The organism is Streptomyces sp. NPDC001700, from assembly GCF_053596435.1.
On sequence record NZ_JBSFGE010000014.1, the window covers coordinates 57,672 to 167,503 of the forward strand.

Sequence of the window (109,832 nt, forward strand, 5' to 3'; positions counted from 1 at the left end):
CCCGATGCGCAGGCAGTTGCCGCCCGGGTCGGACATGAGGAACTGCCGTACGCCGTGTGAGGCGTCGCGCAGTGCCCCGATGCGCGGCAGGCCACGGGTCGGGACTCTTCCGTACGCCGCCTTGAGGCTGGTCCGGAAGGTCTCGTGCAGTCCGTTGACGTCGTCGGTGTAGATGTAGCACGTGCTGTAGGACTCGGCCGGTTCGTATCCCTTCATCCCGAAGAAGTGGAGCTGGATGCCGCCGCGCTCCACGACCGCGTACGGGTTGGGGCTCTTCTGCTGGAAGGTCGCTTCGAATCCGAGGACGGTGTAGAAGTCGAGGACCGGCTGGAGGGTCCGGCACGGCAGCATCGGAATGGTCTTCTCGCCCATGCGGGACAGTCTAGTCAAAGTTGACTAGAGGGGGGAGTGGGTTAGCCGATGTCGAGGACGGCCTTGCCGTGGAGGCGGCGTTCCAGGAGGGCGGCTACGGCCTCTTCGGCGCGGTCCCAGCCGCCGCGCCAGGCGATCTGCGGGTCCAGGGCGCCCGTGGTGAGGCGTTCGGCGAGCCAGGTCAGGTCCGGGGTGAGGTCCGGTCGTTCCAGCAGGTGGAAGGTGACGATCGAGCGCTCGTGGCGGCCCGCGTTGCCGTAGAGGGCGCCGAAGGGGAACGTCTCGGGCTGGCCCGTCACATGGCCGACCGAGACCAGGGTGCCGTGTGCGGCGAGCGTGTCGAAGGCCTGGACGAGCTGCGGGCCGCCGACGAGGTCCACCACGCCGTGCACGGGTTCGGTGATCTCGTCCGGGGTCGTGATCACCGCGTCCGCGCCCAGTGCGCGCAGGCCGTCGCCGTGGGCCGCCGGGTCGCCGGTGGTGGCGATGACGTACGCCCCGCCGAGGCGGGCGAGTTGGACGGCGTACCGGCCGACGCCGCCGGTGGCGCCGGTGACGAGGATGCGGCGGCCGAGGGTGTCGCCGACCCGGCGCAGGGCGCGCAGCGCGCTCGCCCCCGCGACCGGGAGGGTGCTGAGCGCGCCCGGGTCCGCCTCGGCGGGTGCGGTGCCGAGCATGCCGGTGTGTACGGCGCGCAGTTCGGCCCATCCGCCCGCCTCGCCGATGGTGACGACGGGCGTCCCGGTGGCGGGTCCGGAGCCGTCGGCGGCGGCGCGCTCGATCACCCCGGCGGCGTCCCAGCCGAGCACCGTGCCGTCGGGGGCCTCGTTGCGGTGGGCGGTCTCGCCGTAGTTGAGGGAGGTCGCGGTCACCCGGACGAGCGCCTCGTGCGGGGCGGGGGTGGGGTCTTCGGTCTCGCCGAGGCGGAGACCGGAGGGGGCGGAGCTGTCGACGATCAGGGCGCGCATGGGGCGTTGGCCTTTCGGGGGGCGGGGTGAGGACTCATTTATGCCACTGGGTGGCGTAAGCGCGCAAGTGGCATTCGCTTTCGCGTTACACTCGTCGTCGTGACTGCCGCCCCCACCCCGTCGCTGCGCGAACGCAAGAAGCGGCGCACCCGTCAGGCGCTGATCGACACCGCGCTGGAGCTGTTCACCGAGCGCGGCTTCGGCGGCGTGACGCTGGATGAGCTGTGCGAGGAGGTGGAGGTCTCCAAGCGCACCTTCTTCCGGAACTTCAGCAGCAAGGAAGACGTCGCGATGGCCCCCGAACAGGACCTCTGGCGGGCCTTCCTGGAGGAGCTGGAGAGCGCGGAACCGGGCGCACTGCCGCCGCTGGTGGTGGAGCTGGGGCGGGACGCGCTGCTGGCCGCGCTGGACCGGATCGCCGACGAGGGCTGGGCCCGCCGGGTCCTGCTCAGCCGCCGACTGGCCGAGCAGACGCCCTCGATGGCCGCGCACGGCCTGCAGTTCTGCGAGGCCACGACGCGGGAGGCGCTGGACGTCCTGCACCGCAGGTTCGGCCTCGGGGAACCGGGCGACCCACGGCCCCGGCTGGCCGTCGACATGCTGATCGCCGCGCACCGCTGCGCGATGGCGGCCTGGGTGGCCCGTGCGGACCCCCCGGCACCCCGAGCCCTGGCCGCCCGCCTCCACGAGGCGGTAGCGGCCCTCCCCGCCAGCCTGACGCTGAGGGCGGGCCGCCCGGCGGAGAACGGCTGACGCTGCGGCCCGATGCCCCAGGGTTGGCGGCGCCGCGTCCAGCGCCGAGGACGGCCGACGGCCGGGGCTCGCTCTGCTGCGCCTGCGCGGGTTGCGGATGATGCCCGCGCCGCGTGCGGACGGCACCGCCACCAGCCACGACCGGTTCCCGGCGGCGCCGATGGCTGGTCGCCCTGCGGAGGGGATTGGCGCCCGGACCCTGCGCCGCCGCCCACCGGGTTGGCGGCCGCGCGCCGTGCGCCGTGCGGCAACGACGGCCGATGGCCGTGGCGCGTTGGTCCCGGCTGGTCCAGCCCGCTGTGCCCCGCGTGGCACCCGGGGGCCGCTTGCCCGTTAGCGGCCGCGCGCCGACTGCGGCCGGTGGCCGTGGCTGCGTGCCGTTCAAGGCGCACCTGCTTGGCGGTGCATGTGCCGGTCGTCGCGCGCCGCTGCGGGTGGGCCGGGTGTCGCCGGGCGGCGAGCCGGGCACCGCGTCCCCGGCCGCCCGCCGTGGGGTGTTCATCGGCGGGGGCGCGCCGGGTGGGGCCGTAACGCCGTGCTGGGCGCGGGTGGCCGTCAGGCGAGGGCGGTCAGCAGGCCGAAGGCGAGGAAGGCCGTGGCGCACAGCGTCAGGCCTGCCATCGGGGCCATCATGTAGCGCCGCATGTGTACGCGGGCTTTCCGGGATGCGCCCGGGAGGTACACCACCCCCACCTGTTGCCCGGTTGCCAGCCGCAGGCCGACCGCGGACGCGGGGGAGAACTGCACGTCGTGGCCCCGGTTGTCGCGGAAGCGGATGGTCGGCGTCTGGGTCGGGTGCCGCTTCCCGCGCCGGTGGTCGGCGGCGTTGGCGATCACGACCCCCTCCGTACGCACGCCCTCGCGGCGCAGCCGGAGCACCACCCGGGCGTCGCGCAGAGCGAGTGCGTAGGCGGCCAGGCCGATCGCTATGCACAGCAGATCGGCTCCGGGCTTGCCGTGATCCATCGGTGGTTCACCTTTCGTCGTATGCCCTCCGCGGCGCTCTGTCGCGCGGCGGCAGGGTGCGGGATCCTGCCGTGCCATGAGAACACCCGTGAACCGCCGTGCGCGCGCCTGGGCCTGGCCCCTCGTCATCGGGTTGATCGCGACCCTCACCTGGAGTTCACCGGCCGGGGCGGATGCCTCGCGTAGCGGCGGGCTCGACACAGCGCTCGACAAAGTCCTCGACGATCCGCTGCTGCGGGGTGGGGCGGCCGGGGTGGTGGTGGCTGACGCCGACTCCGGCACCGCCTTGTACCGGCACCGGGCCGACGACCGGCTGATGCCCGCCTCCAACACCAAGCTGTTCACCTCGGCCGCCGCCATGGGGCTGCTGGGGCCCGACCACACCTTCCGGACCGATGTCCTGGGCGAGGGCACCCGCCATGGGCGCACCCTGCGCGGCGATCTGTTTCTGCGGGGGACCGGTGATCCGACCCTGCTCGCCTCGGACTTCGACCGGCTGGCGAAGGGCGTCGCCGACGCGGGGGTCCGGCGGGTCACCGGGCGGCTGATCGCCGACGACACCCGATTCGACGCGCAGCGCGCGGGCCGCTCCTGGGCGGCCGACGACGAGTCCTCGTACTACGCGGCGGGGATCTCCGCGCTCACCGTCGCCCCCGACACCGACTACGACGCGGGCAGCGTCATCGTCGAGGTCGCGCCGGGTGCGGCGACGGGGGAGCGGCCGAAGGTCACCGTCACGCCCGCGACCCGGTACGTACGGATCGACAACCGGGCGACCACCGGGAGCGGCGGCGGTCTCACCGTCGAGCGGCGGCACGGCACCAACACCATCACCGTCAGCGGCGCCATCGCGGCCGGGGCGCCGACCGCCAAGGAGTGGGTCAGCGTCTGGGAGCCCACCGGGTACGCCGCCGCCGTGTTCGCCGACGCGCTCAAGCGGCATGGGGTGCGGGTCGCGGGGGACACGAGGCTTGGGGAGGGGACGCCACAGGAGGCGCGGCCACTCGCCTCGCATCGGTCGATGCCGCTCAAGAAGCTGCTGGTTCCGTTCATGAAGCTCTCCAACAACATCCACGCCGAAGCCCTCACCAAGGCCATCGGCCACGAGACGGCCGGGCGCGGCACCTGGAGCGCGGGGCTGGCCGCCATCGCCGACTGGCTGAAGAAACAAGGAGTGGACACGGGGGCGGTGCGCCAGGTCGACGGGTCCGGGCTGTCCCGGATGGACAACATCGCGGCCGGGCAGCTCACCGAGCTGCTGCTGGCGGCCCGTCAGCAGCCCTGGTACGCGGACTGGTACGCCTCCCTGCCGGTGGCCTGCGCCCCGGACCGCCTCATCGGCGGCACGCTGCGCTCGCGCATGTGCGGTACCCCCGCCGCGGGCAACGCGCGCGGCAAGACCGGCTCCCTGACCGGCGCGTCCGGGCTCTCCGGGTACGTCACCGACCCGGACGGCCGGGAGCTGGTCTACAGCATCGTCCTCAACAACTACCTCGCCCCCTCCGTGAAGAGCCTGGAGGACGCGATCGTGGTGACACTGGCGAAGGGCAGCCCCCAGGGCGTACGGGGCGGCGCGAAGAGCGCACAAGCGGCGGACCTGGAGTGTTCCTGGCTCAAGCCCCGTCGCTGCTGAGCGGCAGGGCAAGGGCGGCCGTCCCCGCCTCCGCGTCGGCGGACGGCCCGCCCACCACCTCCACCCGCCACGCTCCCGGCGCCCGGTCGGCCTCGGCGTGCAGCGCGTCCCCGTCCCGTACGACGGTGAACGCGACGGCCGTCGAGCCGTCCGGGGCCGGGACGCGGACGGTGACCCCGGTGCCGGGCAGGGCGGAGGGTTCGTACACCCGCAGCGTGATGCCGTCCGCCCAGTCCGCGTCCGGCCGGTCGTACGCCGCGCCGAACGGGATCACCGCGCCCGGCCGGGCCAGCAGCGGCACGCTCAGGAAGCCGTGCCGCTCGCGCACCCAGCGCGGGCCGCGCACGGTCCGGCCGCTGAGTACGTGCGTCCACACCCCCTCCGGGACGTAGTACGCGACCTCGCCCTCGTCGTCGAAGACCGGCGCGACCAGCAGATCTCCACCGAGCATGTACTGCCGCTCAAGCCCCGCGCACCCGGGGTCGCCGGGGAATTCGAGGACCATCGCGCGCATCACCGGCAGGCCCTCGCCGTGCGCCTGCCGCGCCGCCTCGTACAGATACGGCATCAGCCGCAGCTTGAGCCGGGTGAAGAAGCGCAGCACCGCGACCGACTCCTCGTCGAAGTGCCACGGCACGCGGTAGGAGGACGAGCCGTGCAGCCTGCTGTGCGAGGACAGCAGCCCGAAGGCGACCCACCGCTTGAAGAGCGCGGGGTCGGGGGTGCCCTCGAAGCCGCCGATGTCATGGCTCCAGAAGCCGAAGCCGGACAGCCCGAGGGAGAGCCCGCCGCGCAGCGATTCGGCCATTGCCTCGTACGTGGACTCGCAGTCGCCGCCCCAGTGCACCGGGAACTGCTGGCCGCCCGCGGTCGCGGAGCGCGCGAAGACGACGGCCTCGCGCTCGCCCCGCCGCTCGCGCAGCGCCTCGAAGACGGTGCGGTTGTAGAGGTGGGTGTAGTAGTTGTGCATCCGCTCGGGGTCGGAGCCGTCCGCGTACACCACGTCCAGCGGCACCCGCTCGCCGAAGTCGGTCTTGAAGCAGTCCACGCCCATGTCGAGCAGCGCGGTCAGTTTCTCCGCGTACCAGGCCCGCGCGGCGGGGCTGGTGAAGTCGACCAGGGCCATGCCGGGCTGCCACAGGTCCCACTGCCATACGGAGCCGTCCGGCCGCTTCAGCAGATGCCCGGCCGCCTTGCCCTCGGCGAAGAGTGGGGAGCGCTGCGCGATGTACGGGTTGATCCAGACGCACACGCGTAAGTCCCGCTCGCGCAGCCGCCGCAGCATGCCCTCCGGGTCGGGGAAGACGCGCGGATCCCAGGTGAAGTCGCACCAGTGGTGCTCGCGCATCCAGAAGCAGTCGAAGTGGAAGACGGACAGCGGGAGTTCGCGCTCCGCCATGCCGTCCACGAAGCCGGTGACCGTCTCCTCGTCGTAGGAGGTGGTGAAGGACGTGGACAGCCACAGCCCGAAGGACCAGGCGGGCGGCAGCGCGGGGCGGCCGGTGAGCGCGGTGTAGGTGCGCAGGATGTCCTTCGGGGTGGGCCCGTGGATGACGTAGTACGTCAGCTCCTGGCACTCGGCGCTGAACTGGACGCGGGACACCGCCTCCGAGCCGACCTCGAAGGAGACCTCGCCGGGGTGGTCGACGAAGACGCCGTAGCCCGCGTCGGTGAGGTAGAAGGGGACGTTCTTGTAGGCCTGTTCGGTGGCGGTGCCGCCGTCCGCGTTCCAGATGTCGACGGTCTGGCCGTTCTTCACCAGCGGGCCGAAGCGCTCACCGAGGCCGTACGCGGAGGTGCCGACGCGTAAGAGCAGCCGCTCGCGCAGATAGTGGTGGCCGTCGGCGGTCTCCATGATGCCGGTGTCCTTGGGGCCGCTGCCGGTGAGCGGGCGCCCGTCGGCCTCGAAGGCGACGCGCCAGGGGCCGGTGCGGGCGATGCGTACGGTGAGCGCGCCGGAGGTGAGGCGGGCCTCGTCCTCGTCGCAGCTCACCTTCCCGTACGGCTCTTCGGAAGAGGCCAGCTCGAACGACGGGCCCCGGTCGGCCCCGCCCGCGAAGTGGGTGAGCCGGACCCCTATCACGCCCGGCAGCGGCGCGGTGCAGGTCAGGGTGAGGACCGGTCCCTTGAGGAGATCGCCTCGGCGCTGGACCGGATGGGTGGGGGCGTGCACGGTGAGGTGCCCGGGGCCGGTCTCCACGTCGAGGACCCCGGTGGGGTGGGCGGCGCGTACGCCCTCGCGCAGCAGCCAGTAGCCGTCGCTGAACTTCATGCGGGGCGCTCCTCGTCATATGAGTCATTTGACCGCGCCCGCGGCGATGCCCCGGGTCAGGGTCCGCTGGAAGATCAGGAAGAAGACGACCGCGGGGATCACGCCGAGCAGGGCGGCCGCGTTGGTCATGGTGGCGTCCATCAGCCGCTGGCCCTGGAGGACGCCGAGGGCGACGGACACCGTCTGGTTGTCGTTGGAGATCAGCATCACCAGCGGCAGCAGGAACTCGTTCCAGGTCCAGATGAAGAAGAACACCAGCAGCACCCCGATGGTCGGGCGGCTGACCGGCACCACCACCCGCCACAACACCTGCCACTTGTTCGCGCCGTCGATCCGCGCCGCCTCGATGATCTCCCGGGGGAAGGCGCCGAGGACGGAGGAGAGCAGATACGTGCCGAACGCGGCCTGGACGACGATGAAGACGAGGACCACGCTCAGCCGGGTGTCGTACAGCCCCGCCTCCTTCGACAGGTAGTAGACGGGGTAGACCAGCGCCTCCTGCGGCAGCATGTTCGCCAGTACGAAGAAGGCCAGCACCCAGGGGCGGCCCTTCACCCGGCCGATGCCGATCGCGTACGCGTTGAGGACGGACAGCACGGCGGCGCCGATCGCGACCGAGCCCGAGATCAGCACGGAGTTGATCAGCTTCTGCCCGAAGTCGACCCGTTCCCAGAAGTCCGTGATCCCGTCCAGATAGAGCCCCTTCGGCAGGCTCAGCGGGCCGTTCGCGGAGTACTCGGCGGGCGACTTGACCGCGTTGAGGGCGACCACCAGGAACGGCAGCACCATGAGGACGGCCGCCACGATCAGCGCGGCCAGCACCGGATATCGCTTGAGAGCCCTCATCGCTCCTGGTCCTCCGCCCTCGTCTGGAGGCGCAGGGCGACCAGGGCCAGCGCCAGGATGATCACGGTGAGCACGGTCGAGACCGCGGAGCCGTACCCGACCTGCGTCTTCTCGAAGAACGACTGGAACGAGAAGTACGAGGGGACATTGGTCGCCCCGCCCGGGCCGCCCTTGGTGAGCACGTACACCGCGCCGAACACCTTGAGCGCGGCGATCGTGCACCACAGCAGCACGACGGAGATCTCCGGGCGGATCTGCACCAGCGTCACATGCCAGAACCGCCGCCACCACGAGGCGCCGTCCAGCTCGGCCGCCTCGTACAGGGACGGGTCGACGCGCTGCAGCCCCGCCATGAACACCACCAGCGGAAAGCCCAGCTGGACCCAGACCATCACGCCCATCACGCTGTACAGCGCGAGGTCCGGATCGCCCAGCCAGTCGTGGCGCAGCGAGCCGAGGCCAACGGCCTTCAGCACATCGTTGAGGGCGCCGTCCTCGGGGGCCAGGATCCAGCTCCAGACGATGCCCGCCACGGCGATCGGCAGCACCTGCGGGAGGTAGAAGCACGCGCGCAGCACGCTCGCGGTGCGGGCCCCGAAGTGCTTGCCGACGAAGTCGAACAGCGCGGCCGCCAGCACCAGGCCGAGCGCGGTCGGGATGGCCGCCATCGCCACCACCATGGCGAGGCTGTGCCGGAAGGACTCCCAGAAGGCGTCGTCGTCCAGCAGGGCCCGGTAGTTGGCCAGCCCGGCCCACTCCGGGGTGCCGACGCCCTGCCAGTGGGTAAAGCTGATCCCGGTGTTCATCAGGAACGGCACGACGATGATGGCGAGGAAGGCCAGCGCACCGGGGATCAGGAAGAGCGTGTACGGATACTCGCGCCGCTGCCTGCTCATCCCTTCGGCGCGCCCGCCTCGTACGCCTTCGCCAGCGCGTCCAGATAGGCGTCGGGCCGCGCGTCGCCCGTCATCAGCTTCTGGGTCTCGGAGACGAGGGTGTCGTAGAAGCCGGGAACCGGCCAGTCCGGGTAGAAGGCGAGGCCGCCGCGGTCGGAGTAGGCGGTGAAGTCCTCGATCAGGCTCTTGGCCTTGGGGTCGGTGATCGCGGCCGGATCGGCGGCCACGGGCACGCCGCCCTTGTTGCCCAGGGTGTTCTGGATGCCCTTCTTCATCGTGATGTCGATGAAGTCGTACGCGAGCTGCTTGTTCTTCGCGCCCTTGGGGACGACCCACAGATTGCCGCCGGAGCCGAGGGTCAGCTTCGAGCCGGGGAAGGGGAACGTGCCCCACTCGTCCTTGATCTCCGACTTGAAGCGGCCGAACCACCAGCTGCCGGAGAAGAACATCGGGTACTTCCCCGCGATGAACGCCGCCCCCGCGTCCTCGGCCTTGGCGCCGCTCGAACTCTTCGCGATGTAGCCCTTCTTCACCCAGTCGGCGAAGGTGGTGGCGCCGTAGGTCCAGGCGGCGTCGTGGAAGTCCGGCTTGCCCTTGTACTGCTCGTACGCGTCCACCCAGGCGCGGTCCGCCTTGGACAGGGCCAGCTGGTAGACGTACTGCTGGGCGGGGTATTCGGCGCCCGCGCTGGCCAGCGGGGTGACGCCCTCGCCCTGGAACTCCTTCAGCGCGGCGGTGAACTCCGCGAAGGTGGTCGGGACCTCGACCTTGTGCTTCTCGAACAGGGTCTTGTTGTAGAAGACCATCGTGTACTCGGCGTAGTTCGGCACCCCGAACCACTTGCCGGAGCCCATCACGCCCTGCGCGTCGTACCGGCTGGTGGTGCGCACCCCGGCGCTCAGCGGCTTGTCCCAGCCGCGCTTGGTGACCTCCGGGGAGAGGTCGGTGAGCAGCCCCTGCTTGGAGAGCAGCCCGGTGGTGGCGTTGCCCTTGTTGTACTCCATGAGATCGGGCGCGCTGTCCGAGCCCAGCACCATCGAGGCGGTCTTCTGGATCTGTTCGAAGCCCTTCTCCTCGAACTTCACCGTCACGCCCGGATGGCTCTTCTTGAACTCCTCGATCGCCTGGCTCCAGGCCGCGCCCATGGCGCCGTTGGGCGCCTCGTAGTGCCACAGCGTGAGCGTCTTGCCGTCCCCGGCCTCATCCCCACCGCCCCCACACCCCGCCAGGACCAGGACCCCCGCGACCGCGCCCGCGATCCCGGCCACCGTCCGTCCCGTCCGTCGTCTCGTCCGTGTCCGTGCCGTCAACATCCACTGCCTCCGGGAGGGTTGGGAGGAATGTGCACGTGCAACGTTCGTCGAAGCGCTTCGATGGGCAGAGGTATAGGTGGGCGCGGAGAGGTATGTCAATGGCGTTGACAAAATGCTGGGAAAGCCCGTGGATCAGGCGCACGGGAGGAAGCCCACCTGCCGCCCCGGCCGGGCGGCAGGTCAGGCGGTGACGATCACCAGGCCGTGACCTGCAGGATGAAGACGCGCTCCAGCCGCGGGATCACCTGGCAGACGAACATGCCGCCGGGTACGAGGTGGTTCTCGCCGCGTGGCGATGAGCCCTGGTAGGCAGTGCCGTCCAGGTACAGGGCGGCGGCCGCTCGGACCAGCTCGTCCGCCTTCTTCTCCACTTCGGCGATCAGCGCGGGCGGGGCGCCGCCCGCGACGTGCTCTTCGCTGGGCTCGTACTCCCACGACCAGCTCACGCGGTCGCTTCCCGGGCTTCGTTCACGACGGCCAGGAGTTCCTTCATGGCGGAGCGCCACGCGGGGGCGTCCCTGTCCAGGGTGTGGACGGCGTGCTCGGCATTGCGACGTCGCGCGGCCAGGTCCGGGCGGCGCTCGATCTCGACCTCGCCTGCCCAGATGGTCAGCCACTGGTGGATCGGGCCCAGGTTGTTGTGCTCGGCCGCCAGCGCGAACGCCTCGTTCTTCTGTGTCTCCATCTCGCCGAGGCGGTGGGGCGCGACCCGTGCGAGGGCGAGGCGCAGCGATTCCGGGGACCGCTCCGGCCGGGGGATGGCGCTACCGAAAGGCGGTTCGACGGGATGTGCGCTCATGCGGTCCTCCGGGCAGGTCGGTGTACGGATGCACCGTTGGGGCTGCACCGGGGCACGGCTCCGCTCACGCCTGCCCCTCGCTTTACCCCGGCCTCGGCGAACGCGGCGTCCAGGATGCGGCCGATCTCCGCGATGGCCTCGCGTGCCTGGACGATGTCGTCCGTGTTCGCGGCCAGCGCTTCCAGCTCGCGAAGACGGGCGGCGCGCGCGGGATGACGCGCGATGGCCGCCATGACCGGGTCGTACGAGTGATCCGGCTGGGTGCTCATGCGATCCTCCGGCGGCGCGGGCGGGGCTTGCAGGGCTTACGGTACCGGGAACGTACGACACGGGGTGGGTGTCGGACCCCTCACCGCGCCCCGCTCCCCCGGGTGAGAGCAAGGTTTCGTGGCGGTCACCTCTTGCCACAGGGCGGTAATGCGGTGTCCTTAGGGTCGGCAGCGACATCGAGCACCGTGGAGGCGTGATGACTGCCCCGACCACCACCGCCGCCCGTAAGGGCGGCCGCTGGATCGAGGAGTGGGATCCGGAGGACGAGACGTTCTGGCGGGAGAAGGGGGAGCGGATCGCGACGCGGAACCTGGTCTTCTCCATCCTCTCCGAGCACATCGGCTTCTCCATCTGGAGCCTGTGGTCGGTGATGGTCCTGTTCATGGGGCCGGAGTACGGGGTCGACCCGGCCGGGAAGTTCTTCCTGGTCGCGATGCCCACCCTGGTCGGCGGGGTGCTGCGGGTGCCGTACACGTTCGCCGTGGCCCGCTTCGGCGGGCGCAACTGGACGATCATCAGCGCCGCGATGCTGCTGGTGCCCGCGACCGTGGCGGCCGTGGTGATGGAGCCCGGCACCTCGTACACGACGTTCATGGTGGTCGCGGCGCTCACCGGGGTCGGCGGCGGGAACTTCGCGTCGTCCATGACCAACATCAACTCGTTCTACCCGCTGCGCAAGAAGGGCTGGGCGCTCGGGCTCAACGCGGGCGGCGGCAACATCGGCGTGCCGGTCATCCAGCTGATCGGTCTGCTGGTCATCGGCGTGGCCGGGGCCTCCCACCCGCGGATCGTGCTGGCCGTCTACATCCCGCTGATCGTGGTCGCGGCGGTCCTCTCGGCGCTGTTCATGGACAACCTGGCGCCGGTGAAGAACGACGGCGGGGCGGCCCGGGAGGCGGCGCGGGACGCCCATACGTGGATCATGTCGCTGCTCTACGTCGGCACCTTCGGCTCGTTCATCGGCTACAGCTTCGCCTTCGGTCTGGTGCTGCAGAACCAGTTCGACCGCACCCCGCTGCAGGCCGCCTCGCTGACCTTCATCGGCCCGCTGCTCGGCTCCCTCATCCGCCCGGTCGGCGGGCGGCTGGCCGACACGTACGGCGGTGCCCGGATCACGCTGTGGAACTTCGCCGGGATGGCCGCCGCCACGCTCGTGGTCGTCTACGCCTCCGCGCAGCGGTCGCTGCCCGTCTTCCTCACCGGCTTCATCGTCCTCTTCGTCCTCAGCGGGCTCGGCAACGGCTCCACGTACAAGATGATCCCCGGCATATTCCAGGCCAAGGCGGTGGCCCAGGGGCTCACCGGCGAGGCGGCCGCAGCCTACGGGCGGCGGCTGTCCGGGGCGGCGATGGGGCTGATCGGGGCGGTCGGGGCGCTCGGCGGGATCGGCATCAACCTGGCCTTCCGGCAGTCCTTCGGCAGCGCCCATTCCGGCACCCCGGCGTTCGTCTCCTTCCTCGCCTTCTACGCCCTGTGCTCGGCCGTGACCTGGGCCGTATACCTCCGCCGCACCCCGGCGGCCGCCCGGCCCACGGGGGCGGGTGCGGGGGCGCCGGAGGCGCGGACGGCGCGGGAGCCCGCGTACGCGGATGTGTGACGGCGCGGGTGGCTGTCCGGGGGCGTACGGTCGTAAGACGTGCCCGTGACCGTACGCCCCGTTACACCCGGGAAACCTCCGCGAACCGCGTCCGTCACGGGACGGCGCCAGGATGACGACTCACCTCAAGGCGCGCATACGACACCGAACCGGGACGAGAGCCAGAGCCACATGGAGCGAGACCACAACCAGGCGCCGACCGTCGGACCCCTCGCGGGGTTCACCGTCGGCGTCACCGCCGCGCGCCGCGCCGATGAACTCGGCGCCCTGCTGCTGCGGCGCGGCGCGGCCGTCCTGCACGCGCCCGCGCTGCGGATCGTGCCGCTCTCCGACGACTCCGAACTGCTCACCGCGACCAAGCAGTTGATCGACCACGCCCCCGATGTGGTGGTCGCCACCACCGCCATCGGCTTCCGTGGCTGGGTCGAGGCCGCCGACGGCTGGGGGCTGGGTGACGCCCTGCTGGACCGGCTGCGCGACGTCGAACTGCTGGCGCGCGGGCCCAAGGTGAAGGGTGCCGTACGGGCCGCCGGGCTCACCGAGAAGTGGTCCCCGGCCTCCGAGTCGATGGCCGAGGTGCTCGACCGGCTGCTGGAGGAGGGCGTCGACGGGCGCCGCATCGCCGTCCAGCTGCACGGCGAGCCGCTGCCCGGCTTCGTCGAGTCGCTGCGGGCCGGGGGCGCGGAGGTGGTGGGCGTGCCGGTGTACCGGTGGATGCCGCCGGAGGACATCGCGCCCGTCGACCGGCTGCTGGACGCGACGGTCGCGCGTGCCGTGGACGCCGTGACGTTTACGAGCGCTCCGGCCGCCGTGAGCCTGCTGGAGCGGGCTGAGCGGCGCGGGCTGCGGGAGGAATTGCTCGACGCGCTGCGGCGGGATGTGCTGGCCGCGTGTGTCGGGCCGGTGACCGCGCAGCCGCTGGAGGCCCTGGACATCCCCACCCGCCAGCCCGAACGCTTCCGGCTGGGGCCCCTGGTGCAGCTGCTCACCGCCGAACTTCCCGCGCGGGCCCGGCCGTTGCCCGTCGCCGGGAAGCGCTTGGAGATCCGTGGCCACGCGGTGGTCGTGGACGGCGAGCTGCGGACCGTGCCGCCCGCCGGGATGGCCTTGTTGCGGGCCCTGGCCCGCCACCCGGGGTGGGTTGTCGGCCGCGCCGACCTGCTGCGGGCCCTGCCGGGCACGGGGAGCGACGAGCACGCCGTGGAGACGGCGATGGCTCGCCTGCGGACGGCTCTGGGCTCGCCCAAGCTGATCCAGACGGTGGTGAAGCGGGGCTATCGGCTGGCCCTGGACCCAGCGGCCGACGCCAAGTACGCGGACGCGTAGCGGTTCGCCGGGTGCGGGGTGGGGTGCTGCCCCTCGCGCTATCGTCGCCGGGTGCGGGCCGGTGGGTGGGTTGTGCCCACCCGTTCCGCCCCGCGGAACGATTGCCCACAACCACATCCCAGCCCCTCCGGCGTTTGAGGAGCGGGGTCCGGGGCGGAGCCCCGGTTTCGGGAAGGGGCGGGGTGGGGAATGAAGCGCGGGCACCGTGACGCGCTCTACCGGGGTGGGGCCCGGGCGGGCACTCTGGGTGGGTGTCCACCTGGAGGTGACAGGAACATGGCGGCGGACGCCTTCGACCTGCGGTTCGACTCCGGCCGCATCTGCCTGGACCTGGTGGCCACCGTCGACGGACGCCTCACCGAGACCCCCGTGGAACGCCTCGACGGCGTCGAACCCCTCAGGGCCTGGCTGCTCGGCACCGGCCTGATCCCCGGCGGCACCGCGCTCGACGCGGTCGACACCGCCTGGCTCACCCGCTTCCGCGCCGCCCGCGACCTCCTCCACCGCATCGTGCACACGGAGGTAGAAGGGCGGGCGGCGGGCCCGGACCTGGAGCGGGTGAACGCGCTCGCCGCCACCGCCCCGCCCGCCGTACGGGCCGTACGCGCCACCGACGGCACCCTCGTCGCCCGGCTCGCCGTCGCCCCCGACTGCGGGGCGCTGCTCGCCCAGATCGCCCGCGACGCCGTCGCACTGCTCACCGACCCCACCGCGCGCGGGCAGTTGCGGCGCTGCGAGGGGGAGAGCTGCTCGCTGCTGTACCTGGACACCTCGCGGGGCCGCCGACGCCGTTGGTGCTCCAGTGAGTTGTGCGGCAACCGGGAGCGCGTGGCGCGCCACAGACGCCGTTTAAACCCAAAGCACGAGCAAAACATGAACGAGTTTCAGACATGACGCAGGCCCCGGATGGGGGGACCGGGGCCTGCGGGGCGGTGTTTGGGGAGGGAGCCCTTTATGGTGGCCGACGCCCGCCCGGCGCCGGGTTCTCGGCCTCAAGTACGTGTCGGGTCTAGGGAAATGTTCAGTGCGGAAGTGGGAGGAATGTCACAGGGTTGTGAATGAACTGCGGATCATTCCAGCCCGTACGCCCCTCGACCCAGCGCCTTGCGTACGCAAAGATGCCCTCGTGACCGAGAGGACGACACCGGACGACGCGCTGATGCGCGCGCTCTATGCGGAGCATGCGGGCCCGCTTCTTGCCTTCGTCCTGCGCCTGGTCGCAGGCGACCGGCACCGCGCCGAGGACGTGGTCCAGGAGACGCTTTTAAGGGCTTGGCGCAACGCCGACCAGCTGCAGCGCAGCGGAAACTCCGTACGCCCGTGGCTGGTTACCGTGGCACGCCGCATCGTCATCGATGGCCACCGAAGCCGCCGGGCCCGCCCCCATGAGGTCGACGCGGCCCCCCTGCATGTCATGCCCGCAGCGGATGACATCGACCGGGCGCTCCGTCAGATGACTATTTCCGATGCCCTGAATGACCTATCCGATGCGCACAGAGAGGCCCTAGTCGAGACATACTTCAAGGGACGGACGGTGAGTGAGGCTGCGGGAGTGCTGCGCGTGCCGCCCGGGACCGTACGATCCCGGGTTTACTACGCGCTGCGTTCGCTCAAGCTCTCACTTGAGGAACGGGGGGTCTCGGCATGATGCCGACAGCGGACGACCAGCAGCACACCGCCGTCGGCGCCTACGCGCTCGGCGTCCTCGACGCGCCCGACGCGGCGCGTTTCGAGGAGCACCTGATCGGGTGCGAGCGGTGTGCGGCAGAGCTGGACGGGCTGATGGGCATCCCACCACTGCTGTCGGACTACGCGACCAACACGGACGGTACGGCCGTCCGCGACCCCGCCACCCTCACCGCCCGCCCCGGGCCCGAGCTGCTGGGGCGGCTGCTCGACGAGGTGACGGTCAGCCGCCGTACGAAGAACCGCAGGCGGCTCTTCCTCGTCGCCGCCGCGGGCCTCATGATCGTCGGCGGCCCGCTGGCGGGCGCGGCGGTCAATTCGGGCTCCGACGACGGCGGCGGCGCCAACCCCCCGGTCGCCGCGGCCAACCTGGCGCAGACGGCCTACGACCAGGGCAAGAAGTTCAGCTCGGTGGACCCCGAGACCAAGGTGGACGCCTCGGTCTCGCTCGCCCAGAAGGGCTGGGGCACCTCCATCGCGCTCAAGCTGGGCAACCTCAAGGGGCCCAAGAGCTGCGATCTGATCGCCATCGGCAAGGACGGCCACGAGGAGACCGTGACGACCTGGGCCGTGCCCAGCGCGGGCTACGGGATCAAGGACGGCGACGGCTCCCGCTGGAACAAGGAGCCGCTGTACGCGCAGGGCGGCGCGGCGATGAACGAGAGCGACATCGCCCGCTTCGAGGTCCGCACCCTCGACGGCCAGCGGCTCGCCGAAGTCAACATCTGAGTGGTCAGTATCTGAGTGGCGCGCACAGGTGGGTGTACGGTTGACGGCTGCCCTATGTACACAGAAGGGGGCTTGGGTGGCCGCGCATAACGCCACGCAGAACGCCACGCGGAACGTCACGCACGAAAGCCGGACGGCCCCGCCGCGTGACGGTGGGGACGGGGTCCGGGACCGCGAGATCCGGATCGAACAGACCCATCTGGACCGCGTGTACCGCCGTCTCGAGGAGAAGATCCACGAGGCGGAGTTCCTCATGAACGACGCCGCCCAGCGCGGCCAGGTCGGCACTCCGGGCGCCCTCGCCGAGCGCGACGCCCAGGTGTTCCGGGCCGGGGTCCACCTCAACCGCCTCAACAGCGAGTTCGAGGACTTCCTCTTCGGCCGCATCGATCTGCTCCTCGGCAAGGACGGCGAGCGCGGCCCGGACGGTGCGTACACCTCCGTGGAACCCGCCGACGACGCCATCCGGCCGGGCGACGGCGGTGAGAACGGTGCCGGGGACCGCGCGGAGATCGCGGAGACCCTGCACATCGGCCGCATCGGGGTGCTGGACGCCGACTACGCCCCGCTGGTGATCGACTGGCGGGCGCCCGCCGCCGCCCCCTTCTACCGCTCCACCCCGGTCGCCCCCGGCCGGGTCGTGCGCCGCCGCGTGATCCGCAGCAAGGGGCGCCGGGTGCTCGGCGTCGAGGACGACCTGATGCGCCCCGAGCTGACCGCGACCCTCGGCGGCGAGGTGCTGCCCGTGGTCGGCGACGGCGCGCTGATGGCCGCGCTCGGCCAGGCGCGCGGCCACACCATGCGCGACATCGTCGCCTCCATCCAGGCCGAACAGGACCTGGTGATCCGCGCCCCCGCCGCCTCCGTCACCGAGGTCGAGGGCGGCCCGGGCACCGGCAAGACCGCGGTCGCGCTGCACCGCGCGGCGTATCTGCTCTACCAGGACCGCAGGCGGTACGCGGGCGGCATCCTGGTCGTCAGCCCCACCCCGCTGCTCGTCGCGTACACCGAGGGCGTGCTGCCCTCGCTGGGCGAGGAGGGCCAGGTGGCGATCCGCGCGGTCGGCTCCCTGGTCGAGGGCGCCGAGGCCACCACGTACGACACCCCGGCCGTGGCCCGGATCAAGGGCTCCTCGCGCATGATGAGGGTCCTGCGCAAGGCCGCCCGCGGCGCCCTGGAGCTACCCCCTCCCGCCCCCGCCGCCGACGGCCAGCTGAGCCTGGACGACGTGGCCGAGGCGCCCGGCGGCCAGAGACCCGGCGGACCGCCCGAGCGGCTGCGGGTCGTCGCCTTCGGCGCCCGCGTCGAGCTGGACGCCGAGGAGCTGCGCGGCATCCGGCAGAGCGCGCTGGGCGGCACCGCCCCCGTCAACCTGCTGCGCCCGCGCGCCCGCCGACTGCTGCTGGACGCGCTGTGGTCCCGTACGGGAGGCCCCCGGCGCTATACGGACCCGGAACTGGCCGCCGAGGCGCGCGAGGGGTTCGACGAGGACATCGCGAGCGAGGACGCGTTCACCGACTTCCTGGACGCCTGGTGGCCCGAGCTGACCCCGCGCTCCGTGCTCGCCGCGATGGCCGACGAGAAGCGGCTCGGCCGCTGGTCACGGCGGGTGCTGAACCCGCGCGAGGCCCGTCAGGTGGCCCGCTCGCTGAACCGGCTGGGCCCGGACGGGAAGGGTCCGCTGTCGGTGCACGACGTGGCGCTGCTGGACGAGCTGCAGACCATCCTCGGCGCCCCGGCCCGCCCGGCCAGGCCCCGCGAGGTCGACCCGCTGGACCAGCTGACCGGGCTGGACGAGCTGACCACGTTCGCCGATCGCGGCGCGCCCCGCCGGGGCCGCGCGGACCGGGCCGAGCAGGAGCGCACGGACTACGCGCACATCATCGTCGACGAGGCCCAGGACCTGACGCCCATGCAGTGGCGGATGGTGGGGCGGCGCGGCCGCCACGCCACCTGGACGGTGGTGGGCGACCCGGCCCAGTCCTCCTGGTCCGACCCGGACGAGGCGGCCGCGTCCCGCGACGAGGCGCTGGGCACCCGTCCGCGCCGCCGCTTCACCCTGACCGTCAACTACCGCAACCCGGCGGAGATCGCCGACCTGGCCGCCAAGGTCCTGGCGCTCGCCATGCCCGGCACCCCCGCGCCCCGCGCGGTCCGCTCCACCGGCGCCGTACCGCGGTTCGCGCCGCTCCCGGAGCACTCGGACGGCGACCTGGGAAGCCACGTCCGCGACGAGGCGGCCCGGCTGCTGGACGAGGTGGACGGGACCGTCGGCGTCGTCGTCGCCATGAGCCGCCGCGAGCAGGCCCGCCGCTGGCTGGCCGGGCTCGGCGACCGGGTCGTGGCGCTGGGCAGCCTGGAGGCCAAGGGGCTGGAGTACGACGCGACGGTGGTGGTCTCGCCCGCCGAGATCGCCGACGAGTCACCGGCCGGGCTGCGGGTGCTGTACGTGGCGCTCACCCGGGCGACCCAGCGGCTGACGGTCGTCCCGGGCGAGCGCGACGACCCGGACCGCGACGGCGTCCCGGACCTGCTCAGGGCCGACTGACGGTCGTCCGACGGCCGACCGGGGGACGGCGCGAAATCGGGCCGTCCGGCGGGGAATCGCTTCCGGGCATGGTTTGTTAGCCTTGCTGTGGCACCGGCTCGATCCAAGCCCCCGGGCCCAACCATCGTCGCTACGAGCGACCACTTGCCGCGAGGCGAGCATGGCGGGTCGGTGCCACCTACAACGTCATAGCGAAGAGGTCCGCGTTCTCACCCGAGGACGCGGACCTCTTCGGCTTGCGGCCCCTTGCGGCCCTGCACGATCTGGAATTCGACCCGCTGATCGTCCGCAAGGCTGCGGTAGCCGTTGCCGTTGATCGAGCTGTAGTGGACGAAGACGTCCGGCCCGCCGCCCTCCTGGGCGATGAAGCCGTAGCCCTTCTCGGCGTTGAACCATTTGACGGTGCCCTGAGCCATGCCCGCTGCTCCTCGTGTTCCTCGACGCCGGTGGACGTCGTTCGGCGCTGTGCGCGCCAGAGCCTAGGGGCGTGGGCTGCGGGAACGGCCCGCCTCGCCCGGCGTTCCCGCGAAGGAGTGGGGCTTTCCACTCGGCTGACCCCACCCCCGGTATGTCAGAACAATATGTCCGAAAGTCGGGCCGGGTTACCTCGTACCAGAAGGTAGGTGCAACCATGCGAGGGCGTGGCCCGTTCGTTCGGGCCCGGAACACCTGGCACAAGGGAAAGCAGAGGAAGACGGTCATGGCAACGGCGCCCAGCGTCTCGTACTCGATGACGGTCCGGCTGGAGGTCCCCGCGAGCGGTACCGCGGTCAGCCAGCTGACCACGGCCGTGGAGTCCTCCGGTGGCTCCGTCACCGGCCTCGACGTGACCGCTTCCGGCCACGAGAAGCTCCGTATCGACGTCACCATCGCGGCCAGCTCCACCGCGCACGCCGACGAGATCGTCGAGAAGCTGCGCGGTATCGAGGGCATCTCGCTCGGCAAGGTGTCGGACCGTACGTTCCTGATGCACCTCGGCGGCAAGATCGAGATGTCGTCGAAGCACCCCATCCGCAACCGTGACGACCTCTCCATGGTCTACACGCCCGGCGTGGCGCGGGTCTGCCAGGCCATCGCGGACAACCCCGAGGACGCCCGCCGCCTGACCATCAAGCGCAACAGCGTCGCGGTCGTCACCGACGGCTCCGCGGTGCTGGGTCTCGGCAACATCGGCCCCAAGGCCGCGCTGCCGGTCATGGAGGGCAAGGCGGCCCTGTTCAAGCGCTTCGCCGGGATCGACGCGTGGCCGATCTGCCTGGACACCCAGGACAGCGACGCCATCGTGGAGATCGTCAAGGCCATCGCCCCCGGCTTCGCGGGCATCAACCTGGAGGACATCTCCGCCCCCCGCTGCTTCGAGATCGAGGCGCGGCTGCGCGAGGCCCTGGACATCCCGGTCTTCCACGACGACCAGCACGGCACGGCGATCGTCGTGCTCGCGGCGCTCACCAACGCGCTGCGGGTCGTCAACAAGAAGATCGGGGACGTCCGGGTGGTGATGTCCGGCGCGGGCGCGGCGGGCACCGCGATCCTCAAACTGCTGAACGCCGCGGGCGTCCAGCACGCGGTCGTCGCCGACATCCACGGCGTGGTGCACGCCGGCCGCGAGGACCTGGTCTCCGCCGACCCGGACTCCCCGCTGCGCTGGATCGCCGACAACACCAACCCGGACGGCGTCACGGGCACCCTGCGCGAGGCCGTGCGGGGCGCGGACGTCTTCATCGGCGTGTCGGCCCCGAACGTGCTCTCCGGCGAGGACGTGGCCGCCATGGCGGACGACGCGATCGTCTTCGCGCTGGCCAACCCGGACCCCGAGGTGGACCCGGCGATCGCCCGCCAGACCGCCGCCGTCGTCGCCACCGGCCGCTCCGACTTCCCGAACCAGATCAACAACGTGCTGGTCTTCCCGGGTGTCTTCCGTGGCCTCCTGGACGCCCAGTCCCGTACGGTGAACACCGACATGATGCTGGCCGCGGCCGGAGCGCTCGCGGATGTCGTCCACGACGACGAACTGAATGCCAACTACATCATTCCGAGCGTCTTCAACGACAAGGTCGCCGGGGCGGTCGCCGGAGCCGTGCGTGAAGCGGCGAAGCCTGTGACCGGGACCACCGCGGTCTGAGCCTGGCACGGCGCGTCGCGGCCCTTGGGCTACCTGGGGCCGCCATAGGGTGGCGGGCAGAAAAACGACCGCCACGGCGCTTTTCGTGTGACTCTCCGGGGTTCCGGATTGGCTTTCCCGCCACAGGTGGGGGCAGGATGCGTTCCGGGCGCGAGGGTCTGAAACAGCAGACCCGGGTCCGGGGACTGTCCGAGGGCCCTGGCAGCATCGGCTTCGATCTCACGCCTAATGGCAAGATGAACACGGGAGTACAACATGAACCGCAGTGAGCTGGTGGCCGCTCTGTCCGAGCGCGCCGAGGTGACCCGCAAGGACGCCGACGCCGTTCTGGCGGCCCTGGCCGAGGTGACCGGTGAGGTCGTCGCCAAGGGCGACGAGAAGGTCACCATCCCCGGCTTCCTGACCTTCGAGCGCACTCACCGTGCCGCTCGCACCGCGCGCAACCCGCAGACCGGTGAGCCGATCGAGATCCCGGCCGGCTACAGCGTGAAGGTCTCCGCGGGCTCCAAGCTGAAGGAAGCCGCCAAGGGCAAGTAAGACGCCTGGCGCCTCACGCCTGGCGACAAACAAAAGGGCGGCCACCCGGTGCGGGTGGCCGCCCTTCGCCGTCTCTCACGGCCTGTGGTGGCTGCTCACGGGCCTGTGGCGGCTTGTGGCGGCTGCTCAGAGGCCTGTGGCGGCCTGTGGCGGCCGCTCACGGGCTTGTGGCCCGGGCGGCGCGCCACACAGCGCGGGAGAGCCCGTCAGACGGCGTCGGCGCCGCCCGGCAGCTCCACCTTGGCGCCCAGCTCCACGAGCTTGTGCATGAAGTTCTCGTAGCCCCGGTTGATCAGGTCGATGCCGTGGACCCGGGAGGTGCCCTGCGCGGCGAGGGCCGCGATCAGGTACGAGAAGCCGCCGCGCAGGTCGGGGATGACCAGGTCGGAGCCCTGGAGCCGGGTGGGCCCTGAGACGACCGCCGAGTGGAGGAAGTTCCGCTGGCCGAAGCGGCACGCGGAGCCGCCCAGGCACTCGCGGTAGAGCTGGATGTGTGCGCCCATCTGGTTGAGCGCGGAGGTGAAGCCCAGCCGCGACTCGTACACCGTCTCGTGGACGATGGACAGCCCCGAGGCCTGGGTCAGCGCCACCACCAGCGGCTGCTGCCAGTCGGTCTGGAAGCCGGGGTGGACGTCCGTCTCCAGGGCGATCGCGTTGAGCTTGCCGCCCGGGTGCCAGAACCGTATGCCCTCGTCGCCGATGTCGAAGGCGCCACCGACCTTGCGGAAGGTGTTGAGGAAGGTCATCATCTCGCGCTGGCGGGCACCGCGTACGTAGACGCTTCCCTCGGTCGCCAGGGCGGCGCTCGCCCAGGAGGCGGCCTCCAGGCGGTCCGGGAGGGCGCGGTGGTTGTAGCCGTCGAGTTTGTCGACACCGGTGATCCGGATGGTCCGGTCGGTGTCCATGGAGATGATGGCGCCCATCTTCTGCAGCACGCAGATGAGGTCCTCGATCTCCGGTTCGACGGCCGCGTTGGAGAGTTCCGTCACACCCTCGGCGAGCACCGCCGTGAGCAGCACCTGCTCGGTGGAGCCCACCGACGGGTACGGCAGCCGGATCTTCGTACCCCGCAGCCGGTGCGGAGCCTCCAGGTACTGGCCGTCCGCGCGCTTCTCGATCGTCGCGCCGAACTGCCGCAGCACGTCGAAGTGGAAGTCGATCGGCCGGCCGCCGATGTCGCAGCCGCCCAGGCCCGGGATGAAGGCGTGGCCGATGCGGTGCAGCAGCGGACCGCAGAAGAGGATCGGGATGCGCGAGGAACCGGCGTGCGCGTCGATGTCGGCGACATTGGCGCTCTCCACATGCGTGGGGTCCATGACCAGTTCACCGGACTCGTCACCTGGTCGCACCGTGACGCCGTGCAGCTGCAGCAGTCCGCGCACCACCCGCACGTCGCGGATGTCGGGGACGTTGCGCAGCCGGCTCGGACCGCTGCCGAGCAGGGCGGCGACCATGGCCTTCGGCACGAGGTTCTTCGCGCCGCGGACATTGATCTCGCCCTCCAGCGGGGTGCCACCGTGGACGAGCAGGACATCGTTCGAGCGGGTCATCTGGTCTCGCGTTCCTGTGACGGGCAAGGGGGCAAAAGGCAAGACTAATGGCCCGTGAGGGCGCCTCCGTAAGGCTGTTGCACGCATGAATCCGATCGGATTGTGTCGTACCACACTCCGTTCCGGCCCAAGAACCGACCGTCACGTGCGCCGCTCCTGCTGTCGTACGCCCCGACCTGCTCTCATTCGGGTCTCGTCTTCCACTCCCCGTCCGGACCGGATATGCGGGATCATGTGGCCATGACCGAGGTGTCCTCCCTCACAGGACGGCTGCTTGTCGCGACACCGGCGCTTGCTGACCCGAACTTCGACCGCGCGGTGGTGCTGCTTCTCGACCACGACGAGGAGGGCTCCCTCGGCGTGGTCCTGAACCGTCCGACCCCGGTGGGCGTCGGGGACATCCTGGAGTCCTGGGCCGAGCTGGCCGGTGAGCCGGGGGTGGTCTTCCAGGGCGGACCGGTGTCGCTGGACTCGGCGCTGGGCGTGGCCGTGGTGCCGGGGGAGTCGGGCCGGACCCCGGCGCGCGGCGAGGACGCCGGGCCACTCGGCTGGCGCAGGGTGCACGGGGCGATCGGCCTGGTCGACCTGGAGGCGCCACCGGAGCTGCTGGCCGCCGCGGTGGGCTCGCTGCGGATCTTCGCGGGGTACGCGGGATGGGGCCCGGGGCAGCTGGAGGACGAGCTGTCGGACGGCGCGTGGTACGTGGTGGAGTCCGAGCCGGGGGACGTCTCGTCGCCCTCCCCGGAGCGGCTGTGGCGTGCGGTGCTGCGCCGCCAGCGCAGCGAGCTGGCGATGGTCGCGACGTACCCGGACGACCCCTCGCTCAACTAGGGCCCGGCGCTAGGCGGCCTCCGCCATCGCGAAGTAGCGCTCCGCCAGGGGGTGCGGGCTACGGGCCGGAATGGCCAGCCGCACGGTGACCGGCGGGGCGTTCCTCAGCCGCAGGAACCGGATGCCGGGGTGGCTGTGGCGCCGCGCCGCGGCCTCCGACACCACGCCGATGCCATGGCCCGCGGCGACCGCCTCCAGCCACTCGTCGAAGTTGTCCGCCGTGCACGCCAGTTGCGGCCGGTGGTCCTCGGGCCACAGCTCGGGCCGGGTGGTGCCGCTGACCGTGTTCACCACCAGCGGGAACCGCGCCAGTTCGGCCCAGTCCAGGACGCGCCTGCGCGCGACCGCGTCCAGCGCCGCGCCCGACGCCGTACGGGCCACCGCCGCCACCCGCGCCTCGCGCAGCAGCACCCGGGCGCGCACCTCGTCCCCGAGCGGCGCCTCGCCCCGTACGACCGCGACGTCGCACGCCCCGGCCGTGAGCCCCGCCAGCGGCGCGTCGCGGCGCACGAGCCGCACCCCGGCGCCGGTGGCGGCCTCGAACGCGCTGGTGAGCGCGGAGCAGCGGTCGGGCAGCAGCGAGGTGAAGCCGAGCCGCAGCGGGGCCCGGCCGCCCACCGTGCGCAGCGCGTCGTCCAGCCGGGCCAGCAGCGGGCCGAGGTCCGCCTGCAGCGCCCTGCCCTCCTCGGTGAGGGCGACGCGGCGGGTGGTGCGTTCCAGCAGCCGCGCGCCCACGGTCTCCTCCAGCGCCCGCACGGTACGGGTCAGCGCGGGCTGGCCGATGCCGAGCCGGTCGGCGGCGTGGGTGAAGTTGCGCTCCTCGGCGACCGCGAGGAAGGCGCGCAGCTGACGCAGGCGGAGGGCGTCGATGTCCCGTTCACTCATGTCCTCCGAGCATAGATCGGCCCCGGGCGGCATTTCCCCGGTGAACCGGAGAGTGCCTACGTTTCCGGCGTCACTGTGGTTGATCAGGGGAGTTGAGTCGTGCGTAAGGTCTGGCTGCTGGCCCTGGGGTCGTTCACCCTGGGCCTGGACGCATATGTGATGGCGGGGCTGCTGCCCGTCGTCGCGGACGACATCGGGACGACGGTGTCCCTGGCCGGGCAGATGGTCACCGTCTTCACCCTCGCCTACGCGATCGCCGCGCCCCTGGTCGCCGGGCTGCCGCACGGCGGGCGGCCGCGGCTGGTGCTGCTGGTGGCGCTCGCCGTCTTCACCGCGGGCAACGCGCTGACCGCCCTCGCGCCGTCGCTCGGCGCGCTGCTGGGCGCGCGGGTGATCGCGGGCGCCGGGGCCGGGGTGTACTCGGCGATGTCCACCGCCGCCGCCTCCGCGCTGGTCTCCGGTGAGCGGCGCGGCCGGGCGCTGGCCGTGGTGATGGGCGGGATGAGCTGCGGCACCGTGCTCGGGGTGCCACTCGGTGTCCTGCTGGCCGAGCACACCGGCTGGCGGGCCACGATGTGGCTGGTCACCGGGCTGGGCGCGGTGTCGCTGGCCGGGCTCGCGGCGCTGCTGCCGACCGTCCCGGCCGCGCCCGCGGTGTCCGTACGGGCGCGGCTGACGGCCATCACCGACCGGGCCGTGGCCCCGATCGTCCAGGTGTCGTTCCTCGCGGCGGTCGCGAGCCTGGGCCTCTACACCTACCTCGCCCCGGTGCTGGAGTCGGCGGGCGGCGCGCACGCGGTGGCGCCGTATCTGTGGGCCTGGGGCCTGGGCGGGGTCGCGGGCAGCCTCCTCATCGGGCGGTTCGTGGACGTGGCGGCCCGGGCGGTCGGTGCGGGCCGGGTGGCGGCGCTGGTCGGCGTGCTCATGGCCGTGATCACGGCCGCCGAGGCGGTGCTGCCCGTGCTCGCCCCCGTACCGCTGCTCGCCGGGGCGGCGCTGGTGATCTGGGGCGCCGCGGGCTGGGCGCTGCAGGTCCCGCAGCAGCACCGGCTGCTGGCGCTGAAGGAGGAGCGCGGCACCGTCGCCCTGGCCCTCAACAACTCGGCGCTCTACCTGGGCAGCGCGGTCGGCTCGGCGCTGGGCGGCGCCGCGCTCTCGGCGGGGCTGTCCGGGAGCGTGCTGCCCTGGGCGGCGGCCGGGGTCGCGGCCGTCGGTCTGGCCAGGCATCTGGCGGCGGTCCGGGGGCGGTCGGCCGCCGGGGAGCGCACCCGCTCCACGTCGCGGGCATGAGTACCCTAGGGCTGTATGAGCACTCTTGAGCCCGAGCGCGGGGCAGGCACGGGGACCCTCGTTGAGCCGACACCTCAGGTGTCGCACGGTGACGGCGACCACGAGCGCTATGCCCACTATGTACAGAAGGAAAAGATCATGGAGAGCGCGCTCTCCGGATCTCCTGTCGTCGCACTGTGCGGCAAGGTCTGGGTCCCGGGTCGTGACCCGAAGAAGTACCCGGTGTGCCCCATGTGCAAGGAGATCTTCGAGGGCATGGGCGCCGGCGGTGACAAGGACAAGGACGGCAAGGGCGGCGACGGCAAGAAGTAGCCTGCCCGTCCGGCCGCGCCGGAGCTTCGCGTAGACGGCACGTCCGACCCGTGGCCCGAGAGGGGGCCGCGGGTCGGACGTGCCGCGCTGTCCGGCTTCGTTCGGCCCCGTGTCGCGCGGCGGGTGATCCCAGTAGGGTCGGCCCCATGAGCGGGCGTACGGAGAACGGGGCACAGGGCGCGGCGGAGGACGACGGGGCGCCGCGGGCGGCGTACTTGGTCTTCGGCGCGCGCGAGGTCGACGAGCCGGACGGGGAAGGCGCCGGGCTCTACCGCCAGTTCGACAAGGACTGGGACGCCCAGCTGGAGCAGTGCGGGCGGCTGGCCGGGGAGCGCGGCTACCGGCCCGCGGGCAGCTGTGTGCTCTCCGCCGCGCAGCCGGGTCTGCCCCGGCTGCTGGAGTGGGCGGACGACCCCGGCTGCGAGATCGTCCTCGTGCCGAGCGCCCGCATCCTGGGGCATATCGAGAAGACCTGGCCGGACTGGGGCCAGGTGGCGGAGCGGCTGGCCGCGGCGGGCGCCCGGGTGGAGGCCGTGCCGTATCCCGAGCCCGCCTATCCGGGAGAGAAGCTGACGCACTCGTAACGAGGGCTTTCCCGGCGCGAAACTTCTGGCCAAGGCTTCACTTCTGGCCGGGGCTTCTGGGTCAAAGATTGGTCGAGACCTCTTGTCCGGGCCGCAAACGCACCCTAGCCTGCCGCATATTGTGCTGTGCGAAACACGCGTTGCATGATATGCAACGCCCTTGCCTAAGGGTGCGTTTCCATGAAGCTCTCCAGACCCCTCCCTCTCTCCCGTCGCCTCGCCGCCCCCACCGTGGCGCTCATCGTCGCCGGGCTCACCGCCACCGCCTGCGCGCCCTCCACCTCCGACAACAGCGCCAAGGAAGACGACAAGAGCGGCAATCTGCGCGTCTGGCTCTTCCAGGAGGTCGACAACAAGCCGAAGCAGCGGGTCGTCGACGGCGTCGTGTCCGCCTTCGAGAAGCAGCACGACGGGGTCAAGGTGAACGTCACCTACATTCCCATCGACACCCGGGCGCAGAAGATCAAGGCGGCCTTCAACGACCCGAAGAGCGCCCCCGACATCATCGAGTACGGGAACACCGACACGGCCGGGTACGTGAAGGACGGCGGACTCGCCGACATCAGCAAGGAGTTCGGCGCCTGGGACGAGGCGATGAACACCGACTCCACCGCCAAGAACTCGGTGACCGTGGGCGGCAAGGTGTACGGCGTGCCGCTGTTCGTCGGCGTACGGGCGCTGTACTACCGCACCGACGTCTTCAAGGACCTCGGCCTCAAGCCGCCCACCACCCAGAAGGAACTCATCGCGACCGCGAAGGAGATCCGCGAGCGGCGGCCCGATCTCTACGGCCTCTCGGTCGGCGGCGCCTACACCTACGGCGCGCTGCCCTTCATCTGGGCAGCCGGCGGCGAGCTGGCCACCGAGACGGGCGCGTTCGGCTCCAACGAGTACGAGTCGGCCATCGACGGCCCCGAGGCCAAGAAGGGCATCAAGGCCTACACCTCGCTCATCACCGACGACAACTGCCCGCCGGCCAAGTGCGCCCAGTGGGGCGGCAACGACAGCGTGGCCGCCTTCGCCGCGGGCAAGTCGGGCATGACGATCGGCGGCGACTTCAACCACCAGGCGATCGAGGCGGGGTCGGTCAAGGGCAAGTACGCGGTCGTGCCGCTGCCCGGCGTCAAGCCGAACAGCATCGCTCCGGCGTTCGCGGGCGGGAACAACCTGGGCGTGCTCAGGAGCAGCACCCACCGCTCGCTCTCCGTCGACCTGCTGGAGCGGCTGGCCGGGAAGAAGACCCAGGCCAAGCTCTACGACGCCATGGGCTTCCTGCCCACCTTCACCGATGTGCGCGGGGACATCGCGCGCAAGGACCCGTTCGTCAAGCCCTTCGTGAAGACGCTGGACACCAGCTCCACCTTCGTACCCGCCTCGCCCGGCTGGTCGGCCATCGACTCCCAGCTGGTGCTGCCGACCATGTTCCAGCAGATCATCAGCGGCCGTAAGAGCGTCGACGCCGCCGCCTCCGAGGCGGCGAAGAAGATGGACGAGGCATTCGGCAAGTGACCTCGGGGACCATCACCCAGCACGCCGGGCCGGAACCGGCCCGCAATCCTCCGCCCCGGCGGACCGCGCGCGCCGCCCGGCGGCGGGCCGGGCGGGGGAGCCGGACGCCCTGGCTCTACCTCGCCCCGGCCCTCGCCGTCCTCGGCGGGCTGCTGATCTATCCCATCTACCAGCTCGGGCTCATCTCGTTCCTGGAGTACACCCAGGCCCAGGTGAGCGGGGGTAAGCCGACCAGCTTCCAGGGCTTCGCCAACTACGCCGAGCTGTTCCGGGACAGCGAGTTCTGGAGCGTCACCCTCACCACCGTCGTCTTCGCCGCCGTGTGCGTCGTCTCCACCCTCGCGGTGGGCTGCGCGCTCGCGGTGCTGCTCACCCGGGTCCGGGCGATCCCCCGGCTGGCGCTGATGCTCGCCGCGCTCGGCGCCTGGGCCACCCCGGCGGTCACGGGCTCCACGGTCTGGCTGTTCCTGTTCGACCCCGACTACGGGCCCGTCGACCGGGTCCTGACCTGGGTCGGACTCTCCGGCTTCCATGACTACTCCTGGACGTACGAGCGCTACAGCGCCTTCGCCCTGGTGCTGTTCGAGATCGTGTGGTGTTCGTTCCCGTTCGTCATGGTCACCGTGTACGCGGGCATCAAGGCCATCCCGGCGGAGGTGCTGGAGGCCGCCGCCCTCGACGGCGCCTCCGCGTGGCGGATCTGGCGCGGGATCATGGCCCCGATGCTGCGGCCGATCCTCGTCGTGGTGACGATCCAGTCCATCATCTGGGACTTCAAGGTCTTCACCCAGATCTACGTCATGACCAACGGCGGCGGCACCGCGGGGCAGAACATGGTCCTCAACGTCTACGCCTACCAGGAGGCGTTCGCGTCCTCCGAGTACGGGCTGGGCTCGGCGATCGGCGTGGTGATGCTGCTGATCCTGCTCGCCGTCACCCTGGTCTATCTGCGGCTGCTGCGACGGCAGGGAGAAGAACTGTGAGCCTCTTCGGCACCGGGCCGCTCATCCGCCGCCCCTGGCGGCTGGCGGCCGAGGTCACCGCCCTGGCCGTGGCCGTCGTCGTCGCCTTCCCGCTCTACTGGATGGTGCTCTCGGCCTTCAAACCGGCCGGGGAGATCCAGTCCGCCCACCCCCGGCCGTGGACCTCCGCACCCTCGCTGGACTCCTTCCGGCGGGTCTTCGAACAGCACGACTTCGGCCGCTACTTCCTCAACAGCCTGCTCGTCGCCGGGGCGGTGGTGATCGCCTCCGGGATCATCGCCTTCCTCGCCGCGACCGCCGTCACCCGCTTCCGCTTCAAGTTCCGCACCACGCTGCTGGTGATGTTCCTGGTCGCGCAGATGGTGCCGATCGAGGCACTGACCATCCCCATGTTCTTCCTGATGCGGGATCTGGGCGACGCCGTGCCCGGGGTCGGGCTCAACACCCTGGGCTCGCTGATCCTTCCGCACATCGCCTTCTCGCTGCCGTTCGCCATCTGGATGCTGCGCGGCTTCGTCAAGGCCGTCCCCGAATCCCTGGAGGAGGCGGCCTATCTGGACGGCGCGAGCCGCGCCCGCTTCCTGTGGCAGATCCTGTTCCCGCTGGTGCTCCCCGGGCTCGTCGCCACCAGCGTCTTCTCCTTCATCTCCGCGTGGAACGACTTCCTGTTCGCCAAGTCGTTCATCATCAGCGCGACCGAGAACTCCACCCTGCCGATGGCGCTCCTCGTCTTCTTCAAGGACGAGGGCAACGACTGGGGAGGCATCATGGCGGCGTCCACCATCATGACCATCCCGGTGCTGATCTTCTTCGTACTCGTACAGCGCCGCCTGGTCTCCGGCCTCGGCGGAGCGGTAAAGGACTGACGCGATGCCACAGCAGCCCGTCACCGACCTCCTGCCCGCACCGCTGCGGGCCGCCCCCACGCCCGGCGGCGGCGAGGGCCACGTCCTCGACGAGGACACCCGGATCGACGCCCGGCCCGGCGCCGAGCGCGTGGCCCGCTGGCTGCGCGCCACCGTCGGGGCCGCCACCGGCCTGCCGCTGTCCCCGCACACCGGCGGCAGCAGCGGCGGCATCGTGCTCGGCCTCGACACCGGGCTCCGGGAGCGGCTGGGCCCCGAGGGGTACAGGATCGTGGTCGACGGCCACACGGTCGTCATCGAGGGCGGCGGCGAGCCGGGCCTGTTCTGGGGCGCCCAGACGCTGCGCCAGCTGCTCGGCGCGGACGCCTTCCGGCGCGCGCCCCTCGACCCCGACCGGCGCGAATGGGCCCTGCCCGCGCTCAGCGTCGAGGACGCGCCCCGCTTCGGCTGGCGCGGGCTGATGCTGGACGTGGCCCGGCACTTCCTGCCCAAGGACGGCGTGCTCGCCTATATCGACCTGCTCGCCGCCCACAAACTCAACGTGCTCCATCTCCATCTGACCGACGACCAGGGCTGGCGGCTGGAGATCCTCCGCTACTCGGAACTCACCGCGACCGGCGCCTGGCGGACCCGCACCAAGCTCGGCCACCGCGCCTCCCCGCTGTGGGACGAACGCCCCCACGGCGGCTACTACACCCAGGACGACATCCGCGAGATCGTCGCCTACGCCGCCGAACGGCACATCACCGTCGTCCCCGAGATCGACATCCCCGGGCACAGCCAGGCCGCCATCGCCGCCTACCCGGAGCTGGGCAATACGGACGTCATCGACACCGCCTCCCTCGGAGTCTGGACCACCTGGGGCATCAATCCGAACGTACTCTCCCCCACCGACACCACGCTCCGCTTCTTCGAGAACGTGCTCGAAGAAGTGCTGGACCTCTTCCCCGGCGCCTTCGTCCACCTCGGCGGCGACGAATGCCCCAAGGAGCAGTGGAAGGCCTCCCCGGCCGCCCAGGAGCGCATCCGGGAGCTGGGGTTGGCGGACGAGGACGAGCTGCAGAGCTGGTTCATCCGGCACTTCGGCCGCTGGCTCGCCGCGCGCGGCCGGCGGCTGATCGGCTGGGACGAGATCCTTGAGGGCGGCGCGCCGCACGCCCCGCTGCCCGACGGCGCCGCCGTCTCCTCATGGCGCGGCTACGCGGGCGGCATCACCGCGGCCCGGGCCGGTCACGACGTCGTCATGTGCCCCGAACAACAGGTCTACTTCGACCACCGGCAGGCCCCGGGCGAGGACGAGCCGGTCCCCATCGGCTACGTCCGCACCCTGGAGGACGTCTATCGCTTCGAGCCGGTTCCCCCACAGCTCACCGAAGACGAGGCGAGACGCGTCCTGGGTGCCCAGGCCAACGTCTGGACCGAGGTGATGGAGGACCGGCGACGGGTCGACTACCAGGCCTTCCCCCGTCTCGCCGCCTTCGCCGAGGCCGTATGGTCCGCCCTTCCGCCGCCGCCCGAGCGGGACTTCGCGGAATTCGAGGGGCGCATGGAAGCACACTACGCTCGTCTGGACGCGCTGGGCGTGAGCTATCGGCCGCCCTCCGGTCCGCGCCCCTGGCAGCGCCGCCCCGGCCTGCTCGGACGTCCGATCGAGGGAGCGCCCCCGATCGTGTGAGCGCGGCGCAAGGGGCTCGCACCCGCGCCCCGCCCCTGGGACGGTGGACGTCCGGCCGCTACGCAAGTTCGTACAAGGGTCCCTGAAACGTGGCAATCCACACCCGACGGAGACGTCACCAGAAACCCGTACCATCCCCCAGGTCAGGGACGGAACCGCGCTTCCTGGACCCTCGCGACGGCAGGCGTGCGAGATGTGCCAGAGTTGCCACGTCCGGGCTGTGAGCACGTACCGTACGGCGCAACAGCCGGGACACCGGGGAAGGGGCAGCTGGGTTGACCACGCACGCACCGCAGGCGGCGCACACGGTGACGTTGCCGGGCTCGCTCGATGAGGCCGTGGCGGCACTGGCCGCCATGCCCGCCGCCGTGCCCGTGGCCGGCGGTACCGATCTGATGGCCGCGGTCAACTCCGGCCTGCTGCGGCCCGCCGCCCTCGTCGGGCTCGGCCGGATCAGCGAAATCCGCGGCTGGCGCTACCTGGACGGACACGCCCTGCTCGGCGCCGGACTCACCCACGCCCGGATGGGCCGCCCCGACTTCGCGGCGCTCATCCCGGCCCTGGCCGCGGCCGCGCGCGCCGCGGGCCCCCCGCAGATCCGCAACGCCGGAACGCTCGGCGGCAACATCGTCAGCGCCGCCCCCACCGGCGACGCGCTGCCCGTGCTCGCCGCCCTGGAGGCCACCCTCGTCATCGCCGGGCCCGAGGGCGCGCGCCGCGAGATCCCGGTCAGTCATCTGCTCGCCGGAGTCGAGATGCTGAGCCCCGGTGAACTCGTCGGATTCGTCCGGGTTCCGCTGCTGCACGCCCCGCAGGCCTTCCTCAAGGCCACCGGGCGCACCGGCCCCGGCCGGGCCACCGCGTCCGTCGCCGTCGTCCTCGACCCGGCGCGCCGCGGCGTGCGCTGCGCGGTGGGGGCGGTCGCGCCGATGCCGCTGCGCCCGCTGGAGGCCGAGCGCTGGGTCGCCTCGCTCATCGACTGGGACGGCGAGCGCGGCCACCTCGATCCGCAGGTCACCACGGCCTTCGGTGAGTACGTGGCGGCCGCCTGCATCCCCGACCCGCCGCCGCCGGAGGACGGCTCCGAGCAGGTCACCCTGCCGCCCGCGGCGATCCATCTGAGGCGTACGGTGGCAGCCCTGGCCCGCCGAGCATTGGGGAGGGCACTCGCGTGAGTGACGAACAGCAGCCGCACCGGCCGGACCCGGGGAGCGGGTGGCAGCCGATGCCGCACGGCCCGGAGTACGACGCGGAGTCGACGGCTTTCGTCCAGCTTCCGCCCGACTTCCAGTTCCCGGAGCCGGGCGACCCGGCCAGTGGCTGGGACCCGCTCGCGGCACCCGGTACCGGCTACACCCCGCCGCCGATGCCCGGCGCGCCGTCCCAGGACGGCCAGTGGGGCGGCCCGTACGGCACGTCCGGACAGGACCACTCCGGTACCGGCCACTGGACCATGCCCCACGCGGACACCGGCGGTTACGCCTACGGCGGCCACCAGGAGCCGCACGGTACTCCGCAGTGGCCCGCGCCCGCCGAGGACCCGGCGGGGCACGGCGGACATGTGCCGCACACCGGTCACTGGCCGGTGCGCACCGAGGAGCCGGTCGACGACTGGCCGCTGCCCGAGGGGGCCACCCACGGCGAGGGCACCCCGGTGCAGGCCGGTCAGTGGACGATCCCGGTCGCGGGCGACGAGGGCGTGGACGAGACCGGTGAGTACCGGGTCGACGACCACCCCGGCCCGGCGGCCCCGCCGTACGGCGGCCCGATCGCGCCGGGCGACCCCGGCGACGTCGGCGATCCGCAGGAGACCGCCCAGCTGCGGCTGCCGTTCGGGCGGAACGCGCGGCAGCAGCAGACCGCCGCCGCGTACCAGCAGCCCCATGTCGATCAGCAGCAGGCGCGGCAGCCGCAGGCGCAGCAGCAGCACGCCGACCAGCAGCAGTCGCGGCAGCCCCATGCCGACCAGCCGGTTTCCGGCGACCAGGCGGGGCACAGCGGCCAGTGGTCGGTCCCGGCCGCCGACGAGGGCGTGGAGGACTCCGGGGAGTACGTGGTCGAGGGCCACCCCGGCCCGGCCGCCCGGCCGGGCGCTCCGGCGCGCCGCCCGCTGCGGATGCCCGACGACGACACGCCGCGCGAGCACTCCGCCCCGGCGACCCCGCCGCACGGCACTCCGCCGCAGGGCACGCCCGCGCACGGCACCCCACCCCAGGGCACCCCGGCCCACGGCACGCCCGCGCACGGCACGGACGGCCACGGCTGGCACGGTGCGGCCGCCGGGGACTCCCGCGCGTTCGTACGGGAGCGGGAGCCCGAAGAGGCGGCCTGGCAGCGGGAGTTCACCGACGGCACCGGGATTCACGGCCCCTCCGCAGGGGACTCGGGCGAGTTCGTGATGGACGCCGGGCACCCCGGCGCGCACACCCCGCCGCACGGCAGCCCCGCCCCCTCCGGCGGACCCGGCGGACCCGGCGGACCCGAGGCCGACGCCCCGGCCGAGGCCGAACAGCCCGCGCCCGACGAGGCGTTCACAGACGCCCCGGAGCAGCCCGAGGCCATCGAGGCCCCGGCGGACGCCCCCGAGGCGCCTGACGCCCCCGCCGAGCCCCTTGCCGCCCCCGCCGAGGACGAGGCGGCCCCGGAGGCCGCCGCCGACCCGGTCGACCCGGCCCACAGCGAGCACCCCCAGGCGTCGTACGTGCTGCACGTCAACGGCGCCGACCGGCCCGTCACCGACTCCTGGATCGGCGAGTCGCTGCTGTACGTGCTGCGCGAGCGGCTCGGCCTCGCCGGTGCCAAGGACGGCTGCTCGCAGGGCGAGTGCGGCGCCTGCTCGGTCCAGGTCGACGGGCGGCTCGTCGCCTCCTGCCTGGTGCCCGCCGCGACCGCCGCGGGCTCGGAGGTCCGTACGGTCGAGGGCCTGGGCCAGGACGGCCAGCCCTCCGACGTCCAGCGCGCGCTGGCCGAGTGCGGCGCCGTCCAGTGCGGCTTCTGCGTGCCCGGTCTCGCGATGACCGTGCACGACCTGCTGGAGGGCAACCACGCCCCCACCGACCAGCAGACCCGCCAGGCGATCTGCGGCAACCTGTGCCGCTGCTCCGGCTACCGCGGAGTCGTCGACGCCGTGCGCGAGGTCGTCGCGTCCCGTGAGGCGGCCGACGAGGCGGCGGACGCCGCGGACGCCGCAGAGGACGAGGCGGCGGCGCACGACCCGGCCCGCATCCCCCGGCAGGCGGGTCCGCCCGGCACCGGCAACCGGGGCGACGGCGGCAACGGCAGCGGTATGGGAAGGGCATCATGACCGGAATCGCGGACGGCGCGGGAGCCGTCACCGCAACCCCCTCCGCCGGAACGCCCGTCCCCCCGCCGCCCCACATGGGCCTCGGCGTGTCGCTGCAGCCCGCCGACGTGTCGGCCAAGGCGTCCGGCACCTTCCCGTACGCGGCCGACCTGTGGGCCGAGGGGCTGCTGTGGGCCGCCGTACTGCGCTCACCGCATCCGCACGCCCGCATCGTCTCCATCGACACCTCCCCGGCCGCCGGGATGCCCGGCGTGCACGCCGTGGTGACCCACGCCGACGTCCCCGGGGACGCCTCGCACGGGCGCCGGGTCGCCGACCGGCCGGTCTTCGCCAAGGACCTGGTGCGCCACCACGGGGAGCCCATCGCCGCGGTCGCCGCCGACCACCCCGACACGGCCCGGCTGGCCGCGGCCGCCATCGCCGTCGAGTACGAGGTGCTGGAGCCGGTCACCGACCCCGAGCAGGCCTTCTCCGCCGAACCGCTGCACCCCGACGGCAACCTGGTCCGCCACATCCCGCTGTCCTTCGGCGACCCGGAGGTCATCGGCGACGTCATCGTCGAGGGCCTGTACCGGATCGGCCGCCAGGACCCGGCGCCCATCGGCGCCGAGGCGGGCCTCGCCGTACCGCGCCCGGACGGCGGCGTGGAGATCTACACGGCCTCCACCGACCCGCACGCCGACCGCGATCTGGCCGCCGCCTGCTTCGGCCTGGAGCCGGAGCGCGTCAAGGTCGTCGTCACCGGCGTGCCCGGCGCGATGGGCGAGCGCGAGGACTCCGGGATGCAGCTGCCGCTCGGGCTGCTCGCGCTGCGCACCGGCCATCCGGTCAAGCTCGCCGCCACCCGCGAGGAGTCCTTCCTCGGCCACGCCCACCGCCACCCCACCCTGCTGCGCTACCGCCACCACGCGGACGGGCAGGGCAAGCTGGTGAAGGTCGAGGCGCAGATCCTGCTGGACGGGGGCGCCTACGCGGACTCCTCGGCCGACACCCTGGCCGCCGCCGTCTCGTTCGCCTGCGGCCCGTACGTCGTCCCGCACGCCTTCATCGAGGGCTGGGCGGTCCGCACCAACAACCCGCCCTCCGGCCATGTCCGCGGCGAGGGCGCCATGCAGGTGTGCGCCGCGTACGAGGGCCAGATGGACAAGCTCGCGGCCAAGCTCGGCATCGATCCGGCCGAGATCCGGATGCGCAACGCCCTGGCCACCGGCGATCTGCTGCCCACCGGACAGACCGTCACCTGCCCGGCGCCGGTCGCCGAGGTGCTGCAGGCCGTCCGGGACGCCCCGCTGCCCGACCTCCCCGCCGAGGACGCGGAGGAGGACTGGCTGCTGCCCGGCGGCCCCGAGGGCGCCGGGGACCCGGCCGCGGTGCGGCGCGGCGTCGGCTACGCGCTGGGCATGGTGCACATGCTGGGCGCCGAGGGCGCCGACGAGGTGTCCACCGCGACCGTCAAGGTCACCGGGCCGGTCGCCACCGTCATCTGCGCGGCCGTCGAGACCGGCCAGGGCTTCACCACGCTGGCCCGCCAGATCGTGCAGGACGTCCTCGGTATCGAGGAGGTCCACGTCGCCCCCGTCGACACCGACCAGCCCCCGGCCGGACCCGCCTCGCGCGGCCGCCACACCTGGGTCTCGGGCGGTGCGGTCGAGCGGGCCGCCAAGATGGTCCGCACCCAGCTGCTCCAGCCGCTGGCGCACAAGTTCGGCATGTCCACCGAGCTGCTGACCATCGCCGACGGCAAGATCACCTCGTACGACGGGGTCCTCAGCACCACCGTCGAGGAGGCCCTTGAGGGCAAGGAGCTGTGGGCCACCGCCCAGTGCCGCCCGCACCCCACCGAACCGCTGGACGACACCGGCCAGGGCGACGCCTTCGTGGGGCTCGCCTTCTGCGCCGTACGGGCCGTGGTGGACGTCGACGTCGAGATCGGCGCGGTCCGCGTCGTGGAGATGACGGTCGCCCAGGACGTCGGCCGGGTGCTCAACCCGCGCCAGCTGCGTACCCGCATCGAGTCCGGCATCGCCCAGGGCATCGGCGCCGCCCTCACCGAGAACCTGCGCACCTCGCGCGGCGTCATCCGCCACCCCGACCTCACCGGTTACGCCCTGCCGACCGCTGTGGACGTCCCCGACATCCGCATCGTCAAACTGGTCGAGGAGCGCGACGTGGTGGCCCCCTTCGGCGCGAAGGCGGCCAGCGCGGTCCCGGTCGTCACCTCCCCGGCGGCGGTCGCGGCAGCCGTCCGCGCGGCCACCGGCCGCCCGGTCAACCGCCTCCCGATCCGCCCCCAGGCGGCGGTGGTCAACCGCACGTAGCGGCACCTTCACGAGCAACTGATGCGCCAAGGGGGCGCGTCCTTCACGGTGATCCCCTTGGCCGCGGTTTCGGAAGGTGTCCGCTCGTGCCCCTCCTGCTCATGTCGATCAGTACGGTCCTCCTCCTGGCCACCGCGCTCTGGACCCCCGCCCGGGCGCACTGGCTGCGGCGGACCGGCCGGCAGGCGGAGGCCCGGGTGACCGGCCGCCGGGTGGTCGACCACGGCGAGGACCACCACACCGAGCTGACCCTGACCTTCACCGACCACGACGGCCTGGTGCGTGAGTTCGGGACCCGCCTGCTGACCACCCGGGCCGCCCCGGCCGTCGGCACCCGCGTCCCGGTCGGCTACCCCGCCGACCGTCCGGAGGAGGCCCGGATGCTGGCGTACACCTGGCGGGCGACCCGCTCGTACCTGGCCTTCCTGCTGCTGGGCGTGATGTGGATGACGGCGCTGGTGCCGCACCTCCAATAATCGCTTCCGCTCGGCCGCTCCCGTTTGCTACTCCTGTCGGCATGCCGGAGACACCGCGGACGGACCATGTCGCCATCGTGACCGGAGCGAACCACGGGATCGGGGCGGCGACCGCTCGGGCTTTGGGGGCCCGTGGCGTCGCGGTGCTCTGCGCCCACCTCGGGCCGGGCGGCGAGGCAGTGGCGGAGGAGATCCGCCGCGCGGGCGGACGGGCCGAGGCCTGCGAGGCGGATCTCCGCGACCCCGCCGCCCCCGGGGCGATCTTCGACCGCGCCGAGGAGCGCCTCGGCCCGGTCGACATCCTGATCAACAACGCCTCGGGGTGGGTGCAGGACACTTTCACCCCTGATCCGGCCGACCGCTTCGGGCGGCCGTTGCAGCCCGTCACCGCGGAGACGTGGTCGCGGCAGTTCGCGGTGGACGCGATGGCCCCGGCCCTGCTCATCGGCGAGCTGGCCCGGCGCCACCGGGCGCGGGGCGCGGCGTGGGGGCGGATCGTCGGGCTGACGTCGGGCGGCGACCTCGGCTTTCCCGGGGAGGTCTCGTACGGCGCCGCGAAGGCCGCCCAGGTCAACTACACCCTGTCCGCCGCCGTGGAGCTGGCCGGGCTCGGCATCACCGCGAATGTGGTGCATCCGCCGGTGACCGACACGGGGTGGGTGACGGACGAGGTACGGGAGTTCGTCGCGTCGAGCGGCACCCACTTCCATGTCGCCGAACCGGCCGAGGTCGCGGAGACCATCGTGTACCTCGCGTCCGAGGCGGCCGCGCTCATCACCGGCAATACGGTCACCCTCCGCTGAGTCACCGAAGTACCAGCTGCACGATGGCCGCCGTCCCCACCGTCACGATCAGGGCCCGCAGCGCGGCCGGGCTGAAGCGGCGGCCCACCGCGGCTCCGGTCATGCCGCCGAGGGCGGAGCCGACCGCGATGAGGACGACGGCCGTCCAGTTGAAGTCGGCGGCGAAGAGGAAGAACAGCGCGGCGACGGAGTTCACGACGGCGGCGAGCACGTTCTTGATGCCGTTGAGGCGCTGCATCGGCTCGTCGAGGAGCATGCCCATCAGGGACATGTAGATGATCCCCTGGGCGGCCGCGAAGTAGCCGCCGTAGACGCTGGCGAGCGTCAGCCCGACCAGCAGCCCCAGCCCCCCGTCCCGCTTGGCGCGCCCCTCCGATTTCTCCCGTCGGGCGCGCACCCTCTTAGAGATCACCGGCTGCAGCAGGACCAGCACCAGCGCCAGCCCCACCAGCGTCGGCACGATCCGCTCGAACGCCGTACTGGGCAGCGTCAGCAGCAGCGTGGCCCCCGCGAGCCCGCCGACCAGCGCCCCGGCGCTCAGCTTCAGCACCCGCCGCCCCTGCCCCGCCAGCTCCTTCCGATAGCCGATCGCCCCGCTGACCGAGCCGGGTATGAGCCCGAGCGCGTTGGACACCGTGGCGGTGACGGGCGGCAGCCCGGTGGCGAGGAGCACGGGGAACGTGATCAGCGTCCCGGACCCGACGACGGAGTTGATCCCGCCCGCCCCCACCCCCGCCACGAAGACGGCCACCATCTCCCACGGCGTCACGCGGTCGCCTCCGACATGTTCGTTATTCGCATGCGACGACGGTAAGCCAGGCGGGGCGCCCCTCGGTGGGGTGCCCCGTCCCTTGGTCAGCGGTGGGTGGCGTCCAGGGCCTGGGCCACCACCGGGCCGAGCTGGTTGAGGGCTTCCTCGCGCAGCAGGTGGTAGTGGTGGGCCGGGATGCCGTGGACCTTGAGTTCGCCGGAGACGTACGGCTGCCAGGACTCGGGGACGTGGAGCGCGTCGCGCTCGTAGCCCGGGATCTCCTCGTCGGCCGTGAACAGGAGCATGTCGCCCTCGAAGCGGTCGGGGGCGAACTTGCGCATCAGCTCCTGGTCGTTGAGGAAGATGTCGAGCAGCGGGAAGCTGTGCTCGCCCTCCAGGAGCCGCTGCGGCAGGCCGGTTTCGCTGCTGAGGTCGGCGATCAGCTGGTCGCCGTCGTCGAGGCCGTCGGGGTGGGCCTCCAGCCAGCCGGGGGCGAAGATGTCGCCGCCGCCGATGTTGTCCAGCAGGACGCCGAGCCACTGGCGCTTGCCCAGGTCCGGGAGGTCGGGGAGGGCCTGGTCGTTGTCCGGGTAGGCGTCGATGACGGTGAGGGTGGCGACCTCCTCGCCCTCGCTCTGCAGCCGGGTGGCCATGGCGTGGGCTATGAGCCCGCCGAAGGACCAGCCGAGCAGGTGGTACGGGCCGGTCGGCTGGACGGTGCGGATCTGGGCCAGGTAGTCGGCGGCCATCTCCTCGACGTTGGCGGGCAGCACGTCGGCCTCGGTCAGGCCGCGCGCCTGGAGGGCGTACACGGGCTGGTCCGGGGCGAGGTGGCGCATCAGGCCGGTGTACGACCAGCCGAGGCCGCCGCCGGGGTGGACGCAGAACAGCGGCGCGCGCTCGCCCTCGCCGCGCAGCGGCAGCAGGGTGTCGAGCGGGTGCAGCTGGGCCGCGTCCGCGGGCGTCGCCTCGTCGAGGCGGGCCACCAGGCGGGCGACGGTCGGGGCCTCGAACAGGTCACGCATCGACAGCTCGGTGTCCAGCGCGGTACGGGCCTGGCTGGCCAGCTTGGACGCGAGCAGGGAGTGCCCGCCGAGCAGGAAGAAGTCGTCGTCGATGGTGACGTCGGGGACGCCCAGCACCTCGCCGAACAGCGTGCACAGCGCCTCCTCGCGGGGCGTGCGCGGCGCGCGGCCGCCACGGGCGGCCTCGTGGGAGGGGACGGGCAGCGCGGCCCGGTCCAGCTTGCCGTTGGGGCTCAGCGGCAGCGTGCCGAGCACCATGAACGCGGTGGGCACCATGTGCTCGGGCAGATCGCGGTGCAGCATCTCGCGGGCGGTGGCGACGCACGGCGCGGTGTCGCCCTCGGCCGTCAGATAGGCCACCAGACGCTGGTCGCCGGGCTGGTCCTCGCGGACGATGGCCGCGGCCTCCGCGACGTCCGGCAGGGCGCGCAGGGCGGCCTCGACCTCGCCGGTCTCGATGCGGAAGCCGCGCAGCTTGACCTGGTCGTCGGAGCGGCCCAGGTAGGCGACGCCGCCGTCCGGCAGCCGCCGGGCCAGGTCGCCGGTGCGGTACATCCGGGCGCCGGGCGCGCCGAAGGCGTGGCCGTACGGGTCGGGCACGAAGCGCTCGGAGGTCAGCGACGGCCGGTCGTGGTAGCCGCGGGCCAGCTGCGGCCCGGCGAGGTAGACCTCGCCGACGGCCCCGGCGGGGGCGTGCCGCAGGGCGGAGTCGAGGACGTACAGGCGGCTGTTCCACACCGGGGCGCCGATCGGGACCGGGCCGGTCGCGCCGGGCTCGCAGGTGTGGGCGCTGATGTCGACGGTGGCCTCGGTGGGCCCGTACACGTTGTGCAGCGGTATGCCGGGCAGCAGGCGGTGGAGGCGGTCGGCCGTCTCGCGCGGCAGCGCCTCGCCGCCGCAGAACACCTGGCGCAGGCTGTCGGCGCAGCGCTCGGCGACATCCGGCTCGGCGAGGAACGCGCGGAGCATCGACGGCACGAACTGGAGCGTGGTGACGCGCTCTTCGCGGACGGTGCGCACCAGGTACGCGGGGTCCTTGTGGCCGCCGGGCTGAGCGAGCACCAGTGCGGCGCCGCTGACCAGCGGCCAGAAGAACTCCGCCACCGAGGCGTCGAATCCGGCCGGGGTCTTCTGGAGCAGCCGGTCCTCGGGGGTGAGGGGGTGGCTGCCCTGCATCCACTCCAGGCAGTTGACGATGGCGCGGTGGGGGACCAGGACGCCCTTGGGGCGGCCGGTGGAGCCGGAGGTGTAGATGACGTACGCGGGGTGCTCGGGGTCGAGCGTGACGCGCGGTGCGTCGTTGGCCTCTTCGTACGTGGCGTCGTCTTCGTACGTGGCGTCGTCCAGCAGCAGTCGATCCACGTCGTCCGCCGCCGGGAGCCGCTCGGCGTGCTCGGCGCGGGTGACGAGCAGCGCGGGCGCGGCGTCGTCGAGCATGAACGCCAGCCGGTCGGCCGGGTAGTCCAGCTCCAGCGGCAGATACGCGGCGCCCGACTTGAGTACCGCCAGCAGCGCGACGACCAGCTCGGGGGAGCGCGGCAGGGCGACGGCGACGGTGCGCTCGGGGCCCGCGCCGCGCGCGGTCAGACGGCGGGCCAGCCGGTCGGCGGCGCGGTCCAGCTCGGCGTAGCTCAGCCGGGTGTCACCGAAGACCACGGCCTCGGCGTCCGGCGTACGGGCGGCCTGCGCCGCGACCAGCGCGGGCAGGGTGGTGCCCGAGGTGGGGTGCGCCGTGTCGTTCCACTCCTCGGCCGCGCGGCGCCGCTCCTCGGCGGTCAGCAGCTCGATGGCGCCGACCGTGCGCTCCTTGTCCGAGGTGTCGGCGAGGGTGCGCAGCAGGTTCAGATACCGCTCGCGGTGGGCGGCCAGACCGTCGGCGGTGTAGAGGTTCGAGTTCGCGTTGAGGTCGATGCGGATACCGCTGCCGTCGGAGCGGTCGTATCCCATGATCGAGAGGTCTTCGACGGTTCCGTTGGACAGGTTGTGCCCGACGACGCGATGTCCGCCGAAGTCGAAGTCGTAGTCGTACGTCATGATGTTGACGTGCGGGCCGAGGAAGCCGTTTCCGCCGTCCGGGAGGTGGAGATCCCTGGCCAGGTCGATATGGCGGTAGCGCTGATGGCGCAGTGCCTGCCGGACTTCCCGCGAGACCTGCCGTACGAGATCGCGTATCCGCATATCCGAGCGCACCTGGATGCGCAGCGGCACCACATTGGCGAACATCCCGGGAATCCCGCGCAGGGTGGCATCCGTGCGGGCGGTGACCGGCAGCGTCAGAATGATGTCCGATTTACCGGTCAATCGATGCAGATAGGTGGCGGTCGCGGCGATAATCATCGCCGACCAGTGGGTCGCGTATTTACGCGCCGCGGCCCGCAGCTCGACCGCTTCCGCCTCGGTCAGGTACGCGGTCTCGCGCAGCACGCTGGAGAGGTCGTCGCCGGGGCGGCCGGAAAGCCGGGCCGGTTCCGGGGAATCCGCGAAGTGTTCCGTCCAGTACGCGCGGTCCTTGGCGAAATCCTCCGACGACCGGTATTCCGCGTCCCGGTCGAGCAGCGTCTTCAGGGACCCGAAGACGGTTTCCCCGGCGGCCGGGTCGCCGCCTTCGCTGAGCGCGTTGTAGATCTCGGCGGCGCGACGGCCCAGCAGGGCGGCGCTGCCCGCGTCCGAGACGATGTGGTGGCTGCCCTGGTACCAGTAGAAGCAGTCGTCGCTCAGCTTGAGCAGGGCGAACGAGAACAGCGGGTGGTCGTCCAACTCCAGCTTGCTGGACAGGTCGTGCTTCATCCAGCGGACGGCGGCGGTGTGCGGATCGCGCTCGCCGCTCAGGTCGAGGACCGGGAAGTCCCAGTCGGTCACCGGGTCGAGGACCTGCCAGGGCACTCCGTCGTCCTCGCCGACCCGGATGTTGTACGGCTCGGCTTCCGCGATCGTCTGACGCAGCGCCCTCTCGAATATCTCGGCGTCTATGGGGCCTTGAATCTCAAGGTACTCGCCGACCTTGAACGTCGTGCTCTCCGGCGGCTCCAGCTGCTGAATGAACCAGATCTCGCTCTGGCCGGTCGACAGTGGCAGACGGGTGGCCGGTACGGCGGGCTGCACATTTCCCCCAGACGGAACACAGGATCGCAGGTCGAAACAAAGGGTGCCTGTTCAGTCACGGCGGGTTCTCCGTCGGGGACTGCAGGCACCTCAAGGAGCCTATGCGCCGAAAACGCGCTCACTGCGGGGGGTCGGAGACCATTTAGTGGGGAGAATGTGAAAAAGGTCAGGTGACCAGTTGCGTGAACGCCGTTCGCGATTCTGAGCATGCGCCTCGTAAGGCCTATGTGTCCAGAGGGTGTCCGGTAGTTCACGAGGGGAGAGACCGGCCGGTCGGGAGACCGGGCAGTGGGAGAGCGGCCCGGGGAGTGCGGGAGCGCGGGGCGCTGTGGAGGCCGTGGCGGGATTCGAACCCACGTAACTCGCTTTGCAGGCGAGCCCCTGAACCACTCGGGCACACGGCCAATGTCGTGCTCGTTGCATACGACCTTAGGCAGGGGTTCCGGGGGCATCAACGGTTCGGCGGGCGCTGCCATACGACTGACATACGCCGTTCATAGTTGCTCCTGCGCGGCGGTTCTCAGGGGCGGCCCGGTGTGTGCGGGTGCTCCAGGAAATCCTCCACCACCGGACGGAACAGCTCCGGTTCGTCCACCCAGGGGTAGTGGCCCACGCCGTGCAGTGGCCGGGCGCGCCCGGCCGGGAACGACTCGGCGACCAGCTCCCCGGCCCGTACGCCGGTCACCGCGTCCAGGTCGCCGGTGATCACCAGCACCGGGCACGGCACCTCGCGCAGCCGCGCCAGCACCGCGCGGCGGCCCGCCTCGTCCACGCCCTGCCAGAAGCCCGCGCGCGGCACCGGGCCCAGCTGCTCGCCCTCGGCCGCCGCGTGCGCCCGCTGCGGCTCCTCCCAGCGGCCGTACGCCATCGGGGCGGCCTTCAGCAGCAGCTCCCGCACCTCGGCGAGGTCGGTGGTGTCGGGCAGCATCTGGATCGCCACGTACGCCTCCTGCCACCACGGCTCGTCGGCGCGCGACTCGAAGATCTCCCGGGCGTCCTCGGGCAGTTCGCCCTGCATCCGCGCGCCCGGGCAGACCAGGACGAGGTGGCTGAGGTGTTCCGGGTGGGCCGCCGCGTACGCCTGCGCCGTGGCCGCCGCCGCGTCGTGGGCGAGCAGCGCGAAGCGGGTGAGCCCGAGGTGGCGGCGGAGCGCCTCCAGGTCCTCGGCCAGGCCCGGGAACGCGTAGCCGCTCGGGTCGGCGGCGGGCGGCGAGTCCCCGGTGCCACGGCTGTCGGGGATGACCAGGGTGCGGTTCGCGTCGAGACCGCCGAGGTCGCCGAGGTACGCGGCGTTCCGCCCGGGCCCGCCCGCCAGGCAGATGAGCGGCGGCCGCGCGGACCCGTCGCGGGCCTCCAGGACGCGGTAGGCCAGCTCCGTTTGGTCGTACGACGTGTAGTGCGGCATAAGGCCAGCCTGCCTGATCAGCGGGGCATTGGCAGCGTGACGTGGGATATCGGGTGGGGCGGGTGGGGCGGGGTGACTCATATGGGGTGACTCAAAAGCGCCGCGAGGGGTGATGTTCCGTTCCCCCAAAACGCGCTTATGGTTTCCCTCTATGATGCTCGTGTGTTCGATTCACGGCACATAAGGACGTTCCACGAGGTGGTCCGCGCCGGTTCCTATTCGGCCGCCGCCCGGGTGCTCGGCTATACGCAGCCCGCCATAACGCAGCAGATGAAGGCGCTCGAACGCAGCGTGGGCAGCCCGCTGTTCATCCGCGTCGGCCGGGGTATGCGGCTCACCGAGGCGGGCGAGACGCTAGCCCGGCACGCCGACACCATCCTCTCCTCCATCTCCGCCGCCCAGGCCCAGATGAACGCCATCACCCGGCTGCGCGCCGGGCGGGTGCGGGTGTGCGCCTTCCCCAGCGCCAACGCCACCCTCATCCCCGAGGCCATGGCCCGGCTCGCCGCCGCCCACCCCGGGGTGCGGGTCGACCTGCTGGAGGGCGAGCCGCCGGACTCGCTCGACCGCGTCGTGCGCGGCGAATGCGACATCACCCTCGCCTTCACCTATCCCGGGCTGCGCGAGGAAACGCCTCCCGACCTGGTCGAGATCCCGCTGATGGAGGACCAGCTGACCGTCCTGCTGCCGACCGGGCATCCGCTGGCCCGGCGGCGCGCGGTCAAGCTCGCCGAGCTGAGCGGGGAGCGGTGGATCGCCGGATGCCTGCGCTGCCGCGCCAACTTCCTGCACGAATGCGCCGAGCAGGGCTTCGCGCCCGACATCGCCTTCACCACCGACGACAACCTGGTGGTGCAGAGCATGGTCGCGGCCGGGCTCGGCGTCGCGATGATGCCGGGTCTGGTGCTGTCCTTCCTGTGCCACCAGAAGGTCACCGGGCGCGCCCTCGATCCGGCGTCGCGGCGCCATGTCTCGGCGTATGTGCTGCGGGAGCACCTGGAGATCCCGGCGACGGCGCGGGTGCTGGAGGAGTTGAAGGCCGTGGCGGGGAACCGGGTCGGCTGCTGACGCCCCCTTCGTAGAACAGCCCATATATAAGCGGAGGTTGACCCCCGCCCAACAATCTGTCGTTGGACGTGATGGACGGTCCGTCCGCACGCTGCCGATATGACCACCGCGTATCCGTCCTCTCGTGTCACGGCCCCCCTCGGCGCCTTCGTCGACGGCGTCCGCGAGGCCGTCGGACGCGGCCTGCCGCCTGATGTGACCGCCTATCTGGTGGGCGAACGCCTCGCCCCCTACCTCGGCGTGCCCGATCTGCTCACCCCTGCCCAGCGCGAGGGCGACCCCGATGGCTACCGTCAGCACGTCCTGCACGCCGAGCCCGACGGCAGCTTCTCCGTCGTCGCCCTGGTGTGGCTGCCCGGCCAGCGCACCGGCGTGCACGACCATGTGTCCTGGTGCGTCACCGGTGTTCACGAGGGCGAGGAGCATGAACGCCGCTACCGCCTCGTCCCGGACGGCCCGGCCTCCCGGCTGGTCGCCGTGGAGGACGTGATCAACCCGCAGGGCGCGGTCTGCGGCTTCGCGCCGCCCGGAGATATCCACAGGGTGTGGAACGCCTGCGGCACCAAGGCGATCTCGATCCACGTCTACGGCGCGGACATCGTGCGGCTGGGCAGCAGCGTACGGCGGGTGTACGAGGCCCCCGCGGTGGACGACCTGTGACCGGGCCTGGCTGTTACGTCGGGCAGGTGACGGCATGGCGGTGACCGGGACGCCCGTCGGGACACCTGTCGGAACGCCCGCCGGGACGATCGCGGCCCCCCGGCAGCGGATACGGCAGCGGATACGGCAGCGGATACCGGCCACCGCGTACGGGCTCGGGCTGGCCGCCTGCGGGGTCGCGGCCGCGTGGCTGGTCCACCGGGCCGTGCCCGCCGTCCCCCTGCTCACCGCCGCCGTCGTGCTCGGCATCGGCGCGGCCCATCTGCCCGGCGCCCGGGGGCTCGTACGGGGCCGCTGCCGGGCCGGGCTCTCCCTCGCCGGGAAGCGGCTGATGCGGCTCGGCATCGTGCTGCTCGGCCTGAAGCTCAGCCTGAACGATGTCCTCGGCCTCGGCTGGGCCACCGTCGCGATGGTGTTCTGCGTGGTCGCCGCCACCTTCGGCGGCACCTGGTGGCTCGGGCGCCGGATGGGGCTGCCCGGCGACCAGCCGCTGCTGATCGCCACCGGCTATTCGATCTGCGGCGCGTCCGCGATCGGCGCGGTCAGCGAGGTGTCCGAGAGCGACGAGAGGGACGTGGCCACCTCGGTCGCGCTCGTGACGCTGTGCGGCACGCTCGCCATCGCCGTACTGCCCCTGCTCCAGCAGCCGCTGGGGCTGGGCGACGCGCAGTTCGGCCGCTGGGTGGGTGCGAGCGTGCACGACGTGGGCCAGGTCGTGGCGGCCGCGCAGACCGCCGGGCCCGCGGCGCTGAAGGACGCGGTGCTGGTGAAGCTGATGCGGGTGGCGCTGCTCGCCCCGCTCGTCGCCGCGCTGGCCGTGTCCGTACGTTCGCGGGCGCGGGCCCGTGCCCGTACGTCGGAGGCCCGGACGGCGACCAAGCGGCCTCCGCTGGTGCCGCTCTTCGTTGCCGGGTTCCTCGCCATGGTCGTGCTGCGCAGCACCGGCCTGCCGTCCGCCGCCGCGCTCGACGCCGCCGCCACCGGGCAGGAACTCCTGCTCGCCGCCGCCCTCTTCGGCCTCGGCAGCGCGGTCCACCTGCCCTCCCTCACCCGCACCGGCGGCCGGGTCGCGGCGCTGGGGCTGTGCGCGTGGGGAGTGATCGCGGGGGTCTCGTACGCGGGCGTCCTGCTCACCACGTAAACGCGGCCGGGGCCTCGCGGCGTACGCCTCATGGCCGAGGCGAATACCCGACCTCAGACAGGTGCCACCTGGCCCGACGGCTCTTACTCTGACCGCCATGACCGCTCTCGACCCCTCTGATGCCGTACGCGGCACTTCCTCCCGCGCAGCCGAGCCGGACACGGGCACGGAACCCGGGGACGACACCATCCTCGGCCGCCGCTACCGCGCGCTGACCCTCGGCATCATCGCCGTCGTCTCCCTCATCGCCTTCGAGGCGAGCGCGGTCAACACCGCCATGCCGGTCGCGGCCCGCGCGCTGGACGGCGTCGCCCTGTACGCGTACGCCTTCTCCGCCTACTTCACCGCGAGCCTCTTCGCGATGGCGCTGTCGGGGGAGTGGTGCGACCGCAAGGGGCCGCTGCCGCCGCTGTTCACCGGCATCGTGGCGTTCGGCGTGGGGCTGGTGGTGGCGGGGACGGCGCAGCGGATGTGGATGTTCGTGGGCGGGCGCGCCGTCCAGGGCATCGGCGGTGGCCTGGTGATCGTCGCCCTGTACGTCGTCGTCGGGCGGGCCTTTCCACGGCGGCTCCAGCCCGCCGTGCTGGCCTCCTTCTCCGCCGCGTGGGTGCTGCCCGTCATCGTCGGGCCGGTCGTCGCCGGGGCCATCACCGAACAGGCCGGGTGGCGCTGGGTGTTCCTGTCCATCCCGGCGCTGGTGCTGCTGCCGCTCACGGTGATGCTCCCGGCCCTGCGCACCCTGCCGCCCGGCGGCCGCTCCGCGGCCATGAACCGCCGCCGCATCCTGCTCGCGCTGGCCGTCGCGGCCGGAGCCGGGTTGCTCCAGTACGCGGCCCAGGACCTGGCCTGGCCCTCCCTCCTCCCGGCCGCCGCCGGGCTCGCGCTGCTCGTCCCGTGCGTGCTGCGGCTGCTCCCCCCTGGCACCTTCCGCGCCGCCCGGGGGCTGCCGTCGGTGGTGCTGCTGCGCGGGGTCGCGGCGGGGTCCTTCCTGGGCGCGGAGAGCTTCGTTCCGCTGATGCTGGTCACCCAGCGCGGCCTGTCCGCGACCGCCGCCGGGCTGGCCCTCACGGGCGGCGGGCTGACCTGGGCGCTCGGCTCGTACACCCAGAGCCGCCCCCGCCTGGAGCCGTACCGGGAACGGCTGATGGGGCTGGGCATGCTGCTGATCGCCGTGTCCATCGCCCTGGTTCCGCTGGCGCTCGCCGACGCCGTCCCGGTGTGGACCGTCGCCGTCGCGTGGGCGGTCGGCGGCTACGGGATGGGGATCACCATCTCCAGCGCGAGCGTCCTGATGCTGACGCTGTCCCGGCCCGAGGAGGCGGGCAGCAACTCCTCCTCCCTCCAGGCCTCCGACGCGCTCGGCAACATCACCCTGGTCGGGCTGAGCGGCGTCCTCTTCGTAGCCTTCGGCGGCGCCGCGACAGCCCCCACCCACGCCGCGCCAGCCCACGCCGCGACCACCTCCCACCCCACGGCTTTCGCCGCCGTCTACGCCGCGATGGCCACGGTGGCCCTGGCAGGCGCCTGGCTGACCACCCGCCTGCGGCCGCGCTCCGCAGAGCGGTGACGCCCCCGGTACCGGTGTGAGCCTGATCCCACCCGTGGGTGGGATCGGGGCGTACCCCCGAAGCGTGACGGGCGGCACCGGTAGGCTGACGCGGTTCCCCATCGACCCCGCCGAGTCAGCCCGCGACGGAGACCGTGAGTACTACTGCCGCCTCCACCAGCCATCACCTCTCGCCCGCCTTCCCCGGACGGGCGCCCTGGGGTACCGCGAGCAAGCTGCGCGCCTGGCAGCAGGGCGCGTTGGACAAGTACATCGAGGAGCAGCCACGGGACTTCCTCGCGGTCGCGACCCCCGGCGCCGGTAAGACGACGTTCGCGCTGACGCTCGCCTCCTGGCTGATGCACCACCACGTCATCCAGCAGATCACCGTCGTCGCGCCCACCGAGCACCTGAAGAAGCAGTGGGCGGAGGCCGCGGCCCGCATCGGGATCAAGCTGGACCCGGAGTACAGCGCGGGCCCGGTGGGCAAGGAGTACCACGGCGTCGCCGTGACCTACGCGGGCGTCGGCGTACGGCCCATGCTGCACCGCAACCGGAGCGAGCAGCGCAAGACGCTCGTCATCCTCGACGAGATCCACCACGCCGGTGACTCCCGCTCGTGGGGCGAGGCCTGCCTGGAGGCGTTCGAGCCCGCGACCCGGCGGCTCGCGCTCACCGGCACGCCGTTCCGGTCGGACACCAACCCCATCCCCTTCGTCACCTACGAAGAGGGCAACGACGGCATCCGCCGCTCCTCCGCCGACTACACGTACGGCTACGGCAACGCGCTGAACGACGGCGTCGTGCGGCCCGTCATCTTCCTCTCCTACAGCGGCAACATGCGCTGGCGCACCAAGGCGGGCGACGAGATCGAGGCGCGGCTCGGCGAGCCGATGACCAAGGACGCGGTCTCCCAGGCGTGGCGCACCGCGCTCGACCCGCGCGGCGACTGGATGCCCAACGTGCTGCGCGCCGCCGACAACCGGCTGTCCGAGGTCCGCAAGGCCATCCCGGACGCGGGCGCCCTCGTCATCGCCTCCGACCAGGACTCGGCGCGCGCGTACGCCAAGCTCATCCGCGAGATCACCGGCTCCAAGCCCACCCTGGTGCTGTCCGACGAGGACGCCGCCTCGCAGCGCATCGAGGACTTCACCCATTCCGACGACCGCTGGATGGTCGCGGTCCGCATGGTGTCGGAGGGCGTGGACGTGCCGCGCCTCGCGGTCGGGGTGTACGCGACGACGATCTCCACGCCGCTGTTCTTCGCCCAGGCCGTCGGCCGTTTCGTACGGTCGCGGCGGCGCGGCGAGACCGCGTCCGTCTTCCTGCCCACCATCCCGAACCTGCTCGGCTTCGCCAACGAGATGGAGGTCGAGCGCGACCACGTCCTCGACAAGCCGAAGAAGGACGGCGAGGAGGAGGACCCGTACGCGGAGGAGGACAAGCTCCTCGCGGAGGCGGAGAAGCAGCAGGACGAGGACACCGGCGACCAGGAGTCGCTGCCCTTCGAGGCGCTGGAGTCGGACGCGGTCTTCGACCGGGTGCTGTACGACGGCGCCGAGTTCGGCATGCAGGCGCACCCGGGCAGCGAGGAGGAGCAGGACTACCTCGGCATCCCCGGGCTCCTCGAACCCGACCAGGTGCAGATGCTGCTCCAGAAGCGGCAGGCCAAGCAGATCGCGCACAGCCGCAAGAAGCCCGACGCGGAAGCGGATCTGCTGGAGGTGCCCGCCGAGCGGCGTCCCGTGGTCACCCACAAGGAGCTGCTGGAGCTGCGGAAGCAGCTGAACACGCTGGTGGGGGCGTACGTCCACCAGAGCGGCAAACCGCACGGCGTGATCCACACCGAGCTGCGCCGGACCTGCGGCGGGCCGCCGAGCGCGGAAGCGACGGCGGGGCAGCTCCGCGAGCGGATCAAGAAGGTGCAGGAGTGGGCCACCCGGATGCGGTGACGCGGACGCGGTGACGCACGGGGGTGACGCGGCTGCGCACCTGCGGTGACGCGGTGAGCGAGGGATCTGCTCGGATTCTGGACAAAGTCTTCCGCTGAGCGGACCCGCTCGCTACCGTTCGTGCACGCACACGCCCCGTGGCAGCGTCGCCCCGGAGTGCAGCCGTTGCGTACCACCGCGACCGGCGGAGCACCCTCGCGGAGAGCCGCCACCCATCACCGAGGAGGGGGCGTCGTGACCGCGGAGACCTCCCAGACGCTGGACCGGGGACTGCGCGTCCTGAAGCTGCTCGCCGACACCGACCACGGGCTGACCGTGACCGAGCTGTCCACCAAGCTCGGCGTCAACCGCACCGTCGTCTACCGGCTGCTGGCCACCCTCGAACAGCACTCCCTGGTCCGCCGGGACATCGGCGGCCGGGCCCGGGTCGGGCTCGGGGTGCTGCAGCTCGGCCGCCAGGTGCATCCGCTGGTGCGGGAGGCGGCGCTGCCCGCGCTGCGGTCGCTCGCCGAGGACATCGGCGCCACCGCCCACCTCACCCTGGTCGACGGCACCGAGGCGCTGGCCGTCGCCGTCGTCGAGCCGACCTGGACCGACTATCACGTCGCCTACCGGCCCGGTTTCCGCCACCCGCTGGACCGGGGCGCCGCCGGGCGCGCGATCCTCGCCGCCCGCGCGGGCCGCCCCGACGACCCCGGGTACGCGCTCACCCACGGTGAGCTGGAGGCGGGCGCGAGCGGCGCGGCCGCCCCGCTGGTCGGGGTGACCGGGATCGAGGGCAGCGTGGGCGTGGTCATGCTGTGCGACGCGGTGCCGGAGCGGGTCGGCCCGCGGGTCGTGGACGCGGCCCGGGAGGTCGCGGACGCCCTGCGGTGACGGGGGCTGACGCCCTGCGGTGACGGGGGCTGACCAGGGCGGCGCGTGGGCCGTCCTGCCGGTCAACTAAATTCATTCCCATGCCTGCCGTCTCCCTCCGCGCCGCTTCCCCCCGCGCCCGGATCCTCGCCGTGTGCGCCGTGCTCGTCATCGCCCTGCTCGCGGTCGCCGCGCTCGCCCCCCTCCCGTTCACCGTGGCCCAGCCGGGCACCACCGTGAACGTCCTCGGGGCGGACGGCGGCAAGCAGGTGATCACCATCTCGGGGAGCGACACCCGTAAGACCAAGGGCCAGCTGCGGATGACGACGATCGCGGCGACCGGTCCGGAGGCCAAGGTCCGGCTGGGCGACGTGGTCAGCGGCTGGTTCCGCACCGACCGCGCGGTGCTGCCGCGCGAGGCGGTGTACGTGGGCGACACGACCAAGGACATCGAGAAGCACAACGCCGACGAGATGCGGAAGTCCCAGAACACGGCCACCAGCGCCGCCCTCGGCTACCTCAACAGGTCGCCGGGCGACGTCAAGGTGAAGCTGCGCCTCGCGGACGTGGGCGGCCCCAGCGCCGGGCTGCTGTTCTCGCTCGGCATCGTCGACAAGCTGGACGGTGACGGCCGCGGCGGCGACCTGACCGGCGGCCGCACGATCGCGGGCACCGGCACGATCGACGCCCGCGGCAAGGTCGGCCCGGTGGGCGGCGTCCCCCTCAAGACCCAGGCCGCCAAGCGGGACGGCGCGACGGTCTTCCTGGTCCCCAAGGACGAGTGCGAGGACGCCGAGACGGAGCAGCCGAAGGGCCTGCGGCTGATCCCGGTGACCACCCTGGACGGCGCAGTGAAGGCCCTGAACAACCTCCAGTCGGGCGGCGCGGTCCCGAGCTGCTAATCGAAGCGCGGTACGTGGGGTACGCGCGGCGTCGCGAGCCGCAGCCCGACCTCCACAAGCCGCCAGCCGAGCCGGGTCCGCAGCGGATGCGATCGCCGATGCCGGTGCGGGGCCTCGCGCCGCAGCTGCTCGGCGCGTAAGTGGTGCAGTACGTGGTGGACGTGGTCGCCGTACATCGCTCTCCCCCAGGGGTCGGGTCTCGGGTCAGTCCTCGTCGCGCGGGAAGCCGTGCAGATGGACCCGGAACCGGGCGGAGTGCTCGGTGTCCGGGCTGACCTCCTTCTCGCGGTAGCTCTCGATCACTTCGTGCACCTTGTCGAGCATTTCCCGGGCAAGCTCCGGCGTCAGGCGCAGCATGCAATCGCTGATGTCCGCGTTCGCGCGCCACTCCGCAGGCCATTCGTGCAGCGTGCCGAGCCAGGTGGACAGCGCCTGGCCGTGCACGGTGGCCACCTCGTGCAGCAGGGTGTTCATCGCGCCGCGCACGGACGGGTCGGGGTGGCGCAGCAGCTCGTCGGTGCCCAGCTTCGTCGTACGGTGCGCCGCCTTCCACCACCGCTCCCGCCCCTTGCCGCGCCCCGGGTCGTCCGCGACGAACCCATACGCGGCCAGCTGCCGCAGGTGGTAGCTGGTGGCGCCGCTGGACTCGCCGAGCCGGTCGGCCAGTTGGGAGGCGGTCGCGGGCCCGTACTCGCGCAGGGCGCCGAGCAGTCGCAGGCGCAGGGGGTGGGCGAGCCCGCGCAGGGAGCGCGGGTCGAGCACCCGTACATCGTCGCGCGCGTCGTCGTCGCTCTGGGCCATACGGAGCAGCGTAAGCGTGCAAAGACTCCTTTGCAACGGGTTCTTTGCACGCCTTCAGGTCAATCCTCCGCCGCCTGCTGCACCAGGGGGATGATCCGGAGCGGGACCGGGTTTTCCATGACGATCGCCGTCGACGCGCGCACGATGCCCTCGATGCCCACGACGCGGTCGATCACCCGCTGGAGGTCCGCGTTCGAGCGGGCGACCAGGCGGCAGAGCATGTCGCCCTCGCCCGTGGTGGTGTGCAGCTCCAGGACCTCGGGGACGCTCGCCAGGTGGGTGCGGACGTCCGGGCCCTGGCCCTGTTTGATCTCCAGGGTGGCGAAGGCCGTGACCGGGTAGCCCAGCGCCGCCGGGTCGACGTCCGGGCCGAAGCCGCGGATCACGCCCTGGGTGCGCAGCCGGTCCAGCCGTGCCTGGGCCGTGCCGCGGGCGACGCCGAGGCGGCGGGAGGCCTCCAGGACGCCGATGCGGGGCTCCCGGGCGAGCAGTTCGATCAGGCGGGCGTCGAGCGCGTCGATCCCCATGGAGCCTCCCTGTGATGGTGGTCACTCTGTGCAGAATGCTGCCCTGATTCGCAGCATGGCTATGCACTTTGCGCAGCGATTTCCGTAACTGTTGCGCACCCTGAGTCCCGGAGAGACGCTGCCCCCATGACTGAGATCCTGAACCCCACCCCGACCACCGCGCGGCAGGCAGACCCCTTCCCGGTGAAGGGCATGGATGCGGTCGTCTTCGCCGTCGGCAACGCCAAGCAGGCCGCCCACTTCTACGCCACCGCCTTCGGCATGAAGCTCGTCGCCTACTCCGGACCGGAGAACGGCAGCCGGGAGACCGCCAGTTACGTCCTCGTCTCGGGCAGCGCCCGCTTCGTGTTCACTTCCGTCATCAAGCCGTCCGGCCCCTGGGGCCACTTCCTCGCCGAGCACGTGGCCGAGCACGGCGATGGCGTGATCGACCTCGCCGTCGAGGTCCCGGACGCGCGGGCCGCGTACGCGTACGCGGTCGAGCACGGCGCCACCGGGATCGAGGAGCCGCACGACGTCAAGGACGAGCACGGAACGGTGGTGCTCGCGTCGATCCGTACGTACGGCGACACCCGCCACACCTTCGTGGAGCGCTCCGGCTACGACGGCCCGTACCTGCCGGGGTACGTCGCCGCCGCGCCGATCGTCGAGGCGCCGAAGAAGCGCCTCTTCCAGGCCATCGACCACTGCGTCGGCAATGTCGAACTGGGTCACATGGACGAGTGGGTGGCCTTCTACAACAAGGTCATGGGCTTCACCAACATGAAGGAGTTCGTCGGCGACGACATCGCCACCGAGTACTCCGCCCTGATGTCGAAGGTCGTCGCGGACGGCACCCGGAAGGTCAAGTTCCCCCTGAACGAGCCCGCGGTGGGGAAGAAGAAGTCGCAGATCGATGAGTATCTGGAGTTCTACGGCGGCCCGGGCGTCCAGCACATCGCCCTCGCCACGAACGACATCGTGGCGACGGTCCGCGCGATGCGCGCCGCGGGCGTCCAGTTCCTGGACACGCCCGACTCGTACTACGAGACCCTGGGGGAGTGGGTCGGGGACACCCGGGTGCCCATCGAGACCCTGCGCGAGCTGAAGATCCTGGCGGACCGGGACGAGGACGGGTACCTGCTGCAGATCTTCACCAAGCCGGTGCAGGACCGGCCGACGGTCTTCTTCGAGATGATCGAGCGGCACGGGTCCATGGGATTCGGCAAGGGGAACTTCAAGGCGCTGTTCGAGGCGATCGAGCGCGAGCAGGAAAAGCGCGGCAACCTCTGATCACCCGGCTGATCACCCTCTGATCACCCCGCCCACCGCCCCGACAGGAAGGTGAGGGTCAGGACGGTGCTCAAGGGCGCCACAAGGCAGAGGTAGACCGTCCTGACCTGCGGCCGACGCACGCTCCACCCCGCCAGCCCGATCCACAGCGGCCACCACAGCAGGGTGGAGCGGGGGACGGACATGAACCAGTACGAGGTGCCCAGCGCCCACAGCGTGAGGGCGATGTAGACGGCCTCGGCCCACCGCCGCCGCCACAGCAGCACGCCCAGCAGGACGAGCCCGAGGACCATGGCCACCAGCTCGGCCTGGAACATGGCGGCGAACCCGGTGGACTGGCCGCCGTCGAAGGCCGCGTCCCAGGTCTGGGACCAGCTCTTCCACGGGGTCTCGAACGTGCGTGACCAGCCGCGCTCCTGGGCGTGCTTCCAGGCCATCCAGTCGCCGGTGTGCGCGTGCAGATACCAGCCGTATAAGGCCGGGGGCAGCGCGGGCAGTGCCAGCCACGGCAGCGACCGCCAGTGCCCACGGGCGCGTACGGCGGTGAGGACGAAGTGGACGGCGATGGCGGCGGCCAGGAAGAGGCCGCTGATCCGCACGGTCGTGGCCAGCGCGGTCAGCAGCGCGGCGGCGGCCCACCGCTGCCGCTGGGCGGCGAGCCAGCCGGGCAGGGCGAACGCGAGGAAGAGCGCCTCGGTGTAGCCGACGGCCAGGAAGACCGCGCACGGGGAGAGCAGGAAGAACAGGACGGTGCGCCGGTCGCCGTCCGTGCCGGGCAGACGCAGCCGGGCGATCCGGGCGAGCGCCACGACCCCGACGGCCCCGCCGACGAAGGAGATCAGCAGCCCCGTCGCGCCCCAGCTCGGGACGACGGTGTGCAGGGCGCGCAGCAGCAGCGGGAAGCCGGGGAAGAACGCCTCCCGGCTGTCCCACTTCTTGTCCCAGGGGCCGCTCTCCCCGGGGAAGTAGCCGTCGCGCGCTATGTGGAGGTAGTGCCCCCAGTCCCACCGCTCGAAGGGTTCGAGGAGGCGGGAGGGCTCGTGCGCGCCGCCGTCGCCGGGGAACATCCAGCGGACGCAGTAGGCCGTGATCCATATGGATATCCGGGTCAGCAGATACAGCCACAGCACCTCGCGGTCGCCCGGCCCCAGCCAGGCGGGCAGCCGGTCGCGCAGCCTGGCGGACAGGCGCGGCGCGGGCCGCTCCCGCGCCGCGGCGGCCCACGCGGGGCGGCGGGGTGCGGGGTGGCGTGGCTCGGGAGGTGCGACTGACATACAGGGATCTTTCGCGTAGACGTGAGGCTGCCTCCTGGGGGAGACGTCGTCTCGGGTGGGTACGTCACGTCGTCGCTCCCATATTCACCTGCGGTACGACATTCGGGTTACCCAACCGGGAAGAATCGGAGTGATACAGCACACAATGCGCCGCTCATGCCAGAAAAATGGAACACCAGCTCGGTTGGAGAATCGCACCGTCTACACTCTCGGCATTTCCTGTTCACCCCAACACGGTGTGTTCTCTTGGGAGTTGTTGAGTTCGCATGCAGACGGACAAGTACCAGACGGGTCGGTTGACGAGGCGCAGGTTCGCCCTGGCCGGTGGCGCGGCCGCCGCGGGTGCGCTCGGGGCGTTCGCGGTACGGCCCACCGAAGCCGAGGCCGCGCAGGCTGCTCAGGCCGAAACAGGGGCCGCTGAAGCCGCCGGTGGCCGGTTCGACCTCTCGGTGCCCTCCACGCAGCTGATCCGCGAGAAGGCACCGCACAACAACACCGTGCTGCAGTCCTTCGCGTTCGACGACGCCAACGGCCACCTCTACACGATCCAGATGATGCAGGGCGGCCTCCGGCTCAGCGGCGAATCCGCCCCCGTCTCCGGCGCCGACCGGGCCAAGCGCGGCGACATGTGCGTCACGAAGCTGTCCCTCACCGGCACCAAGCTGGGCCACATGTACGTCAGAGGCTTCGGCCACGGCGTCTCCATCGGCTGTGAGCCGGTCGGCACCACCGCCTACCTGTGGGCCGAGTCGGACGCCAACCCCGACTCCGGCTACGGGCGCGCCATCAGCCGATTCGCCTTCAAGGACGGCGCCGTCCTCGACAGCGGCTCGTCCGGCCTGGCCACCCACCGCCCGGTGCCCGGCTCGACCAGCAACCAGCCCGCCGTCGACATGCTCAACAAGCGGCTGCTGCTGCGCTACCGCCAGGGCGACCAGGTCCACTACCGGCTGATGAGCCTCGCCGGGGTCACCGCGGGCGACTACACCCCGGTGTACGACGACATAGCCCAGGCCGGGATCGAGGAGGGCGAGGTCTTCCAGGGCTTCACGCTGCTCGGCGACTACGTGTACCAGCTCACCGGCACCAACTACACCGACGAGGACGGCTCTAACCCGCCCTCCGGGCACGGCAACGCCCACGTCTCGTGCGTCGATCTGCGCACCGGCCAGCTGGTCCAGCGCTCCCGCACCGAGGCCGGATACTCGCTCGGCTACCGCGAGCCCGAGGGCATGGCCGTCCAGCTCACGAGCCCCCGCAGGCTGTGCATGGGCTTCGCGTCCGGCGCGTCCGGCGCCCGCGAACTGAGCATCTACTACAAGCCGCAGTGACCGGAGCGCGATAACCCACTCGCCGCGCCGATCTTCCCTGGCGCCCCGCCGAGTGCGAGCCTGGACGTATGACCGACCTCATCGAGTCGCTGCGGGAGGGCCTCCCCGAGGAGGCGGTGCTGACCGACCCCGATGTCACGGCGGCGTACGCCAACGACATGGCGAGCTTCTGCGACGCGGGCGCGCCCGCCGTGGTCGTCCTCCCGCGCACTGTCGAGCAGGTGCAGCACGTGTGCCGTACGGCCACGGCGCTGCGTGTCCCCGTCGTCCCCCAGGGCGCGCGCACCGGCCTGTCGGGCGCGGCCAACGCGTCCGACGGCTGCGTCGTGCTGTCCCTGATCAAGATGGACCGCATCCTGGAGATCAACCCGGTCGACCGGATCGCGGTCGTCGAACCGGGCGTGGTCAACGCGACGCTGTCGCGCGCGGTGCTGGAGAAGGGGCTGTACTACCCCCCGGACCCCAGCAGCTGGGAGCAGTGCACCATCGGCGGCAACATCGGCACGGCCTCGGGCGGGCTGTGCTGCGTGAAGTACGGCGTGACCGCCGAGTACGTCCTCGGCCTGGACGTCGTCCTCGCCGACGGGCGGCTGCTGTCCACCGGCCGCCGCACCGCCAAGGGCGTCGCGGGCTACGACCTGACCCGCCTCTTCGTCGGCTCCGAGGGGAGCCTCGGCATCGTCGTACGGGCCGTCCTCGCGCTCAAGCCCGCCCCGCCCGAACAGCTCGTCCTGGCCGCCGAGTTCCCCTCCACCGCGGCCGCGTGCGACGCGATCTGCCGCATCATGGAGCGCGGCCATGTGCCGTCGCTGCTGGAGCTGATGGACCGTACGAGCGTGCGCGCGGTCAACGCCCTGGGCGGCATGGGCCTCCCCGAGTCCACCGAGGCCCTGCTGATGGCCGCCTTCGACACCCCGGACCCGGCGAGCGACCTGGCCGCCGTGGGCGCGCTGTGCACGGCCGCCGGGGCGACCGAGGTGGTCCCGGCGGAGGACGCGGCCGAGTCCGATCTGCTGCTCCAGGCCCGCCGCATGACCCTGACCGCGCTGGAGGCGGTCAAGGGCGTCACGATGATCGATGACGTGTGCGTACCGCGCTCCCGCCTCGCCGAGATGATCGACGGCACGGCCGCCATCGCCGAGAAGTACGCCCTCACGATCGGTGTCGTGGCCCACGCGGGCGACGGCAACACCCATCCGACGGTCTGCTTCGACCCCGCGGACGAGGACGAGTCGCGGCGGGCGCGCGAATCGTTCGACGAGATCATGGCGCTGGGGCTGGCGCTCGGCGGCACGATCACGGGGGAGCACGGGGTGGGCGTGCTGAAGCGGGAATGGCTCGCGCGCGAACTGGGACCGGTGGGGGTGGAGTTGCAGAAGGGCATCAAGCAGGTCTTCGACCCCTTGGGACTGCTCAATCCGGGAAAGCTCTTCTAGGGGGCAAGGTGCCCCCTAGCGCCCCGGGACGCCGGTTGTCCTGGCTTCCCCCATTGCCCGCCAAAACGGCACGGGGCGGTGCCACAGTAGGTACGGGCCGCGGGCCCGTCTGATAGACCTTGACATCGCGCTCCGGGTTGCACTGCGGCAGCGCAGGACAGCAGTACAGCAGCACGGCGAGCACAGATACGGGACATCGGAGATCATGAGCGCCCCTTCCTCAGGATCCGCTGACGGCAGCTCCATTCCTGGTTTTTATCCGGATCCGTCCATTCCCAACTACATCCGGTATTGGAACGGCGCCGCATGGGTGCCCGGGACGAGTCGGCCTGCCCCGGCCGAGGGCGAGGCCATGCCCGCCGCGCCGCCCGGAGTCACCCACACCCAGGTCACCGCGCCGGTGCCGGACGAGACCGGCCCGATGTTCCTGGACGAGGACCCACAGGCGCTGCCCGCGCCGGAGACCGGCGGGGCCCTGCCCGAGCTGCGGGCCCGTGCCGAGATGGACGTACGGGACTCCGCCGTCCACGACCCCGCCCCGGGCGGCGTCATGGGCACCGAGCCGGTGCCGCCCGGCGGCATGGCCGCCCCGGTGGACTGGGACGATCCGCAGCGGCTGCACGGCACCCGCCCCGGCGCCGGGGCCGCCTGGCAGGCCGACGCGTCCCACCAGGCCGGGTTCGGCGGTGAGCCGGACCGCCGGATCTCCTGGGGCTCCCCGGAGCCGGACGACCCACGGGCGGGGCTGCCCGACCCGCGCGGCGCGGCGGACGGCGAGACCGGTGGCGTCGGGAGTGGCCGTGGTGAAGGCGGTCGCGACCAGGGCACGCTGACCATGCGCGGCGACGGCATGGACGGCATGGGCGGTACGGGCACCACCGGAGCCACGGGCGACCGCAAGGATCGCGCCACCCACGCCCTCCCCGCCGTACCCAGCGCCCCGGAGCAGCCCGAGGGCACGATGGCGATGCGCGCGCTGCGGCCGACCGGCCGCGACGAGGGCACGATGACGTTCCGTGCGCTCGACCGCGACGCCCCGCAAGGCCCCCAGCAGCCGCCCCAGCCCCAGCAACACCAGCCTCAGCAACACCAGGCCCAGCAGCACCAGCCTCCGCAGCCGCCCCAGCAGCAGCAATCCCCGCCGCAGCAGCCCTACGGCGGCATCCCGGCCCAGCCGCTCCCCGGCGGCGCCCCCGGCGGCTGGCAGCAGCAGGTGCACCAGCTCGCCCAGCAGCCGCAACAGCCCCAGCAGCCACAACAGCCGCATCAGTCCCAGCAGGGCCCGCCCGAGAGCGTCATCCCCTGGAAGCCGCCGGTCGACAACCCGTTCCTCGCGGCCGCCCAGGCCGAGGGGCGGCCCGCCGGGCTCGGCCGCCGCTTCGCCGCCCGGCTGATCGACATGGTCGTGCTGCTCGCCATCACCGGGGCGGCCGGGTTCCCGCTGTGGGGGAAGGCCACCGACCACATCGACGAGAAGGTGGATGCGGCCAAGCAGTCCGGCGAGACCGTGACCGTCTATCTGCTCGACGGCACCACCAGCGGCTATCTCGCCATCGTGCTGGGCGTGCTGCTGCTCGGCGGGGTCCTCCTGGAGGCGCTGCCGACGTCCCTGTGGGGCCGTACGCTCGGCAAGAAGCTGTGCGGGGTGCGGGTCCTGGACATCGAGGAGCACGACACCCCGTCGTTCGGCTCCGCCCTGCGCCGCTGGCTGGTGTACGGGGTGCTGGGCGTGCTGGTGATCGGCGTGGTGAACGTGGTCTGGTGCCTGTTCGACCGCCCCTGGCGGCAGTGCTGGCACGACAAGGCCGCCCGCACCTTCGTCGCGACGGCTGACTGAGCCGCCCCCGGGGCGATCCGGACCCGAAGCGAGCCCCAAAGGGGGCATCCGGATCGCCCGAATGGGGCGCGCCGGATGCGGTCGTCCCCGATCGGCGGTCGACTCGGGGGATGAGCACCGACCAGCCGCCGCCATCCGGGGACGAGCCCCGCGACCGGGATCCGTTCGCCAAGCAGCAGCCGCCGCCCCGGGCGAACGGCTCCCCCTACGGCGACCACGACGGCGGCGACGACCCGCTCGCGGGCATGCCCCCGCTCGCCCACCTCGGCCGCCGCCTCGCCGCCCGGATCCTCGACGGGCTGATCATCGGCATCCCGATCGGCGTGATCATGGCGCTGATCCTGGGCACCTACTACCCGATGGGCGACGGCAGCGACGCCCGCTCGTCCGTGTTCACGCTCGTCTACGTCCTGGCGTACTTCGTCTACGAGGGGCTGATGCTGACCCGCTACGGTCAGACCCTCGGCAAGAAGGCCATGAAGATCCGGGTCGCCATCCTGGAGACCGGCGAGACCCCGGCGGGCGGGCCCGGCTGGGTGCGCGCCGCTGTATACGCGCTGCCCGAGATCGTGCCCTGCTGCGGCGCCGTCTTCTGGCTGGTCAACGTCTTGTGGTGCACCTGGGACCGGCCGTATAGGCAGTGTCTGCACGACAAGGCGGCCAAAACGGTCGTCGTCTCGGTCGAGCCGTGACGCCGCCGGACACCCCCTGAGCCCTCGGCCCGCCGCGAGCGGCGCGGAGGGCTGCTGATGTAATCGGGGGCATGAGCCCCGACCAGCTGTCGTCGCCCCCGTACCCCGACCTCGCGGGGATGCCCCCGCTGGCCACGCCCGGCCAGCGCTTCGTCGCCCGGCTGATCGACGGCCTCGTGCTCGGCGCCATCTGGACCGTGGCGCTCGGCATGACGGGTGCGCTCCAGTACGGCATGGAGCACCCGGGCGAGCAGGACCTGGGCAAGGTGATGGGCGGGCTGCTCATCACCATGACGGTCTATTTCGGCTACGAGGGCGCCATGCTGGCCCACAGCGGTCAGACCCTCGGCAAGAAGGCGATGCGCATCCGCGTGGCCATGCTCTCGGACGGGAACATTCCGGGCGGCCAGGGCTGGGTGCGCGCGGCGGTCTACTCCCTGCCGGGACTGCTGATCCCGGTGCTCATCGGCACCTTGTTCTGGGTGGTCAACGTCGTCTCACTGCTGTGGGACAAGCCGTTCCAGCGCTGCCTGCACGACAAGGCGGCGAAGACGGTCGTGGTCTCAGCCGTGCAGTGAGTGCTCCCGCGGCGGCTCGGCCACCGCGGACCCGGCCAGCGGGCGGTGACCGCGCACCGGGCGGCGGGAACGGGACGGACGGGACACCGGCACGGTGAGGGCTACCAGCAGCCCGAGCGCGAGACCGGCCACGGTCACCATGCCCACCCCGAGCCCCGAGCGGGTTTCGGAGAGCAGCAGCATGGCCAGTGTCGACAGGACGACGGTGGCCGAACCGTAGGCGAGCTGGGCAGAAGTCGGACGCGGCATGGCGGGATCCGTCCTCAGGGGGCATCGATATGCGGGGGTATGAGTCCGGCTGATGTGCGCCGTCAAAATGACTCTACGGTCCTGGATGCCCGATGGGGAGCGGGACTAAGCGTGACCTCACCCACGGGGGAGGAGCACGGGGGGCGCACGGAGTCATGTACTGACCCGTCACATGCAAAGTCAAGGACTGTCTTTTCTCCTGCCACTCCGGTCAAATGTGCGGCACCGGTGTGTGGAAGGGGAGGAACAAGTGAACAGCCAACGGAGGGCGGCCAGATCGGCCGCGGTCGCCACGGTGGTGGCCGCGCTCGGCGCGGCCGCGCTGTCAACGGGCGTCGCCCAGGCGGACGCACCATCTACGCGTGTCGAACGCCATGACCCGGCGCCCGCGAAGACGGACGTCGAGCACGATCTGCAGGGCCCGTTCAGCAAGCAGCGGGAGGCGCAGCGTCAGGACGCGCTGCGCCAGGTCATATCCGGGGACAAGGAGACCACCCGGCGCGGCGCGTCGGAGGTGGTGAAGCTCGGCAAGGGCAAGTACGTCGAGCTGGCCCGGGAGAAGACCGACAAGATCTTCACCGTGCTCGTGGAGTTCGGCGACAAGGTCGACGACACCACGATGTACGACCCGGACGGCGCCGACGGCCCCGAGCCGCCGGTGAAGAAGTACGGCGGCGCCCCGGGCCCGGCGCACAACACGATCGCCGAGCCGGACCGCGCCCAGGACAACAGCACCGCCTGGCAGAAGGACTACAACCGGAAGCACTTCCAGGACCTGTACTTCTCTAAGGCCAAGGGCAAGGAGTCCCTGAAGAAGTACTACGAGAAGCAGTCCTCGGGCCGCTACTCGGTAGACGGCGAGGTCTCCGACTGGGTCAAGGTCGACTGGAACGAGGCCCGTTACGGCTCCAACTACTGTGGCGACACCAACTGCGCCAACGCCTGGGACCTGATACGCGACGGCGTCAACCAGTGGGCGAAGGACCAGAAGGCGGCGGGCCGTACCGACGCGCAGATCAAGGCGGACCTGGCCCAGTACGACCAGTGGGACCGCTACGACTTCGACGGCGACGGCAACTTCAACGAGTCCGACGGCTACATCGACCACTTCCAGATCGTGCACGCCGGTGAGGACGAGTCCGCGGGCGGCGGCGCCGAGGGCGAGAACGCGATCTGGGCGCACCGCTGGTACGCGTACGGCAGCGACGCGGGCAGCACAGGGCCCGGCGCCAACAAGGCGGGCGGCACCCAGATCGGCGACACCGGCATCTGGGTCGGCGACTACACCATGCAGCCGGAGAACGGCGGCCTCGGCGTCTTCGCCCATGAGTACGGCCACGACCTCGGCCTGCCCGACGAGTACGACACCACGGGCAAGGGCGAATCGTCCGTCGGCTACTGGTCGTTGATGTCCGCGGGCTCCTGGCTGGGCACCGGAAAGGACGCCATCGGCGACCTCCCCGGCGACATGAACGCCTGGGACAAGCTGCAGCTCGGCTGGCTCAACTACGGCACCGCGAAGGCCGGTACGAAGTCCCGGCACACCCTCGGGGTCGCCGAGTACAACACCAAGAACAAGCAGGCGCTGGTCGTCAGCCTCCCCGACAAGGCCGTCACCACCGAGATCACCGCGCCCGCCGAGGGCGCCAAGCAGTGGTGGTCCGGGATGGGCGACGACCTGAAGAACACCCTCACCCGGTCCGTCGACCTCACGGGCGCGGCCAAGGCGAGCCTGGACCTCCAGGGCTGGTGGGACATCGAGGAGAACTTCGACTACCTCTACGCCGAGGTCTCCACGGACGGCGGCGCCAACTGGACGCCGGTCGACGGCACCGCGGACGGCAAGGCCATCCCGCGCGACGCGGGCGACAAGCCCGCGCTGACCGGCGTCTCCGGGGCGTACAAGAAGCTCTCCTTCCCGCTGGACGCCTACGCGGGCAAGAAGATCGACCTCCGCTTCCGCTACCAGACGGACAGCGGGGTCGCGCAGAAGGGCTTCACCGCCGACGCCATCTCCCTGACCGCGGACGGCAAGCCCGTCGTCACCGATGGCGCCGAGGGCGACGACAACGGCTGGACGGCGGACGGCTTCTCGCGCGTCGGCAAGTCCTTCACCAAGGACTACCCGCAGTACTACCTCGCCGAGAACCGCCAGTACGTCAGCTACGACAAGACCCTGAAGACCGGCCCGTACAACTTCGGCTGGGCCTCCACCCGGCCGTCCTGGGTCGAGCACTTCCCGTACCAGAACGGTCTGCTGATCTGGCAGTGGGACACCTCGCAGCCGGACAACAATGTCGGCGTCCACCCCGGCTCCGGTCTGATCCTCCCGGTCGACGCGCACGCCGCACCGGAGAAGTGGGCGGACGGCACGCTGATGCGCAACCGCGTCCAGGCGTACGACTCGACCTTCAGCTGGTACCGCGCCGACGGCTTCACGATCCACAAGGACGGGAAGGCCGCGAAGATCAAGGGCAAGCGGGGCGTCCCGGTCTTCGACGACCGCAAGGGTACGTACTGGGACAAGTCGAACCCCACCGGCGGGGTCCAGGTTGCTGACACCAACACCCGGATCTCGATCCTCCGGGAGCGCCCGGACGGCCAGACGATGACCGTCCAGGTGGGTCCCTCGTCATAACCGCAGGTCAAAGCCGTGACGGCCGTCACCCACTAGCGGGCGACGGCCGTTCACGTTTAGATGCACCTAGACCTTCTTATTGACACGACGTCTCACGGGGGACATGAACCGTATGGCTGATGGAGGATTCACGAAGCTGCCGGGCGGCAATGTGGTGGTGGCACTGACCCTGCCGCGCCCGCTGGGCGAGGGCGGCGTCCGCGTCCTGGTCCACGCCGTGAACCGGGCGCGCGCCCTGACCAGGCTGCGCAACCTGGGGCTTCGCGCCGTGTATCTGCGCGGCAACAGCGCGCCACCGACGCCCGACGAGGTGACGGCGGTGCTCCACCACCCCGACGGCCTCATCTGGCGCACGTCCCCCGACATCGGCGGCGAGCTGTGGCACCCCATCGCCGCCCTGCTGCGGCCCGCGGCGACCGCCTGACGGACGTACGAAGCGCTCCGGGGCCCGGTCACGACCGACCGGGCCCCGGAGCGCTTTTCAGCCGCTTCTCAGCCGCTTCTCGGCCGTTTCTCAGCCCACCGGCTGCCCGCTCAGCCGGACGCCCGCGTCCCGCAGCTCCTCCAGGGCCCGCTGGGTGGTGGCGGGGGCCACGCCCACGGTCAGCCCGAGCAGCACGTGCGTCACGAACCCCTCGCGCCGCGCGTCCAGCGCGGTGGCCCGTACGCAGTGGTCGGTGGCGATCCCGGCCACGTCCACCTCCGTCACGGCCCGCTCCCGCAGCCACGCCGCCAGCGTCGTCCCGTGCTCGTCGACGCCCTCGAAGCCGCTGTACGCCGCGGCGTACGCGCCCTTGTCGAAGACCGCGTCGATCGCGCCCGACGCCACCGCGGGCGCGAAATTCGGGTGGAAGCCGACCCCCTCCGTGCCCGCGACACAGTGCGGCGGCCAGGTGCGCTCGTAGTCCGGGTGGTCGGAGAAGTGATCGCCCGGGTCGATGTGGCGGTCGCGGCTGGCCACGATGTGGCGGTAACCGGGCGACGCCTCCCCGATGTAGTCGGTGATGGCGGCGGCGATGTCGGCGCCGCCCGTCACCGCGAGGCTTCCGCCCTCACAGAAGTCGTTCTGGATGTCGACGACGATCAGTGCCCGGTGCATCGCGCACGCCTTCCGGCTCGGCCCGTGGTGGTCACAGCAGTGGGAACAACGGCAGCGCGATCGGTGTGATCGCTATCAATGTCATGGCGGTCATGGTCGTCATGGACGTACCCCTCACGCCTGGGAGTACTCCGTCGGCAGCACCGGATCGCCCTGCGAGAGCTGCGTCGCCGACAGGGGCAGTCCCGCCCGCGCCGCCGCGTGGCGGTCGCGCGCCGCGTCCAGCGGCTCCCGGGCCACGATCTCGCCGCCGCGCACCAGCTCGATCTGCAGCGTGTGCTCGGCCAGCGCCTCCGGGACGGGGCCGCTGCCGATCACCTCGGCCTCGGCCACCCCGTCCGCGTCCGGGCGCCGGGCGGCCCACTTGCGGCCGCCGATCGAGGTCTTCGCGCCCATGGACTTCTTCGCCACCGGCACCAGCGGCGCGTCGGCCGCGTCGGACTGGGCGCGGGCGACCAGCTTGTAGACCATCGAGCAGGTCGGATGGCCGCTGCCGGTCACCAGCCGGGTGCCGACCCCGTACGCGTCCACCGGGGCCGCGGCGAGCGAGGCGATCGCGTACTCGTCCAGATCGCTGGTGACCACGATCTTCGTGCCCTTGGCGCCCAGGTCGTCCAGCTGCTGCCGCACCCGGTGGGCGAGCAGCAGCAGATCGCCGGAGTCGATCCGTACGGCGCCCAGCTCCGTCCCCGCGATCTCCACCGCGGTGCGCACCGCCTCGGCGACGTCGAAGGTGTCCACCAGCAGGGTGGTGTCGCTGCCGAGCGAGGCGACCTGGGCGGTGAAGGCGTCGCGCTCGTTGTCGTGCAGCAGGGTGAAGGCGTGGGCGCTGGTACCGACGGTGGGGATGTTGTAGCGGAATCCGGCCGCGAGGTCCGAGGTGGTGGCGAAGCCGCCGACGTACGCGGCCCGCGCGGCGGCCACGGCGGCCAGCTCATGGGTGCGGCGCGCGCCCATCTCGATCAGCGGACGGCCGCCCGCGGCGACGGACATCCGGGACGCGGCCGCGGCGACCGCCGAGTCGTGGTTGAGGATGGAGAGGATCACCGTCTCCAGCAGCACGGCCTCGGCGAACGTGCCCTCCACCCGCATGATCGGCGAGCCGGGGAAGTAGACCTCGCCCTCCGGGTAGCCCCAGATGTCGCCGCGGAACCGGAAGTCGGCGAGCCAGGCGAGCGTCGGCTCGTCCACGATCCGGTGCTGCGCGAGGAAGTCCAGGACGCCGCCGTCGAAGCGGAAGTTCTCGACGGCGTCGAGGACCCGCCCGGTGCCCGCGACGACGCCGTAGCGCCGCCCCTCGGGCAGGCGCCGGGTGAAGACCTCGAAGACCGAGCGGCGGTCGGCGGTGCCCGCCCGCAGCGCGGCCTGCAGCATGGTGAGTTCGTACCGGTCGGTGAACAGGGCAGTCGATGGCACGTCCACCGGCAGTCCCAAGTCCGCAGTGTCCATGTTGATGATGTTACCTCGCATACTCGTCAGAGTGACGAGATCTGGGTGCCGGTTTAGGCGACCGGCCCTACCGGGTGGCAGCATTGGGGGTGTGAGTGTCAGTCCGGTGGAGATCGAACGTCCAGAATCCAGCGAGGCGCCGATGGAGGTGCCTGAGCCGGACGTTCCCTGGGTGACGGTGGTCCACAATGACCCCGTCAATCTCATGAGCTATGTCACGTACGTGTTCCAGAGCTACTTCGGCTACTCCAAGGACAAGGCGCACAAGCTGATGCTCGACGTTCATCACAAGGGGCGCGCGATCGTCTCCAGTGGCAGCCGCGAGGAGATGGAGCGCGACGTGCAGGCGATGCACGGGTACGGGCTGTGGGCGACGCTCACGCAGGAGCGCTGATGTCGGGACGTTTCGAGCCGCTGCCGGGCGGCGGTGCCGCCGTCGCCCTGGACGAGGTGGAGATCTCCATCCTGCGCAGCCTGGCCGTGCAGCTCGCGGAGCTGATCGGTCCGGGCGACCAGCCCGCCGGGGCCGAGGACCCGCTGGACGCGCTGTTCGCCGAGGGGCCCACCAAGCCGCCGAGCGACCCGGCGCTGGCCCGGCTGTTCCCGGACGCCTACGGGGCGCCGGATCAGAAGCTGGAGGGGGACGCGGAGAAGGAGGCGCGGGCCGCCTCGGCCGAGTTCCGCCGGTACACCGAGAACGACCTGCGGGCCCGCAAGCGCGACGACGCCCTGGCGATGGTGCGCGACCTGGACTCGCTCTCTTCTGGTGCGGCTGCCAAGGAATCGGCGGTGCTGGAGCTGCCCCCGCAGAAGTCCCGGCAGTGGCTCGGCGCCCTCAACGACCTGCGGCTGGCGATCGGGACCCGTCTGGAGGTCACCGACGATGACGACGGCGGCGAGCTGCTCGGGCTCCCCGACTCCGATCCGCGCAAGCCGATGGTGATGGCGTACTTCTGGCTCGGCGGGCTGCAGGAGACGCTGATCGAGACTCTTCTCTGAGCACCCTTCTCTGATCACTGAGTGTTCGTTTAGAGACTGCTCAACTCCGGATAACGATCGCATCACCGCGATCACTCGCTTTGTTGTACGTGACAACGTTTGTCCAGTTCTCCCTGTGGCGTGCCTCACAGTCGGCTGACCCGATCAGTGTTGCTCTCGTGATAAATCTTCACGATCGCCAGCCGCACAGGGAGAAAGGCACATCACATGACCTCAGCGGCGCCTGAAGAAGGCTATGAGCGCGGCTTGGGCAGTCGCCAGGTACAGATGATCGCCATCGGCGGTGCCATCGGTGTCGGTCTGTTCATGGGAGCCGGGGCGAATATCGCCAAGGCCGGCCCCAGCATCATCCTGATGTACGCCCTCGCGGGCGTCGTCATCTTCTTCATCATGCGAGCGCTCGGAGAGCTGCTCCTGTACCGCCCTGTCTCGGGCTCCTTCGCGGAGTACGCCCGTGAGTTCCTGGGGCCGTTCTTCGGTTATGTGACCGGCTGGACCTACTGGCTCATGTGGGTCGTCACCGGCATGGCCGAGCTGACCGCCGCGGCCATCTACATCCACTTCTGGTTCCCGTCGATCCCGCAGTGGGTCAGCGCACTGGTCTTCCTGATCGTGCTCTTCGGCGTCAACCTGATCTCGGTGAAGATCTTCGGCGAGGTCGAGTTCTGGTTCTCGATGGTCAAGGTCACCGCGATCATCGGCATGATCGTCATCGGTCTCGGCGTGCTGACCCTCGGCTTCTCGGAGGCCGGAGACACCGCGGCCGCCTCCAACCTCTGGTCGCACGGCGGCTTCTTCCCGAACGGCATAGGCGACAGCCTGATGACGCTCCAGGGCGTCATGTTCGCCTACCTCGCCGTCGAGCTGGTCGGCGTCACCGCGGGCGAGTCCGAGGACCCCGAGAAGACCCTGCCCAAGGCGATCAACACCCTGCCGTTCCGCATCATCGTCTTCTACGTCGGCGCCCTGCTCGTCATCCTCTCCGTCGTGAAGTGGACCGAGTTCTCGGCGGGCGAGAGCCCCTTCGTGCACGCCTTCTCGGTGATCGGCATCCCCTTCGCGGCGGGCATCGTCAACTTCGTCGTCCTCACCGCGGCCCTGTCCTCCTGCAACTCCGGCATGTACTCCACCGGCCGCATGCTGCGCGACCTGGCCGCCAACAGCGAGGCGCCGGGCGTCTTCGGCAAGCTCAACGCCCGTAAGACCCCGTTCGTCGGTATCGCCCTCTCCGTCTTGCTCATGGGCATCGGCGTGGTGCTGAACTACGCCGTCCCGGACAAGGTCTTCCTCTACGTCACCTCGGTGGCCACCGCGGCGGGCATCTGGACCTGGGCGATGATCCTCGTCAGCCACATCCGCTACCGCCGCGCCGTCGTGGCCGGGCGGCTGCCCGCCTCGTCCTTCCCGGCGCCCGGCGGTTCGGCCTTCAGCTGGGTGGCGCTGATCTTCCTCATCGGCGTCACCGGTCTGATCGCGTACGACAAGGACGCCCGGATCTCGCTGTACGTCGGGGCGGTGTGGGCCGTGTTCCTGGTGATCGGCTGGTTCGTGCTCAAGAACCGCACGCCGCAGGTCGCCGTCAAGGAGCGCGAGGTCGAGTACGCCCGGGACTGACACCCGGGACTGACACCCGGGACTGACACCCGGGACTGACCCCTTCCGCCCCTTGGTCGCGTCGTCTCAGCAGGCGGGCTCCGGACCTCGGTCCGGAGCCCGCCTCCTATTGTGTGGTTCATGCTGACCATCACCCAGGTCCTCCACGACCAGATCGTCGCGCACGCCCGGGCCGACCACCCCGACGAGGCATGCGGCGTCATCGCGGGCCCGGCCGGAAGCGGCCGCCCCGAGCGGTTCATCCCGATGCTGAACGCGGCCCGTTCCCCCACGTTCTACGAGTTCGACTCGACCGATCTGCTCAAGCTCTACCGCGAGATGGACGACCGCGATGAAGAGCCGGTCGTGATCTATCACTCGCACACCGCCACCGAGGCGTACCCCTCGCGTACGGACATCACCTACGCCAATGAGCCCGGCGCCCACTACGTCCTCGTGTCCACCGCCGACTGCGGCAACGAAGAGGGGCCCTTCCAGTTCCGCTCGTACCGGATCATCGACGGTGAGGTCACCGAGGAAGAAGTCGAGATCATCCCGGGTTGACCCCTGATGTCGTCTCGCATCGTGGGTGTTACCTGTCCGTATCACGGGATGAACTTCCGGGGGGCGGATCGGGAATCGATACGATGAGTTCATGGTTTTCGATGACGTGAGCGAGAAGGCGCCGGGCATGCTGCTCGTGGCGCGGCTCCACGTCGACCTGTGCCGGCTCGCCAGCGCGATGTGTCCGCGCCGCGCCGAGGCCGTCTGAGCGCGCGTCTCCGGCGCCCGAAGCCCGCCCGCAAGCCCGCAAGCGAAGCCCGAAGCTCGAAGTCCTTCGACGACAGTCCTTCGACGACGCCCTCCCGGCCCGATCATGGTCCGGAAGTCCACCCCGCCCTCCCACAGGAGCTTAAGAATGGCCATCGAGGTCCGCATCCCGACCATCCTCCGCACCTACACCGACGGCCAGAAGGCGGTCGAGGGCAGCGGGACCACGCTCGCCGAGCTGTTCGCCGACCTGGAGTCCCGGCACACCGGCATCCAGGAGCGCCTGGTCGACGGGGGCGAGCTGCGCCGTTTCGTCAACGTCTACCTGAACGACGAGGACGTCCGCTTCCTCGACGGCATCACCACCCAGCTCTCGGACGGCGACAACGTGACGATCCTTCCGGCCGTCGCGGGCGGAATGTACTGATGCGCTACGACAGCCCCCTGGCAGCCGTCGGCAATACGCCGCTCGTCCGGCTGCCACGGCTCTCGCCCTCCCCGGAGGTCCGGGTCTGGGCGAAGCTGGAGGACCGTAACCCGACCGGCTCGATCAAGGACCGCCCCGCGCTCCATATGATCGAACAGGCCGAGAAGGACGGCCGGTTGACGCCCGGCTGCACCATCCTGGAGCCCACCTCCGGCAACACCGGCATCTCGCTCGCCATGGCGGCCAAGCTCAAGGGCTACCGCATCGTGTGCGTCATGCCGGAGAACACCAGCGAGGAGCGGCGCCAGCTGCTCGCCATGTGGGGCGCGGAGATCATCTCCTCGCCCGCCGCGGGCGGCTCCAACACCGCCGTCCGGGTGGCCAAGGAACTGAGCGCCGAGCACCCCGACTGGGTGATGCTCTACCAGTACGGGAACCCGGACAACGCGGGCGCCCACTACGCCACCACCGGCCCCGAGATCCTGGCCGACCTGCCCTCCGTCACCCACTTCGTGGCGGGGCTCGGCACCACCGGCACCCTGATGGGCGTCGGCCGCTTCCTGCGCGAGAACAAGCCCGGCGTACAGATCGTCGCCGCCGAGCCGCGCTACGACGACGTCGTATACGGGCTGCGCAACCTGGATGAGGGCTTCATCCCCGAGCTGTACGACGAGTCCGTCCTCACCACCCGCTTCTCCGTCGGCTCGGAGGACGCGGTGGCCCGTACCCGTGAACTCCTCGCCCAGGAGGGCATCTTCGCGGGTGTCTCCACCGGCGCCGCGCTGCACGCCGCCCTCGGCGTCGCCCGCAAGGCCGTCAAGGCCGGGGAGAGCGCTGACATCGTCTTTGTCGTCGCCGACGGTGGCTGGAAGTACCTGTCGACCGGCGTCTACACCGCGGCCACCACCGAGGAGGCGGTCGAGACGCTGCACGGCCAGCTCTGGGCGTAAGCCTTACGGCTCCCGTGGCGTGCGGGAGCGGGGAATACGGGGCTGCCCGGGGCTCCGTCCTGGTGATTCCGCCCACAACGCGGGCCCGTGGAGGAGCTACCAGGGCTTTAGCGCCTTACGCTCGTGGGCACCCCGTATGACCCCGCACCCGCCGCCTCGCCCATGGCCCTCGGCATGGGGGGACCCCTCAAGGAGGTTCCTGCTCCATGAAGCTCACCGTCGTCGGATGCTCGGGGTCGTTCCCGTCCGCGGAATCGGCCTGTTCGAGCTACCTCGTAGAGGCCGACGGCTTCCGGCTGCTCCTCGACATGGGCAATGGCGCCCTGGGCGAGCTGCAGCGCCACTGCGGTCTCTACGACCTCGACGCCGTGATCCTCTCTCACCTCCACCCCGACCACTGCATCGACATGTGCGCCTACTTCGTCGCCCGCTACTACCGGCATGACGGAGGCCGCGCCGAGGCGATCCCGGTCTACGGGCCCGAGGACACCGAACGCCGCCTGGTCCAGGCGTACGACGACGTGCCCGACGAGAAGTCGATGCAGGAGGTCTTCGACTTCCGCACGCTGACCCCGGGCACCTTCGAACTGGGCCCCTTCACGATCCGTACCGCCCGGGTCTGCCACCCCGTGGAGGCCTTCGGCTTCCGTATCGAACACGGCGGCCGCACCCTGGTCTACTCCGGTGACACCGGCCCCTGCGAGGCCCTGACCGACCTCGCCCGGGGCGCCGACCTCTTCCTCTGCGAGGCGGCCTTCACCCACGGCAAGGAAGACATCCCCGAGCTGCACCTCAACGGCCGCCAGGCCGGTGAGCACGCCCGGAGCGCGGGCGCCGCCGCGCTGGTCCTCACCCACATTCCGCCGTGGACCGACCCGCACCTCAACCAGCGCGACGCCGAGGCCGTCTTCGACGGCCCGGTGACCCTGGCGCGCGCGGGCGCGGTCTACGAGGTCTGAGCTTTCTTCTCAGGCGCTGATACGAGGACGGGCCGGATCTGCCCCCGCAGATCCGGCCCGTCCTCGTCGTATGCCCGTAGGCCTTACTTCTTGGCGGCGGCGCCCTTGGCCGTATCCACCGCGGCCGCGTCGTCGAGGGTGTCCTCGGGTTCTCGGCCCGGGGTCGGGATGTTGAACTTCGTGATCACGAAGCGGAACACCACGTAGTAGACGACGGCGAAGGCCAGTCCGATCGGGATGATCATCCAGGCCTGCTCGCTGTGCGACCACCCCAGCAGATAGTCGAAGAGCCCGCCCGAGAACGTGAAGCCGCTGCGTATGCCGAGCGCCCAGGTCAGCGCCATGGACACACCGGTCAGCACGGCGTGGATCCCGTACAGCACCGGCGCGATGAACATGAACGAGAACTCGATCGGCTCCGTCACCCCGGTCACGAAGGCGGTCAGCGAGACCGAGAGCATCATGCCCATCACGGCCTTGCGGCGCTCCGGGCGCGCGCAGTGCGCGATCGCGAGACCGGCCGCGGGGAGGGCGAACATCATGATCGGGAAGAAGCCGGTCATGAACATTCCGGCCGACGGGTCGTCGTGGAAGTAGCGCGCGATGTCGCCGTGCCAGGTCTGGCCGCCGGAGGAGAAGTCACCGAACTGGAACCAGGCGAACGAGTTCAGCAGCATGTGCATGCCGATGGGGATCAGCAGCCGGTTGACCAGGCCGAAGATCCCGGCGCCGATCGCGCCATTGGCCGACAGCCACTCGGAGAAGTTGTTCAGCCCGTCGCCGATCGGCCCCCACAGAAAGCCGAAGAGGACGCCGTACAGCACGCCTGCGAAGGACATCAGGATCGGGATGAAGCGGCGGCCGCTGAAGAAGCCCAGCCAGTCCGGCAGCCGGGTGCGGTGGTACTTCTCCCACAGCACGGCGGCGGTTATGCCGACCACGATGCCGCCGAGGACGCCCGGGTCCTGCGGCTTGCCGGTGACGTCGCTGACGAAGCCGGTCAGGACGTTCTTGTAGACGAGGAACCCGACCAGGGCCGCGAACGCCGTCGTGCCGTCCGACTTCTTCGCGAAGCCGATCGCGACGCCGAGGCAGAACAGCAGGGCCAGGTTGTCGAAGAGCGCGCCGCCCGCGTGGGCGAAGATCTCCGCGAGTTTGTTCCAGCCGAGCCCCGCCTTGCCGAACACGTCGTCCTGGCCCAGTCGGCTCAGGATGCCCGCGGCGGGCAGGGCGGCGACGGGCAGCTGGAGACTGCGTCCGATCTTCTGCATACCCTTGATCAGACCGGCGCCCCTCTTCTGGGCGGGCGCCGCCGAGGCGGTGGCCGTACTCATCGGATTCCTCCTGGTGAGGCGGGCGCTCGGGATACTGGGGACGGCCCGCGATATGGTCTACACCACATGTGGTGTAGACCTGTTGTAGCACGTGAGGATCGGATAAAGGAATCTCTCATTCCGATGTGGTCTGAACCACTGACGATCCTGCGCTGCCGGGCCCGCGTGGTTACCGTAGGGAAGGCGTTCACCCGGTATCCGGAAGGGCCGAGACAACAGGACAACACAGGACAGCTCAGGACAACAGGGAGTGGACATGGCCAGTAAGGCTGAGAAGATCGTCGCGGGGCTCGGCGGCATCGACAACATCGTCGAGGTCGAGGGCTGCATCACCCGTCTCCGCACCGAGGTCAAGGACCCCTCCCTGGTCGACGAGGCCGCCCTGAAGGCCACCGGCGCCCATGGCGTGGTGAAGATGGGCAGCGCGATCCAGGTCGTCATCGGCACCGACGCCGACCCCATCGCCGCCGAGATCGAAGACCTCATGTAAATACGCGTACGCGCGTACGCGTACGCGCGTACGCGTACGCGCGCAGGTCTATGGACACCCCTGGCCCCGCTCCTTCCCACCCGGAACGGGGCCTCCCGGGTTCCCGATAGGCTCATCCCATGTCTCGTATCGACGGCCGTACGCCCGACCAGCTCCGCCCCGTGACCATCGAACGCGGATGGAGCAAGCACGCCGAGGGCTCCGTCCTCGTCTCCTTCGGTGACACCCGCGTCCTGTGCACCGCGAGCGTCACCGAGGGTGTCCCGCGCTGGCGCAAGGGCAGCGGCGAGGGCTGGGTCACCGCCGAGTACGCGATGCTGCCGCGCGCCACCAACTCCCGCGGCGACCGCGAGTCCGTCCGCGGCAAGATCGGTGGCCGCACCCACGAGATCTCCCGCCTCATCGGCCGCTCGCTGCGCGCCGTCATCGACTACAAGGCCCTCGGCGAGAACACCGTGGTCCTCGACTGCGACGTCCTCCAGGCCGACGGCGGCACCCGCACCGCCGCCATCACCGGTGCCTACGTGGCCCTCGCCGACGCCATCACCTGGGCCCAGGGCAAGAAGCTGATCAAGGCCGGGCGCCAGCCGCTCACCGGCACCGTCTCGGCGGTCAGCGTCGGTATCGTCGGCGGCGTCCCGCTGCTCGACCTCTGCTACGAGGAAGACGTACGCGCCGAAACCGACATGAACGTCGTCTGCACCGGCGACGGCCGCTTCGTCGAGGTCCAGGGCACCGCGGAGGGCGAGCCCTTCGCCCGCGAGGAGCTGAACAGCCTGCTCGACCTCGCGGTCGGCGGCTGTGTCGACCTGGCGGGCAACCAGCGGGCGGCGCTTGGCGTTTAGTCAGATGACGGGCGCGCGCGATTCCCGCGCGCGCCCGCGTCTGATCCCGGGGAGGGACCGTCCATGACGCAGCACCAGACCCACCGCCGCCGTTTCACCGCCGTGGGTGCGCTAGCCGCAGCAGCCATCCTGATACCACTCACCACCGGCTGCGACGCCGTGGACAAGGCCCTCGACTGCGGTCGGCTCGCGGTCGAGATATCCAACGACGTGGACAACCTCCAGGACGCCGTCACCGGCGCCGGCGACAACCCCGCCGACGCCGACAAGATCCTCGACGCCCTCGGCAAGGACATCGACAAGGTCGGCGACCGCACCGACGACACGGACGTCGGCAAGGCCGTCGACCACCTCCAAAAGGCCCTGGACAACGTCCAGACCTCCGTCGACAACGGCAACCGCCCCGACCTGTCCCCGGTCAAGGACGCCACCGGCGAACTGACCAAGGTCTGCACCCCGTGATCTCTTCGCCCTGATCTAATCGAGAGCTATGCAGCAACAGCACTCCACAGCGGCGGACACCCCCCACCCCCGCCGCCTCATCCTGGCCACCCGCAACGCGTACAAGATCACCGAGCTGCGCTCGATCCTGGGCGACGCCGGGCTCGACGTCGAACTCGTCGGCGCCGACGCCTATCCGGAGGTCCCGGACGTCAAGGAGACCGGCGTCACCTTCGCCGAGAACGCCCTCCTCAAGGCCCACGCCCTGGCCCAGGCCACCGGCCACCCGGCCATCGCCGACGACTCGGGCCTGTGCGTCGACGTCCTGGGCGGCGCCCCCGGCATCTTCTCCGCCCGCTGGTCCGGCCGCCACGGCGACGACCGCGCCAACCTCGACCTGCTGCTCGGCCAGCTCCGCGACGTCCCCGACGAGCACCGCACGGCCCACTTCGAATGCGCCGCGGCCCTCGCCCTCCCCGACGGCACCGAACGCGTCGTCTCCGGCCGCCTCACCGGCACCCTCCGCCACGAACCCACGGGCGGCGGCGGCTTCGGCTACGACCCGATCCTCCAGCCCCACGGCGACACCCGCACCTGCGCCGAACTCACCCCCGACGAAAAAAACGCCATCAGCCACCGAGGCGAAGCCTTCCGCGCAATGGCCCCGGTCGTCCGCGAGCTGCTGGGCTGAACAATGCGAAGGCGCGGTCCGCTGATGTGCGGACCGCGCCTTCGAATCCAAGGTACGTGCGGTCGGTGGGACTCGAACCCACATGGGATTTCTCCCAAGGGCACCTAAAACCCTCGCTTATACCAATTCAGCAACGACCGCCAGGTGCTAGCTATCCTAGCGGGCCGATGGCTCCTGTGGCACGCGGGTCTGCGTCACGGACCGGCCTGATGCTTTCCCCGGGATCTGCCGCCCCGACACCAGGTTGCCGTGACGGCATGGCAGTTTGGGCAGAGGAGCCGTAGATTCTCGGGCCGGTCATCGCTCCAGTCGCCGTTGATGTGGTCGACTTCCAGTGTCATGGGTCTGCCGCCCCACGACGCTCCGGTCTCGCATTCGAAGCACCGTTCGGGTACGCCGATGTCGTGAAGCGCTCGACGTAAGACGGATGTTCGTGTGCGCCGTGCGCCGTCATGCTTGACCAGCACCTGCTCGGGTGGCTTGGCTTGCCGCCGCTTTCCTTGTTGATGCGCCTGTCCGAGAAAGTGCTCGGTGTCGAGGCCGTCCTCTGCCACCCACTGGTGGAACAGTGCCCGAGCCCTGGTGCTGTCAGGCTCGCCCAGCTGTCGCAATGCGCTGGCGATGGAAATGGAGTTGCCGACGGCTTCCCGAAGTCGGGCCTTGGAGGGCCGGGGTGCGGCCTCGCGGGTGCCGCGCCGTTCGAAGTGTGAGACGTCGATGCCGAAGTGGTCGAACCGCTTGAACAGGTGGCGACGGAGCTGGTGGTAGGGGCGAACGCCGCAGAAGGCGATGACCTCATCGATGTTCACGCAGGCCGCTGCCGCCCTCTCCAGGAGTTCCTGGGTGTACTGGACGCCGCCGTTCATTCCGCGGCCCCGGTCCTGGCTTCCTTCCGTTGACCGCCGGCGCGTCGGCCCTTGCCGCGTCCGCGATAGGTGTCCGTGGTCGAGTGGCAGTTGGGGCACAAGAGCCGCAGATTCTCGAGCCGGTTGTTCCGCCAGTCGCCGTCCATGTGATCGACCTCCAGCGGGAGGGGGCGTCCGCGCCAGAACGGCTCGATGCCGCATTGCGCGCAACGCTCGTCAACTCCGCGCTCCAGCATCGCGAGCTTGAGGCGCGCGCTGGGCGCGCGACGGGCGGTGAGCGGATCTGACTCCACGAGGATTTCCTCGGGCGGCCGACGACGCCCGATATTCTTCGTCCTTTTGCTGCGGGGTGCCCGTTCGAAATGTGAGGTGTCAATTCCGAAGGCGCGAATTCGGCGGCTGATGTGAGTGTGCTGGCCACCTACGACGTCGAGCCCTAGGTATCGCAGGACATCACACATGTTCGTTGACGCCGCCACCGCGGATTCGAGGATCTCTTGGGTCCAGCGATCCCCTTCGCGTCGAAAATGTGAGACGTCGACGCCCATCGTCTTCATACGCTCGTGTATGTAGCGCCGAGTCGGGGACTGTGGGTCCACCCCCAGCTTGATCAGGGCTTCCGACAGGGTCGTCGAAGACCCGGCGGCCTCGGCGAGCCGTGCTCGCGTATAAGGGCTAACTGGCACTGCTTCCCTCCCCTGCGACCACATGTCGCACCATCGCACTGAGTAACGAATCACTCGCTCAGTGGTTACGCACGGGACCTCGCAGCGGAGTTCGACCGCCCCGTCTGCACGCTGGAGGGGCGGTCCCCGTCCGCACTGGCGCGTGCCCGTGGGCCCTGACCGACCCCGGGCGGCTCCGCAAGGCTCTGGTGCGGGCGATCGCCGCTGAGCCCGCCGAGGACAACGTCCGGTGAGTGCTCACGACGGCCGCCGGTCGTGATCGAGCCCGGCGCGAACGCGGGCAACGGCACCGCCCCCGAGCCGAACGGTCTGAACTCGCCGCTTTATCGATTGTGAGTCGGAGGGCGACCGGAGATCCTGGGCTCATGAGACCTGTAATACGTCGCATGGCTGGCGTAGCAAGTGCGCTGGTCGGCACCACGGTTACGCTCTGGCTGGCCTTCGGCCCTCTCCAGGACTGGGAGGGCGGCATGCGGTGGCTCCACCATGGCCTGGCATGGGGTCCCTGGGCGTCATCGTCCTGGCCACCCACCTGATATTCCCCACCCCTCGGGAAGACAAGGCGGACATGGCGTCCGACTAGGCCGGTCGAACGACCACGTCCCCGTCGGTTCCGGCGAATCGGGCCTTCCGCGGAGCAGCCCGTGGAGCCAGTCACGCCTCCACCACCCGCACCGGTCCGACGTGTGCACGCACGTCGTGTGCAAGAGACCCCGCGGAAGCGGACGGCGAATGCCCTGGACCATGATCGGCCCGGCGCGTTTGGCTGGTGCCCTGGCAGGATCCGAACCTGCGACACCCGCTTTAGGAGTTCGATCCAAGCCCGCTCTAACTGCGCGCACAAGGAAGGCTGCGTAAGTCACGCACCGAATGGGCCGGCCAAATGGTCAAGGCGGAAGGTCGGCGTTGGCCCGGTGAGTGGCGGCCGACAGGCCAGTTTTCCCGGTATCCCTGCTTTGGCACGGCCTAGCGGGGCGCTGCCCTGGCACATGCCCCCTCCGCGCCGGTGCCTGACCACCGCTTCAGAGCGTGTCCTACGTGGTGAGGTGGACGAGTCGTCTGCAGCAGCACGGGGCTGCGCAAGCGGTCCATACGCCTCCGAGTAAGTGCGGGTCAGGCGCGCTGCCGTCCGCATCAAGGTTCGTGCCCAACGCGCCGACGCCGTCGCCAATCCCTCGCGCTCTAAGTGTCGTTGTCGGGAGCGATGCGTGAGACTGTCGATGTGTTGATCGGATACCTCGTCGTGGGTCTTGAGCTGGTGCTCATGGTCGCGATCGTTCTAATCCACATTCCTGGACCGGTTCAGCGCTGGTGCTCGGGGTCTTTGGACCGCTTCGAGCAACTGCGCATGGTCTCGGGGGTGCGCCGAGCTGCCCCGCTTCTGACACAGATACTGCTGCTGCCACCTCATATACAAGATCGGGTCGGCGGCCACGGATTGGCCCCTCAGTATGTTGTGCGGTGGTGGCGCGCCCGGCCCTTGGCCACGCCAATCAATACACTCCGCTTCGGCTTGCTGCTATTCGTCTTGGCGCAAGTCGACGACATGGCCGACTGGGAGCATCTGCGGTTCAGCGCGGATCCGGGACCGCAGCCCGGAGTGATGCAGGCACTGCTCAGCAGCATCGTGGCTGTGCCGATGTCGGTACGTCTTTGGGACCTTTCCGCGATCAGCAGCAGAGTGGCAGCACTTCTCTTCTGTGCTCTGATCTTGATCGCTGAAGTGCGGGTGATCAAACGGATGAACCTGACCAGCTCTGGCAACGGAACGACGCTCGCCGCCTATGACCTGGAGGCCCTTCCTGGGTACAAGGAGAGTGCGCCAATGGAGTACCGGCGCTGCTGGCCTGTCGTTGCACTGCTGACGGTCGCAGCCCAGTGCGCCACAGTTCTCCGGCGGTGGGAGGAAACCCAGCCGGACTGCCAGATTCCGCGAGTTTCCATGGAACCAGTTGAGCGCGCCATCTGGAGGGCCCATCGTACCCGCCGTGCCAGGGCCAGACGGCATAACGAACGGCAGTTCAAGGCACATGCCGCACTGGTGGTGGGCGCGCTGCGAAGGGCCGAAGCGCGGCAGGACTCCGAGCCGGGCCGTGCCCTTGAAGACCTCATCGTGATGCTGCTGACAATCGCCGAACGCTACGCCGAGGGCCGTATCGACGACCTTCTCGATGCAGATCAACTCGCCGGTGTGGCTCCGGCCGCGCCAAGGGAGCGATTGCGGGTGGTCGTAGTGGGGGTCGTGGTCGTGCTGGTCATGGCTGGTGCGGCCGTCCTCGGGTTGCCCGATGCTGCACTCGTCCCATTGCTACCGGTGGTGGTGCTGTTCGTTGCGGTCATCTTCAACCGCGGTCGCATACCAACTGCGGGGCAGCTCACCGATTTGATCATTCCTCGGTGAGGCGGGAGAGGCCATGTTGAAGCCCTACCTGGCTCAGCACATATGACACCGCTTGAGGCTGGGCAACAAGGTCGCTGACCTGAGGCATTGGTACCTGGTGGAGCGCCCGGTAACTCGGACACAGAGCACTCCCATTGACTGTGGCTGACCCCTGCACCTGGCACGGCTGTGGCACGAACCTCATTCGACGACAGCCAGCCACGACGGCGGGTGCGTCGAGCGACCAGGCGCGCGTACGCCTCACCGCACCCCTACCGGCCTTGTGTCGTCGACCAGAGCAAGCTGCGACGGCGGATCCGTGACGACAGTGCGCGAGCCCTGAGCTTGGGAAGCGACGGCGCTTGGGTGGCTGTTTGGCTTCTGCCCTGTGTGGGTGGACTGTGCTGGCGTCGTCGCCACGTGCTTGGGTGGACCGCTGTTGACCCTTGTGTTCGCTCACACGCGGCCCTGCCCGGACACGTACTTCCCGGACTCGTACGGCGGCCGACTCACCGCTCGGTGATGTGTAGGTCGTGCCCTGCCTGGTAGACGCGGGAGTTGTCGGTCGCGTGGGCTGACATGCGCACCGAGCCGATCGACGACTGCTGACTGAGAGGGAGGAGCTCGCGGGCCTCGCGCAGAGCCCGCTCCAGGTCCGGTGCCGCAGTGGGATCGGTCGCTAGGAGGAGCATCAGCCGCCCCTGCCACTGGCCGGTCAACCTGTCCTCCGCCTGGCCCTCACCCCGCTCACGCGCCAGGACGACCAGCTCCCGGGTCTCGCCGAGCGCGGCCTCGACGCCGTCGGCGTCGGCGGGCCGGAAACGACGCCACAGCGCGACGACCCGGTCACGCGTCGCGGCCCACGCATCTGTGGCCATCAGTGCGACCACGGTGGCGGCAGCGGTCTGCGCGTACTGCATCAGCTGTGGGTCCATTTGCTCCCCGGATCGCGACGGCCGCCCCTGCGGCAGGCACGGCTGAATGTCCGTGCACTCAAGGGGAAATCATATGCCTCCACCTTCATCTTCGCCGTCGCACCGGCAAGCAGATTTCATCACTCGGAGTGAGGCGGATGCGCCGTCTCCGCAGTTCGAGTGCCGAGCCATGCTCTCCCACTGCCGCCAGCGATTCCTCTAGCACTTCGAAAGCGACGAGGCATTCTCGCCGTAGGTGCTCCGGAAGTACGGCGGGGAGTCTCGCGTAGACCGCCAGTGCTTCTTCGATCTTGTCCGGGACTTCATCCTGACTTCTCTGTCCTTCGACGCGTATCAGGGCCGCTCCACAGAGAAAACGGACGAGCGCGGCCTCCAAGGCCACGACACCAAGTGTGGCCCGGGGACGGACCAGATCGGCTGCGAGGTCGGCCGTTGAACATGCCTCGTCCCATTGCTCCGCGCCGGCCCGTGCGACTGCAAGGTTGTACGTCGCCACCGCCAGAGCGGGCCGGAGTTCCTGACGGCCTCTGGCGACCTGGCGTTGATGCAGCGCGACCAGTTCCTCGGCGATGGGCACGAGCTTCTTCCGGAGTCTCAACTCCCGGTAGAGCGTGAAGAGGTGGTGGAGTTGGCCTTTCAGCATGGGTTCGAAGCGGTCGGGCACGATCTCGGCGAGTTGCCTATGGAGCGCGACGGATTCCTCCAAGGAAGCGAGCGCCTCGTCCGTCCGGCCCGTTCTCCACAGGGCCCTGCCGAAGGTGTCCAGGGCTCTGGACAGTAGTGGAGAGTGAACCGCTCGCTGGGCGTCGGCCAGGCGTCTGCGGAGGGTGAGGGACTCTTCTGCGGCTTTCAGCGCCACAGCGTCGTTGCCCCAAGCGGCGGCTGCTCGGCTGAGGGTTGCCAGTGCCGAGGCGAGAGCCCCTGTGTGCGCGTCCGGGTCGGTCTCGTCGAGGTCTCTCAGGATGCGGACGGCCTCGTCAGCGGGAGCCAGTGCTTCTGACGCCCTGCCCAGGTGAACGGCCAGACAGTTGCCTACGTTGCTGAGCGCGACTGCCAGCCGGAGTTCGAACTCCCCAGGGGCGTGGCGAGTGAGGATCCGATAATGAGTGGCTGCCTCCCGTACGGCATTTAGAGCAGCCTGGTTCGCCCGGGTCATGGAGAGGTATTCGGAGAGGTTGGTCAGAGCGCCTGCGAGATGGGCGCGGCAGCCGTCCACGCCGTCTGCCATCAGCCGCCGGAGAAGAGCGACGGCCGCTTCACCGTAAGCGACGGCTTCCGCATAGCGTCCGGCCTCACCGAGGACTGCGCACAACGCCGCGCCAATGACCGCCCGTTGGTCGTCCGGCAGAAGGTCCGCCATGTTCGACAGCCAGGTGAGGAGGGCGACATAACCGGCTATGAGATCGACGGGGCAGCTCTCCGCGAGAAGCTCGTAAATGTCGAGCACCAGTTTGCTGTCGAGGTCATGCAGTTCGGTGAGGGCGACAAGCAAGGCGCTTCCCGCTTCCAGACAGAGTTCGGGGCGTTCGCGTAACAGGGGTATGAGGTGTTCGCGTGCGACATGGGGCCATCGCTTTGCGGTCTCGGCCAGTGTGGTGAGCGCGGTACGTGTCCAGGCAGCACCGTCTGGCTTCAGGAGGAGGCCGAGTGCCTGGGTGGCCCATGGGTCCGCCGGATATACGCAGTCGTGTCCCGGCGTCATCAGCGCCAGGAAATCTTCGTTGAGTCGGTCCGGGTAGAGCGGCTCAAGCACGGTGTCCGCTCGGCTCGGCGTGTAGCACACCGCATGCTCCTTGATGAGTCTTCCCGGATGTTCCCACAGCTCGACGGGGGCGGCCTGGAGTGCAGATGTTCCATCCGTGTATGACAACGGCCCGGTCAGCGCCGCGATGTACATCACCTGGGACATCGCGTTCGCGTCGGCCTTGACCAGGCCACGTTCGTGCAGGCGCGTCCAATGGTCACGCTCGCGTGCCAGAAGGTAGGCCGAGAGCTTGTCGGGGTCGTCGGGTGCAGCGGTGTCGCGCACCGCCGCGAGGACAGTGGCTAGCGCGGACATGTGCAATGTCAGAACTTGGTCGTAGGAACGGTGGTCTTGGAGGCTGGAAGGGGGATGAGGGAGGGGCGAGGCGGGGACCTTGAGAGCGGTGGCGAATTGACGGATGGCCTTGGAGAAGAGCAGCGCTCGGTCCGACGGCCGACTGACTAGAGGTTTGAGCCCGAGCGCTTCCGGAACGATGCCGAGATTCCTGAGGAGACGGGATTCGAGGATCTGCCACCACGTACCCGCAGAACGCGCTAGCAGCAGTATCAGCACCGGTGCTGCTCCGGGGGAGGACATGTCGTGGATGAGCCGGAGCAGGTTGTCGGTATCCCATTCCTGGGCGTAGTCGACCACGATCAGCGTCCCGGAGGGATATTCAGACGGCTGGATCTCTGGTGCCGGACGAGTCGAGCGGTTCGGCCGTGGGTTGGCATGAAAGGTGTTCCACCCGTCCTGCCGCCATGTACGGGCGGCCTGAGCAGCCAGTCGTGTCTTGCCCTGACCTCCTGGCCCGTGGATGAGCCGCACCGCGACGTGCGTGCGTTCTCGACAGCCGTCCCGCCAAGAGCGCAGAGTGTCCAGTTCGGCCTCACGGTCGACGAACTCGACGATCTCATGCCCGGCCTGGAGCAAGCGGCTGGGCTGGGTGCGCGCATCCTCGGCCGATAGCGTCCGTGGGGGCGGCGGCCACATCCTGAGCTCGTACGGCGCGCTCTCACCGTGCATCACCACGTCTCCGCCTGCCTGCACGATGCGCGCGAAGTCCGAGGCCGACGCGTACTGCTCCACTGCAACACTCCGGGGGCGAGGGGGAGATCCGCAGATGTCACGGCATCCCTGGGGTGCTGCGCACGGTACCGGTAAGCGAGTACGTCAGAGAGTGGCTTTCACCAGTGTGGGCACTAGCCCGCGGAACAGGCCCACGGAGCTGTCTCGGTCGTCCTAATGGCCGGTTCTCCTCCAAGGCTGTTCCCTGGGGCATCCAGCACCGGATCCATCTCGTCGATCGCCACACTCTCGGAGAGTGGGCAGCCTGTTCCCGGCCACTGTGGGATCTCCTCGATCGCATCCCGCCACATCGTCCGACCGCTCCGCCGATGCTTCGGTGGTGGCGGTGGACCGCACGGTCGACCCGGTCGGCTACGTCGGTCTGGGCGGTGATCGGTGCAATATCGGCTGGGCGTTCGCCGGACAGCGGGTCACCCTGCGGCTGGACGGAGAGCAGCGGGTTTTGCTGACCGCGCTGCCCGGCTCGCTGTCGGCCACGGCCTGCGGCCGCTTGCGCGGAGCACGACCGGCGGGCCCACCGACGGTTCCGCCGCCCGACCCGCAGATCGCCGAGCGGACCGTCACCAGCAAAGGCGGCTTCAGCATCGCAGGCCAGCGCGTCCAGATCGGCCGGACCTGGGCCCGCCAGCCATCACCGCCCACCTCGACGAGACCGTCATCCGGCTCTTCCACGCCAACGACCTGATCACCACCGTCGCCCGGACCACTGCCAAGGAGGCGGTGGTCCGCAAATCCGGAGAGTACAACCGACGGAAGATTGTCTAGGACAGACACCAAGCATCACCCGACGCCAAACCGTCAAGCACCGCCCGAGACCCGACAGTCGCCGCTTGGCGTCCGGGCTTCGGGCACGGGCGGGCGGAACTGTCGGTGTGTCAAGGAAGCGCGCTGGCCCCTACCGGAATGGGATTGTTCGGCCGTACCTGGTGGGTTGGGTGTGGGTACCGTTCTGGGTGTCTAGGGCAGAACGGAGTTCAGCATGCCGCAGAGCAGTGAGGAACACACCGGCGCACGGATCGCCCGTACTCGCCTTGAGCGCAAGCTGACCCAGCAGGGGCTGGCGATGCGTGCCAATGTCTCGAAGTCCCTGTTGTCCAAGGTCGAATGCGGTCAGAAGCCCGCCTCGCCTTCGCTGATCGCCGCGTGCGCACGGGCGCTGAGGGTCACGACCTCGGATCTTCTTGGTCAGCCCTACACCCAGGAACTGCGGCGTGAGCGGCTGGATGAGGTGATACAGCCCATCCGGGTCAGCATGGAGAACTGGGACATCCCCCTCGACTGGCAGGTGCCGGCGCGCCCGGTCGCGCTGATCCGGGCGGACATGGAGAAGGTCCTGGTGCAGCGGCGGCAGGCTGAGTATCTGCCGATGGCCGTCGATCTGCCCGCGCTGATCGATGAGTGTGTGCAGGCCATCCACACGACCCGGGGTGAGGAGCAGCGGCAGGGGCATGAGTGTCTGGCGTGGGCGTTTCGGTGTGTGTTCACGCTGGCCTGGTCCTTTGGGTATGTGGATTTGGCCGCCATCGCGCTGCAGCGTTTGGCGTGGGCGGCGCCTCGGGCGGATGAGCCGGGGTTGGCGGCCATGTATGGGTATCTGCGTGCTCAGACCACGCTGTCCTCCAGTCGGTATGACCTGGGGATGCGGGTGGTGGACGGCACGTTGCGGGATATGGCCGGGCTGGACTCCCGGGACGCGACGGGTCTGGCCGCGATGACGGGCGTGCTGCAGTTGCGGGCGGCGGTGATCGCCGGTCGGATGGGGGACGCGGACGCGGTGGACGCGCGTGTGTCCGAGGCCCGCGCGCTCGCGAGGCGGACCGGGGAGACCGCCGCTTATGGCGTGGGGTGGGGGCCGACGAACGTGGGAGTGCATGCTGTCGCGATCGCCTGCGATTTGGACGAGTACGGGCAGGCTGTCGAGCTGGCGCAGGGGGTTCGGTTTCCCAGGGGCTGGGATCGGTCCCGGGCTGGGCACCACTGGTTGGACCTGGGCAGGGCCAATGTGTGGACGGGGGATTCGGAGGAGGCGCTGCGCTGTCTGCAGCGGGCCCGCCGTACGGCTCCTCAGCAGACGCGTTATCACCCGACGGTGCGGGAGGCCGTGGTGACGCTGCGGTCGCGTGATCGGTCGCGTAGCGGTGAGCTTGCCGAGTTCGCGCAGTGGATCGGCCTGTAGCATGCGCGCCCGCCGTCGAGTTGCACTCTTGTGTGCAACGCGGCGCAGAGCCCGGTCGACACGATGTGACGGTCAATTAACCGTCCGTGCATGGAGTCGACCATGACGATCAGAGCCGAGCAGTGGACACCGCCGAACGGGCCCGACCCCGAGGCCTTACCGATCGGCCGGTGGTGGGACGCCGTCCGGGCGGCGGAGGGCATCGGTGAGCGCGCCCTCGGCATTCTCGGCGAGCAGTCCGGTGCCGTCATCAAAGACCGCTGCAACACCCTGTACTGGCTCATCGCGCCCGGTACGGCCGTGTCCTGGAACCTGCGCGGGGTCAGCGTCCTTACCAAGACCGAGGGCGTCGCCACCTATCTCGGCGTGCCTCCGGCGGAACGGCTGACCCCGCCCGGCTCGTACTGGCGGGTCCCGTTCATCCGTCGTCGGTACCTCACCGACTCACACCTGCTGTACAAGGCGCTGATCAGCGTCCTGCTCACCGAGCCGGGAGAAGCCCAGGAGGGCGACGGGTGACGCCTCAGATCTGCGCCCGCTGCCAGACGACCACCAGGCAGCCGGTCGTGGTCGCGATCGGGCACGGTGCGAGCGGTGGCGGCGGCACCGTCTACGCCTGTCCGGGCGAGTGCGCCGACAGCTTCCCCAAGCAACGCGACCCATTCGAGCCGATGCTCCCTGCCCCCGTCAGGCGGCAGCGATGACAACCCGGACGACATACGACGTGCGGGCGTGCGAGCCCGCCCCGCCCGAGGCGACGCCCTGGGGACGGTTCCTCGACCACGCCATGGGCTGTGCCGACTGCCGGGCGGGCCAGCCGTGCGCCGCCGGGAACGGGCTGCACCGCGCGGTGCGGGAAGCCGCCACCGGTGCCCCATGAGCAGCGGGACTGACGGACCCGTCGAACACAAAAGCCCCGCCCCGATCGCGCGCTTGGACGGCCAGCGACCGGGACGGAAACCGTGCACCACCCCATCGAGAGAGGAAGGCACATGCGAGACGTTACTGCGTTACTCGACCGGCAACAGCGGGCCGAAGTCATCGGGACCGTCCTGCGCAACAACCCCGGCATGGACGAGGACATGGCGGGCCGGATCGTCGACGAGGCGGTGAAGTTCGTCGCCGCGGTGGCAGGGGCGTCCCAGCCGCTCGCCCCGTCGCGCGTGGTGGATGAGGGATGGTACGCCCTGATCCTTCACACCCGCACCTACCGCCAACTGTGCGAGCGCCTTGGCGCCTTCGTGCATCATGTCCCGGAGGCTCCGGACCCGGAGCGGCGGGACGCCGAGGCGTTGACGCGGACCCAGCAGCGCATCGTCGAGGCGGGGTTCACCGTGGTCGACGCGCTGTGGCTGGCGCCCAGCGACCAGAGCATCCCGGTGGCTGCCGGTTGCCAGCACTCGGACGACAGCGGGCCGATCGTCGTCATCCCCAAGCCCAAGGGCTGACCCGCGTACGCTGCGGGCCGGGAAGAAGGAGGACACCGATGGAGTGGATCGACCCGAGGTACGCCGAGCTGGTCGCGACCATGCGGCGGGCCCAGGCGGACGCCTCCGAGCAGGATCCGACCGAGGTACGGACGGTCCGGGGGTTCATCGTTCCCGACACCGGTTCCGGCCCGCTGCCGCGCTGAGCCGACTGGGGGCACGCGCCCCGGACCATGATCGGTCCGGGGCGTTTCAGCTGGGACACCCGCTTTGGGAGAGCGGTGTTCAGAGGCCGAGGTCTTTGATGATTTTGGCTACGTGGCCGGTGGCCTTGACGTTGTAGAGGGCGCGTTCGACCTTGCCCTGTTCGTCGACGATGACGGTGGAGCGGATGACGCCGGTGACCGTCTTGCCGTAGAGCTTCTTCTCGCCGAAGGCGCCGTAGGCCTCCAGGGTCTCCTTGGAGGGGTCGGCTAGCAGGGTGACCTTGAGGGACTCCTGGTCGCGGAACTTGGCGAGCTTCTCCGGCTTGTCGGGGGAGACGCCGATGACGTCGTAGCCGTGGCCGGTGAGGAATTCGAGCTGGTCGGTGAAGTCGCAGGCCTGCTTGGTGCAGCCGGGGGTGAGGGCGGCCGGGTAGAAGTAGACGATGACCTTGCGGCCCGTGTGGTCGGCGAGCGAGACCTGCTTGCCGTCCGCGTCGGGGAGGGTGAAGGCGGGGGCGGTGTCGCCGGGCTGCAGTCGCTCGCTCATGGTCTGGGTGCTCCTCGTGGCTTCGGGTGTTCCGTAACGGCACGCGTTCCGTTTCGGCAGGCGTCGCGTTACGGCAGGCGTTCCGTGACGACATTAGCCAGCATCTTCGCCGGGGGTGCCGTGGGGCGGGGGAGGGGGGAAGCTGACAGACTGTTCACCAGGAATCATCGGGACGACGACGGAGGCAGCGCGGTGTCGGATGCCAGGAATCCTGCGCAGATCGAGGCGGACATCGCCCGGAGGCGGCAGGAGCTCGCCGTGACGCTCGACGAGATCGGGGTGCGGGTGCATCCGAAGACGATCATGGGCGACGCCAAGGCGAAGGCGGCGTCGGCGGTGGACCGGACGGCGGGGCGGGCGTATGTGTCCGCGAACCGGGTGGTCACCAATGTGCGCGGTCAGCTGGTCACCGAGGACGGGGCGCCGCGGTTGGAGCGGATCGTGCCGGTCGCGCTCGTCGTAGTGGGGCTGGTCGGGCTGCTGGCCGTGTCGTCGACGCGTGGCGGTGGTAGTAGGAGTGGCGGGCGTAAGGGATGCAAGCGACGTCGGTAGCCGTAGGTAGGGGACCGGGGGTCTAGGGGCTTCCTGGCGGCCTGTGGCGTCGGTACGCCATTCGGGCGGGTACGGTCTTGACCGTGAGTGCGAACACGTCCCATGACAAGCTGCCCATCCGGATGCTGCACGACCGTGTGCTGGTCCGTACCGACATTCCGGAGGGTGAGCGCCGGTCCACCGGCGGTATCGTCATCCCCGCGACCGCGGCGGTCGGCAAGCGGCTGGCCTGGGCCGAGGTGGTCGCCGTCGGGCAGAGCGTGCGGACCGTGGAGCCGGGCGACCGGGTGCTGTACGACCCGGAGGAGCGGGCCGAGGTGGAGGTCCGCGGGGTCGCCTATCTGCTGATGCGTGAACGCGATCTGCACGCCGTCGCCGCCGAGCGGCTGGAGGGTGCTGAGGACGCCACGGGGTTGTACCTGTAGAGGCGACCAAGCGTAAAAGAGGGTGGTGACGGTTTCGTCACCACCCTCTTCGTGTGCCGGGGCTCAGCCGCCCTCCGGGCCTCCTATGTCGCCGCCCGGATCACCCGGCCCACCGGGCCCGCCGTCCGTCGGCGGGCCGGTCGGGAAGTCCGTGGGCTGGGTCTGCGGGGGATCGACCGTGGGCGCGGTCGGCGGGTTGTCCGTCGGGAACGTCGGCGGCTGGGTGGGGGCCGTGGGCGCCGTGCTGGGCGGGGTGGTGGGGATCGTCGGGGCGGACGGCGGGGCCTGCGAGGTGACGGGCGGCAGCTCGGGCGTGCCGATGCCGTCCTCCAGCTTCAGGTCGAACTCGGCCGGGGGCTTGCCGTCCAGCGCCCCGGAGACGTAGTCGGCCCAGATCTCGGCGGGGTAGCCGCCGCCGTTGATCCGGTCCAGCCCGGTGGCCCCGTACAGCGGCTTCTGGACGCCGGTGTTCGAGTCCTGGCCCATGACGGCCACGACGGTCGCCAGGTCGGGGGTGTAGCCCGCGAACCAGGCCGCCTTGTCCTCCTCCGCGGTGCCGGTCTTGCCCGCCGCCGGGCGCTCGGCGCCCTGGGCCGCGGTGCCGGTGCCGCCCTCGACGACGCTCTGCAGTATCGAGGTGGTGGTGTCCGCGGCGGTCCGGGGGATGGCCTGCCGCTGCTCCCGGTCGGGCAGCTTGACCTGGGCACCGTCCTTGGTCATCTCGGCGACCAGGCTGTACTGCCCGTGCTTGCCGTGGTTGGCGAGCGTCGCGTACGCCTCGGTCATGTCGAGCACGCTGGCGGTGGCGGGGCCGAGCGCGATGGACGGGGAGGCGTGCAGGTCGGGGGTGGCCCTGGGGATGCCGAGGTCGAGGGCGGTCCGCCGGACCTTGGCGGGGCCGACGTCCTCGGCCATCTGCGCGTACACCGAGTTCACCGACTTGTCGGTGGCCGTGGTGACGTCGATGTCGCCGTAGTCGACGTCGTCCTCGTTGGCGGGCGCGTAGCCGGTGGGGCCGTTCGGGCCGACGACCTCGCGCTTGTTGTCGCCGTTGTAGAGGGTGTCCGGGGTGATCGTCTGGCCGTCCTGGGTGGTGGCCTCGTTGGCCACCGCCGAGGTGAAGACGAATGGCTTGAAAGTGGATCCCACTTGGTAGTCACGGCGCGTCGCGTTGTTGACGAACTGCTGGGTGTAGTCGATTCCGCCGTAGAGGGCGACCACCTTCCCCGTCTTGGGGTCGATCGAGGCGCCGCCCGCCCGGACGTACTGGTCGACCTTGCGGTCGTCGCTCAGCTTGTCCATCAGCCGGTTGCGGACGGCCTTCGTGAAGGCGTCCTGCTTGCCCTTGTCGATCGTGGTGGTGATCCGGTAGCCGCCCCGGGCCAGGGTCTGCTCGTCGATGATGCCGTTGCTGGTCAGGTAGTCCTCGACCGCTTCGACGAGGTAGCCGCGCTGGCCGGACATGCCGGAGGGGGCCTTGGACTCGGTGGGGGCCGGGAAGGTCATCTTGGCGCGCTCGGCGCGGCTGAGCCAGTGCTTCTTGACCATGCCGTCGAGGACGTAGTTCCAGCGCGCCTCGGCCCGCGGCTTGTTCTGCGGGTGGGCGATGATGTCGTACGCGCTGGGGGCGTTGAGCAGGGTGGCCAGATAGGCGCTCTCGGCGGTGTCCAGCTTGTCGATGCTCTTGCCGTAGTAGGCCTGGGCGGCGGCCTGGATGCCGTAGGCGTTGCGGCCGAAGTAGCTGGTGTTGAGGTAGCCCTCGAGGATCTTGTCCTTGCTCACCTCGCGGTCCAGCTTGATCGCGATGAAGAACTCCTTGCCCTTACGGGTGACCGTCTGTTCCTGGTCCAGGTAGTAGTTCTTCACGTACTGCTGGGTGATCGTCGAGCCGGACTGCTTGCCCTTGCCGGTGGCGGTGTTCCAGGCGGCGCGGACCATCGCCTCGGGGTTGATCGCCGACTCGCTGTAGAAGTCCCGGTCCTCGGCGGCCAGCACCGCGTGCTGGGTCCGCTTGGGCACCTGGCTGAGCTGCACGTTCTCCCGGTTGACCTTGCCCTCGCGGGCGAGCGGGGAGCCGTCGGAGTACAGGAAGACATTGCTCTGGGCGATGGCCGCCTTGTTGGCCGCGGGGATGTCGACGAGCAGATAGCCGCTCACCAGGGCGCCCGCGACGAGTACGAGGAACAGCAGCGAGCCGCCGAGCACCATCCGCCAGGTGGGGAGCAGGCGGCGCCAGCCGGTGCGGCGGGGGCGGCCGTTTCTGCCCGCGGTACCGCCCTTGCCGGAGCCGTTGCGGCTGCTCGGGTCGTCCGCGCCGGCCGCGCCGCCGTCGATCAGTTGGGGCTCGTCGCTCATGTCTCCTGAGACTCCTCGGCCGCCGTCGAGGGTTGCGCCGCGGCGGAATCTTGCATGGTCGGGCGATTCGCGTCGTACGCCCCATAAAACACTGTCGCATCATCCGTTCCGGGCCAGGGACGAGGCACGCACCCGTGACTGGTCTGTGACCGGCCGAACGGGTGATTCCCCTCACACCATCCAGTGAAAAATGCCTGGCTCTATCACCTGCCCGCGGACTAGGCTCCCAAGCTTTGGTGCCTTTGGGCGCGGTGCGGACGGGGGAGGGGGAGACAGGCTGATGCGGCTCTACGCGGCCGTCGCGGTGAGTGCTTTCAAACGCTACGCGACGTACCGGGTGGCCACCGTGGCCGGGGTGTTCACCAACACCGTTTTCGGCTTCATCGTCGCGTACACGTACGCCGCGCTGTGGGGCGAACGGCCGCATCTCGGCGGGTACGACCTCTCCCAGGCCCTCACCTTCGTCTGGCTCGGCCAGGCGCTGCTGGCGACCGTCGCGCTGTTCGGTGGCGGCTTCCAGGACGAGCTGCAGGAGCGCATCCGGTCCGGCGACATCGCCGTCGACCTCTACCGCCCGGCCGACCTCCAGCTGTGGTGGCTGGCCTCGGACCTCGGCCGGGCCGCCTTCCAGCTGCTGGGGCGCGGCATCGTGCCCATGGTGTGCGGGGCGCTGGCGTTCGAACTCACCCTGCCCGGCTCCCCGTTGACGTGGCTGTGGTTCCTGCTGTCGGTGGGGCTCGCGGTGTGTGTGGGGTTCGCGGTGCGCTATCTGGTGGCGCTGGCCGCGTTCTGGCTGCTGGACGGGTCCGGACTGACCCTGATCAGCGGGCTGCTGTCCATGTTCTTCTCCGGGATGGTGCTGCCGCTGAACGTGTTCCCGGGGCGGCTGGGCGAGATCGCCGGGGCGCTGCCGTGGGCGGCGATGCTCCAGGTGCCCGCGGACGTCTTCCTGGGGCACCACCGGGGGGCCGCGGTGGCGGGGGCGCTGGCCTTCCAGGCGGGGTGGGCGGTGGTGCTGTTCGCGGCCGGGCGGGCGCTGCAGTCGGTCGCGACGCGGAAGGTGGTGGTGCAGGGTGGCTGAGCCCGGACGCTCGTTGGACAAACCCCGGGTCCGCTCGCGGGCGTACGACGGGCTGCGCGCCTATGTGCTGATCGTCGGCATGTGGGTGCGCTCCACGATGACGTACCGCACCTCGTTCCTGATCATGGCGTTCGGGAACTTCGCCGTGACCGCGCTGGACTTCGCCGCGATCGCGCTGATGTTCTCGCACATCGACACCCTCGGCGGCTTCACCCTCGCCGAGGTCGCCTTCCTGTACGGCACGTCCAGTACGGCCTTCGGGCTGGCCGATCTGGCGCTCGGCAGCATGGAGCGGGTCGGGCGGCGCATCCGCGACGGCACGCTGGACACCCTGCTGGTGCGGCCGGTGCCGATCCTCGCCCAGGTCGCCGCCGACCGCTTCGCGCTGCGCAGGCTGGGCCGGATCACCCAGGGCGGGCTGCTGCTCGGCTGGTCGCTGACCCGGCTGGACATCGGCTGGACGGCCGACCGGGTGCTGCTGGTGCCGTTGATGCTGCTGAGCGGGGCGGTGATCTTCGGGGCGGTGTTCGTGCTGGGCGGGGCCTTCCAGTTCTGGGCCAAGGACGCCTCGGAGGTGCAGAACTCGTTCACGTACGGCGGGACGACGATGCTCCAGTACCCGCCGACGGTCTTCGCCGACGAACTGCTGCGCGGCGTCACGTTCGTGGTCCCGCTGGCCTTCGTCAACTGGCTGCCCGCGCTGTACGTCCTGGGCCGCCCGAACCCGCTGGGGCTGCCGGGCTGGATCGGCTTCGCCGCGCCGCTGGTCGCGTGCGGCTGCGCGGCACTCGCGGGGCTGGCCTGGCGGGCGGGGCTGCGGGCGTATCAGAGCACGGGAAGCTGAGGAGGGGAGCGCCATGAGTGACATGAGTGAGACGGACGGCTTCGGTGCGGACGGCTTCGGTATGGACGGCTTCGGTACAGACGGCTTCATCGAACTCGACGGCATCGAGAAGGTGTTCGAGGTGCGGCGCCGGGCCGGGCTGCTGCGCCGGGAGCGGCGCGAGGTGCGCGCGGTGGACGGCATCAGCTTCCGGGTGCCGCGCGGCGAGATGGTCGGCTACATCGGCCCGAACGGCGCCGGGAAGTCCACCACGATCAAGATGCTGACCGGGATCCTGGTGCCCAGCGGCGGCCGTCTGCGGGTCGCCGGGATCGACCCCTCGCGGGAGCGGACGCGGCTCGCGCGCCGTATCGGGGTGGTCTTCGGGCAGCGGACCACCCTGTGGTGGGACCTGCCGCTGCGCGACTCGTACGCGCTGGTGCGGCGGATGTACCGGATTCCCGACGACCGCTTCCGGCGGAACCTCGACCGCTGTGTCGAACTGCTGGACCTCGGAGACCTGCTGGACGTGCCGGTCCGTCAGCTCTCCCTCGGCCAGCGGATGCGCGGCGACATCGCGGCCGCCCTGCTGCACGACCCCGAGGTGCTGTATCTGGACGAGCCGACGATCGGTCTTGACGTGGTCAGCAAGGCGAAGGTACGGGGCTTCCTGCGCGAGGTGAACGCGGAACAGGGCACCACCGTGCTGCTGACCACCCACGATCTGACCGATATCGAACAACTGTGCAAGCGGGTGATGGTCATCGACCATGGCCGTCTGGTCTACGACGGAGGGCTGGATGGGCTGCACGCGGTGGGCGGGAGCGAACGCACCCTGGTCGTGGACCTGGAGCGGGAGCTGCCGCCGATCGACGTCCCCGGTGCGCGGACCGTACGGGTCGAGGGGCCTCGGCAGTGGCTGGCGTTCCCGGCCGCCGCCAGCGCGGCGCCCCTGGTCGCGGCGGTGGCGGACGGATATCCGCTGGTGGACCTGTCGGTGCGGGAACCGGAGATCGAGGACGTCATCGCCCGCATGCTCTTCCCCGACAAGGGCCTTGATGGCGAGGTCGAGGGGGAGGCCGCGCGGGGGGCGGTCAGGTCGGTCGGTCCGCATTAGTCTGTCCGTATGACTTTTGAGGGATCTCCCCAGGGAGCGGCCCCCGACCTGCCGGGCGGGTCCCAGATGCGTGCCTCCGACGCCGAGCGCGAGCGCATCGCTGAGGTGCTGAGGGATGCCGTCGCCGAAGGCCGCCTGGACATGGAGGAGTTCGAGGAGCGGCTGGACGCGGCCTACAAGGCGCGCACCCACGCCCAGTTGGAGCCCCTGGTGAGGGACCTCCCGGTGACCGGTGCGGTGACCGGTGCGGGGCCCGGTGCGGCGGTGGCCGTGCCGGAACCACGGCCCGGGGACGCCATGGGTCTCGCCGACCGGAACGGCTGGGCCGGGCGGATCGGCGGCGCCCCGACGTCGCGGATGGCCGTCGCGATCATGGGCGGCTTCGGGCGCAAGGGCACCTGGACCGCGCCCCGCAATTTCACCGCCTTCACCCTCATGGGCGGCGGCGAGATCGATCTGCGCGAGGCCCGCTTCGAGGACCGCGAGATCGTGATCCGCTGTTTCGCGTTCATGGGCGGGATCGAGGTCATCGTGCCGCCGGACCTGGAGACGCATGTCAGCGGCATCGGCATCATGGGCGGCTTCGACCACCGGGGGTCGGCCGATGGCGACCCCACCGGCCCGCGGGTGACCATCACGGGCCTGGCGATGTTCGGCGGGGTCAGCGTCGAGCGCAAGCTCCGCAAGGAGGACCACAAGCGGCTCAAGGCGGAGCGCCGCCGGGAGAAGGAGGCGCACCGGGAAGAGCTGCGCGCCGAGCGCCGTGCGCGCCGTGCGGAGCTGGAGGACCAGCGGGCCGAGCGCCGCGCCCGCAGGCACGACCTCGGCCACTAGCCGGACCTCAAGAGTCCGTCACAGCTCGGCGTCCGCGCTCCCCCGGAGGTAGTCGAGGGGGAGCGCGTGCGCCATCGCCCGGTAGCCCTCGTCGCTCGGGTGCAGATGGTCGCCCGAGTCGTACGCCGGGCGCAGCCGCAGCGGGCTGGCCGGGTCGCGCAGCGCCTTGTCGAAGTCCACGACCTCGTCGAAGACCTTCCCGGACCGGATCTCGGCGTTGACCCGCTCGCGCACGGAGTCCAGCAGCGGCGTGTAGCCGCGGTGGCCGTAGAACGGCGACAGGGTGGCCCCTATGACCCGCAGGCCCCGGGCGTGTGCCTGCTCGGTCAGCCGCCGCAACCCGTCCACGATCTTGTTCGGATCGGTCTGATGGGGGATGCGCAGGATGTCGTTGACGCCCAGCTCGATGATGACGGCCTTGACGTTCGTACGGTCCAGCACGTCACGGGTGAAGCGGGACAGCCCGCTCGGGTTGTTCGGCGGGAACTGGGTGCCGTCGCTCAGCACCCGGTTCCCGCTGATGCCCTGGTTGAGCACGCCGAGGCGGGGCGCTCCGGGCTCGGTGCGCAGCCGCTCGGAGAGGACGTCGGTCCAGCGGCGGTTGGCCCCGGCGGTGGAGGTGATGCCGTCGGTGATCGAGTCGCCGAGCACCGCGACCGCGCCTTGCGACTCCTTCGACCACACGTCCACGCCGCTCAGGTAGCGCCAGAACGGGGTCTGTTCGGTGTACGCGGCGCCCGCCGTGTCCTCCGTACGGTCGCCGCGCGCCAGGTACGAGGTCTGGCGGGCGTGCGGGTGGTACGTCACCGAGCCCGACGCCTGCGGGGCGTAGGTGGTGACCAGCAGGTCGGCGGCGGCCGGGATGTTCATGCGCACCGGGTCGCTGGTGGTGGCCTGGCCGGGCGGGATGGTCACCCAGGGGCGGTTGTCGAAGGTGAGCCGCCGCATGGTGTCGGCCGCGGCCGTCGGGTTGCTCGGTGCGGCCGCCAGCGCCAGCGAGGCATGCGTGATCGTCAGCGGGTGGGCGCTGTACAGGTTGGAGAGCTGGATACGGGCGCCGGTGCCGCCGATGCTGGTGTGGACGACGTTGCGCAGGGACATGCCGGAGAGGCCGCGGAGCGTGTTCGGCTCCGCCGCCGCGGCGGACGCCGACCAAGTGCCCACCCAGGATCCCGACGAGGCCGGGGCCGCGGAGTTACGGGTACCCTGCGCGGACTCGTTCACATTCCGGTCCCGGCCGCCCACTCCGACGAATATCGCGGTCGAGACGAGGACCACCACAGCCGCCAGCGCAGCGAACACGGCATAGGCCGTGCGTCTGGGCATAGGGGGCACACTCATGGGCGGAGTTCTCCTCGGGCAGCCGGAGCCCGAGGCTCCGAAAGTGAACGGGAACGGCGAGCGAGGGTGCTTCGCCGATGCGGTCCGGTCGGTCCTCCATGATCCCATGTCCGGACAGAGGTCCGCCTGTCGGCCTGCCCCCGGTTGGACGGGGTCGCTCCCCCAGACAGACGACGGGAACTCGCCGTTCGTTCCACTCAGAGAGCGAGTGAGACAGGAACGAGACAATGCAGTGGGGACGGCTCGACCGGGTGGAGCGTATGAACCGGACAACGACGGAAGAAACGGGGCCGAAGCCGCCCGGCGCGAGAGCGGCGGCCGGTGGCGTCGTCGCGTTCGCGGACACCCCGCTCGACGAGGAGCGGCGGCGCGGAGTGCGCCGGATGAAGACGATCGCCACGGGCATGCTGCTCGCCGTCGCGCTGGTGTACGCGCTCGCCAAGTGGGCGCAGAACTCCGGCGCCGGCGGCTGGGCCGGGTACGTGGCGGCGGCCGCCGAGGCGGGCATGGTCGGCGCGCTGGCCGACTGGTTCGCGGTCACCGCCCTGTTCCGGCGGCCGATGGGGCTGCCCATCCCGCACACCGCGATCATCCCGACGAAGAAGGACCAGCTCGGGTCGACCCTGGGCGACTTCGTCGGCGAGAACTTCCTGTCCGGCGATGTCGTACGGCTGCGGCTGCGCGCCGTCGGCATCGGCAGCCGCCTCGGCACCTGGCTGGCCGAACCCGCGCACGCCGACCGGGTGACGGCCGAGTTGGCCACCGCGCTGCGCGGCGCGCTCACCGTGCTGCGCGACTCCGACGTACAGGCGGTGGTCGGCGAGGCCATCACGCGGCGCGCGGACGCCCAGGAGATCGCGCCGGGGCTCGGCAAGCTGCTGGAGCGGATCGTCGCGGACGGCGGCCACCGCCGCGCCGTCGACCTGGTGTGCGTCCACGCCCACGACTGGCTGGTCGAGCACAACGAGTCGGTGATGGGCGCGGTGACCGGCGGCGCGCCCGGCTGGACGCCGCGGTTCGTGGACCGCAAGGTCGGCGAGCGCGTCTACCGGGAACTGCTGCGGTTCGTCCGTGAGATGCGCGACATGCCGGACCATCCGGCGCGCGGCGCCGTGGACCGCTTCCTCTCCGACTTCGCCGGGGACCTCCAGTCGGACTCCGAGACCCGGAACCGGGTCGAGCGGCTCAAGGGCGAGGTGCTGGGGCGCGGTGAGGTGCAGGACCTGATCGCCTCCACCTGGGCCTCGGTGCGGTCGATGATCGTCGCGGCGGCCGAGGACGAGCGCAGCGAGCTGCGGCTGCGGGCCCGCGCGGCGATCCTGTCGCTGGGCCAGCGGATGGTGACGGACGCTCGGATGCGGGGCAAGATCGACGGCTGGCTGGAGGACGCGGCCGTCTATGTGGTGACGACCTATCGGAACGAGATCACCTCGCTGATCAGCGAGACGGTCGCGGGCTGGGACGCGGAGCACACCTCCCGGAAGATCGAGGCCCATATCGGCCGCGATCTGCAGTTCATCCGGATCAACGGCACGGTGGTGGGCGCGCTCGCCGGGCTGGTCATCTACACCGTCTCGCATGCGCTGGGCGGCGGTTAGGCGGCGGCTAGTCGGCGCTCGCGGGGGCGCGTGTCTGGCAGGTGCGCGCCGCAGGGCCTATGGTGCCCCTCCCGGTGGCCTGGGTGGGGAGGTCGGTGTGCGGCGGCGACGGTTACTGGGCAGGGTGTTGTGGACCGGCGGCGAGTTCGCGGTCACGGTCGGGCTCGTCGTACTCCTGCTGGTCGCCCATCAGCTGTGGTGGACCAACCGGGAGGCGCGGGCGGGCGCGAAGCGCCAGGTGACGGAGCTGGAGCGGCGGTGGAGCGCCGAGGAGCCGTCGGCCACGGCCTCGTCCGGTGCGGACGGTACGGAGCGCCGCCGTACGGAATCCAGAGGTACGGGCGCGGGGGCTACGCCTCGTAAGAAGAACGACACCGAGGTGACCGTGACCGTGCGCGACGGTGTCCCGCGCCGCGACCAGACGTACGCGGTGCTCCGCATCCCGCGCATCGGGCTCACGGCCCCCATCGCCGAGGGCATCAGCAAGTCCAAGGTGCTCAACCGGGGGTACGTGGGCCACTACCCGGGAACCGCCCAGCCGGGCCAGCTCGGCAACGTCGGGCTCGCGGGCCACCGCAATACCCACGGCGAACCGTTCCGCCACCTCGATGAGCTGCGCCCCGGGGACAAGGTGAGCGTCGAGACCTACCACGCCCGCTATACGTACGTCGTCGAGCGCACCCTGCCGCGCACCTCGCCCTCCGACGGCACGGTGATCGCGAAGGTGCCGTACAGCTCGGCCCATCCGCGCTACCGCTTCACCGAGCCCGGCTCGTATCTCACGCTGACCACCTGCACGCCCGAATACACCTCCCGCTACCGGCTGGTGGTGTGGGCCCGGCTGACGCTGGCCGCACCGCGCGTTGTCGGTGGTGCCCCCTAGACTTGTTCCTGGCTGAGTGGAGCCGAGTGGCCGAGTGGAGAGGGGGAGCGCCGGATGACTCATCGCGTCGAGACGCTGCGTATGCACCTGGGCGTGCTCCTCTTCCTGCTGACCGGCACCCTGCTCACCCAGACCGGGCTGATCAGCGCCGTCGCCCTCGCCGCCACCACCGCTGCCACCGCCGCCGTCGCGGCCGCGCTGCTGACCTGCGCGGTGCTCGCCGCCCGGGCGCGGGTGCCCGCGCCCCCGGGGCGCATACGCACCGCGATACGGGACCGGGAGCGCCGCACCGCGTTCCTGCCGCAGCGGGACCCCGATGCCGCGGGCCGCCCCAGGCCCCGGGCGCCCGGCCGTCGCCTTCCGACGGCCGCGTAGGCGCACGCACCCGCAGCATCGCCGCAGTACCCGCAGTACCCGCTGCACTCCGCCGCGCCCACGCGGCTCGTCACGCCGATCTGTTTTCTTCGTGACGAGACCCGTGGAGGGCTCCCATGTCTGTTTTCGCATCCCTCGGCACCCTGCTGACCACCCTGGCCGACCGGCTCGATCCGCTGTTCGGCGCCTCGGCGACGGCCGCCGCGATCGTCCTGTTCACCCTGTGCGTCCGGGCCGCGCTCCATCCGCTCGCCCGGGCGGCGGCGCGCGGTGAGAAGGCCCGTGCCGCGCTGGCGCCGAAGCTCGCCGAGCTGAGCCGCAAGCACAAGAACGACCCCGAGCGGCTGCGCCGCGCGATGGCCGACCTGCAGACGAAGGAGGGCGCGTCCCCGCTGGCGGGCTGCCTGCCGACCCTGATCCAGCTCCCGGTCTTCTTCGTCATGTACCACGTGTTCTCCACCGGCAGCGGCGCCGGGGACCTGCTCGACCACACGCTGGCCGGAGCGCCGCTCGACGGCCGCTGGGGCGGGGCGCTCGCCGGTCAGCAGGGGCTGGTCTACCTCGGCCTGTTCGCGCTGATCGCGGCCGTCGCGACCTGGACGTATCTGCGCGCCCGCAAGGCGGCCCGCGACGCGGCTCCCGTGGCGGCGGTCCCCGCCGCCCCCGGGGCGGCCGGGCTGGCGCGGGTGCTGCCGCTGCTCTCGTTCGGCACGCTCCTCACCGCCGCCGTGGTGCCCCTCGCTGCCGCGCTCTACCTGGCGACCACCACCACCTGGACCGCGGTGGAGCGGGCCCTGCTGCTCCGCGGCCGGTAGGAGGCAAAAGCGGACAGCGAGGGCCGGGTCCAGTCCGTGAACGGGGTCTTGCGGGGTGGAAGGGGCTCATGGAGGATCGAGCGGCCAGAGGCGCATGGAGTCGCCCCTGCCCACCGTCCTGAGCCCAGGGAGTTGTGAGGATGAAGCTGCTGCGCGTCGGACCGGCCGGGGCGGAACGCCCGGCCCTCCTCGACCAGAACGGCACCCTCCGCGACCTGTCCGGCCTGGTCCCGGACATCGACGGGGCCCTGCTCGCCGACGAGGCGGCCCTCGCCCGCATCCGCGCGGCGGCCTCGGCCGAGGGCGCCGACGCGCTGCCGGTGATCCAGGACGGCGGCGTACGGGTCGGCCCGCCGCTGGGCCGTATCGGCAAGATCGTGTGCATCGGGCTGAACTACCACGACCACGCGGCCGAGACCGGCGCCCCGCTCCCGGAGGAGCCGATCGTCTTCATGAAGGCGCCCGACACCGTCATCGGCCCCGATGACACGGTGCTGGTCCCGCGCGGCAGCCTGAAGACGGACTGGGAGGTGGAGCTGGCCATCGTCATCGGCCGCACCGCCCGCTACCTCGACTCCGACGAGGCGGCCCTCGCCGCCGTCGCGGGCTACGCGGTCGCGCACGACGTCTCCGAGCGCGCCTTCCAGATCGAGCGCGGCGGCCAGTGGGACAAGGGCAAGAACTGCGAGACGTTCAACCCGCTGGGCCCCTGGCTGGTCACCGCCGACGAGGTCCCGGACCCGCAGGCCCTCGGCCTGCGGCTGTGGGTCAACGGCGAGATCAAGCAGAACGGCACGACGGCCGAGCAGATCTTCGGCGTCGCCGAGGTGGTCCGCTACCTCAGCCAGTTCATGACCCTCTACCCGGGCGACGTCATCAACACCGGCACCCCGGCGGGCGTCGCCATGGGCCGCCCCGAGCCCAAGCCGTATCTGCGGGCCGGGGACGTGGTGGAGCTGGAGATCGACGGACTGGGCCGCCAGCGCCAGGAGTTCAAGGACGCCTGACGCCGGTGGCGGCGCCCGCCCGCTACTTGGACGACGATGACGTGGGCACCTTGGTCTTGGCGCTCGGTGTCGAGCCGTACGCCTTGAAGAAGCGGTCGCGGAAGCTGTTCATCTTCCACACCGGGGTGTCCGCGCGGGGCATCAGGCCGTCCGCCCACTTCCAGTCGGCGATCCGGTCCAGCACCTTCGGGTCACGGGCGACGATCGAGATCGGCACGTCCCGGCTCGCGTTGTTGCCGCTGACCCGGGCCAGCGGCTGGTGGTCGCCGAGGAAGACGAGCACGGTGTCCTTGCTGCCGTACTTGATCACGTAGTCGATGAGGCTGTTCACCGAGTACTGGACGGACTTGCCGTACTCCTGCTTCACCTGGGTCGAGTCGGTGAACACGTCCTCGGGCGACTTGCCCGCCTTCTGGATGCCCTTGTAGACCGAGCCGTTCCCGACCTTGCTCCACGGGATGGTCTTCGGGATGGGCGCCCAGGGCTGGTGGCTGGAGGTCAGGATGATCTGCGACATCAGCGGCTTGTCGTGCTTCTTGCCGTGTTCCAGCTGCTCGAACGCCTTCAGCGCGTACTGGTCGGGCATGGTCGACCAGCTGAACTTCGGTCCCTTGTAGCCCAGTTCGCGCGAGTCGTAGACGTGGTCGAGGCCGTAGAACGAGCCCTCCGGCCAGTTCTTCTGGACGCCCGGCATGATGCCGACCGTCCGCCAGGCGCCGGTGCGCTGGAAGGCGCGGGGGATGGACAGATGATCGCCCGCGGTGACGGTGCGGTAGCGGTTCTGGTTGTCGATCCACAGCCCCGTCAGGAACGTGGAGTGGCCAAGCCAGCTGTTGCCGCCGTACGTCGCCGAGGTGAGCCAGCCGCTCTTGGCGGCGTATCCGGCCTTGTCCAGCCGCTTGGTCGCCTTGGTGAGCGTCGCGTCGACGCCGGGGGCGATCGCCGGGTCCTCGATCGCGCTGCGGCCGTAGCTCTCGATGAAGGTGAAGATCATGTCCTTGCCGCGCAGCCCGGTCAGCAGCTGATCGCCCGGGGTGTCCCCGTACGTGTCGAAGGCGGCGATCTTCTTGAACTCCTCCTCGTCCTTGATGGTCTTCTCTACCCGCTCCGCCCGGTCCTGCACCAGCGCGGACGTGCTCCGGGACGCCACCGGCAACCCCGCGACCTGCGCGCCGACCGACGCGCAGGCGACCCAGACGGTCCCGGCCACGAGGGTGGTGCGGGTCGCCACGACGCTGTTGCGGGCCATGACGTTGCCGATACGGAGGACCGCGAGCGCCATCAGGGTGAGCACGGCGAGGACGAGCACCGCGACCCCGACCACGGCGGCCGCGGCGGTCGTCTGACCGACCGAGTCCTCCAGGTACGCCTGGGCGTCGTCGAACAGGATCCAGTCGAGCACCACGTTGAAGCCGCGGCCCAGGAACTCGTTGAAGCCCATGTCGAGCATGCTCAGGATGGCCAGCGCTCCCAGGAACAGCCCCGCCAGCACCGCCACCACTCGCCGTGCGACGGTCGGCAGGAGCAGCAGCAGACCGGCCCCGAAGATCAGCTCCACCGGGATGCGGGCGAAGTGCTCGGTGGTGAGGAGTTCCAGCTTCTGCGGCAGCAGCAGCGCGACGAAGACCAGCGCGAGGGACAGCCCGGTGACCGTCCACGACAGGGCCCGGGCGGCAACGGGATACCGCCCCCGCCAACCGCCGCGCCCGCCGCTCCCGGCCCGATCCGGGCCGTCGTCGTCGGCACCGTCACCGTCACCGGGGGTGGCGGCACCGAGCAGCTCGGCGGGTGGGTCGTCGTCGGCCTCGGTGGCCTCGTCCTCGGCCGCCTTATCGTCGGCGGCTTCTGGCGCGGCCTTGTCCTTGTCCTCGGCCTCGTCGGGGTCTCTGCCCTGGGCCTCGGCGGTGGCGTCCGGCTCCCGCTCCGGCGAGCGGTCCTCCGGGGTTTCGCCCTCCTTCGGGGCAGCCTTGTCGGCGTCGTCCTTGTCCGGCAGCTGACGCATCCCGAAGGTCCTTCCGTGCGGGGCCCGGTGGTGGCACGGCGGACCAGGCTCGGGGGTCAAGGGCCGCCGTCACCCCGTACGGTCCGGAGGCCGGAAGTGTTCAATGACCAGGGGATCCGCTGTACGCGTGGACCACGGCCAGTTGTCCGTTCGCGGTGCGCCAGTCGGGGTCGGTCCGGGTGAGCGTCACATGGCCGAGTACGGCGGGGCCTTCGGCCGCGACCCAGGCGCCGAGCATGTCGGCCGGGGTCAGCCAGCCCTGCGGGTCGTCGGGCCAGTGGACCGGGTAGCGGTCGGCCCGTTGCACGGTCGCGAGGGCGCTGACGCAAGCCGCCAGGTCCTCATCGGTGCGGGGGCGTAGTTGAGCGGCGGGCATCGCAGGATCATGGCATGGCGCGGTCGACGGTGCGCAGGGTTATCAGGGCCCCGGCGAGGAACGCCAGCCCCGCGACGGCCAGCGCCGTCCGCAGCCCAGCGGCCGCGCCCCCACCGGCCAGGGCGCCGAGGAGGGCGACGCCGACGACGCCACCGGTCTGGCGGGCGGCGTTGATCACGCCGGAGGCGAGTCCGGCCCGCTCGCCGGGCACGCCGTCCGTGACGGCCGTCGTCACGGCGGGCATGGTGAACGACATCCCGAAGCCGGTGGCCATCAGCGGCAGCACCAGCAGCGCATACGGAGCCTCAGAGGCCGAAGCGGCCATGCCGAGCAGCCCCACCCCGCCCGTGATGAGGCCGATGAGCAGCGTGGGCCGTGGGCTGCCGACCCGGGCGGTGAAGCGTCCGGACAGCCAGGAACCGGCCGCCACCACGCCCATCTGCGGCAGCAGCGCGAGCCCGGCGAGCAGCGCGGAGTAGTGCAGGGTCTGCTGGAAGTAGAGGTTGACGACGAAGAGTTCGCCGTAGAAGCCGAGGTTGATCAGCAGGCCGACGGCCGTGCCCCCGGCGAAGGTGGGCGTACGGAACAGCCCGAGCGGCAGCATCGGCGCGCGCACCGCCCGTTCGACGGCGAGGAACGCGGCACCCGCCAGGACGAACCCCAAGGCGCTAAGGCCCACCAGCGCGTTCGCCCCCGAACGCCCGCCCTCGATCATGGTGAGCGCCAGCGCGGTCAGTGCCACCACGCCGGTGAGCTGCCCGGCCGGGTCCAGCCCGTGGCCGGGCCGCGCGCGCGGCGCCGGAACGTACCGTGCGGTCAGCGCCATCGCGGCCAGCCCTATGGGCACGTTGACGAAGAACACCCACCGCCAGCCCGTCGCGGCCACCAGCACCCCGCCGAGGAGCGGGCCGCCCGCCGCGGCCACCCCGGCGATGCCGCCCCACACCCCGACCGCGCGGGCGCGCGCCGTCCGGTCGGTGTACGCGGCCCGCAGCAGCGCCAGCGAGGCCGGTACCGAGAGCGCCGCTCCCGCTCCCTGCGCCACCCGCGCGAGCACCAGGACCCGTACGTCGGGGGCCAGCCCGCAGCCGAGCGACGCCGCGACGAACACCGCGAGCCCGGCCTGGAACACCCGCCGGGCGCCGAAGCGGTCCGCGAGCGCCCCGCCGGACAGCAGCCCGGCCGCCAGCACCAGCAGATAGCCGTCGACCACCCACTGAAGGCCGTTCACGCCCGCCCGCAGATCGGTCCGCAGGGCGGGCAGGGCCACGTTCACGATCGTGCTGTCCAGGATGACCATGAAGTAGCCCGTGCACACCGCGACCAGCGCGCACGACAGAACGGCCGGGGTATCGGTTCTCGTCGCCATGCACGTCACCGTAGGCGCGGAAAGCTTCGGCACCCGGCGAAGCGATGGCGCAGGTCAGCGCAGGTCGAGGAACCGTTCCAGGGCCTCCACCACCAGCGCGTGGTCCTCCGCCTGCGGCAGCCCGGAGACGGCGACCGTGCCGATGACGCCCGTACCGGTCACATGGAGCGGGAAGGCGCCGCCGTGCGCGGCGTAGCGGTCGGGGTCGAGCCGGGAGGACTCCTCGAAGGTCGTGCCCTTCGCCCGGAACCGGGTGCCGACGAGATAGGAGGAGGCGGCGTACCGGTCGACGACCCGGCACTTGCGCTCCAGCCAGGCGTCGTTGTCGGCCGAGGTGCCGGACAGGGCGCGGTGGAACAGGCGCTGGCCATTGCGGCGTACGCCGATGGTGATGGCCGCGCCGCGCTGCTCGGCCAGCTCGGCGATCAGGCAGCCGAGCCGCCAGGCGTCGTCGTTGGAGAAGGACGAGAAGCGCAGTCGGCGCTCCTGCTCCTCCAGTTGGGCGATGAGGTCGGTGAGGTCGGACGCAGGGGTCGCAGGGGTGCTCATGCGGCGCCTCCGATGTGGACCGTACGGCCTTCCGTCGCCGACACCCGGGCCGCCTCCAGCACCCGCAGCGCCGCCGCCGCCTCGGCCGCGGTGACCGGGGGCGGGGTGCCGTCGCGGAGGGCGGTGGCGATGGCGGCGTAGTACGCGGGGTAGTCGCCGGGCACGGTGGGTACGGGCCGTCCGCCGCCGGTCAGCGGCGATTCGCCCGCGCCGAGGCGGCCCCACGCGGACTCGGGCTCGGCGCCCCACGCCCCGGATTCGGCCGGGCGCAGGCCCTCGCGGAGTGCGGCTTCCTGCGGGTCCAGGCCGTACTTCACGTAGCCCGCCTCGCTGCCCAGCACCCGGAAGCGCGGGCCGAGCTGGGCGGTGATCGCGCTCATCCACAGCTGCGAGCGGACGCCGTTCGCGTGGGTGATGGCGATGAACGTGTCGTCGTCGGCCTCCGCCCCGCTACGGCGTACGTCCACCTCGGCGTAGACGGAGGCGGCCGGGCCGAAGAGGGTGAGTGCCTGGTCGACCACATGGCTGCCCAGGTCGTACAGCAGCCCGCCGATCTCGGCCGGGTCGCCGGACTCCCGCCAGCCGCCCTTGAGCTGCGGCCGCCACCGTTCGAAGCGCGACTCGAAGCGCAGCACCTCGCCGAGCGCGCCGTCGTCGATCAGCGAGCGCAGGGTGAGGAAGTCGTTGTCCCAGCGGCGGTTCTGGAAGACGCTCAGCAGCAGCCCGCGCGCCTCGGCGAGCGCGGCCAGCTCCTCCGCCTCGGCGGCGGTCGCGGCCAGCGGCTTGTCCACGACGACCGGCAGCCCGGCCTGGAGCGCGGCGCGCGCGAGCGGGACGTGGGTGCGGTTGGGGGAGGCGATGACGATCAAGTCCAGCTCACCGGCGCGGGCCCACAGCTCGTTGTCGGCGGACGCGGCGATCCGCACCCCCGGGTGCTCGTCGCGGGCCTGCTGCGCCCGCTCGGGGCTGGCGGTGACGACGGTGTCGAGGGCGAGGCCTTCGGCGGCGGCGATCAGGGGGGCGTGGAAGACGGAGCCCGCGAGGCCGTAACCGATCAGTCCTGCGCGAAGGGCGCTGTCCTTGCTGCTGTCATCCCTGCTCTTGGCATCCATGCCGCCACTTTGACAACAGTGTTGCTAAAGCGCAAGCGATGACCACAATGGGTGGTGTGAACAGCACGATGTCGGGGGCGGCCGGGCCCGGAGCCAATCTGTCCGCCCTGCGCAGCCACAACGCCGCCCTCGTCCTGCGTCTGCTGCGCGACGCGGGCGAGGACGGCGTCAGCAGGCTGGAGCTGGCCGACCGCACCGGCCTCACCCCGCAGGCCGTCAGCAAGATCACCGCCCGGCTGCGGGACGAGGGCCTGGCCGCCGAGGCGGGCCGCCGCGCCTCGACCGGCGGCAAGCCGCGCACCGTGCTCCGCCTGGTCCCGGACGCCCGCCACGCGATCGGCCTCCACCTGGACCGCGACGAGCTGACGGCCGTCCTGGTCGACCTCGCGGGCACGCCCGTGGCCCTCCGTACGGCACGCTTCGACTTCGGCGCCGAGGCGGACCGGGCCCTGTCGGCGGCGGCGTCGGAGGTCGAGGCGCTGATCGGCGATACGGCTGCGGCGGGCGGGCTGCTCGGGGTCGGCGTCGCCGCGCCCGGCCCGCTCGACCACGGCTCCGGCGTACTGCACCGGGTCACCGGCTTCCCGCAGTGGGACGGGCTCCCGCTGCGCGACGCGCTCGCCCGGCGGCTCGGCCTGCCCGTCGTCCTCGACAAGGACACCAACGCCGCCGCCCTCGGCCTCGCGGCGGCCCCGGCCACAGGTTCCTTCGCGTATCTGCATCTTGGGACCGGTCTCGGCGCCGGGCTCGTGCTCGACGGCGGCGTGTACCGGGGCGCGCGGACGGACGCGGGGGAGTTCGGGCACCAGGTGGTCCAGCTCGACGGCCCGCGCTGCGGCTGCGGCAACTACGGCTGCCTGGAGGCCCTGTGCCTGGCCGCCGTGGCCCGGGGCGCACAGGAGCGCGCGGCCCGGCTGCTCGGCGTCGGCGCGGCCAACCTCGTACGGCTCCTCGACATCGACCGGGTGCTGCTCGGCGGCCGGGTGGTGCTGGCCGAGCCCACGTCGTATGTACGCGGCGTGGCCGCCGTGCTCGCCGAGGACGCCGCCCGCA

At 71.0% G+C, this 109,832-nt stretch carries 105 protein-coding genes, 2 tRNA genes and 1 pseudogene (2 of these 108 cut by a window edge); 70 read left to right on the forward strand and 38 right to left on the reverse strand.

What is annotated here, in order from left to right:
• Positions 1 to 372 carry the 5' portion of a bleomycin resistance protein gene (locus ACWC5C_RS25205; protein ID WP_450878782.1) on the reverse strand. It extends 330 nt beyond the left edge of the window, so the window shows 372 of its 702 coding nt (coding positions 1-372); the start codon lies at positions 370 to 372; its stop codon lies off the left edge, out of view.
• Positions 373 to 413: 41 nt separating this feature from the next.
• Positions 414 to 1,340: a zinc-binding dehydrogenase gene (locus tag ACWC5C_RS25210; RefSeq protein WP_450878784.1), complete on the reverse strand. Its 927-nt coding sequence runs from the start codon at positions 1,338 to 1,340 to the stop codon at positions 414 to 416.
• A gap of 99 nt (positions 1,341 to 1,439) precedes the next feature.
• Between ACWC5C_RS25210 and ACWC5C_RS25215 the strand changes: the two genes are divergently transcribed.
• The gene (locus ACWC5C_RS25215; protein ID WP_450878786.1) at positions 1,440 to 2,093 is read left to right on the forward strand and encodes a TetR/AcrR family transcriptional regulator; all 654 of its coding nucleotides are present in this window, start codon (positions 1,440 to 1,442) and stop codon (positions 2,091 to 2,093) included.
• A gap of 555 nt (positions 2,094 to 2,648) precedes the next feature.
• On the opposite strand, the gene ACWC5C_RS25220 is transcribed toward ACWC5C_RS25215, so the two are convergent.
• A complete protein-coding gene (locus ACWC5C_RS25220) occupies positions 2,649 to 3,059 on the reverse strand; it encodes a DUF3592 domain-containing protein (RefSeq protein WP_450878788.1) in 411 nt (136 codons plus the stop codon).
• A 76-nt stretch (positions 3,060 to 3,135) separates the two neighbouring features.
• On the opposite strand from ACWC5C_RS25220, the gene dacB reads away from it, so the two are divergent.
• Positions 3,136 to 4,692, forward strand: coding sequence for a D-alanyl-D-alanine carboxypeptidase/D-alanyl-D-alanine endopeptidase (gene dacB, locus ACWC5C_RS25225; RefSeq protein WP_450878790.1), 1,557 nt, complete (start codon positions 3,136 to 3,138; stop codon positions 4,690 to 4,692).
• Here dacB and yicI read toward each other — a convergent pair.
• From yicI to ACWC5C_RS25260, 7 genes are all read right to left on the reverse strand, one after another.
• Positions 4,673 to 6,964, reverse strand: coding sequence for an alpha-xylosidase (yicI, locus tag ACWC5C_RS25230; protein WP_450878792.1), 2,292 nt, complete (start codon positions 6,962 to 6,964; stop codon positions 4,673 to 4,675). The genes dacB and yicI overlap by 20 nt on opposite strands.
• A gap of 24 nt (positions 6,965 to 6,988) precedes the next feature.
• The gene (locus ACWC5C_RS25235) at positions 6,989 to 7,810 is read right to left on the reverse strand and encodes a carbohydrate ABC transporter permease (RefSeq protein ID WP_450878794.1); all 822 of its coding nucleotides are present in this window, start codon (positions 7,808 to 7,810) and stop codon (positions 6,989 to 6,991) included.
• Entirely contained in the window at positions 7,807 to 8,706 is a 900-nt protein-coding gene (locus tag ACWC5C_RS25240; RefSeq protein WP_450878796.1) for a carbohydrate ABC transporter permease, read from the reverse strand. The genes ACWC5C_RS25235 and ACWC5C_RS25240 overlap by 4 nt, the downstream gene beginning before the upstream one ends.
• Positions 8,703 to 10,019 (reverse strand): extracellular solute-binding protein, encoded by a 1,317-nt coding sequence (locus ACWC5C_RS25245; protein WP_450878798.1) that lies wholly within the window; start codon positions 10,017 to 10,019, stop codon positions 8,703 to 8,705. Before ACWC5C_RS25245 ends, ACWC5C_RS25240 begins: the two co-directional genes overlap by 4 nt.
• A gap of 194 nt (positions 10,020 to 10,213) precedes the next feature.
• Positions 10,214 to 10,465 carry a hypothetical protein gene (locus tag ACWC5C_RS25250; RefSeq protein WP_385436894.1) on the reverse strand — a complete coding sequence of 84 codons (252 nt, stop codon included), beginning with the start codon at positions 10,463 to 10,465 and terminating at the stop codon, positions 10,214 to 10,216.
• A complete protein-coding gene (locus ACWC5C_RS25255; protein ID WP_450878800.1) occupies positions 10,462 to 10,818 on the reverse strand; it encodes a hypothetical protein in 357 nt (118 codons plus the stop codon). Before ACWC5C_RS25255 ends, ACWC5C_RS25250 begins: the two co-directional genes overlap by 4 nt.
• The gene (locus ACWC5C_RS25260; protein WP_450878802.1) at positions 10,815 to 11,087 is read right to left on the reverse strand and encodes a hypothetical protein; all 273 of its coding nucleotides are present in this window, start codon (positions 11,085 to 11,087) and stop codon (positions 10,815 to 10,817) included. Before ACWC5C_RS25260 ends, ACWC5C_RS25255 begins: the two co-directional genes overlap by 4 nt.
• A 197-nt stretch (positions 11,088 to 11,284) precedes the next feature.
• Between ACWC5C_RS25260 and ACWC5C_RS25265 the strand changes: the two genes are divergently transcribed.
• The 6 genes from ACWC5C_RS25265 to ACWC5C_RS25290 all read left to right on the forward strand — a co-directional run bounded on the left by ACWC5C_RS25265 (position 11,285) and on the right by ACWC5C_RS25290 (position 18,974).
• The gene (locus ACWC5C_RS25265) at positions 11,285 to 12,685 is read left to right on the forward strand and encodes a nitrate/nitrite transporter (protein WP_450878804.1); all 1,401 of its coding nucleotides are present in this window, start codon (positions 11,285 to 11,287) and stop codon (positions 12,683 to 12,685) included.
• 171 nt (positions 12,686 to 12,856) lie between these two features.
• Positions 12,857 to 14,011, forward strand: a complete 1,155-nt coding sequence (locus ACWC5C_RS25270; RefSeq protein ID WP_450878806.1) for a uroporphyrinogen-III synthase — start codon at positions 12,857 to 12,859, stop codon at positions 14,009 to 14,011.
• Positions 14,012 to 14,287: 276 nt separating this feature from the next.
• Positions 14,288 to 14,905, forward strand: coding sequence for a CGNR zinc finger domain-containing protein (locus ACWC5C_RS25275; RefSeq protein ID WP_450878808.1), 618 nt, complete (start codon positions 14,288 to 14,290; stop codon positions 14,903 to 14,905).
• A 232-nt stretch (positions 14,906 to 15,137) separates the two neighbouring features.
• Entirely contained in the window at positions 15,138 to 15,659 is a 522-nt protein-coding gene (locus ACWC5C_RS25280) for a sigma-70 family RNA polymerase sigma factor (protein WP_385436903.1), read from the forward strand.
• Positions 15,656 to 16,426 (forward strand): anti-sigma factor family protein, encoded by a 771-nt coding sequence (locus ACWC5C_RS25285; RefSeq protein WP_450878810.1) that lies wholly within the window; start codon positions 15,656 to 15,658, stop codon positions 16,424 to 16,426. The genes ACWC5C_RS25280 and ACWC5C_RS25285 overlap by 4 nt, the downstream gene beginning before the upstream one ends.
• 76 nt (positions 16,427 to 16,502) lie before the next feature.
• The gene (locus tag ACWC5C_RS25290) at positions 16,503 to 18,974 is read left to right on the forward strand and encodes a HelD family protein (RefSeq protein ID WP_450878812.1); all 2,472 of its coding nucleotides are present in this window, start codon (positions 16,503 to 16,505) and stop codon (positions 18,972 to 18,974) included.
• Positions 18,975 to 19,183: 209 nt separating this feature from the next.
• On the opposite strand, the gene ACWC5C_RS25295 is transcribed toward ACWC5C_RS25290, so the two are convergent.
• Positions 19,184 to 19,390, reverse strand: coding sequence for a cold-shock protein (locus tag ACWC5C_RS25295; RefSeq protein WP_009717477.1), 207 nt, complete (start codon positions 19,388 to 19,390; stop codon positions 19,184 to 19,186).
• 284 nt (positions 19,391 to 19,674) lie between these two features.
• Here ACWC5C_RS25295 and ACWC5C_RS25300 point away from each other — a divergent pair, with 284 nt between their 5' ends.
• Positions 19,675 to 21,096 (forward strand): malic enzyme-like NAD(P)-binding protein, encoded by a 1,422-nt coding sequence (locus ACWC5C_RS25300; protein WP_450878815.1) that lies wholly within the window; start codon positions 19,675 to 19,677, stop codon positions 21,094 to 21,096.
• Positions 21,097 to 21,351: 255 nt separating this feature from the next.
• On the forward strand, positions 21,352 to 21,633 hold the full coding sequence (locus ACWC5C_RS25305) for an HU family DNA-binding protein (protein WP_009717479.1): 282 nt from the start codon (positions 21,352 to 21,354) through the stop codon (positions 21,631 to 21,633).
• A gap of 206 nt (positions 21,634 to 21,839) precedes the next feature.
• Here the strand turns inward: ACWC5C_RS25305 and murA are convergent, their stop codons facing one another.
• Positions 21,840 to 23,183, reverse strand: a complete 1,344-nt coding sequence (gene murA / locus ACWC5C_RS25310) for a UDP-N-acetylglucosamine 1-carboxyvinyltransferase (RefSeq protein ID WP_450878817.1) — start codon at positions 23,181 to 23,183, stop codon at positions 21,840 to 21,842.
• Between the two features lie 240 nt (positions 23,184 to 23,423).
• Here murA and ACWC5C_RS25315 point away from each other — a divergent pair, with 240 nt between their 5' ends.
• Entirely contained in the window at positions 23,424 to 24,014 is a 591-nt protein-coding gene (locus tag ACWC5C_RS25315; RefSeq protein WP_385436909.1) for a YqgE/AlgH family protein, read from the forward strand.
• Between the two features lie 9 nt (positions 24,015 to 24,023).
• Here ACWC5C_RS25315 and ACWC5C_RS25320 read toward each other — a convergent pair whose 3' ends face one another.
• The gene (locus ACWC5C_RS25320) at positions 24,024 to 24,899 is read right to left on the reverse strand and encodes a LysR family transcriptional regulator (protein ID WP_450878820.1); all 876 of its coding nucleotides are present in this window, start codon (positions 24,897 to 24,899) and stop codon (positions 24,024 to 24,026) included.
• 99 nt (positions 24,900 to 24,998) lie between these two features.
• Between ACWC5C_RS25320 and ACWC5C_RS25325 the strand changes: the two genes are divergently transcribed.
• The 12 genes from ACWC5C_RS25325 (at position 24,999) to ACWC5C_RS25380 (ending at position 39,019) form a co-directional block, all read left to right on the forward strand.
• Entirely contained in the window at positions 24,999 to 26,189 is a 1,191-nt protein-coding gene (locus ACWC5C_RS25325) for an MFS transporter (RefSeq protein WP_450878822.1), read from the forward strand.
• A 15-nt stretch (positions 26,190 to 26,204) separates the two neighbouring features.
• A complete protein-coding gene (locus ACWC5C_RS25330; RefSeq protein WP_079152402.1) occupies positions 26,205 to 26,501 on the forward strand; it encodes a DUF3039 domain-containing protein in 297 nt (98 codons plus the stop codon).
• Positions 26,502 to 26,647: 146 nt separating this feature from the next.
• Positions 26,648 to 27,085 carry a hypothetical protein gene (locus ACWC5C_RS25335; RefSeq protein WP_450878824.1) on the forward strand — a complete coding sequence of 146 codons (438 nt, stop codon included), beginning with the start codon at positions 26,648 to 26,650 and terminating at the stop codon, positions 27,083 to 27,085.
• Between the two features lie 180 nt (positions 27,086 to 27,265).
• Entirely contained in the window at positions 27,266 to 28,594 is a 1,329-nt protein-coding gene (locus tag ACWC5C_RS25340) for an extracellular solute-binding protein (RefSeq protein ID WP_450878826.1), read from the forward strand.
• Positions 28,591 to 29,577: a carbohydrate ABC transporter permease gene (locus tag ACWC5C_RS25345; protein WP_450878828.1), complete on the forward strand. Its 987-nt coding sequence runs from the start codon at positions 28,591 to 28,593 to the stop codon at positions 29,575 to 29,577. Before ACWC5C_RS25340 ends, ACWC5C_RS25345 begins: the two co-directional genes overlap by 4 nt.
• On the forward strand, positions 29,574 to 30,443 hold the full coding sequence (locus ACWC5C_RS25350) for a carbohydrate ABC transporter permease (protein ID WP_450878830.1): 870 nt from the start codon (positions 29,574 to 29,576) through the stop codon (positions 30,441 to 30,443). The genes ACWC5C_RS25345 and ACWC5C_RS25350 overlap by 4 nt, the downstream gene beginning before the upstream one ends.
• Before the next feature lie 4 nt (positions 30,444 to 30,447).
• Positions 30,448 to 32,118 carry a beta-N-acetylhexosaminidase gene (locus tag ACWC5C_RS25355; protein WP_450878832.1) on the forward strand — a complete coding sequence of 557 codons (1,671 nt, stop codon included), beginning with the start codon at positions 30,448 to 30,450 and terminating at the stop codon, positions 32,116 to 32,118.
• Positions 32,119 to 32,393: 275 nt separating this feature from the next.
• The gene (locus tag ACWC5C_RS25360) at positions 32,394 to 33,293 is read left to right on the forward strand and encodes an FAD binding domain-containing protein (protein ID WP_385436921.1); all 900 of its coding nucleotides are present in this window, start codon (positions 32,394 to 32,396) and stop codon (positions 33,291 to 33,293) included.
• Positions 33,290 to 35,422: a 2Fe-2S iron-sulfur cluster-binding protein gene (locus ACWC5C_RS25365; RefSeq protein ID WP_450878833.1), complete on the forward strand. Its 2,133-nt coding sequence runs from the start codon at positions 33,290 to 33,292 to the stop codon at positions 35,420 to 35,422. The genes ACWC5C_RS25360 and ACWC5C_RS25365 overlap by 4 nt, the downstream gene beginning before the upstream one ends.
• Positions 35,419 to 37,740, forward strand: coding sequence for a xanthine dehydrogenase family protein molybdopterin-binding subunit (locus ACWC5C_RS25370; protein WP_450878834.1), 2,322 nt, complete (start codon positions 35,419 to 35,421; stop codon positions 37,738 to 37,740). Before ACWC5C_RS25365 ends, ACWC5C_RS25370 begins: the two co-directional genes overlap by 4 nt.
• An 86-nt stretch (positions 37,741 to 37,826) precedes the next feature.
• Positions 37,827 to 38,216: a DUF3592 domain-containing protein gene (locus tag ACWC5C_RS25375; protein WP_450878836.1), complete on the forward strand. Its 390-nt coding sequence runs from the start codon at positions 37,827 to 37,829 to the stop codon at positions 38,214 to 38,216.
• A gap of 41 nt (positions 38,217 to 38,257) precedes the next feature.
• A complete protein-coding gene (locus ACWC5C_RS25380) occupies positions 38,258 to 39,019 on the forward strand; it encodes an SDR family NAD(P)-dependent oxidoreductase (RefSeq protein WP_450878838.1) in 762 nt (253 codons plus the stop codon).
• 1 nt (position 39,020) lies between these two features.
• Here the strand turns inward: ACWC5C_RS25380 and ACWC5C_RS25385 are convergent, their stop codons facing one another.
• The 4 genes from ACWC5C_RS25385 to ACWC5C_RS25400 form a co-directional block, all read right to left on the reverse strand.
• Positions 39,021 to 39,788 (reverse strand): sulfite exporter TauE/SafE family protein, encoded by a 768-nt coding sequence (locus ACWC5C_RS25385; protein ID WP_450878840.1) that lies wholly within the window; start codon positions 39,786 to 39,788, stop codon positions 39,021 to 39,023.
• 86 nt (positions 39,789 to 39,874) lie between these two features.
• Complete coding sequence (locus ACWC5C_RS25390; protein WP_450878842.1) at positions 39,875 to 43,897, reverse strand: amino acid adenylation domain-containing protein; 4,023 nt, start codon at positions 43,895 to 43,897, stop codon at positions 39,875 to 39,877.
• A gap of 329 nt (positions 43,898 to 44,226) precedes the next feature.
• Positions 44,227 to 44,301, reverse strand: a tRNA-Cys gene (locus ACWC5C_RS25395).
• Positions 44,302 to 44,417: 116 nt separating this feature from the next.
• Positions 44,418 to 45,302 carry an alpha/beta fold hydrolase gene (locus ACWC5C_RS25400; RefSeq protein ID WP_450878844.1) on the reverse strand — a complete coding sequence of 295 codons (885 nt, stop codon included), beginning with the start codon at positions 45,300 to 45,302 and terminating at the stop codon, positions 44,418 to 44,420.
• A gap of 162 nt (positions 45,303 to 45,464) precedes the next feature.
• Between ACWC5C_RS25400 and ACWC5C_RS25405 the strand changes: the two genes are divergently transcribed.
• From ACWC5C_RS25405 to ACWC5C_RS25435, 7 genes are all read left to right on the forward strand, one after another.
• On the forward strand, positions 45,465 to 46,370 hold the full coding sequence (locus ACWC5C_RS25405) for a LysR family transcriptional regulator (RefSeq protein ID WP_450878846.1): 906 nt from the start codon (positions 45,465 to 45,467) through the stop codon (positions 46,368 to 46,370).
• 99 nt (positions 46,371 to 46,469) lie between these two features.
• Positions 46,470 to 47,030, forward strand: a complete 561-nt coding sequence (locus ACWC5C_RS25410; protein ID WP_450878848.1) for a cysteine dioxygenase — start codon at positions 46,470 to 46,472, stop codon at positions 47,028 to 47,030.
• 34 nt (positions 47,031 to 47,064) lie between these two features.
• A complete protein-coding gene (locus ACWC5C_RS25415) occupies positions 47,065 to 48,171 on the forward strand; it encodes a YeiH family protein (protein WP_450878850.1) in 1,107 nt (368 codons plus the stop codon).
• Positions 48,172 to 48,268: 97 nt separating this feature from the next.
• The gene (locus tag ACWC5C_RS25420) at positions 48,269 to 49,738 is read left to right on the forward strand and encodes an MFS transporter (RefSeq protein ID WP_450878852.1); all 1,470 of its coding nucleotides are present in this window, start codon (positions 48,269 to 48,271) and stop codon (positions 49,736 to 49,738) included.
• A gap of 134 nt (positions 49,739 to 49,872) precedes the next feature.
• Positions 49,873 to 51,669 carry a DEAD/DEAH box helicase gene (locus ACWC5C_RS25425; protein WP_450878854.1) on the forward strand — a complete coding sequence of 599 codons (1,797 nt, stop codon included), beginning with the start codon at positions 49,873 to 49,875 and terminating at the stop codon, positions 51,667 to 51,669.
• A 234-nt stretch (positions 51,670 to 51,903) separates the two neighbouring features.
• Positions 51,904 to 52,545 carry an IclR family transcriptional regulator gene (locus tag ACWC5C_RS25430; RefSeq protein ID WP_361487424.1) on the forward strand — a complete coding sequence of 214 codons (642 nt, stop codon included), beginning with the start codon at positions 51,904 to 51,906 and terminating at the stop codon, positions 52,543 to 52,545.
• Positions 52,546 to 52,625: 80 nt separating this feature from the next.
• Positions 52,626 to 53,426 (forward strand): S16 family serine protease, encoded by an 801-nt coding sequence (locus tag ACWC5C_RS25435; RefSeq protein ID WP_450878856.1) that lies wholly within the window; start codon positions 52,626 to 52,628, stop codon positions 53,424 to 53,426.
• Here the strand turns inward: ACWC5C_RS25435 and ACWC5C_RS25440 are convergent.
• The 3 genes from ACWC5C_RS25440 to ACWC5C_RS25450 are packed head-to-tail and all read right to left on the reverse strand — an operon-like array spanning position 53,423 to position 54,754.
• Positions 53,423 to 53,602, reverse strand: a complete 180-nt coding sequence (locus tag ACWC5C_RS25440) for a hypothetical protein (RefSeq protein ID WP_450878858.1) — start codon at positions 53,600 to 53,602, stop codon at positions 53,423 to 53,425. The genes ACWC5C_RS25435 and ACWC5C_RS25440 overlap by 4 nt on opposite strands.
• Before the next feature lie 28 nt (positions 53,603 to 53,630).
• Complete coding sequence (locus ACWC5C_RS25445; RefSeq protein ID WP_450878860.1) at positions 53,631 to 54,227, reverse strand: helix-turn-helix domain-containing protein; 597 nt, start codon at positions 54,225 to 54,227, stop codon at positions 53,631 to 53,633.
• Between the two features lie 59 nt (positions 54,228 to 54,286).
• A complete protein-coding gene (locus ACWC5C_RS25450) occupies positions 54,287 to 54,754 on the reverse strand; it encodes an Lrp/AsnC family transcriptional regulator (RefSeq protein ID WP_385436945.1) in 468 nt (155 codons plus the stop codon).
• A 126-nt stretch (positions 54,755 to 54,880) separates the two neighbouring features.
• On the opposite strand from ACWC5C_RS25450, the gene hppD reads away from it, so the two are divergent.
• Complete coding sequence (gene hppD / locus ACWC5C_RS25455) at positions 54,881 to 56,026, forward strand: 4-hydroxyphenylpyruvate dioxygenase (protein WP_450878862.1); 1,146 nt, start codon at positions 54,881 to 54,883, stop codon at positions 56,024 to 56,026.
• Between the two features lie 23 nt (positions 56,027 to 56,049).
• Here hppD and ACWC5C_RS25460 read toward each other — a convergent pair whose 3' ends face one another.
• Positions 56,050 to 57,300: a mannosyltransferase family protein gene (locus ACWC5C_RS25460; RefSeq protein ID WP_450878864.1), complete on the reverse strand. Its 1,251-nt coding sequence runs from the start codon at positions 57,298 to 57,300 to the stop codon at positions 56,050 to 56,052.
• Positions 57,301 to 57,566: 266 nt separating this feature from the next.
• Between ACWC5C_RS25460 and ACWC5C_RS25465 the strand changes: the two genes are divergently transcribed.
• From ACWC5C_RS25465 to ACWC5C_RS25485, 5 genes are all read left to right on the forward strand, one after another.
• Positions 57,567 to 58,631: a phage baseplate protein gene (locus ACWC5C_RS25465; protein ID WP_450878866.1), complete on the forward strand. Its 1,065-nt coding sequence runs from the start codon at positions 57,567 to 57,569 to the stop codon at positions 58,629 to 58,631.
• Between the two features lie 68 nt (positions 58,632 to 58,699).
• Complete coding sequence (locus tag ACWC5C_RS25470) at positions 58,700 to 60,067, forward strand: FAD-binding oxidoreductase (RefSeq protein ID WP_450878868.1); 1,368 nt, start codon at positions 58,700 to 58,702, stop codon at positions 60,065 to 60,067.
• A 205-nt stretch (positions 60,068 to 60,272) separates the two neighbouring features.
• The gene (locus tag ACWC5C_RS25475) at positions 60,273 to 61,904 is read left to right on the forward strand and encodes an RDD family protein (RefSeq protein WP_450878870.1); all 1,632 of its coding nucleotides are present in this window, start codon (positions 60,273 to 60,275) and stop codon (positions 61,902 to 61,904) included.
• 110 nt (positions 61,905 to 62,014) lie between these two features.
• Positions 62,015 to 62,596: an RDD family protein gene (locus ACWC5C_RS25480; RefSeq protein WP_450878872.1), complete on the forward strand. Its 582-nt coding sequence runs from the start codon at positions 62,015 to 62,017 to the stop codon at positions 62,594 to 62,596.
• A 71-nt stretch (positions 62,597 to 62,667) separates the two neighbouring features.
• Entirely contained in the window at positions 62,668 to 63,174 is a 507-nt protein-coding gene (locus ACWC5C_RS25485) for an RDD family protein (protein WP_450878873.1), read from the forward strand.
• Here the strand turns inward: ACWC5C_RS25485 and ACWC5C_RS25490 are convergent.
• Positions 63,160 to 63,423 carry a hypothetical protein gene (locus ACWC5C_RS25490; protein ID WP_450878875.1) on the reverse strand — a complete coding sequence of 88 codons (264 nt, stop codon included), beginning with the start codon at positions 63,421 to 63,423 and terminating at the stop codon, positions 63,160 to 63,162. The two genes, ACWC5C_RS25485 and ACWC5C_RS25490, sit on opposite strands and share 15 nt — an antisense overlap.
• 250 nt (positions 63,424 to 63,673) lie before the next feature.
• On the opposite strand from ACWC5C_RS25490, the gene ACWC5C_RS25495 reads away from it, so the two are divergent.
• Both ACWC5C_RS25495 and ACWC5C_RS25500 read left to right on the forward strand, forming a co-directional pair.
• Complete coding sequence (locus ACWC5C_RS25495; RefSeq protein ID WP_450878877.1) at positions 63,674 to 66,061, forward strand: immune inhibitor A domain-containing protein; 2,388 nt, start codon at positions 63,674 to 63,676, stop codon at positions 66,059 to 66,061.
• Positions 66,062 to 66,173: 112 nt separating this feature from the next.
• On the forward strand, positions 66,174 to 66,485 hold the full coding sequence (locus tag ACWC5C_RS25500) for a hypothetical protein (protein ID WP_450878879.1): 312 nt from the start codon (positions 66,174 to 66,176) through the stop codon (positions 66,483 to 66,485).
• Between the two features lie 90 nt (positions 66,486 to 66,575).
• Here ACWC5C_RS25500 and ACWC5C_RS25505 read toward each other — a convergent pair whose 3' ends face one another.
• Positions 66,576 to 67,160, reverse strand: coding sequence for an isochorismatase family protein (locus ACWC5C_RS25505; RefSeq protein ID WP_450878881.1), 585 nt, complete (start codon positions 67,158 to 67,160; stop codon positions 66,576 to 66,578).
• 114 nt (positions 67,161 to 67,274) lie between these two features.
• A complete protein-coding gene (locus tag ACWC5C_RS25510) occupies positions 67,275 to 68,609 on the reverse strand; it encodes a nicotinate phosphoribosyltransferase (protein ID WP_450878883.1) in 1,335 nt (444 codons plus the stop codon).
• Between the two features lie 82 nt (positions 68,610 to 68,691).
• On the opposite strand from ACWC5C_RS25510, the gene clpS reads away from it, so the two are divergent.
• From clpS to ACWC5C_RS25550, 8 genes are all read left to right on the forward strand, one after another.
• Positions 68,692 to 69,003, forward strand: coding sequence for an ATP-dependent Clp protease adapter ClpS (clpS, locus tag ACWC5C_RS25515; RefSeq protein ID WP_385437129.1), 312 nt, complete (start codon positions 68,692 to 68,694; stop codon positions 69,001 to 69,003).
• Positions 69,003 to 69,608: a DUF2017 domain-containing protein gene (locus ACWC5C_RS25520; protein ID WP_450878885.1), complete on the forward strand. Its 606-nt coding sequence runs from the start codon at positions 69,003 to 69,005 to the stop codon at positions 69,606 to 69,608. The genes clpS and ACWC5C_RS25520 overlap by 1 nt, the downstream gene beginning before the upstream one ends.
• Positions 69,609 to 69,815: 207 nt before the next feature.
• Positions 69,816 to 71,222: an amino acid permease gene (locus ACWC5C_RS25525; RefSeq protein ID WP_450878887.1), complete on the forward strand. Its 1,407-nt coding sequence runs from the start codon at positions 69,816 to 69,818 to the stop codon at positions 71,220 to 71,222.
• 120 nt (positions 71,223 to 71,342) lie between these two features.
• Entirely contained in the window at positions 71,343 to 71,765 is a 423-nt protein-coding gene (locus ACWC5C_RS25530; RefSeq protein WP_385436967.1) for a Mov34/MPN/PAD-1 family protein, read from the forward strand.
• 91 nt (positions 71,766 to 71,856) lie between these two features.
• A complete protein-coding gene (locus ACWC5C_RS25535) occupies positions 71,857 to 71,973 on the forward strand; it encodes a putative leader peptide (protein ID WP_450878890.1) in 117 nt (38 codons plus the stop codon).
• 147 nt (positions 71,974 to 72,120) lie between these two features.
• Complete coding sequence (locus ACWC5C_RS25540; RefSeq protein ID WP_450878892.1) at positions 72,121 to 72,399, forward strand: MoaD/ThiS family protein; 279 nt, start codon at positions 72,121 to 72,123, stop codon at positions 72,397 to 72,399.
• The gene (locus ACWC5C_RS25545; protein ID WP_385436972.1) at positions 72,399 to 73,349 is read left to right on the forward strand and encodes a PLP-dependent cysteine synthase family protein; all 951 of its coding nucleotides are present in this window, start codon (positions 72,399 to 72,401) and stop codon (positions 73,347 to 73,349) included. The genes ACWC5C_RS25540 and ACWC5C_RS25545 overlap by 1 nt, the downstream gene beginning before the upstream one ends.
• A 206-nt stretch (positions 73,350 to 73,555) precedes the next feature.
• Positions 73,556 to 74,308, forward strand: a complete 753-nt coding sequence (locus ACWC5C_RS25550; RefSeq protein WP_450878894.1) for an MBL fold metallo-hydrolase — start codon at positions 73,556 to 73,558, stop codon at positions 74,306 to 74,308.
• An 83-nt stretch (positions 74,309 to 74,391) separates the two neighbouring features.
• Here ACWC5C_RS25550 and ACWC5C_RS25555 read toward each other — a convergent pair whose 3' ends face one another.
• Positions 74,392 to 75,642 (reverse strand): PTS transporter subunit EIIC, encoded by a 1,251-nt coding sequence (locus tag ACWC5C_RS25555; protein ID WP_450878896.1) that lies wholly within the window; start codon positions 75,640 to 75,642, stop codon positions 74,392 to 74,394.
• A 196-nt stretch (positions 75,643 to 75,838) separates the two neighbouring features.
• On the opposite strand from ACWC5C_RS25555, the gene ACWC5C_RS25560 reads away from it, so the two are divergent.
• The 4 genes from ACWC5C_RS25560 to rdgB all read left to right on the forward strand — a co-directional run bounded on the left by ACWC5C_RS25560 (position 75,839) and on the right by rdgB (position 78,109).
• Positions 75,839 to 76,132: a PTS glucose/sucrose transporter subunit IIB gene (locus ACWC5C_RS25560; protein WP_361487530.1), complete on the forward strand. Its 294-nt coding sequence runs from the start codon at positions 75,839 to 75,841 to the stop codon at positions 76,130 to 76,132.
• Positions 76,133 to 76,251: 119 nt separating this feature from the next.
• Positions 76,252 to 76,977: a ribonuclease PH gene (rph, locus tag ACWC5C_RS25565; protein ID WP_385436977.1), complete on the forward strand. Its 726-nt coding sequence runs from the start codon at positions 76,252 to 76,254 to the stop codon at positions 76,975 to 76,977.
• A 63-nt stretch (positions 76,978 to 77,040) separates the two neighbouring features.
• The gene (locus ACWC5C_RS25570) at positions 77,041 to 77,439 is read left to right on the forward strand and encodes a hypothetical protein (RefSeq protein WP_450878899.1); all 399 of its coding nucleotides are present in this window, start codon (positions 77,041 to 77,043) and stop codon (positions 77,437 to 77,439) included.
• Positions 77,440 to 77,467: 28 nt separating this feature from the next.
• Positions 77,468 to 78,109 carry an RdgB/HAM1 family non-canonical purine NTP pyrophosphatase gene (gene rdgB / locus ACWC5C_RS25575; RefSeq protein WP_450878901.1) on the forward strand — a complete coding sequence of 214 codons (642 nt, stop codon included), beginning with the start codon at positions 77,468 to 77,470 and terminating at the stop codon, positions 78,107 to 78,109.
• 57 nt (positions 78,110 to 78,166) lie between these two features.
• Here the strand turns inward: rdgB and ACWC5C_RS25580 are convergent.
• From ACWC5C_RS25580 to ACWC5C_RS25590, 3 genes are all read right to left on the reverse strand, one after another.
• Positions 78,167 to 78,250, reverse strand: a tRNA-Leu gene (locus ACWC5C_RS25580).
• Positions 78,251 to 78,303: 53 nt separating this feature from the next.
• Entirely contained in the window at positions 78,304 to 78,975 is a 672-nt protein-coding gene (locus ACWC5C_RS25585) for an HNH endonuclease (RefSeq protein WP_450878903.1), read from the reverse strand.
• Positions 78,972 to 79,661 carry an HNH endonuclease signature motif containing protein gene (locus ACWC5C_RS25590; RefSeq protein ID WP_450878905.1) on the reverse strand — a complete coding sequence of 230 codons (690 nt, stop codon included), beginning with the start codon at positions 79,659 to 79,661 and terminating at the stop codon, positions 78,972 to 78,974. Before ACWC5C_RS25590 ends, ACWC5C_RS25585 begins: the two co-directional genes overlap by 4 nt.
• A 1,204-nt stretch (positions 79,662 to 80,865) precedes the next feature.
• On the opposite strand from ACWC5C_RS25590, the gene ACWC5C_RS25595 reads away from it, so the two are divergent.
• Entirely contained in the window at positions 80,866 to 82,062 is a 1,197-nt protein-coding gene (locus ACWC5C_RS25595) for a hypothetical protein (RefSeq protein WP_450878907.1), read from the forward strand.
• Between the two features lie 488 nt (positions 82,063 to 82,550).
• On the opposite strand, the gene ACWC5C_RS25600 is transcribed toward ACWC5C_RS25595, so the two are convergent.
• Positions 82,551 to 82,976 (reverse strand): hypothetical protein, encoded by a 426-nt coding sequence (locus ACWC5C_RS25600; RefSeq protein WP_450878909.1) that lies wholly within the window; start codon positions 82,974 to 82,976, stop codon positions 82,551 to 82,553.
• 85 nt (positions 82,977 to 83,061) lie between these two features.
• Entirely contained in the window at positions 83,062 to 85,809 is a 2,748-nt protein-coding gene (locus tag ACWC5C_RS25605; RefSeq protein WP_450878911.1) for a tetratricopeptide repeat protein, read from the reverse strand.
• A 319-nt stretch (positions 85,810 to 86,128) separates the two neighbouring features.
• Between ACWC5C_RS25605 and ACWC5C_RS25610 the strand changes: the two are divergent.
• From ACWC5C_RS25610 to ACWC5C_RS25640, 7 genes and pseudogenes are all read left to right on the forward strand, one after another.
• Positions 86,129 to 86,574, forward strand: a pseudogene (locus ACWC5C_RS25610) (IS481 family transposase); the annotation flags it as partial.
• 214 nt (positions 86,575 to 86,788) lie between these two features.
• Positions 86,789 to 87,985: a helix-turn-helix domain-containing protein gene (locus tag ACWC5C_RS25615; protein ID WP_450878913.1), complete on the forward strand. Its 1,197-nt coding sequence runs from the start codon at positions 86,789 to 86,791 to the stop codon at positions 87,983 to 87,985.
• Between the two features lie 102 nt (positions 87,986 to 88,087).
• On the forward strand, positions 88,088 to 88,504 hold the full coding sequence (locus ACWC5C_RS25620; RefSeq protein WP_450878915.1) for a hypothetical protein: 417 nt from the start codon (positions 88,088 to 88,090) through the stop codon (positions 88,502 to 88,504).
• Positions 88,501 to 88,689, forward strand: coding sequence for a hypothetical protein (locus ACWC5C_RS25625; protein ID WP_450878917.1), 189 nt, complete (start codon positions 88,501 to 88,503; stop codon positions 88,687 to 88,689). The genes ACWC5C_RS25620 and ACWC5C_RS25625 overlap by 4 nt, the downstream gene beginning before the upstream one ends.
• A complete protein-coding gene (locus tag ACWC5C_RS25630) occupies positions 88,686 to 88,865 on the forward strand; it encodes a hypothetical protein (RefSeq protein ID WP_450878919.1) in 180 nt (59 codons plus the stop codon). The genes ACWC5C_RS25625 and ACWC5C_RS25630 overlap by 4 nt, the downstream gene beginning before the upstream one ends.
• 112 nt (positions 88,866 to 88,977) lie before the next feature.
• Positions 88,978 to 89,433, forward strand: coding sequence for a glycine-rich domain-containing protein (locus ACWC5C_RS25635; RefSeq protein WP_450878921.1), 456 nt, complete (start codon positions 88,978 to 88,980; stop codon positions 89,431 to 89,433).
• 38 nt (positions 89,434 to 89,471) lie between these two features.
• On the forward strand, positions 89,472 to 89,618 hold the full coding sequence (locus tag ACWC5C_RS25640) for a hypothetical protein (protein ID WP_450878923.1): 147 nt from the start codon (positions 89,472 to 89,474) through the stop codon (positions 89,616 to 89,618).
• 79 nt (positions 89,619 to 89,697) lie between these two features.
• Here ACWC5C_RS25640 and bcp read toward each other — a convergent pair whose 3' ends face one another.
• On the reverse strand, positions 89,698 to 90,165 hold the full coding sequence (gene bcp / locus ACWC5C_RS25645) for a thioredoxin-dependent thiol peroxidase (RefSeq protein ID WP_450878925.1): 468 nt from the start codon (positions 90,163 to 90,165) through the stop codon (positions 89,698 to 89,700).
• Positions 90,166 to 90,357: 192 nt separating this feature from the next.
• On the opposite strand from bcp, the gene ACWC5C_RS25650 reads away from it, so the two are divergent.
• Both ACWC5C_RS25650 and ACWC5C_RS25655 read left to right on the forward strand, forming a co-directional pair.
• On the forward strand, positions 90,358 to 90,717 hold the full coding sequence (locus ACWC5C_RS25650) for a DUF3618 domain-containing protein (RefSeq protein WP_450878927.1): 360 nt from the start codon (positions 90,358 to 90,360) through the stop codon (positions 90,715 to 90,717).
• A gap of 122 nt (positions 90,718 to 90,839) precedes the next feature.
• Positions 90,840 to 91,142, forward strand: coding sequence for a GroES family chaperonin (locus tag ACWC5C_RS25655; protein WP_450879091.1), 303 nt, complete (start codon positions 90,840 to 90,842; stop codon positions 91,140 to 91,142).
• Between the two features lie 63 nt (positions 91,143 to 91,205).
• On the opposite strand, the gene ACWC5C_RS25660 is transcribed toward ACWC5C_RS25655, so the two are convergent.
• Positions 91,206 to 93,497, reverse strand: a complete 2,292-nt coding sequence (locus tag ACWC5C_RS25660) for a transglycosylase domain-containing protein (protein WP_450878929.1) — start codon at positions 93,495 to 93,497, stop codon at positions 91,206 to 91,208.
• Between the two features lie 280 nt (positions 93,498 to 93,777).
• On the opposite strand from ACWC5C_RS25660, the gene ACWC5C_RS25665 reads away from it, so the two are divergent.
• The 4 genes from ACWC5C_RS25665 (at position 93,778) to ACWC5C_RS25680 (ending at position 97,352) form a co-directional block, all read left to right on the forward strand.
• A complete protein-coding gene (locus ACWC5C_RS25665) occupies positions 93,778 to 94,578 on the forward strand; it encodes an ABC transporter permease (RefSeq protein ID WP_450878931.1) in 801 nt (266 codons plus the stop codon).
• Between the two features lie 79 nt (positions 94,579 to 94,657).
• Positions 94,658 to 95,422, forward strand: a complete 765-nt coding sequence (locus ACWC5C_RS25670) for an ABC transporter permease (RefSeq protein ID WP_385437132.1) — start codon at positions 94,658 to 94,660, stop codon at positions 95,420 to 95,422.
• Between the two features lie 61 nt (positions 95,423 to 95,483).
• Positions 95,484 to 96,518 (forward strand): ABC transporter ATP-binding protein, encoded by a 1,035-nt coding sequence (locus ACWC5C_RS25675; protein WP_450879093.1) that lies wholly within the window; start codon positions 95,484 to 95,486, stop codon positions 96,516 to 96,518.
• Between the two features lie 9 nt (positions 96,519 to 96,527).
• Positions 96,528 to 97,352: a DUF1707 SHOCT-like domain-containing protein gene (locus ACWC5C_RS25680; RefSeq protein WP_450878933.1), complete on the forward strand. Its 825-nt coding sequence runs from the start codon at positions 96,528 to 96,530 to the stop codon at positions 97,350 to 97,352.
• An 18-nt stretch (positions 97,353 to 97,370) separates the two neighbouring features.
• Here ACWC5C_RS25680 and ACWC5C_RS25685 read toward each other — a convergent pair whose 3' ends face one another.
• The gene (locus tag ACWC5C_RS25685; protein ID WP_450878935.1) at positions 97,371 to 98,678 is read right to left on the reverse strand and encodes an SGNH/GDSL hydrolase family protein; all 1,308 of its coding nucleotides are present in this window, start codon (positions 98,676 to 98,678) and stop codon (positions 97,371 to 97,373) included.
• Positions 98,679 to 98,953: 275 nt separating this feature from the next.
• Here ACWC5C_RS25685 and ACWC5C_RS25690 point away from each other — a divergent pair, with 275 nt between their 5' ends.
• The 5 genes from ACWC5C_RS25690 to ACWC5C_RS25710 all read left to right on the forward strand — a co-directional run bounded on the left by ACWC5C_RS25690 (position 98,954) and on the right by ACWC5C_RS25710 (position 103,371).
• A complete protein-coding gene (locus ACWC5C_RS25690) occupies positions 98,954 to 100,291 on the forward strand; it encodes a DUF445 domain-containing protein (protein ID WP_450878937.1) in 1,338 nt (445 codons plus the stop codon).
• 124 nt (positions 100,292 to 100,415) lie between these two features.
• A complete protein-coding gene (locus tag ACWC5C_RS25695) occupies positions 100,416 to 101,174 on the forward strand; it encodes a class E sortase (protein WP_450878939.1) in 759 nt (252 codons plus the stop codon).
• A 54-nt stretch (positions 101,175 to 101,228) separates the two neighbouring features.
• Complete coding sequence (locus ACWC5C_RS25700; RefSeq protein WP_450878941.1) at positions 101,229 to 101,549, forward strand: DUF6412 domain-containing protein; 321 nt, start codon at positions 101,229 to 101,231, stop codon at positions 101,547 to 101,549.
• A gap of 116 nt (positions 101,550 to 101,665) precedes the next feature.
• Positions 101,666 to 102,364 (forward strand): YidC/Oxa1 family membrane protein insertase, encoded by a 699-nt coding sequence (locus ACWC5C_RS25705; protein ID WP_450878943.1) that lies wholly within the window; start codon positions 101,666 to 101,668, stop codon positions 102,362 to 102,364.
• A gap of 140 nt (positions 102,365 to 102,504) precedes the next feature.
• Positions 102,505 to 103,371, forward strand: coding sequence for a fumarylacetoacetate hydrolase family protein (locus ACWC5C_RS25710; RefSeq protein ID WP_385437011.1), 867 nt, complete (start codon positions 102,505 to 102,507; stop codon positions 103,369 to 103,371).
• A 22-nt stretch (positions 103,372 to 103,393) separates the two neighbouring features.
• Here the strand turns inward: ACWC5C_RS25710 and ACWC5C_RS25715 are convergent, their stop codons facing one another.
• The 5 genes from ACWC5C_RS25715 to ACWC5C_RS25735 all read right to left on the reverse strand — a co-directional run bounded on the left by ACWC5C_RS25715 (position 103,394) and on the right by ACWC5C_RS25735 (position 108,779).
• A complete protein-coding gene (locus ACWC5C_RS25715; protein WP_450878945.1) occupies positions 103,394 to 105,373 on the reverse strand; it encodes a sulfatase-like hydrolase/transferase in 1,980 nt (659 codons plus the stop codon).
• A 100-nt stretch (positions 105,374 to 105,473) separates the two neighbouring features.
• Entirely contained in the window at positions 105,474 to 105,749 is a 276-nt protein-coding gene (locus tag ACWC5C_RS25720; protein WP_450878947.1) for a hypothetical protein, read from the reverse strand.
• Positions 105,750 to 105,756: 7 nt separating this feature from the next.
• A complete protein-coding gene (locus ACWC5C_RS25725; RefSeq protein WP_450878949.1) occupies positions 105,757 to 107,118 on the reverse strand; it encodes a DHA2 family efflux MFS transporter permease subunit in 1,362 nt (453 codons plus the stop codon).
• A 54-nt stretch (positions 107,119 to 107,172) separates the two neighbouring features.
• Complete coding sequence (locus ACWC5C_RS25730; RefSeq protein WP_450878951.1) at positions 107,173 to 107,667, reverse strand: heme-degrading domain-containing protein; 495 nt, start codon at positions 107,665 to 107,667, stop codon at positions 107,173 to 107,175.
• Entirely contained in the window at positions 107,664 to 108,779 is a 1,116-nt protein-coding gene (locus ACWC5C_RS25735) for a Gfo/Idh/MocA family oxidoreductase (protein ID WP_450878953.1), read from the reverse strand. Before ACWC5C_RS25735 ends, ACWC5C_RS25730 begins: the two co-directional genes overlap by 4 nt.
• Positions 108,780 to 108,826: 47 nt before the next feature.
• Between ACWC5C_RS25735 and ACWC5C_RS25740 the strand changes: the two genes are divergently transcribed.
• Positions 108,827 to 109,832: the 5' portion of an ROK family transcriptional regulator gene (locus ACWC5C_RS25740; protein WP_450879095.1), read on the forward strand. 104 nt of this gene lie beyond the right edge of the window; 1,006 of the gene's 1,110 nt are visible here — the first part of the coding sequence; the start codon lies at positions 108,827 to 108,829; its stop codon lies beyond the right edge, outside the window.

What these genes read in the sequence shown, in the direction of transcription:
- murA (WP_450878817.1), bottom strand. Translation starts at nt 23,183, where the DNA reads ATGACCCGCTCGAACGATGTCCTGCTCGTCCACGGTGGCACCCCGCTG.
- ACWC5C_RS25295 (WP_009717477.1), bottom strand. Translation starts at nt 19,390, where the DNA reads ATGGCTCAGGGCACCGTCAAATGGTTCAACGCCGAGAAGGGCTACGGC.
- ACWC5C_RS25235 (WP_450878794.1), bottom strand. Translation starts at nt 7,810, where the DNA reads ATGAGGGCTCTCAAGCGATATCCGGTGCTGGCCGCGCTGATCGTGGCG.
- ACWC5C_RS25440 (WP_450878858.1), bottom strand. Translation starts at nt 53,602, where the DNA reads ATGTACGGCGACCACGTCCACCACGTACTGCACCACTTACGCGCCGAG.
- ACWC5C_RS25705 (WP_450878943.1), top strand. Translation starts at nt 101,666, where the DNA reads ATGTCTGTTTTCGCATCCCTCGGCACCCTGCTGACCACCCTGGCCGAC.
- ACWC5C_RS25340 (WP_450878826.1), top strand. Translation starts at nt 27,266, where the DNA reads ATGAAGCTCTCCAGACCCCTCCCTCTCTCCCGTCGCCTCGCCGCCCCC.
- ACWC5C_RS25220 (WP_450878788.1), bottom strand. Translation starts at nt 3,059, where the DNA reads ATGGATCACGGCAAGCCCGGAGCCGATCTGCTGTGCATAGCGATCGGC.
- ACWC5C_RS25465 (WP_450878866.1), top strand. Translation starts at nt 57,567, where the DNA reads ATGCAGACGGACAAGTACCAGACGGGTCGGTTGACGAGGCGCAGGTTC.
- ACWC5C_RS25370 (WP_450878834.1), top strand. Translation starts at nt 35,419, where the DNA reads ATGACCGGAATCGCGGACGGCGCGGGAGCCGTCACCGCAACCCCCTCC.
- ACWC5C_RS25435 (WP_450878856.1), top strand. Translation starts at nt 52,626, where the DNA reads ATGCCTGCCGTCTCCCTCCGCGCCGCTTCCCCCCGCGCCCGGATCCTC.
- ACWC5C_RS25415 (WP_450878850.1), top strand. Translation starts at nt 47,065, where the DNA reads ATGGCGGTGACCGGGACGCCCGTCGGGACACCTGTCGGAACGCCCGCC.
- ACWC5C_RS25540 (WP_450878892.1), top strand. Translation starts at nt 72,121, where the DNA reads ATGGCCATCGAGGTCCGCATCCCGACCATCCTCCGCACCTACACCGAC.
- ACWC5C_RS25355 (WP_450878832.1), top strand. Translation starts at nt 30,448, where the DNA reads ATGCCACAGCAGCCCGTCACCGACCTCCTGCCCGCACCGCTGCGGGCC.
- ACWC5C_RS25620 (WP_450878915.1), top strand. Translation starts at nt 88,088, where the DNA reads ATGACGATCAGAGCCGAGCAGTGGACACCGCCGAACGGGCCCGACCCC.
- ACWC5C_RS25460 (WP_450878864.1), bottom strand. Translation starts at nt 57,300, where the DNA reads ATGTCAGTCGCACCTCCCGAGCCACGCCACCCCGCACCCCGCCGCCCC.
- ACWC5C_RS25675 (WP_450879093.1), top strand. Translation starts at nt 95,484, where the DNA reads ATGGACGGCTTCGGTACAGACGGCTTCATCGAACTCGACGGCATCGAG.
- ACWC5C_RS25530 (WP_385436967.1), top strand. Translation starts at nt 71,343, where the DNA reads ATGCTGACCATCACCCAGGTCCTCCACGACCAGATCGTCGCGCACGCC.
- ACWC5C_RS25665 (WP_450878931.1), top strand. Translation starts at nt 93,778, where the DNA reads ATGCGGCTCTACGCGGCCGTCGCGGTGAGTGCTTTCAAACGCTACGCG.
- ACWC5C_RS25315 (WP_385436909.1), top strand. Translation starts at nt 23,424, where the DNA reads ATGACCGAGGTGTCCTCCCTCACAGGACGGCTGCTTGTCGCGACACCG.
- ACWC5C_RS25570 (WP_450878899.1), top strand. Translation starts at nt 77,041, where the DNA reads ATGACGCAGCACCAGACCCACCGCCGCCGTTTCACCGCCGTGGGTGCG.
- ACWC5C_RS25320 (WP_450878820.1), bottom strand. Translation starts at nt 24,899, where the DNA reads ATGAGTGAACGGGACATCGACGCCCTCCGCCTGCGTCAGCTGCGCGCC.
- ACWC5C_RS25655 (WP_450879091.1), top strand. Translation starts at nt 90,840, where the DNA reads ATGCTGCACGACCGTGTGCTGGTCCGTACCGACATTCCGGAGGGTGAG.
- ACWC5C_RS25730 (WP_450878951.1), bottom strand. Translation starts at nt 107,667, where the DNA reads ATGAGCACCCCTGCGACCCCTGCGTCCGACCTCACCGACCTCATCGCC.
- ACWC5C_RS25270 (WP_450878806.1), top strand. Translation starts at nt 12,857, where the DNA reads ATGGAGCGAGACCACAACCAGGCGCCGACCGTCGGACCCCTCGCGGGG.
- ACWC5C_RS25475 (WP_450878870.1), top strand. Translation starts at nt 60,273, where the DNA reads ATGAGCGCCCCTTCCTCAGGATCCGCTGACGGCAGCTCCATTCCTGGT.
- ACWC5C_RS25445 (WP_450878860.1), bottom strand. Translation starts at nt 54,227, where the DNA reads ATGGCCCAGAGCGACGACGACGCGCGCGACGATGTACGGGTGCTCGAC.
- ACWC5C_RS25640 (WP_450878923.1), top strand. Translation starts at nt 89,472, where the DNA reads ATGGAGTGGATCGACCCGAGGTACGCCGAGCTGGTCGCGACCATGCGG.
- ACWC5C_RS25550 (WP_450878894.1), top strand. Translation starts at nt 73,556, where the DNA reads ATGAAGCTCACCGTCGTCGGATGCTCGGGGTCGTTCCCGTCCGCGGAA.
- ACWC5C_RS25255 (WP_450878800.1), bottom strand. Translation starts at nt 10,818, where the DNA reads ATGAGCGCACATCCCGTCGAACCGCCTTTCGGTAGCGCCATCCCCCGG.
- ACWC5C_RS25470 (WP_450878868.1), top strand. Translation starts at nt 58,700, where the DNA reads ATGACCGACCTCATCGAGTCGCTGCGGGAGGGCCTCCCCGAGGAGGCG.
- ACWC5C_RS25335 (WP_450878824.1), top strand. Translation starts at nt 26,648, where the DNA reads ATGAGCGGGCGTACGGAGAACGGGGCACAGGGCGCGGCGGAGGACGAC.
- ACWC5C_RS25670 (WP_385437132.1), top strand. Translation starts at nt 94,658, where the DNA reads ATGTGGGTGCGCTCCACGATGACGTACCGCACCTCGTTCCTGATCATG.
- ACWC5C_RS25555 (WP_450878896.1), bottom strand. Translation starts at nt 75,642, where the DNA reads ATGAGTACGGCCACCGCCTCGGCGGCGCCCGCCCAGAAGAGGGGCGCC.
- ACWC5C_RS25300 (WP_450878815.1), top strand. Translation starts at nt 19,675, where the DNA reads ATGGCAACGGCGCCCAGCGTCTCGTACTCGATGACGGTCCGGCTGGAG.
- ACWC5C_RS25490 (WP_450878875.1), bottom strand. Translation starts at nt 63,423, where the DNA reads ATGCCGCGTCCGACTTCTGCCCAGCTCGCCTACGGTTCGGCCACCGTC.
- ACWC5C_RS25720 (WP_450878947.1), bottom strand. Translation starts at nt 105,749, where the DNA reads ATGCCCGCCGCTCAACTACGCCCCCGCACCGATGAGGACCTGGCGGCT.
- ACWC5C_RS25305 (WP_009717479.1), top strand. Translation starts at nt 21,352, where the DNA reads ATGAACCGCAGTGAGCTGGTGGCCGCTCTGTCCGAGCGCGCCGAGGTG.
- ACWC5C_RS25380 (WP_450878838.1), top strand. Translation starts at nt 38,258, where the DNA reads ATGCCGGAGACACCGCGGACGGACCATGTCGCCATCGTGACCGGAGCG.
- ACWC5C_RS25525 (WP_450878887.1), top strand. Translation starts at nt 69,816, where the DNA reads ATGACCTCAGCGGCGCCTGAAGAAGGCTATGAGCGCGGCTTGGGCAGT.
- ACWC5C_RS25710 (WP_385437011.1), top strand. Translation starts at nt 102,505, where the DNA reads ATGAAGCTGCTGCGCGTCGGACCGGCCGGGGCGGAACGCCCGGCCCTC.
- dacB (WP_450878790.1), top strand. Translation starts at nt 3,136, where the DNA reads ATGAGAACACCCGTGAACCGCCGTGCGCGCGCCTGGGCCTGGCCCCTC.
- ACWC5C_RS25700 (WP_450878941.1), top strand. Translation starts at nt 101,229, where the DNA reads ATGACTCATCGCGTCGAGACGCTGCGTATGCACCTGGGCGTGCTCCTC.
- ACWC5C_RS25725 (WP_450878949.1), bottom strand. Translation starts at nt 107,118, where the DNA reads ATGGCGACGAGAACCGATACCCCGGCCGTTCTGTCGTGCGCGCTGGTC.
- ACWC5C_RS25420 (WP_450878852.1), top strand. Translation starts at nt 48,269, where the DNA reads ATGACCGCTCTCGACCCCTCTGATGCCGTACGCGGCACTTCCTCCCGC.
- ACWC5C_RS25545 (WP_385436972.1), top strand. Translation starts at nt 72,399, where the DNA reads ATGCGCTACGACAGCCCCCTGGCAGCCGTCGGCAATACGCCGCTCGTC.
- ACWC5C_RS25505 (WP_450878881.1), bottom strand. Translation starts at nt 67,160, where the DNA reads ATGCACCGGGCACTGATCGTCGTCGACATCCAGAACGACTTCTGTGAG.
- ACWC5C_RS25510 (WP_450878883.1), bottom strand. Translation starts at nt 68,609, where the DNA reads ATGGACACTGCGGACTTGGGACTGCCGGTGGACGTGCCATCGACTGCC.
- ACWC5C_RS25680 (WP_450878933.1), top strand. Translation starts at nt 96,528, where the DNA reads ATGACTTTTGAGGGATCTCCCCAGGGAGCGGCCCCCGACCTGCCGGGC.
- ACWC5C_RS25240 (WP_450878796.1), bottom strand. Translation starts at nt 8,706, where the DNA reads ATGAGCAGGCAGCGGCGCGAGTATCCGTACACGCTCTTCCTGATCCCC.
- bcp (WP_450878925.1), bottom strand. Translation starts at nt 90,165, where the DNA reads ATGAGCGAGCGACTGCAGCCCGGCGACACCGCCCCCGCCTTCACCCTC.
- yicI (WP_450878792.1), bottom strand. Translation starts at nt 6,964, where the DNA reads ATGAAGTTCAGCGACGGCTACTGGCTGCTGCGCGAGGGCGTACGCGCC.
- ACWC5C_RS25600 (WP_450878909.1), bottom strand. Translation starts at nt 82,976, where the DNA reads ATGGACCCACAGCTGATGCAGTACGCGCAGACCGCTGCCGCCACCGTG.
- ACWC5C_RS25450 (WP_385436945.1), bottom strand. Translation starts at nt 54,754, where the DNA reads ATGGGGATCGACGCGCTCGACGCCCGCCTGATCGAACTGCTCGCCCGG.
- ACWC5C_RS25715 (WP_450878945.1), bottom strand. Translation starts at nt 105,373, where the DNA reads ATGCGTCAGCTGCCGGACAAGGACGACGCCGACAAGGCTGCCCCGAAG.
- ACWC5C_RS25245 (WP_450878798.1), bottom strand. Translation starts at nt 10,019, where the DNA reads ATGTTGACGGCACGGACACGGACGAGACGACGGACGGGACGGACGGTG.
- ACWC5C_RS25585 (WP_450878903.1), bottom strand. Translation starts at nt 78,975, where the DNA reads ATGAACGGCGGCGTCCAGTACACCCAGGAACTCCTGGAGAGGGCGGCA.
- ACWC5C_RS25260 (WP_450878802.1), bottom strand. Translation starts at nt 11,087, where the DNA reads ATGAGCACCCAGCCGGATCACTCGTACGACCCGGTCATGGCGGCCATC.
- ACWC5C_RS25265 (WP_450878804.1), top strand. Translation starts at nt 11,285, where the DNA reads ATGACTGCCCCGACCACCACCGCCGCCCGTAAGGGCGGCCGCTGGATC.
- ACWC5C_RS25690 (WP_450878937.1), top strand. Translation starts at nt 98,954, where the DNA reads ATGAACCGGACAACGACGGAAGAAACGGGGCCGAAGCCGCCCGGCGCG.
- ACWC5C_RS25735 (WP_450878953.1), bottom strand. Translation starts at nt 108,779, where the DNA reads ATGGATGCCAAGAGCAGGGATGACAGCAGCAAGGACAGCGCCCTTCGC.
- hppD (WP_450878862.1), top strand. Translation starts at nt 54,881, where the DNA reads ATGACTGAGATCCTGAACCCCACCCCGACCACCGCGCGGCAGGCAGAC.
- ACWC5C_RS25330 (WP_079152402.1), top strand. Translation starts at nt 26,205, where the DNA reads ATGAGCACTCTTGAGCCCGAGCGCGGGGCAGGCACGGGGACCCTCGTT.
- ACWC5C_RS25400 (WP_450878844.1), bottom strand. Translation starts at nt 45,302, where the DNA reads ATGCCGCACTACACGTCGTACGACCAAACGGAGCTGGCCTACCGCGTC.
- ACWC5C_RS25660 (WP_450878929.1), bottom strand. Translation starts at nt 93,497, where the DNA reads ATGAGCGACGAGCCCCAACTGATCGACGGCGGCGCGGCCGGCGCGGAC.
- ACWC5C_RS25500 (WP_450878879.1), top strand. Translation starts at nt 66,174, where the DNA reads ATGGCTGATGGAGGATTCACGAAGCTGCCGGGCGGCAATGTGGTGGTG.
- ACWC5C_RS25615 (WP_450878913.1), top strand. Translation starts at nt 86,789, where the DNA reads ATGCCGCAGAGCAGTGAGGAACACACCGGCGCACGGATCGCCCGTACT.
- ACWC5C_RS25210 (WP_450878784.1), bottom strand. Translation starts at nt 1,340, where the DNA reads ATGCGCGCCCTGATCGTCGACAGCTCCGCCCCCTCCGGTCTCCGCCTC.
- rph (WP_385436977.1), top strand. Translation starts at nt 76,252, where the DNA reads ATGTCTCGTATCGACGGCCGTACGCCCGACCAGCTCCGCCCCGTGACC.
- ACWC5C_RS25275 (WP_450878808.1), top strand. Translation starts at nt 14,288, where the DNA reads ATGGCGGCGGACGCCTTCGACCTGCGGTTCGACTCCGGCCGCATCTGC.
- ACWC5C_RS25485 (WP_450878873.1), top strand. Translation starts at nt 62,668, where the DNA reads ATGAGCCCCGACCAGCTGTCGTCGCCCCCGTACCCCGACCTCGCGGGG.
- ACWC5C_RS25480 (WP_450878872.1), top strand. Translation starts at nt 62,015, where the DNA reads ATGAGCACCGACCAGCCGCCGCCATCCGGGGACGAGCCCCGCGACCGG.
- ACWC5C_RS25410 (WP_450878848.1), top strand. Translation starts at nt 46,470, where the DNA reads ATGACCACCGCGTATCCGTCCTCTCGTGTCACGGCCCCCCTCGGCGCC.
- ACWC5C_RS25595 (WP_450878907.1), top strand. Translation starts at nt 80,866, where the DNA reads ATGCGTGAGACTGTCGATGTGTTGATCGGATACCTCGTCGTGGGTCTT.
- ACWC5C_RS25630 (WP_450878919.1), top strand. Translation starts at nt 88,686, where the DNA reads ATGACAACCCGGACGACATACGACGTGCGGGCGTGCGAGCCCGCCCCG.
- ACWC5C_RS25285 (WP_450878810.1), top strand. Translation starts at nt 15,656, where the DNA reads ATGATGCCGACAGCGGACGACCAGCAGCACACCGCCGTCGGCGCCTAC.
- rdgB (WP_450878901.1), top strand. Translation starts at nt 77,468, where the DNA reads ATGCAGCAACAGCACTCCACAGCGGCGGACACCCCCCACCCCCGCCGC.
- ACWC5C_RS25535 (WP_450878890.1), top strand. Translation starts at nt 71,857, where the DNA reads ATGGTTTTCGATGACGTGAGCGAGAAGGCGCCGGGCATGCTGCTCGTG.
- ACWC5C_RS25685 (WP_450878935.1), bottom strand. Translation starts at nt 98,678, where the DNA reads ATGCCCAGACGCACGGCCTATGCCGTGTTCGCTGCGCTGGCGGCTGTG.
- ACWC5C_RS25520 (WP_450878885.1), top strand. Translation starts at nt 69,003, where the DNA reads ATGTCGGGACGTTTCGAGCCGCTGCCGGGCGGCGGTGCCGCCGTCGCC.
- ACWC5C_RS25635 (WP_450878921.1), top strand. Translation starts at nt 88,978, where the DNA reads ATGCGAGACGTTACTGCGTTACTCGACCGGCAACAGCGGGCCGAAGTC.